The 114,209-nt window shown below is 69.5% G+C and carries 101 protein-coding genes and 3 tRNA genes (2 of these 104 only partly in view); 46 read left to right on the forward strand and 58 right to left on the reverse strand.

All coding sequences use genetic code 11. The features are described from left to right. Positions 1-890 carry the 5' portion of a protein kinase domain-containing protein gene (locus IM697_RS00780; RefSeq protein WP_194043702.1) on the reverse strand. Its footprint begins 676 nt before the window's first position, so only the first 890 of its 1,566 coding nucleotides appear in the window; the start codon lies at positions 888-890; its stop codon lies beyond the left edge, outside the window. A 351-nt stretch (positions 891-1,241) separates the two neighbouring features. On the opposite strand from IM697_RS00780, the gene IM697_RS00785 reads away from it, so the two are divergent. Continuing rightward, on the forward strand, positions 1,242-2,891 hold the full coding sequence (locus tag IM697_RS00785; RefSeq protein WP_194043704.1) for a protein kinase domain-containing protein: 1,650 nt from the start codon (positions 1,242-1,244) through the stop codon (positions 2,889-2,891). A gap of 172 nt (positions 2,892-3,063) precedes the next feature. Beyond that, on the forward strand, positions 3,064-3,483 hold the full coding sequence (locus IM697_RS00790) for a hypothetical protein (RefSeq protein WP_194043706.1): 420 nt from the start codon (positions 3,064-3,066) through the stop codon (positions 3,481-3,483). 125 nt (positions 3,484-3,608) lie between these two features. Here the strand turns inward: IM697_RS00790 and IM697_RS00795 are convergent, their stop codons facing one another. After that, positions 3,609-4,151: a bacterial proteasome activator family protein gene (locus tag IM697_RS00795; protein ID WP_194043708.1), complete on the reverse strand. Its 543-nt coding sequence runs from the start codon at positions 4,149-4,151 to the stop codon at positions 3,609-3,611. 164 nt (positions 4,152-4,315) lie between these two features. On the opposite strand from IM697_RS00795, the gene IM697_RS00800 reads away from it, so the two are divergent. Then, positions 4,316-5,164 (forward strand): hypothetical protein, encoded by an 849-nt coding sequence (locus IM697_RS00800; RefSeq protein WP_194043710.1) that lies wholly within the window; start codon positions 4,316-4,318, stop codon positions 5,162-5,164. A 44-nt stretch (positions 5,165-5,208) separates the two neighbouring features. On the opposite strand, the gene IM697_RS00805 is transcribed toward IM697_RS00800, so the two are convergent. Beyond that, on the reverse strand, positions 5,209-6,189 hold the full coding sequence (locus IM697_RS00805; RefSeq protein WP_194043712.1) for an NAD(P)H-quinone oxidoreductase: 981 nt from the start codon (positions 6,187-6,189) through the stop codon (positions 5,209-5,211). Between the two features lie 190 nt (positions 6,190-6,379). Here IM697_RS00805 and IM697_RS00810 point away from each other — a divergent pair, with 190 nt between their 5' ends. Continuing rightward, on the forward strand, positions 6,380-7,402 hold the full coding sequence (locus IM697_RS00810; protein ID WP_194043722.1) for an ATP-binding cassette domain-containing protein: 1,023 nt from the start codon (positions 6,380-6,382) through the stop codon (positions 7,400-7,402). Then, positions 7,399-8,247 (forward strand): ABC transporter permease, encoded by an 849-nt coding sequence (locus IM697_RS00815; RefSeq protein ID WP_194043724.1) that lies wholly within the window; start codon positions 7,399-7,401, stop codon positions 8,245-8,247. Before IM697_RS00810 ends, IM697_RS00815 begins: the two co-directional genes overlap by 4 nt. Positions 8,248-8,285: 38 nt before the next feature. Here the strand turns inward: IM697_RS00815 and IM697_RS00820 are convergent, their stop codons facing one another. The 6 genes from IM697_RS00820 to pdhA all read right to left on the reverse strand — a co-directional run bounded on the left by IM697_RS00820 (position 8,286) and on the right by pdhA (position 15,313). Next, positions 8,286-9,395, reverse strand: a complete 1,110-nt coding sequence (locus IM697_RS00820) for a potassium channel family protein (RefSeq protein ID WP_194043725.1) — start codon at positions 9,393-9,395, stop codon at positions 8,286-8,288. Then, entirely contained in the window at positions 9,392-10,792 is a 1,401-nt protein-coding gene (locus tag IM697_RS00825) for a molybdopterin molybdotransferase MoeA (protein WP_194043727.1), read from the reverse strand. Before IM697_RS00825 ends, IM697_RS00820 begins: the two co-directional genes overlap by 4 nt. Continuing rightward, positions 10,789-11,748 (reverse strand): NTP transferase domain-containing protein, encoded by a 960-nt coding sequence (locus IM697_RS00830; RefSeq protein ID WP_194043729.1) that lies wholly within the window; start codon positions 11,746-11,748, stop codon positions 10,789-10,791. Before IM697_RS00830 ends, IM697_RS00825 begins: the two co-directional genes overlap by 4 nt. Positions 11,749-11,814: 66 nt before the next feature. Beyond that, positions 11,815-13,167 (reverse strand): dihydrolipoamide acetyltransferase family protein, encoded by a 1,353-nt coding sequence (locus IM697_RS00835; protein ID WP_194043730.1) that lies wholly within the window; start codon positions 13,165-13,167, stop codon positions 11,815-11,817. After that, the gene (locus IM697_RS00840; protein WP_194043731.1) at positions 13,167-14,171 is read right to left on the reverse strand and encodes an alpha-ketoacid dehydrogenase subunit beta; all 1,005 of its coding nucleotides are present in this window, start codon (positions 14,169-14,171) and stop codon (positions 13,167-13,169) included. Before IM697_RS00840 ends, IM697_RS00835 begins: the two co-directional genes overlap by 1 nt. Beyond that, a complete protein-coding gene (pdhA, locus tag IM697_RS00845; RefSeq protein WP_194043732.1) occupies positions 14,168-15,313 on the reverse strand; it encodes a pyruvate dehydrogenase (acetyl-transferring) E1 component subunit alpha in 1,146 nt (381 codons plus the stop codon). The genes IM697_RS00840 and pdhA overlap by 4 nt, the downstream gene beginning before the upstream one ends. Before the next feature lie 186 nt (positions 15,314-15,499). Between pdhA and IM697_RS00850 the strand changes: the two genes are divergently transcribed. Then, the gene (locus IM697_RS00850; RefSeq protein WP_194049530.1) at positions 15,500-15,985 is read left to right on the forward strand and encodes an Lrp/AsnC family transcriptional regulator; all 486 of its coding nucleotides are present in this window, start codon (positions 15,500-15,502) and stop codon (positions 15,983-15,985) included. A 16-nt stretch (positions 15,986-16,001) separates the two neighbouring features. Here IM697_RS00850 and IM697_RS00855 read toward each other — a convergent pair whose 3' ends face one another. Then, the gene (locus IM697_RS00855; RefSeq protein ID WP_194043733.1) at positions 16,002-16,592 is read right to left on the reverse strand and encodes a TetR/AcrR family transcriptional regulator; all 591 of its coding nucleotides are present in this window, start codon (positions 16,590-16,592) and stop codon (positions 16,002-16,004) included. Then, positions 16,589-18,106: a 3-hydroxyacyl-CoA dehydrogenase gene (locus tag IM697_RS00860; protein ID WP_194043734.1), complete on the reverse strand. Its 1,518-nt coding sequence runs from the start codon at positions 18,104-18,106 to the stop codon at positions 16,589-16,591. Before IM697_RS00860 ends, IM697_RS00855 begins: the two co-directional genes overlap by 4 nt. A gap of 159 nt (positions 18,107-18,265) precedes the next feature. Between IM697_RS00860 and paaN the strand changes: the two genes are divergently transcribed. After that, positions 18,266-19,960, forward strand: coding sequence for a phenylacetic acid degradation protein PaaN (gene paaN / locus IM697_RS00865; protein WP_194043735.1), 1,695 nt, complete (start codon positions 18,266-18,268; stop codon positions 19,958-19,960). Here paaN and IM697_RS00870 read toward each other — a convergent pair. From IM697_RS00870 to IM697_RS00880, 3 genes are read right to left on the reverse strand one after another with little or no spacing between them, the layout of a single operon-like run. After that, the gene (locus IM697_RS00870) at positions 19,957-20,700 is read right to left on the reverse strand and encodes a TrmH family RNA methyltransferase (RefSeq protein WP_194043737.1); all 744 of its coding nucleotides are present in this window, start codon (positions 20,698-20,700) and stop codon (positions 19,957-19,959) included. The two genes, paaN and IM697_RS00870, sit on opposite strands and share 4 nt — an antisense overlap. After that, the gene (locus IM697_RS00875; protein ID WP_194043739.1) at positions 20,697-21,923 is read right to left on the reverse strand and encodes an HTTM domain-containing protein; all 1,227 of its coding nucleotides are present in this window, start codon (positions 21,921-21,923) and stop codon (positions 20,697-20,699) included. Before IM697_RS00875 ends, IM697_RS00870 begins: the two co-directional genes overlap by 4 nt. Next, entirely contained in the window at positions 21,920-22,699 is a 780-nt protein-coding gene (locus IM697_RS00880; protein WP_194043741.1) for a DUF5819 family protein, read from the reverse strand. The genes IM697_RS00875 and IM697_RS00880 overlap by 4 nt, the downstream gene beginning before the upstream one ends. Positions 22,700-22,944: 245 nt before the next feature. Here IM697_RS00880 and IM697_RS00885 point away from each other — a divergent pair, with 245 nt between their 5' ends. Then, positions 22,945-24,078, forward strand: coding sequence for an acyl-CoA dehydrogenase family protein (locus IM697_RS00885; protein ID WP_194043743.1), 1,134 nt, complete (start codon positions 22,945-22,947; stop codon positions 24,076-24,078). An 18-nt stretch (positions 24,079-24,096) separates the two neighbouring features. Here IM697_RS00885 and IM697_RS00890 read toward each other — a convergent pair whose 3' ends face one another. The 4 genes from IM697_RS00890 to IM697_RS00905 form a co-directional block, all read right to left on the reverse strand. Beyond that, positions 24,097-24,444 carry a rhodanese-like domain-containing protein gene (locus IM697_RS00890; RefSeq protein ID WP_194043745.1) on the reverse strand — a complete coding sequence of 116 codons (348 nt, stop codon included), beginning with the start codon at positions 24,442-24,444 and terminating at the stop codon, positions 24,097-24,099. Positions 24,445-24,572: 128 nt separating this feature from the next. After that, positions 24,573-25,478: a J domain-containing protein gene (locus tag IM697_RS00895; RefSeq protein ID WP_407699595.1), complete on the reverse strand. Its 906-nt coding sequence runs from the start codon at positions 25,476-25,478 to the stop codon at positions 24,573-24,575. A 299-nt stretch (positions 25,479-25,777) separates the two neighbouring features. Continuing rightward, a complete protein-coding gene (locus tag IM697_RS00900; RefSeq protein WP_194043747.1) occupies positions 25,778-27,229 on the reverse strand; it encodes a DUF2252 domain-containing protein in 1,452 nt (483 codons plus the stop codon). A gap of 129 nt (positions 27,230-27,358) precedes the next feature. After that, positions 27,359-27,721 (reverse strand): winged helix-turn-helix transcriptional regulator, encoded by a 363-nt coding sequence (locus IM697_RS00905; protein WP_194043749.1) that lies wholly within the window; start codon positions 27,719-27,721, stop codon positions 27,359-27,361. A gap of 105 nt (positions 27,722-27,826) precedes the next feature. On the opposite strand from IM697_RS00905, the gene IM697_RS00910 reads away from it, so the two are divergent. Continuing rightward, positions 27,827-28,477, forward strand: a complete 651-nt coding sequence (locus IM697_RS00910) for an FMN-dependent NADH-azoreductase (protein WP_194043751.1) — start codon at positions 27,827-27,829, stop codon at positions 28,475-28,477. A 175-nt stretch (positions 28,478-28,652) separates the two neighbouring features. Here the strand turns inward: IM697_RS00910 and IM697_RS00915 are convergent, their stop codons facing one another. Next, entirely contained in the window at positions 28,653-30,206 is a 1,554-nt protein-coding gene (locus tag IM697_RS00915) for a glycosyltransferase 87 family protein (protein WP_322734545.1), read from the reverse strand. 192 nt (positions 30,207-30,398) lie between these two features. On the opposite strand from IM697_RS00915, the gene IM697_RS00920 reads away from it, so the two are divergent. The 6 genes from IM697_RS00920 to IM697_RS00945 all read left to right on the forward strand — a co-directional run bounded on the left by IM697_RS00920 (position 30,399) and on the right by IM697_RS00945 (position 38,692). Then, positions 30,399-30,761 (forward strand): DUF1304 domain-containing protein, encoded by a 363-nt coding sequence (locus tag IM697_RS00920; RefSeq protein WP_194043753.1) that lies wholly within the window; start codon positions 30,399-30,401, stop codon positions 30,759-30,761. Positions 30,762-30,946: 185 nt separating this feature from the next. After that, positions 30,947-34,672, forward strand: a complete 3,726-nt coding sequence (locus IM697_RS00925; protein WP_194043755.1) for an nSTAND1 domain-containing NTPase — start codon at positions 30,947-30,949, stop codon at positions 34,670-34,672. 205 nt (positions 34,673-34,877) lie between these two features. Continuing rightward, complete coding sequence (locus tag IM697_RS00930) at positions 34,878-35,045, forward strand: hypothetical protein (RefSeq protein WP_194043757.1); 168 nt, start codon at positions 34,878-34,880, stop codon at positions 35,043-35,045. A 98-nt stretch (positions 35,046-35,143) separates the two neighbouring features. Next, a complete protein-coding gene (locus tag IM697_RS00935; RefSeq protein ID WP_194049532.1) occupies positions 35,144-36,424 on the forward strand; it encodes a glycosyltransferase in 1,281 nt (426 codons plus the stop codon). Then, entirely contained in the window at positions 36,421-37,818 is a 1,398-nt protein-coding gene (locus tag IM697_RS00940; RefSeq protein WP_228044453.1) for a hypothetical protein, read from the forward strand. Before IM697_RS00935 ends, IM697_RS00940 begins: the two co-directional genes overlap by 4 nt. Before the next feature lie 148 nt (positions 37,819-37,966). Beyond that, the gene (locus IM697_RS00945) at positions 37,967-38,692 is read left to right on the forward strand and encodes a ribosome-inactivating family protein (protein WP_194043759.1); all 726 of its coding nucleotides are present in this window, start codon (positions 37,967-37,969) and stop codon (positions 38,690-38,692) included. A gap of 200 nt (positions 38,693-38,892) precedes the next feature. On the opposite strand, the gene IM697_RS00950 is transcribed toward IM697_RS00945, so the two are convergent. After that, positions 38,893-38,979 (reverse strand) — tRNA-Leu (locus tag IM697_RS00950). A 482-nt stretch (positions 38,980-39,461) separates the two neighbouring features. Between IM697_RS00950 and IM697_RS00955 the strand changes: the two genes are divergently transcribed. The 8 genes from IM697_RS00955 to IM697_RS00990 all read left to right on the forward strand — a co-directional run bounded on the left by IM697_RS00955 (position 39,462) and on the right by IM697_RS00990 (position 49,248). Beyond that, on the forward strand, positions 39,462-40,331 hold the full coding sequence (locus tag IM697_RS00955) for an FhaA domain-containing protein (RefSeq protein WP_194043761.1): 870 nt from the start codon (positions 39,462-39,464) through the stop codon (positions 40,329-40,331). A 10-nt stretch (positions 40,332-40,341) separates the two neighbouring features. Then, positions 40,342-40,851 (forward strand): FHA domain-containing protein FhaB/FipA, encoded by a 510-nt coding sequence (locus IM697_RS00960; protein ID WP_194043763.1) that lies wholly within the window; start codon positions 40,342-40,344, stop codon positions 40,849-40,851. Between the two features lie 120 nt (positions 40,852-40,971). Next, complete coding sequence (locus tag IM697_RS00965; protein ID WP_228044454.1) at positions 40,972-42,528, forward strand: Stp1/IreP family PP2C-type Ser/Thr phosphatase; 1,557 nt, start codon at positions 40,972-40,974, stop codon at positions 42,526-42,528. A 27-nt stretch (positions 42,529-42,555) separates the two neighbouring features. Continuing rightward, positions 42,556-44,004, forward strand: a complete 1,449-nt coding sequence (locus tag IM697_RS00970) for an FtsW/RodA/SpoVE family cell cycle protein (RefSeq protein ID WP_194043765.1) — start codon at positions 42,556-42,558, stop codon at positions 44,002-44,004. Continuing rightward, entirely contained in the window at positions 44,001-45,479 is a 1,479-nt protein-coding gene (locus tag IM697_RS00975) for a peptidoglycan D,D-transpeptidase FtsI family protein (RefSeq protein WP_194043767.1), read from the forward strand. Before IM697_RS00970 ends, IM697_RS00975 begins: the two co-directional genes overlap by 4 nt. Before the next feature lie 170 nt (positions 45,480-45,649). Continuing rightward, entirely contained in the window at positions 45,650-47,638 is a 1,989-nt protein-coding gene (gene pknB, locus IM697_RS00980) for a Stk1 family PASTA domain-containing Ser/Thr kinase (protein ID WP_194043769.1), read from the forward strand. A gap of 176 nt (positions 47,639-47,814) precedes the next feature. Further along, positions 47,815-48,297 carry a hypothetical protein gene (locus IM697_RS00985; protein ID WP_228044455.1) on the forward strand — a complete coding sequence of 161 codons (483 nt, stop codon included), beginning with the start codon at positions 47,815-47,817 and terminating at the stop codon, positions 48,295-48,297. 81 nt (positions 48,298-48,378) lie between these two features. Further along, the gene (locus tag IM697_RS00990; RefSeq protein WP_194043773.1) at positions 48,379-49,248 is read left to right on the forward strand and encodes a hypothetical protein; all 870 of its coding nucleotides are present in this window, start codon (positions 48,379-48,381) and stop codon (positions 49,246-49,248) included. A 24-nt stretch (positions 49,249-49,272) separates the two neighbouring features. Here IM697_RS00990 and IM697_RS00995 read toward each other — a convergent pair whose 3' ends face one another. The 6 genes from IM697_RS00995 to IM697_RS01020 are packed head-to-tail and all read right to left on the reverse strand — an operon-like array spanning position 49,273 to position 53,563. After that, on the reverse strand, positions 49,273-50,040 hold the full coding sequence (locus IM697_RS00995) for a class E sortase (RefSeq protein ID WP_194043774.1): 768 nt from the start codon (positions 50,038-50,040) through the stop codon (positions 49,273-49,275). A gap of 13 nt (positions 50,041-50,053) precedes the next feature. Next, positions 50,054-51,214, reverse strand: coding sequence for a class E sortase (locus tag IM697_RS01000; protein ID WP_194043775.1), 1,161 nt, complete (start codon positions 51,212-51,214; stop codon positions 50,054-50,056). Further along, the gene (locus tag IM697_RS01005) at positions 51,211-51,849 is read right to left on the reverse strand and encodes an aminodeoxychorismate/anthranilate synthase component II (protein WP_194043776.1); all 639 of its coding nucleotides are present in this window, start codon (positions 51,847-51,849) and stop codon (positions 51,211-51,213) included. The genes IM697_RS01000 and IM697_RS01005 overlap by 4 nt, the downstream gene beginning before the upstream one ends. Further along, a complete protein-coding gene (locus tag IM697_RS01010) occupies positions 51,846-52,043 on the reverse strand; it encodes a hypothetical protein (protein ID WP_194050161.1) in 198 nt (65 codons plus the stop codon). The genes IM697_RS01005 and IM697_RS01010 overlap by 4 nt, the downstream gene beginning before the upstream one ends. A 17-nt stretch (positions 52,044-52,060) precedes the next feature. After that, positions 52,061-52,768, reverse strand: coding sequence for a class E sortase (locus IM697_RS01015; RefSeq protein WP_194043777.1), 708 nt, complete (start codon positions 52,766-52,768; stop codon positions 52,061-52,063). A gap of 18 nt (positions 52,769-52,786) precedes the next feature. Continuing rightward, on the reverse strand, positions 52,787-53,563 hold the full coding sequence (locus IM697_RS01020) for a DUF881 domain-containing protein (protein WP_194043778.1): 777 nt from the start codon (positions 53,561-53,563) through the stop codon (positions 52,787-52,789). A 142-nt stretch (positions 53,564-53,705) separates the two neighbouring features. Here IM697_RS01020 and crgA point away from each other — a divergent pair, with 142 nt between their 5' ends. Next, positions 53,706-53,960 (forward strand): cell division protein CrgA, encoded by a 255-nt coding sequence (crgA, locus tag IM697_RS01025; RefSeq protein WP_194043779.1) that lies wholly within the window; start codon positions 53,706-53,708, stop codon positions 53,958-53,960. A 314-nt stretch (positions 53,961-54,274) separates the two neighbouring features. Here crgA and IM697_RS01030 read toward each other — a convergent pair whose 3' ends face one another. Both IM697_RS01030 and IM697_RS01035 read right to left on the reverse strand, forming a co-directional pair. Continuing rightward, a complete protein-coding gene (locus IM697_RS01030; RefSeq protein WP_194043780.1) occupies positions 54,275-55,159 on the reverse strand; it encodes a rhomboid family intramembrane serine protease in 885 nt (294 codons plus the stop codon). A gap of 102 nt (positions 55,160-55,261) precedes the next feature. Then, positions 55,262-55,795, reverse strand: coding sequence for a peptidylprolyl isomerase (locus IM697_RS01035; RefSeq protein WP_194043782.1), 534 nt, complete (start codon positions 55,793-55,795; stop codon positions 55,262-55,264). 325 nt (positions 55,796-56,120) lie between these two features. On the opposite strand from IM697_RS01035, the gene IM697_RS01040 reads away from it, so the two are divergent. Next, complete coding sequence (locus IM697_RS01040) at positions 56,121-56,834, forward strand: DUF5324 family protein (RefSeq protein WP_194043784.1); 714 nt, start codon at positions 56,121-56,123, stop codon at positions 56,832-56,834. Between the two features lie 183 nt (positions 56,835-57,017). Here IM697_RS01040 and IM697_RS01045 read toward each other — a convergent pair. Next, positions 57,018-57,090: transfer RNA gene (locus IM697_RS01045), tRNA-Ala, on the reverse strand. 180 nt (positions 57,091-57,270) lie between these two features. On the opposite strand from IM697_RS01045, the gene IM697_RS01050 reads away from it, so the two are divergent. Continuing rightward, the gene (locus tag IM697_RS01050) at positions 57,271-57,819 is read left to right on the forward strand and encodes a helix-turn-helix domain-containing protein (protein WP_194043786.1); all 549 of its coding nucleotides are present in this window, start codon (positions 57,271-57,273) and stop codon (positions 57,817-57,819) included. A 176-nt stretch (positions 57,820-57,995) separates the two neighbouring features. Continuing rightward, the gene (locus tag IM697_RS01055; protein WP_194043788.1) at positions 57,996-59,627 is read left to right on the forward strand and encodes a serine/threonine-protein kinase; all 1,632 of its coding nucleotides are present in this window, start codon (positions 57,996-57,998) and stop codon (positions 59,625-59,627) included. 62 nt (positions 59,628-59,689) lie between these two features. On the opposite strand, the gene IM697_RS01060 is transcribed toward IM697_RS01055, so the two are convergent. Together IM697_RS01060 and IM697_RS44430 are read right to left on the reverse strand one after the other, a co-directional pair. After that, positions 59,690-61,027, reverse strand: a complete 1,338-nt coding sequence (locus IM697_RS01060; RefSeq protein ID WP_194049535.1) for a hypothetical protein — start codon at positions 61,025-61,027, stop codon at positions 59,690-59,692. Between the two features lie 235 nt (positions 61,028-61,262). Then, positions 61,263-61,391 (reverse strand): DLW-39 family protein, encoded by a 129-nt coding sequence (locus IM697_RS44430; protein WP_003999697.1) that lies wholly within the window; start codon positions 61,389-61,391, stop codon positions 61,263-61,265. A gap of 338 nt (positions 61,392-61,729) precedes the next feature. Here IM697_RS44430 and IM697_RS01070 point away from each other — a divergent pair, with 338 nt between their 5' ends. Beyond that, positions 61,730-62,107 carry a DUF6344 domain-containing protein gene (locus IM697_RS01070; protein WP_194043792.1) on the forward strand — a complete coding sequence of 126 codons (378 nt, stop codon included), beginning with the start codon at positions 61,730-61,732 and terminating at the stop codon, positions 62,105-62,107. A 110-nt stretch (positions 62,108-62,217) separates the two neighbouring features. Here the strand turns inward: IM697_RS01070 and IM697_RS01075 are convergent, their stop codons facing one another. The 10 genes from IM697_RS01075 to dnaA form a co-directional block, all read right to left on the reverse strand. Then, positions 62,218-62,961, reverse strand: coding sequence for an AAA family ATPase (locus IM697_RS01075; RefSeq protein ID WP_194043794.1), 744 nt, complete (start codon positions 62,959-62,961; stop codon positions 62,218-62,220). A gap of 77 nt (positions 62,962-63,038) precedes the next feature. Then, positions 63,039-63,115: transfer RNA gene (locus tag IM697_RS01080), tRNA-Ile, on the reverse strand. A gap of 109 nt (positions 63,116-63,224) precedes the next feature. Beyond that, positions 63,225-64,028: a DUF3566 domain-containing protein gene (locus IM697_RS01085; RefSeq protein ID WP_194043796.1), complete on the reverse strand. Its 804-nt coding sequence runs from the start codon at positions 64,026-64,028 to the stop codon at positions 63,225-63,227. A gap of 18 nt (positions 64,029-64,046) precedes the next feature. After that, positions 64,047-66,638, reverse strand: coding sequence for a DNA gyrase subunit A (gene gyrA / locus IM697_RS01090; RefSeq protein ID WP_194043798.1), 2,592 nt, complete (start codon positions 66,636-66,638; stop codon positions 64,047-64,049). Between the two features lie 42 nt (positions 66,639-66,680). Further along, the gene (gyrB, locus tag IM697_RS01095) at positions 66,681-68,741 is read right to left on the reverse strand and encodes a DNA topoisomerase (ATP-hydrolyzing) subunit B (RefSeq protein ID WP_194043800.1); all 2,061 of its coding nucleotides are present in this window, start codon (positions 68,739-68,741) and stop codon (positions 66,681-66,683) included. A gap of 492 nt (positions 68,742-69,233) precedes the next feature. After that, on the reverse strand, positions 69,234-69,791 hold the full coding sequence (locus IM697_RS01100) for a DciA family protein (RefSeq protein ID WP_194043802.1): 558 nt from the start codon (positions 69,789-69,791) through the stop codon (positions 69,234-69,236). After that, the gene (gene recF / locus IM697_RS01105; RefSeq protein WP_194043804.1) at positions 69,788-70,909 is read right to left on the reverse strand and encodes a DNA replication/repair protein RecF; all 1,122 of its coding nucleotides are present in this window, start codon (positions 70,907-70,909) and stop codon (positions 69,788-69,790) included. Before recF ends, IM697_RS01100 begins: the two co-directional genes overlap by 4 nt. Positions 70,910-71,034: 125 nt before the next feature. After that, complete coding sequence (gnd, locus tag IM697_RS01110; protein ID WP_194043806.1) at positions 71,035-71,910, reverse strand: phosphogluconate dehydrogenase (NAD(+)-dependent, decarboxylating); 876 nt, start codon at positions 71,908-71,910, stop codon at positions 71,035-71,037. A gap of 218 nt (positions 71,911-72,128) precedes the next feature. Continuing rightward, on the reverse strand, positions 72,129-73,259 hold the full coding sequence (gene dnaN / locus IM697_RS01115; RefSeq protein ID WP_194049536.1) for a DNA polymerase III subunit beta: 1,131 nt from the start codon (positions 73,257-73,259) through the stop codon (positions 72,129-72,131). Between the two features lie 870 nt (positions 73,260-74,129). Continuing rightward, positions 74,130-76,067 carry a chromosomal replication initiator protein DnaA gene (dnaA, locus tag IM697_RS01120; protein WP_194043808.1) on the reverse strand — a complete coding sequence of 646 codons (1,938 nt, stop codon included), beginning with the start codon at positions 76,065-76,067 and terminating at the stop codon, positions 74,130-74,132. A gap of 384 nt (positions 76,068-76,451) precedes the next feature. On the opposite strand from dnaA, the gene rpmH reads away from it, so the two are divergent. From rpmH to IM697_RS01165, 9 genes are all read left to right on the forward strand, one after another. After that, entirely contained in the window at positions 76,452-76,589 is a 138-nt protein-coding gene (gene rpmH / locus IM697_RS01125) for a 50S ribosomal protein L34 (RefSeq protein ID WP_003956500.1), read from the forward strand. A gap of 21 nt (positions 76,590-76,610) precedes the next feature. Then, the gene (rnpA, locus tag IM697_RS01130) at positions 76,611-76,982 is read left to right on the forward strand and encodes a ribonuclease P protein component (protein ID WP_194043810.1); all 372 of its coding nucleotides are present in this window, start codon (positions 76,611-76,613) and stop codon (positions 76,980-76,982) included. After that, complete coding sequence (gene yidD / locus IM697_RS01135; protein ID WP_194043812.1) at positions 76,979-77,332, forward strand: membrane protein insertion efficiency factor YidD; 354 nt, start codon at positions 76,979-76,981, stop codon at positions 77,330-77,332. Before rnpA ends, yidD begins: the two co-directional genes overlap by 4 nt. Before the next feature lie 3 nt (positions 77,333-77,335). Continuing rightward, positions 77,336-78,604, forward strand: a complete 1,269-nt coding sequence (gene yidC, locus IM697_RS01140) for a membrane protein insertase YidC (protein ID WP_194043814.1) — start codon at positions 77,336-77,338, stop codon at positions 78,602-78,604. A 15-nt stretch (positions 78,605-78,619) separates the two neighbouring features. Then, positions 78,620-79,132, forward strand: coding sequence for a Jag family protein (locus IM697_RS01145; RefSeq protein WP_194043816.1), 513 nt, complete (start codon positions 78,620-78,622; stop codon positions 79,130-79,132). A 125-nt stretch (positions 79,133-79,257) separates the two neighbouring features. Beyond that, positions 79,258-79,974 carry a 16S rRNA (guanine(527)-N(7))-methyltransferase RsmG gene (rsmG, locus tag IM697_RS01150; RefSeq protein ID WP_194043818.1) on the forward strand — a complete coding sequence of 239 codons (717 nt, stop codon included), beginning with the start codon at positions 79,258-79,260 and terminating at the stop codon, positions 79,972-79,974. A gap of 329 nt (positions 79,975-80,303) precedes the next feature. Beyond that, a complete protein-coding gene (locus tag IM697_RS01155; protein ID WP_194049537.1) occupies positions 80,304-81,374 on the forward strand; it encodes a ParA family protein in 1,071 nt (356 codons plus the stop codon). Continuing rightward, positions 81,371-82,465 carry a ParB/RepB/Spo0J family partition protein gene (locus IM697_RS01160; protein WP_194043820.1) on the forward strand — a complete coding sequence of 365 codons (1,095 nt, stop codon included), beginning with the start codon at positions 81,371-81,373 and terminating at the stop codon, positions 82,463-82,465. The genes IM697_RS01155 and IM697_RS01160 overlap by 4 nt, the downstream gene beginning before the upstream one ends. 318 nt (positions 82,466-82,783) lie before the next feature. After that, a complete protein-coding gene (locus tag IM697_RS01165) occupies positions 82,784-83,401 on the forward strand; it encodes a GNAT family N-acetyltransferase (RefSeq protein ID WP_194043822.1) in 618 nt (205 codons plus the stop codon). 70 nt (positions 83,402-83,471) lie between these two features. On the opposite strand, the gene trxA is transcribed toward IM697_RS01165, so the two are convergent. The 7 genes from trxA to IM697_RS01200 form a co-directional block, all read right to left on the reverse strand. Next, a complete protein-coding gene (gene trxA / locus IM697_RS01170) occupies positions 83,472-83,804 on the reverse strand; it encodes a thioredoxin (RefSeq protein ID WP_031484651.1) in 333 nt (110 codons plus the stop codon). Between the two features lie 41 nt (positions 83,805-83,845). Beyond that, complete coding sequence (gene trxB, locus IM697_RS01175; protein WP_194043824.1) at positions 83,846-84,814, reverse strand: thioredoxin-disulfide reductase; 969 nt, start codon at positions 84,812-84,814, stop codon at positions 83,846-83,848. 170 nt (positions 84,815-84,984) lie between these two features. After that, complete coding sequence (locus IM697_RS01180) at positions 84,985-85,911, reverse strand: anti-sigma factor (protein WP_194043826.1); 927 nt, start codon at positions 85,909-85,911, stop codon at positions 84,985-84,987. Then, on the reverse strand, positions 85,908-86,648 hold the full coding sequence (sigM, locus tag IM697_RS01185; protein ID WP_194043828.1) for an RNA polymerase sigma factor SigM: 741 nt from the start codon (positions 86,646-86,648) through the stop codon (positions 85,908-85,910). The genes IM697_RS01180 and sigM overlap by 4 nt, the downstream gene beginning before the upstream one ends. Before the next feature lie 31 nt (positions 86,649-86,679). After that, positions 86,680-88,398, reverse strand: coding sequence for a protein kinase family protein (locus IM697_RS01190; RefSeq protein WP_194043830.1), 1,719 nt, complete (start codon positions 88,396-88,398; stop codon positions 86,680-86,682). A gap of 136 nt (positions 88,399-88,534) precedes the next feature. Beyond that, on the reverse strand, positions 88,535-90,766 hold the full coding sequence (gene murJ, locus IM697_RS01195) for a murein biosynthesis integral membrane protein MurJ (RefSeq protein ID WP_194043832.1): 2,232 nt from the start codon (positions 90,764-90,766) through the stop codon (positions 88,535-88,537). A 49-nt stretch (positions 90,767-90,815) separates the two neighbouring features. Then, positions 90,816-93,233, reverse strand: coding sequence for a DUF6049 family protein (locus IM697_RS01200; RefSeq protein WP_194043834.1), 2,418 nt, complete (start codon positions 93,231-93,233; stop codon positions 90,816-90,818). Positions 93,234-93,502: 269 nt separating this feature from the next. Here IM697_RS01200 and IM697_RS01205 point away from each other — a divergent pair, with 269 nt between their 5' ends. Further along, positions 93,503-94,969 (forward strand): CCA tRNA nucleotidyltransferase, encoded by a 1,467-nt coding sequence (locus tag IM697_RS01205; protein ID WP_194043836.1) that lies wholly within the window; start codon positions 93,503-93,505, stop codon positions 94,967-94,969. Between the two features lie 100 nt (positions 94,970-95,069). Here the strand turns inward: IM697_RS01205 and IM697_RS01210 are convergent, their stop codons facing one another. The 4 genes from IM697_RS01210 to IM697_RS01225 all read right to left on the reverse strand — a co-directional run bounded on the left by IM697_RS01210 (position 95,070) and on the right by IM697_RS01225 (position 98,909). Next, a complete protein-coding gene (locus IM697_RS01210) occupies positions 95,070-95,588 on the reverse strand; it encodes an LppU/SCO3897 family protein (protein ID WP_194043838.1) in 519 nt (172 codons plus the stop codon). Positions 95,589-95,699: 111 nt separating this feature from the next. Then, positions 95,700-96,977: an MFS transporter gene (locus IM697_RS01215; protein WP_194043840.1), complete on the reverse strand. Its 1,278-nt coding sequence runs from the start codon at positions 96,975-96,977 to the stop codon at positions 95,700-95,702. Between the two features lie 121 nt (positions 96,978-97,098). Then, positions 97,099-98,181 carry an inositol-3-phosphate synthase gene (locus IM697_RS01220; RefSeq protein WP_194043841.1) on the reverse strand — a complete coding sequence of 361 codons (1,083 nt, stop codon included), beginning with the start codon at positions 98,179-98,181 and terminating at the stop codon, positions 97,099-97,101. A gap of 44 nt (positions 98,182-98,225) precedes the next feature. Beyond that, positions 98,226-98,909: a PadR family transcriptional regulator gene (locus IM697_RS01225; RefSeq protein ID WP_194043843.1), complete on the reverse strand. Its 684-nt coding sequence runs from the start codon at positions 98,907-98,909 to the stop codon at positions 98,226-98,228. Positions 98,910-99,261: 352 nt separating this feature from the next. Between IM697_RS01225 and IM697_RS01230 the strand changes: the two genes are divergently transcribed. Both IM697_RS01230 and IM697_RS01235 read left to right on the forward strand, forming a co-directional pair. Next, a complete protein-coding gene (locus IM697_RS01230; RefSeq protein WP_194043845.1) occupies positions 99,262-101,886 on the forward strand; it encodes a transglycosylase domain-containing protein in 2,625 nt (874 codons plus the stop codon). Between the two features lie 196 nt (positions 101,887-102,082). Next, positions 102,083-103,582: a glycosyltransferase family 87 protein gene (locus tag IM697_RS01235; RefSeq protein ID WP_194043847.1), complete on the forward strand. Its 1,500-nt coding sequence runs from the start codon at positions 102,083-102,085 to the stop codon at positions 103,580-103,582. A gap of 108 nt (positions 103,583-103,690) precedes the next feature. Here IM697_RS01235 and IM697_RS01240 read toward each other — a convergent pair whose 3' ends face one another. The 3 genes from IM697_RS01240 to IM697_RS01250 all read right to left on the reverse strand — a co-directional run bounded on the left by IM697_RS01240 (position 103,691) and on the right by IM697_RS01250 (position 106,463). Further along, on the reverse strand, positions 103,691-104,722 hold the full coding sequence (locus tag IM697_RS01240) for an alanine racemase (RefSeq protein ID WP_194043849.1): 1,032 nt from the start codon (positions 104,720-104,722) through the stop codon (positions 103,691-103,693). Between the two features lie 98 nt (positions 104,723-104,820). Beyond that, entirely contained in the window at positions 104,821-105,939 is a 1,119-nt protein-coding gene (gene femX, locus IM697_RS01245; RefSeq protein WP_194043851.1) for a peptidoglycan bridge formation glycyltransferase FemX, read from the reverse strand. A gap of 218 nt (positions 105,940-106,157) precedes the next feature. Then, positions 106,158-106,463 carry a hypothetical protein gene (locus IM697_RS01250; RefSeq protein WP_194043860.1) on the reverse strand — a complete coding sequence of 102 codons (306 nt, stop codon included), beginning with the start codon at positions 106,461-106,463 and terminating at the stop codon, positions 106,158-106,160. A 264-nt stretch (positions 106,464-106,727) separates the two neighbouring features. On the opposite strand from IM697_RS01250, the gene rpsF reads away from it, so the two are divergent. The 4 genes from rpsF to rplI all read left to right on the forward strand — a co-directional run bounded on the left by rpsF (position 106,728) and on the right by rplI (position 108,455). Continuing rightward, positions 106,728-107,018, forward strand: a complete 291-nt coding sequence (rpsF, locus tag IM697_RS01255) for a 30S ribosomal protein S6 (RefSeq protein ID WP_005482942.1) — start codon at positions 106,728-106,730, stop codon at positions 107,016-107,018. A gap of 81 nt (positions 107,019-107,099) precedes the next feature. Then, entirely contained in the window at positions 107,100-107,696 is a 597-nt protein-coding gene (locus tag IM697_RS01260) for a single-stranded DNA-binding protein (RefSeq protein ID WP_194043862.1), read from the forward strand. 57 nt (positions 107,697-107,753) lie between these two features. Continuing rightward, positions 107,754-107,990 (forward strand): 30S ribosomal protein S18, encoded by a 237-nt coding sequence (gene rpsR, locus IM697_RS01265; RefSeq protein ID WP_003949403.1) that lies wholly within the window; start codon positions 107,754-107,756, stop codon positions 107,988-107,990. An 18-nt stretch (positions 107,991-108,008) separates the two neighbouring features. Then, a complete protein-coding gene (gene rplI, locus IM697_RS01270; protein WP_194043864.1) occupies positions 108,009-108,455 on the forward strand; it encodes a 50S ribosomal protein L9 in 447 nt (148 codons plus the stop codon). Between the two features lie 159 nt (positions 108,456-108,614). Here rplI and IM697_RS01275 read toward each other — a convergent pair whose 3' ends face one another. Continuing rightward, positions 108,615-109,952: an MATE family efflux transporter gene (locus IM697_RS01275; protein ID WP_194043866.1), complete on the reverse strand. Its 1,338-nt coding sequence runs from the start codon at positions 109,950-109,952 to the stop codon at positions 108,615-108,617. A 459-nt stretch (positions 109,953-110,411) separates the two neighbouring features. Between IM697_RS01275 and dnaB the strand changes: the two genes are divergently transcribed. Beyond that, a complete protein-coding gene (dnaB, locus tag IM697_RS01280; protein WP_194043868.1) occupies positions 110,412-111,890 on the forward strand; it encodes a replicative DNA helicase in 1,479 nt (492 codons plus the stop codon). A 129-nt stretch (positions 111,891-112,019) separates the two neighbouring features. Here dnaB and IM697_RS01285 read toward each other — a convergent pair whose 3' ends face one another. Further along, positions 112,020-112,580, reverse strand: coding sequence for a dihydrofolate reductase family protein (locus IM697_RS01285; RefSeq protein ID WP_194043870.1), 561 nt, complete (start codon positions 112,578-112,580; stop codon positions 112,020-112,022). Between the two features lie 185 nt (positions 112,581-112,765). On the opposite strand from IM697_RS01285, the gene IM697_RS01290 reads away from it, so the two are divergent. Next, positions 112,766-114,157 (forward strand): serine hydrolase domain-containing protein, encoded by a 1,392-nt coding sequence (locus tag IM697_RS01290; RefSeq protein ID WP_194043872.1) that lies wholly within the window; start codon positions 112,766-112,768, stop codon positions 114,155-114,157. Between the two features lie 48 nt (positions 114,158-114,205). Here IM697_RS01290 and IM697_RS01295 read toward each other — a convergent pair whose 3' ends face one another. Continuing rightward, on the reverse strand, positions 114,206-114,209 hold the 3' end of the coding sequence (locus tag IM697_RS01295) for a GNAT family N-acetyltransferase (RefSeq protein WP_194043873.1). Its footprint extends 449 nt past the window's final position; the window shows 4 of its 453 coding nt (coding positions 450-453); its start codon lies beyond the right edge, outside the window; it ends in the stop codon at positions 114,206-114,208.

Consider the following 114,209-nt stretch of genomic DNA (forward strand, 5'->3'; position numbering starts at 1 on the left):
CGCATCTCCTCGGCCGTCTGGAAGCGGTCGTCGGGCTCCTTGGCGAGCGAGCGCATGACCAGGCCGTCGAGCTCGGGCGGCGTGGCGTCGGAGACCTCGGAGGGCGGGGTCGGGATGTCCTGGACGTGCTGGTAGACCACCGACAGCGGGGTCTCGCCGGTGAACGGCGGCCGCAGCGCCAGAAGTTCGTAGAGCAGACAGCCGGTCGCGTACAGGTCGGAGCGGTGGTCGACCGCCTTGCCGAGCGCCTGCTCGGGCGACAGGTACTGCGGCGTGCCCATGACCATGCCGGTCTGCGTCATCGTCGACTGCGCACCGTGCAGGGCGCGCGCGATGCCGAAGTCCATCACCTTCACGGCGCCGTTGTTGGTGATGATGACGTTGGCGGGCTTGATGTCGCGGTGCACGATGCCGTGCTGGTGGGAATAGGCGAGCGCCTCCAGGACGCCGGAGACGATGATCAGCGCCTGCTCCGGGCCGGGGGCCTCGGCGTTGATCAGGAGGTCGCGGATGGTCCGCCCCTCGACGATCTCCATGACGATGTACGGCACGCTCTGGCCGCCCACGACGTCCTCGCCGGAGTCGTACACGGCGACGATCGCGTGATGGTTGAGGCCGGCCACCGACTGCGCCTCGCGCGTGAAGCGGGCCTTGGACACCGGGTCCTCGGCGAGGTCCGAGCGCAGCAGCTTGACCGCCACGGTACGGCCGAGACGCACGTCCTCGGCCGCGAACACCTCGGCCATGCCGCCCCGGCCGAGTCTGCGGGTCAGCCGGTAACGGCCGTCCCCGACAAGTCCGCCATTACCCCACATTTCCGGCGCGTCTGACATACCGCCGCCAGCCGCCTCGGGGTCGGACGGGCCCTGAGCGCGCTGCTGCTGTGCCATCAGTCCTCGCCGTCGTTTCTGCCCGCGGTGCGCGCGGTGTTGTTACGGTCTCCGTCGGCCACGCTACAGCCTCCGCGCAAGCCGTCGGTCCGAGACGGTCGCCCCAACCGGACGGAGACGGACCGGCCATGAAACCGGTACCCCGTCCACTCGTGCAAATTCTGTGCACCGACGGTACGGCCGCTGTAACGCTTCCGCGACGCTCCCTTCGCGTACGGTCACGGAACGGGCACCGCGCTTGACCTGTCAGTGCCGTGGGGCAGACTTGGCCGGGAATAGCACATTGGATCACTCGGGATCACTCGATCCACGGCGATCGCAGGCGCCCGAGAGGCACGGGGGACGCAGAACATGAGCCAGGACGGCGCACAGGGCGGTACCGGGGGGCGGGCGCTGGCCGGCGGCCGCTATCAGCTGCGCGACTTGCTCGGCCAGGGCGGCATGGCCTCCGTGCACCTCGCGTACGACTCCGTGCTCGACCGGCAGGTCGCGGTCAAGACGCTGCACACCGAGCTCGGCCGCGAGCAGGCCTTCCGCGAGCGCTTCCGCCGCGAGGCCCAGGCCGTGGCCAAACTCACGCACACCAATATCGTCTCGGTCTTCGACACCGGCGAGGACACCGTCGACGACATGACGACGCCGTACATCGTCATGGAGTACATCGAGGGCCGCCCGCTCAGCTCGGTCTTCGACGAGGACGTACGGCAGTTGGGCGCGATGCCCGCCGACAAGGCGCTGAAGATCACCGCGGATGTGCTGGCCGCGCTGGAGATCAGCCATGAGATGGGGCTGGTCCACCGGGACATCAAGCCGGGCAACGTGATGCTGAACAAGCGTGGCGTGGTCAAGGTGATGGACTTCGGCATCGCGCGCGCCATGCAGTCCGGTGTGACGTCGATGACACAGACCGGCATGGTGGTCGGCACCCCGCAGTACCTCTCGCCCGAGCAGGCGCTCGGCCGGTCCGTGGACGCCCGCTCCGACCTCTACTCGGTCGGCATCATGCTGTTCCAGCTCGTCACCGGGCGGCTGCCGTTCGACGCCGACTCGCCGCTGGCGATCGCGTACGCGCATGTGCAGGAGGAGCCGGTCGCCCCGTCCTCGATCAACCGGGCGCTGCCGCCGGCCGTGGACGCGCTGGTGTCCCGCGCCCTGAAGAAGAACCCGAACGAACGCTTCCCGAGCGCCGAGTCCATGCGCGACGAGTGCCTGCGCGTGGCCGCCTCCCTCCAGGCGACCCCGCCGAGCATCGTGCCGGGCGCGCAGACGCAGAGCGGCCAGGGCGTCGGCGCCTCGGTGTTCCCGCCGGTCGGCCAGACGCCGCCGCCCGGGGGCCCCGTCCAGACGCCGTACCAGCAGACCCCGGCGCCGAACCCGTACGGCACCCCGCCGCCGTCCGCGCCCACTCCGCCGTCCGCGCCCTCTCCGTCGTACGGCTATCCGCAGCAGCCCGGCTACCAGACGCCCCAGCCGGCGGCGTACTCCCCGCAGCCGGGCCACCCGACGCCGCCGTACACCATCTCGCCCCAGCCGCAGCCCGCTTCGGGCGGCGGCAGGAACAACCGGCCCGTCGTCATCGGCTCGATCGTCGTGTCCATCGTCGCGGTCGTCGGCCTGATCGTGGCACTGTCGCTGAACGGCAACGGCAACGAGGGTGACGCGGGCGGGGGCGGTAACCCCAGCACGTCGGAGACGACACATGCGGCGGGCTACCGCGGGCCGGACGAATCCAAGACGATCGAGACGACGGAGTGCACCGAGCCACTGGAGTCGAACCGCGACCCCGACAAGGTGCAGATGCCGAACTTCACGTACAAGAACTGGGATTCGGTGCTCGCCTGCCTCAAGGCCGCCGGCTGGACCTACGAGACGACCCGGGTGGACGAGAACACCTTCGGCGACGGCAGCGTGTTGGGGCAGTCCCCGAAGGCGGACACGGACTTCGACCCGGACAACCCGCCGAAGATCGAATTCCAGGTCTCCACCGGTAACCCGGCCTGACAAGCTCCGCGCCATAGCGGCGGAGTGAGCCCCAGCGGCCTTCCGCGTCCTGCATGGCCGCCTTCGACAGGGCGTTACGCCCCTCACAGCATTGTTGATCATGTTGTGGCATGGGCATGCCCTCCATATCATTGCGACTCAAGGAAAATGATCTTGCATACAGGGGGAACCCTTGAAGACGAAGTTCAGACGTGCCCTCGCCGTGGGTGCCGCCGCGCTCGGCGTCCTCGCCTTCTCCGCGAGCCCCGCGTCCGCCGGCGATGTGTCCAGGACCTACGGCGGGGTCTACGGCGCGGCGTCCTTCCACTACGCGAGTAAGACCTACGCCGACCACATCTACCTCGAGCTGCTCGACCGTGAGCCCGACGGGCATCACGTCCGCCTCCGGGTGCAGTCCCTCACGCCGAACCGCGTGCTGACCAGCTACGCCTGGCGCAAGGTGACCACCGGCGCCGGCACCACCGGCCAGTGGGTGACCGAACTGACGGACAGCCGCGGCATCTGGGCGCTGCGCATCCAGGTCTGCGTCTTCGAGGGGGAGAGGGCACTGGGCTGCGACGAGTCCGCCTGGGACGGCAACATCTACTACTGATCCCGATCAGCCCGGCAGGGCGGCCTCCGCGTTGCCGTCGCGAGCAGCGGAGGCACGCGGGGCCCACGACAGCGGGAGCCCGGCACTCGGAGTGCCGGGCTCCCGCTGTCGTGGGCCCCGTCGTCCTACAGGTACGGCCCGCCCGAGCGGCCGCCCGGCTGCTGCTCGCCGTCCTCGTGGCCGCCGACGCCCGGCGGGAGGGCGCGGCGCATCTGCTCGAGCTGGGCGCGTGCGGCCATCTGCTGGGCGAAGAGCGTGGTCTGGATGCCGTGGAAGAGGCCCTCCAGCCAGCCGACCAACTGGGCCTGCGCGATACGCAGTTCCGCGTCGGACGGAGTCCCGTCGTCCGTGAAGGGCAGGGAGAGCCGCTCCAGTTCCTCGACTAGCTCCGGGGCCAGTCCGTCCTCCAGCTCCTTCACCGAGCTGGCGTGGATCTCCTTCAGCCGGACCCGGCTCGCCTCGTCCAGAGGAGCGGCGCGCACTTCTTCGAGCAGCTGCTTGATCATGCTGCCGATCCGCATGACCTTCGCCGGCTGCTCGACCATCTCCGTCACCGGGACCTCGCGGGAGTCCTCGTCTCCGTTGCCGCCGGTGAGCGCCATCCCGTCCTGGCCCACGACCAGGATCTGGGGGTTCTCGGACGGCCTTTCGTTCCTCGGCATCTCCATGCCGCCATTCTCTCGCACCCGTACAGCTCATCATCGTGGTGCCCCCCGTGTGGGGTGATCCACCGTTTACGCACGGCCGGTTTCCGCCACTACCGGGGCGCCGGATTGGATCGGGTGGCGGAGTCCGAAATGCCGGGTGTGCTGGGCGCTGTGATGGTTGTTCCATGACTTCATGGCTGGGGGCGGTGCGGGAGCGTACGCGAGCTGCTCCGAGTCGGTCGCACGGTGTGCCGTGGCCGGCGGGGACGCTGGTCGTGGTGGTGACGGGGTTGACCGTCGGGCTGTGGGGGGCCGGGGTGTCGTACGGCGTCGATGATCCGCGGGGGGCGGGGCCGTCCGGTTCCACGGGTGCGTCGCACTCGCCCCTGGTGCCCTCCGCGCCCGTGGTTTCGCCCACGGCGCCCTCCGGGACGTCGTCCGGCTCCGCGGCCGAGGGCGACGCCCGTCCTTCCCCCGGTCCTCCGGGTGCGTCCGAGGGGCCGTCCGCCTCCGCCGAGAGGACCGAGGAGAGCGCCGAGGAGGGGTCGGAGGCCACGGCGAAACCGACGGCCTCGGCCAAGCCCACCGCGCACGGACCCACCGCCTCCTCCCCCACGCCCTCCGCCAAGCCGTCCCGGGCCGGGAGCCGGGCGGGTGAGGGACGGGACCGGCCGGGGCGGCCCGGGCGGGTGAAGGGGCCGCTGGAGGACGAGGAGGCGGGGCGGGAGAAGGGGAAGGGGAGGGACAGGCCTGGCCGTGAGGAGGATGTCGGCGAAGGGCGCGACCCGGGAGCGCCGGAGGAGGAAGGGGAGGAGGACGGCTGGGGCATGCCCGAGAGCTCGGACGCCGCCGAGGCCCCCGCCCGGGATTCGACGCCCTCCACCCCGCCGACCCGCCCCGCACGGCATCCCGCCCCGCACGCCGACGGCCCCACCGAGCCCGTGCTCGAAGTGCTGCCCCTGGGCACCGGCCTGGTACTGATCGGGCTCGGACTGGGCCTCGCCTTCGTGGGGCTTCGGCTGCGGCGGGGCTAGCGGGCGCTGTCCGGGGAGGGAGGTGGCCGCGCGGGCCCGGCGTCCTACGGCGCGACGAGCAGCACCTTCCCCACGTGTCCGCTCTCCTCGAGCACCCGGTGCGCCTCGGACGCCTCGCTCATCGGCAGTTCGCGGTCGACGACCGGACGTACGTGACCGGCCTCCACCAGGGGCCAGACGTGTTCGCGTACGGCCGCCACGATCGCCGCCTTCTCGGCGAGCGGACGGGCCCGCAGCGAGGTCGCGCTGATGGCGCCGCGCTTGGCCAGCAGCGCGCCGATGTTGAGCTCGCCCTTGACGCCGCCCTGCATGCCGATGATGGCGAGGCGCCCGTTGACGGCGAGGGCCTGGACGTTGCGGTCGAGGTACTTGGCGCCCATGTTGTCGAGGATGACGTCGGCTCCGGCCCCGTCGGTGGCCTCCTTGACCTCGGCGACGAAGTCCTGTTCCCGGTAGTTGATCAGGATGTCGGCGCCCAGCTCGGCGCACCGGTCCAGCTTCTCCTTGCTGCCCGCGGTGACGGCGACCCTGGCGCCGACGGCCTTGGCGAGCTGGATGGCCATGGTGCCGATGCCGCTGGAGCCGCCGTGCACCAGCAGCGTCTCGCCGGGGCGGAGGTGGGCGACCATGAACACGTTGGACCAGACCGTGCAGACCACCTCGGGCAGTGCGGCGGCCTGCGTCAGGCTCAGGCCCTTGGGCACGGGCAGCAGCTGGCCGGCCGGGACGGCGACCTTCTCGGCGTAGCCGCCGCCCGCCAGCAGCGCGCACACCTCGTCGCCGACGGCCCAGCCGGAGACACCCGGGCCGACCTCGGCGATCCGGCCGGAGCACTCCAGGCCGGGGTAGGGGGAGGTGCCGGGCGGCGGGTTGTAGAAGCCCTGGCGCTGCAGGATGTCGGCGCGGTTGACGGCCCCGGCCGTCACTTCGACCAGCACCTCGCCCTCACCGGCCACGGCGTCGGGGACCTCGTCCCACACCAGTGCCTCGGGCCCACCAGGTTCGGGAATCGTGATCGCATGCATGGCACGGACGCTACTCCTCGGCCCTCGTCCTCCAGCCGCAGGTCCCTGGGACCTTCTTCCCCCTGTCCTCGGACCTTGGACGGGTCTGCGGGAAATCCCTGTGCGGAACCGATGAGTTTGCGCGACCGTAAAAGTCTCCCCATGCGTAGCCCAGAACCGCGGAAGGACCACTCGGAAGGATCCCGACAGCATGAGCACGCAGACGACGTCCGGTCTCGCGATCGAGACCGCCGGCCTGGTGAAGACATTCGGCGAGACGCGGGCTGTCGACGGCGTGGACCTCGCGGTTCCGGCCGGCACGGTCTACGGCGTCCTCGGCCCGAACGGCGCCGGCAAGACCACCACCGTGAAGATGCTCGCCACCCTGCTACGACCCGACGGCGGCGAGGCCCACGTCTTCGGGCACGACGTCGTCCGCGAGGCGGACGCGGTGCGCAGCAGGGTCAGCCTGACCGGCCAGTACGCGTCCGTGGACGAGGACCTCACCGGTACCGAGAACCTGGTCCTGCTGGGCCGGCTCCTCGGACACGGCAAGCAGGCCGCGCGGGAGCGCGCCGCACAGCTGCTGGAGGCCTTCGGGCTGACGGACGCGGCCGGGAAGCAGGTCAAGAACTACTCCGGCGGCATGCGCCGCCGTATCGACATCGCCGCGTCCATCCTCAACACCCCCGACCTGCTCTTCCTCGACGAGCCCACGACCGGCCTCGACCCGCGCAGCCGCAACCAGGTGTGGGACATCGTGCGCGCGGTCGTCGCCCAGGGCACGACCGTGCTGCTGACCACGCAGTACCTGGACGAGGCCGACCAGTTGGCGTCCCGGATCGCCGTCATCGACCGCGGCAAGGTGATCGCCGAGGGGACCAAGGGCGAGCTGAAGGCGTCCGTCGGCGCCGGGTCCGTCCATCTGCGGCTGCGCGATGCGGAGCAGCGGCCGGAGGCCGAGCGGGTGCTGCGACTGGCCCTGGCCGCGGACGTGCAGTTGGAGCCGGACCCCGTGGCGCTCACCGCGCGCGTCGGCTCCGGGGCCGCCAATGGACAGGGCGCGGCCGAGCAGGCGGGCCGGGCGCTCGCCGAGCTGGCCCGCACCGGAATCATCGTCGACAACTTCTCGCTTGGTCAGCCCAGCCTGGACGAGGTGTTCCTCGCCCTCACCGGACACGACACGCACGACGCCCGCGACCACGACGCAGACAAGGACGAGGTGACGGCATGAGCACCGCGACGCAGACCGAGAGCAGGGAACTCGCCCCCGTCAGCGCCGAGTCGCTCGCCGCGCTGCTCGTCAGCAAGGAGCGCCCGCCGCGGCCCAGTGCCTGGTCGGCGTGCATGACCTTCGGCTGGCGGGCGATCCTGAAGATCAAGCACGTACCGGAGCAGCTCTTCGACGTCACCGCGTTCCCGATCATGATGGTGCTGATGTACACGTACCTGTTCGGGGGCGCCCTGGCCGGCTCCCCGAAGGAGTACATCCAGTTCCTGCTGCCGGGCATCCTGGTGATGTCGGTCGTGATGATCACCATGTACACGGGCGTCTCGGTGAACACCGACATCGAGAAGGGTGTCTTCGACCGCTTCCGCTCGCTGCCGATCTGGCGGCCGTCGACGATGGTCGGCTATCTGCTGGGTGACGCCCTGCGCTACACCATCGCGTCCGTCGTGATGCTGACCGTCGGCATCATCCTGGGCTACCGCCCCGACGGCGGCGTCGGCGGAGTGCTCGCCGGGATCGCGCTGCTGGTCGCCTTCTCGTTCGCGTTCTCGTGGATCTGGACGATGTTCGGACTGATGCTGCGCTCCGAGAAGTCGGTGATGGGCGTCAGCATGATGGTGATCTTCCCGCTCACCTTCCTGTCCAACGTCTTCGTCGACCCCAAGACCATGCCGGGCTGGCTCCAGGCGTTCGTGAACAACAGCCCGATCACCCATCTGTCCTCGGCGGTACGCGGGTTGATGGCGGGCGACTGGCCGGCGGCCGAGATCGCCTGGTCGCTGGGGTGGGCCGGTCTGTTCGTGCTGGTCTTCGGGCCGATCACCATGCGGCTGTACAACCGCAAGTAGCCGGGCCCGGCGTCAGGAGTTCCTCCACCCCGGGGGTGTCAGATCGGTTTCATCCCCGGGGGCAGACGCCGCTCATCGGGTGCGACCCGAGTGCTCGGCGTCGCTCGCACGATGGTGATGAGCCGGTCCGTCAACTCCAGGGTCCCGACGGCCGGATCGTCGTATCCGAGCACCCGGTGCCCGCGTACGACACTCACCACCAGGTCGTCCATCTGCCGCGGGTTCTTGCCCACCTCGGCCTTTATGACCGGCCGCTCGACGATGTCCAGCCCGCTGCCCTGCTGGATCAGGTCCTCCAGGACCATGCCGGCGGCGGGGCTGAGCACGGACAGGCCGAGCAGCCGCCCGGCCGCGCTGGCGCTGGTGATGACCGCGTCGGCGCCGGACTGCTTCAGCAGCGGGGCGTTCTCCTCCTCGCGGACCGCGGCCACGATCTTCGCGCCCGGGTTGAGCTGCCGGGCCGTCAGCGTCACCAGCACGGCCGTGTCGTCCCGCTGGGTCGCGATGATGATCTTCCGCGCCTTGTGCACCTCGGCCCGCCTCAGGACCTCACTGCGCGTGGCGTCCCCCGCGACCCCGGCGAATCCATCCGCGACGGCCGCGTCGATCACCGAGGAACTCGGGTCGACCACGACGACCTGCTCTTTCCTCAACCCGGTCGCACAGACGGTCTGGATCGCCGAACGCCCCTTGGTTCCGAAGCCGACGACGACGGTGTGGTCGCGCAAGGTGGACCTCCAGCGGGTCAGTCGCCACTCCTCCCGAGTGCGCTCGGCGAGGACCTCGAGCGTGGTGCCGACCAAGATGATCAGGAACAGCACACGCATCGGCGTGATGACGAAGATATTGGTGAGTCGGGCGGTGTCAGTGACCGGGGTGATGTCGCCGTATCCCGTGGTGGAGAGACTGACGGTCGCGTAGTAGAACGCGTCGAGGAGATCGACGGAACCGTCGGAGCTGTCGGTGTAGCCGCCGCGGTCGGCATAGGCGATCAGGGCGGTGGCGACGAGCAGCGACAGGGCCAGCACGACCCGCTTGGCGACCTGGCGGAACGGATGCTGCACGATCTTCTTCGGGAGCTTCACCCGATGGGTCTCGACCCGCTCGTCCGCCCGGCGTGCTATGGCGTCCTGGCCCGGAAGTTTCACGTGAAACACACCTCGATGCCGGCACTCGCCCAGGGCAGATCGAGCAGCTCGGTCTCCTGACCGGCACCCGCTCCGCCGGGCGGTACGACGGCGACGGCGTCGGCCGCCGCCATGCCCCGCAACATGGCCGGCCCCTGGTAGTGCAACGGCACGGCGTGATCGCCGCGCAGCACGACGGGGATGAGCCGGGTGTCGTGCGGATGCCCGTGCGCCGCCTCCTTCAGGGGCAGCGCATACGCCTCCGGAGCGGGGCGTGCCGCGAGGGTGCGCAGCATGGGTTCGGCCAGTGTGAGCAGGCCGGAGACGGCGGCCAGGGGGTTGCCGGGCAGCCCGACGAGGTGCTGGTCCTCCTTGATGCGGGCCAGCAGCATGGGGTGGCCGGGGCGCACCTTGACGCCGTCCACGAGGAGTTCGGCGCCGATGCGCTGAAGGATGGGGTGCACGTGGTCGACGGGACCGGCCGCGGTGCCGCCGGTGGTCACGACGAGGTCGGCATCGGACTTGGTGAGGGCCTTGTGCAGGGCCTTGGCATCGTCGCCGAGCCGGCGCACGGCGGTGACGTCGGCGCCGAGTGCGCGCAGCCAGGGCGGGAGCATCGGGCCGAGGGCGTCCCGGATGAGCCCGTCGTGCGGGCGCCCCTCGGTGAGCAACTCGTCGCCGAGGACGAGGACTTCGACTCGGGGTCGGGGTACGGCGGTGACGGTGTCGTATCCGGCCGCGGCCGCGAGGCCCAGCACCGCCGGGGTCACCAGGGTGCCGACGGCCAGCAGTTGATCGCCGTTGCGGCACTCCTGGCCGCGCGGGCGGATGTCCTGGCCGGGCTGGATCTCCCGGGTGGCGTGCAGATGGCCCTTGGCGTCCGTGCGGCCGTGCTCGCTGCGCAGGACCGCGGTGGTGTCCGGGGGGATGCGGGCGCCGGTCGCGATACGGACGGCCTCGCCGTCGGTGAGCGGCTCGGGCTCGGCGTGCCCGGCCAGTACGCCCTCCTCCCTCACGTCCCAGGGGCCGGGGCCGGCGACCGCCCAGCCGTCCATGGCGGAGGTGTCGAAGGAGGGCAGGTCGGTGAGGGCGGTGAGGGGCGCGGCCAGGGTGAGGCCGAGGGCGGCGTCGAGGGGGACGGAGACGGGGGCGCGGCGGGTGGCCCGGGTGGTGCCCCGGGCGGCGCGGGCGGCGATGTCGCGGGCCTCGGGCCAGGGGGTGGCCCCGTGGTGGCGGTCGGGGTTGTCGCGGCCCGGCTGGTGGTGCTCGGACCGGGGGGAGCCCTGCGGGTGCGGGGTGGGGGCGGGCATGTGATCGCCTGGGGTGCGGTGGCCGTTGGTTTCGTTCACGAGGGCGAGCACCTCCTCGACGTCGAGGTCCTCGGCGTCCTCGTCCGTGCGCGCGCCGCGGGCGGTCATCCGGCGTCCGGGCGGGTGTCGGTCGTGGCGTCGGGGGCCTGGTCGGACTTGGCCGCCGCGGCCTCCTCCGCCCAGCGCAGGGCGAGCGCGGCGGCCTTGCGGGATGCCTCCGCGACGGCTTCCGGGCCTGACTGGCCCCCCTTGGCCTGCGCGGCCGCGTATCCGACGAGGAAGGTGGTCAGCGGGGCCGCGGGCCGTGCCACGCCGTGGGCGGCGTCGCGGGCGAGGTCCAGCAGCAGTTTGGTGTCGACGTCGAGGTCGATGCCCAGTTCGTCCTTGACTGCGGAAATCCATTCATCCAACACGTGCCCATGCTCCCTGATGCGTGCCCTGGCGGTGGCGATGTCGTCCCAGGTGTCGCAGTCGAAGGACGCGACGGGGTCGGGGACTCGGGTGAGGTCGAGAGCGCCGGTCAGCCGGCGCAGGGGGAGGCCGGTGAGGCCGTCGTGCCCACGGGCGAGCGCGGCCAGTTCGCGACGCAGCGCGGGCGCCCGGTACGCGGCGACGAGGGGCTGGTCGCGCCCGTCGGCGTCGGTGAGCAGCGCACCGTCGGCAGCGCCGGCGCGCAGGGCGGCCAGCAGCCGCCGTACCGTGCCCTCGTCGAGGAAGGGCAGATCGGCCGAGAGGACGACGACCGACTGAGCCGTGGTGTGCCGCAGCCCGGCGCCGAGGGCGGCCAGCGGGCCACCGCCGGGCGGATCCTCGCGTGCCCAGGTCACCGGTCGTGCGGTGGGCCGGGGGTCGGCGACGACAACGGTGGTGCGCGCGTCGGCGCAGGCGGCGAGTACCCGGTCGAGCAGCGGGCGCCCGCCGACGCGCACTCCGGGCTTGTCCACACCACCGAGCCGCCGCGCGGCGCCGCCGGCGAGGACCACGGCGTCGTACGCGCCGTCCTGTCCGGCGTCGTGCCGTGCGTCGCCGGGGTCTTGCGCGCCCGTCGGTTCGTACGCGGTCATCCCCCGAGTATGCGTGCCTCGGCGATCACAGGGAACGCGGGGGAGGCGGCGGACCCGGCCGGGGTGTCACAGCGTGCGCAGCAGCACCGCCGGCTGTTCCACACAGTCCGCCACATGGCGCAGGAAGCCGCCCGCGGTGCCGCCGTCGCAGACCCGGTGGTCGAAGGTGAGCGAGAGCTCGACGACCTGGCGCACGGCCAGCTCGCCCTCGTGCACCCACGGCTTGGGGATGATGCGGCCGACGCCCAGCATCGCGGCCTCGGGGTGGTTGATGATCGGCGTGGAGCCGTCGACGCCGAACACTCCGTAGTTGTTCAACGTGAAGGTGCCGCCGGTGAGTTCCGCCGGTGTGAGGGTGCCCGCGCGGGCCGCTTCGGTCAGCCGGGCGAACTCCGCGGTCAGCGACTCCGCGTCGCGCGCGTGGGCGTCCCGTACGACCGGGACGACGAGTCCCCGCTCGGTCTGCGCGGCGAATCCGAGGTGCACGTGGTCGAGCTGGACGACCTCCCGGGCCTCCATGTCCACCGTGGAGTTCAGCTCGGGGTACCGGGCCAGGGCTGCGGTGCAGATCCGCGCCAGCAGGGCGAGCAGGGAGATCTTCGGTCCCCCGGCGCCGTTCATCGCGGTCCGCGCCCGCATCAGCTCCGTCGCGTCCGCGTCCACCCAGCAGGTCGCGTCCGGGATCTCCCGCCGGCTGCGGGACAGCTTGTCGGCCACGGCGCCGCGGACGCCCTTGAGGGGGACGCGGATGCCGGAGGGGGGCGCGGAGGAGCGGACGGGGGCAGGCGCGGGCGGGACGGGGGCGGAGGGGGCCGGCGCCGGGTGGGTGTGCGGCTCGGCCGACGGCACGGCCGTGCGTCCCCGCGCGGCGGCCGCACGCAGGGCGTACTCGACGTCGGCCCGCAGGATCAGCCCGTCGGGTCCGGAGCCGTGCAGCTCCCGCAGGTCGAGACCGTTCTCCCGGGCGAGCCGGCGGACGAGGGGCGAGATGACCGGCACGGGTCCCTCGGGCACCTCCTGGACGGTCGCCCTGCCGTTGGCGGACACGGGTTCCACGGGCACCGCGGGCACCGACTCCCCCGGCCGCACCCTGCGCCGCCGCGCCGGTGCCTGCGAGGTGCCGTATCCCACCAGCACGTTCCCGGAGCCCTCGGTCTCGTCGGTGGGGGCCGGCGCGCCCACCGCCACCGTCAGCAGCGGCGCCCCGACGGGCAGCTCGGTGCCCTCCTCGCCGAAGCGGGCCGTGACCACGCCGGCGTAGGGGCAGGGGACGTCGACCATCGCCTTGGCCGTCTCGACCTCGACGACCGGTTGGTCGACCGCGACGACATCGCCGACCTGGACCAGCCAGCGCACGATCTCCGCCCCGGTGAGCCCCTCCCCGAGGTCGGGGAGCTTGAATTCAAGCACCTGTGCCATCAGCTCTCGGCCTCCCACTGCAGACGCCCCACGGCGTCCAGGATCCGGTCCACGCCGGGCAGGTGGTGACGCTCCAGCATCGGCGGCGGGTAGGGGAGGTCGAACCCGGCCACGCGCAGCACCGGCGCCTCCAGGTGGTGGAAGCAGCGCTCCGTGACCCGGGCCGCGATCTCCCCTCCCGGTCCGCCGAACCCGCCCGACTCGTGTACGACGACCGCCCGTCCGGTCCGCCGTACCGAGGCGGCGACCGTCTCGTCGTCGAACGGCACCAGCGAGCGCAGGTCGACGACCTCCAGGTCCCAGCCCTCGTCCCGGGCCGCCTCGGCGGCTTCGAGGCAGACCGGCACGGACGGTCCGTACGTGATGAGCGTGGCGCTCCGCCCCGAGCGCCGCACCACCGCGCGGCCAATCGGTTCAACGCTCTGCGGGTCGTCCGGGTTCCAGGAGTCCTTCGACCAGTACAGCCGCTTGGGCTCCAGGAAGACGACCGGGTCGTCGGAGGCGATGGCGGCGCGCAGCAGGCCGTAGGCGTCGGCGACGGTCGCGGGCGTGACGACATGGAGCCCCGGAGTCGCCATGTAGTACGCCTCGGAGGAGTCGCTGTGGTGCTCGACGCCGCCGATGCCGCCACCGTAGGGGACCCGGACGGTGATCGGGAGCGGCATCTTGCCGCGGGTGCGGTTGCGCATGCGCGAGACGTGCGAGATGAGCTGCTCGAACGCCGGGTAGGCGAAGGCGTCGAACTGCATCTCCACGACCGGGCGCATGCCGTACATGGCCATGCCGACCGCAGTGCCGAGGATGCCGGCCTCGGCCAGCGGGGTGTCCGTGCACCGGTCCTCGCCGAACTCCTTGGCGAGCCCGTCGGTGACGCGGAAGACGCCGCCGAGGGTGCCGACGTCCTCGCCCATGACGTGGACGGACGGGTCGGCGGCCATGGCGTCGCGCAACGCGCGCGTGAGGGCCTGCGCCATGGTGGCCGGCTTGACGGCGACGGTGGTCATCGGTGCGCACCTTCCTGATGGCCGTGCTCGGCGTCGAGCTCGGCGCGCAACTGGGCCTGCTGCTCGCGCAGTTGCGGGGTGGGCTCGGCGTACACGTGCGTGAACAGGTCCATGGGGTCGAGCGCCGGGTCCTGGTTCATCCGCTCGCGCAGATCGGCGGCCATCGCCTCGGCGGCGTCCCGCGCGGTCCGCTTGGTGTCCTCGTCGAGCAGGCCGCGTTCGGTCAGCTCGTGCTCCAGGAGGGCGATCGGGTCGTGTCCGCGCCAGGTCTCGACCTCGGAGTCGCCGCGGTAGCGGGTGGCGTCGTCGGCGTTGGTGTGGGCGTCGATGCGATAGGTGATCGCCTCGATCAGCGTCGGTCCGCCGCCCGCGCGGGCGTGCCGTACGGCGTCGGCGACGACCTCGTGCACGGCGGCCGCGTCGTTGCCGTCGACCAGGCGGCCGGGCATGCCGTAGCCGACGGCCTTGTGGGCCAGCGACGGGGCCGCGGTCTGCTTGGCGAGCGGCACGGAGATCGCGAAGCCGTTGTTCTGGACGAGGAAGACGACCGGCGCCTGCCATACGGCGGCGAAGTTCAGCGCCTCGTGGAAGTCGCCCTCGCTGGTGCCGCCGTCGCCGACCATGGCGAGCGCGACCACGTCGTCGCCCTTGAGACGGGCGGCGTGCGCGAGGCCGACGGCGTGCGGGAGCTGGGTGGCGAGCGGCGTGCACAGGGGGGCGACGCGGTGCTCGTAGGGGTCGTAGCCGGTGTGCCAGTCGCCGCGCAGCAGGGTCAGGGCCTCGACGGGGTCCACGCCGCGGGCGACGGCCGCGAGGGTGTCGCGGTAACTCGGGAAGAGCCAGTCGCGCTCCTGAAGGGCCAGCGCGGCGGCGACCTCGCAGGCCTCCTGGCCGGTGCTGGACGGGTAGACGGCGAGGCGGCCCTGCTTGGTGAGCGCGGTCGCCTGCGCGTTGTACCGGCGGCCCCGCACCAGCTCGGCGTACAGCCGGCGCAGCAGGCCCGGATCGGCCTTCACGGCGGCCTCGGTGCCGAGGACGCGGTAGGGCTCGGCGTCGGGCAGCAGCGGCGCGGGGGCCATACGGGGCTGCCAGGCGGGCGGCGGCGATGGCCGGTACGCGCCTCGCTGCTCCATGACCGTCATGACGGCACCTCCTGGGAGTGGCTACGGAGGCGCAGCTCCTGTGACGCGCCTCACCTACCGATTGTTCGGTCGCCGGCACATTTTGGCTACAGGCCCCCTCAGGCTGTGGACAAACGGTTCTCCACAGCCTGCAATGAACGCAGTACGTCCACGGAGGGAAGGCAGGGGGACATGACGCCTGAACAAATGGCCGAGAGCCCGGAGGACGGCGTCCCCCTGTCACCGCCTCGTCCGCTCGACGCCATCGATCAGGACATCCTGCAGATGCTCCAGGCGGACGGCCGCGCGTCGATACGGTCGGTCGCCGAACGGGTCCATGTCTCGCGTGCCAACGCCTACGCCCGTATCAACCGCCTCATCGAGGACGGCGTCATCCGCGGTTTCGGCGCCCGCGTCAACCACGAACGCGCCGGTCACGGCACCTCGGCGTACATCACCCTGAAGATCGTCCAGAACACCTGGCGCACGGTCCGCGAACAGCTCCGCCAGCTCCCCGGCGCCTCCCACATCGCCCTGGTCGGCGGCGACTTCGACGTCCTGCTCCTGGTGCACACCCCCGACAACCGCTCCCTGCGCGAACTGGTCCTCACCCGCCTCCAGGCGATCCCGGAGGTGCTCAGCACCCGCACGCTGCTGGTGTTCGAGGAGGAGGACCTGGAGCCACAGGGCTGAGCACCGGCCCCGGCCGTCAGCCCGCCTGTCGCAGCCCGCCGAACACCAGCCGCACCACCGTGTCCGCGACCTCGCGTTCGTTCATGCCGCGGCCATCCGGGCGGTACCACTCCACGATCGAGTTGATCATCCCGAAGACGAGCCGGGTCGCGAGCCGTACCTCCACGTCGGCGCGCACCTCCCCGTCCGCGGCGGCCGCCTTGAGCAGTGCGGCGACCTGGTGGTCGAAGTCGCGGCGGCGTTCCAGGGCCCAGCGCTCGGTGTCGGTGTTGCCGCGCACACGCAGCAGCAGCGTGACGTACGGCAGCTCGGTTATGAGCACCTCGACCATGCGCCGGACCACGTACTCCAGGCGGTCGGCGGCGTGCCCCACGCGCGCGTGCTCCTCGTCGAGGATCCCGAAGAGCCCGTCGAGGGCACGGCTGACGGCGCGGCGCAGCAGCTCCTCCTTGCCCGTGACATGGTGGTAGATCGACGACTTGGAGATGCCGGCCGCCCTGGAGAGGTGCTCCATGGAGGTGCCGTCGTAGCCGCGCTCGTTGAAGACCCGCACGGCGACGGAGAGCAGGGTCTCCGGGGTGTACGTGTCGCGCTTGGCGGTGGTCATGAGGTGCTGCCCTCCCGCTTGTCGGAGGCGTACGCGTGGCGGTACAGCGCGAGGGACGGCGCGTAGCGGCCGGACGGCTCGCGTACGTGCAGCTCGTCCAGCACGTCGTAGGCCCAGCCGCGGCCGAGCCTGCGGCTCCATTCGAAGGGCCCCATGGGGTAGTTGACCCCGAGCCGCATCGCGGTGTCGATGTCCTCCTCGGTGGCCACGCCCTTGGCGACGGCGTCGTGCGCCAGGTCGACGATCCTCGCGACCGTGCGGGCGACGATCATGCCGGGGACGTCCCCGATGACGCTGACCCGCTTGCCGAGCGCCTGGAAGAGCCCGGTGGCCTCGGCGAGGGTCTGCGGCGAGGTGTCCTGGGAGGCGGACAGGGCGATGCGGGTGGCCCGGCGGTAGTCGAGGGCGAGGTCGAAGTAGACGACGTCCCGGAACTCCACCGACGTCTGGCCGTCGGCGAGCGCGAGCTGGCCGCCGCTGGGCAGCACCAGGCGGGTGCCGTGGTCCTCGGCCTCCTCGCGCACCGGGACGCCCGCCTCGCGGATCAGCGCGAGCAGCTCGGAGGCGGGGCCCAGGTCGCCCTCTACGACGACGTGGGCGGGCGGCTGCTGCTTCTCGGCGGTGTGCGGCTCGTCGCGTTCGGCGTCCTCCGCGTAGTCGTACCAGCCGTGCCCGCTCTTGCGCCCGAGCCGCCCGGACTCGACCAGGCGCCGCTGGGCGAGCGACGGCGTGAAGCGCACGTCCTGGAAGAAGGACTCCCACACCGAGCGCGTCACGGACTCGTTGACGTCCTGCCCGATGAGGTCGGTGAGCTCGAAGGCGCCCATCCGGAAGCCGCCGCACTCGCGCAGGACGGCATCGATGGTGGCCGGGTCGGCTCCCTGCGCCTCGTAGACCGCGAAGGCCTCCGCGTAGAAGGGCCGGGCGATGCGGTTGACGATGAAGCCGGGGGTGTCGGCGCAGGCGACCGGCGTCTTGCCCCAGGCGCGTGCGGTCTCGTACGCGCGCGTGGCGTACGTGACGTCGGTGGCGAACCCGGAGACGACCTCGACGAGGGGGAGCAGCGGGGCCGGATTGAAGAAGTGCAGGCCCACGAAGCGGCCGGGAAGGCGCAGGGCGCCACCGATCGCCGTGACCGACAGGGACGAGGTGTTGGTGGCGAGCAGGCAGTCCTCGCCGACGACGCCCTCCAGCTCGCGCAGCAGCTCCTGCTTGACGTCGAGGCGCTCCAGGACCGCCTCGACGACGAGGGCGCAGTCCGCGAGGTCGGCGAGGGACTCGGCGGGCAGCAGCCGCGCGCGGGCCGCGTCGCGGTCGGCGCCGGTGAGCCGGTCCTTCTCGACGAGCCGGTCCAGGCGGGCGCCGATCGCGTCGGCCGCGTCCCGGGCCCGCCCGGCGACGGCGTCGTACAGCCGTACGGGATGGCCCGCGACCAGCGCGACCTGGGCGATGCCCTGGCCCATGGTGCCGGCGCCGACGACGGCCACGGGGCTGCTGAGGTCGAGTGCTGTCATGTGCGCGATCCTCCCGCACGGGGTTTTCCACAGATGCGGCGGACCCCCTTGAACCGACCGATCGTTCGGTTACTCTAACTCTGACTGCCTGTTTCTGCCCATGTTCTGCCCAGGTCATGAGCTCGACGGAGAGCTCAGGAAACGAGGAGTTGGTCCCGCATGGCCACCGCCCAACTGACCGCCCACGAGCTGATCGCCAAGCACCGGCCCACCCTCGACCAGGCGCTGGAAGCGATCCGCACACGCGCGTACTGGTCGCCGCACCCCGAGCACCCCAAGGCCTACGGCGAGAACGGCAGCCTGGACGCGGCGGCGGGCAAGGCCGCCTTCGACGCCCTCCTGGGCAACCGCCTCGACCTCGGCCAGGCCGGCACGGACGACTGGGTGGGCGGCGAGGTCTCCCCGTACGGCATCGAGCTGGGCGTCGAGTATCCGCACGCGGACATCGACCAGCTCCTGCCGGCCATGAAGGCCGGTCAGCGGGAGTGGCGGGACGCGGGCGCGGAGATGCGCGCGGTGGTGTGCCTGGAGATCCTCAAGCGGATCAGCGACCGGACCCACGAGTTCGCGCACGCGGTCATGCACACCTCCGGCCAGGCGTTCATGATGGCGTTCCAGGCGGGCGGCCCGCATGCGCAGGACCGCGGTCTGGAGGCGGTGGCGTACGCCTACGTCGAGCAGGTCCGCACCCCCGACACCGCGGAGTGGACCAAGCCGCAGGGCAAGCGCGACCCGCTGGCGCTGAACAAGCAGTTCACGCCGGTCCCGCGCGGCATCGCCCTGCTCATCGGCTGCAACACCTTCCCGACCTGGAACGGCTACCCGGGCCTGTTCGCCTCCCTCGCCACCGGCAACGCGGTCCTGGTCAAGCCCCACCCGCGCGCGGTGCTGCCGCTCGCGCTCACCGTGCAGGCCGCCCGGCAGGTGCTCGCCGAGGCGGGCTTCGACCCGAACCTGGTGGCGCTGGCCGCCGAGCGCCCCGACGAGGGCATCGCGAAGACCCTGGCCCTCCGCCCGGAGATCCGGATCATCGACTACACGGGCTCGACCGTGTTCGGCGACTGGCTGGAGGCCAACGCCCGCCAGGCGCAGGTCCACACGGAGAAGGCCGGCGTCAACACGGTGATCGTCGACTCGACGGACAACTACAAGGGGATGCTGTCCAACCTGGCCTTCTCCCTCTCCCTGTACAGCGGCCAGATGTGCACCACCCCGCAGAACCTGCTCGTCCCCCGCGACGGCATCCGCACCGACGAGGGCCCCAAGACCTACGACGAGGTCGTCGCCGACCTCTCGCGCGCGGTCGACGGCCTCCTCGGCGACGACGCCCGCGCGAACGCGCTGCTCGGCGCGATCGTCAACCCGGACGTGAAGGCGCGCCTGGAGGCCGCGGCCGGGCTGGGCGAAGTCGCCCTCGCCTCGCGGGAGGTCGCGAATCCGGAGTTCCCGGACGCGGTGGTCCGCACACCGGTGATCGTGAAGCTGGACGGGGCCAAGCCGGACGACGAGGCCGCCTACATGAGCGAGTGCTTCGGGCCGGTGTCGTTCGCCGTGGCGGTCGACTCGGCGGCGCACGCGGTGGAGCTGCTGCGGCGGACCGTGCGGGAGAAGGGCGCGATGACCGTCGGGGCGTACACCACCGACGACGAGGTCGAGCAGGCCGTCCAGGAGGCGTGCCTGGAGGAGGCGGCCCAGCTGTCGCTGAACCTCACGGGCGGGGTGTACGTCAACCAGACGGCCGCCTTCTCCGACTTCCACGGATCGGGTGGCAACCCGGCGGCCAACTCGGCGCTCACCGACGGGGCGTTCGTCGCCAACCGGTTCCGGGTCGTCGAGGTGCGTCGGGAGGCCTAGACGCCCTGACCGCTGCCGAGGCTCCAGTGGTACAGCGTCATCGCCACGCTCGTCGCCAGGTTGTAGCTGGAGACCTGGGGGCGCATCGGCAGGGCCAGCAAATGGTCGGCACGCGCGCGTAGTTCGGCCGACAGGCCGCTGCGCTCCGATCCGAAGGCGAGGACGGCGTCGTCCGGGAGCTTGCTGCCCCGGATGTCGTCGCCCTCCGGGTCGAGCGCGAAGAGCGGGCCGGGCGGCAGCTCGGCCACCGCCAGCCGCTCCACCGCCGTCGCGAAGTGCAGTCCCGCCCCGCCGCGCACGACCGTCGGATGCCAGGGGTCCAGCGTGCCGGTGGTGACCACGCCGGTCGCGCCGAAACCGGCGGCCAGGCGGATCACCGCGCCCGCGTTGCCGAGGTTGCGGGGGTTGTCGAGGACCACGACCGGGGCGGTGCGCGGGGTGTGCGCCAGCCTGTCGAGGTTGGCCGCGCGGGACGGACGTACCGCCAACGCGGCCACCGCGGTGGGGTGCGGGCGGGGGACGAGGGAGGTGTACGTCGGCTCCGGGACCTCGGTCAGCAGCGCGTCCAGGGCGTCCCGTACGTCCGGCGCCAGTTCGTCGGCGAGAGCCAGCGTGGCCTCGCGGTCGACGGTGACCGCGACCGGGACCTCGGCTCCGAAGCGCACGGCGTGCTTGAGGGCGTGGAAGCCGTCGAGCAGTACGGCGGCCTGGGCGAGCCGGTTCCAGGTGGTCACGGTCATGCCGTGAAGCCTACGTGCGCGTGCTCGGGGTTCTCCGGGGTGCGCGGTCCGGGCAGCCCCGTACGGTCCTCACCGCGCCGCACCAGACGCCAGAGCCGTCCACGCGCGCGTGCCGCCCAGCCGCCCATGCGGCGCAGGAACGTCGTCGGCAGGAAGACCGCGTCCGCGGCGATCATCGCCAGGGAGAAGAACGGCAGGCCGAGGACGATCGCGATCACCGCGTGCTCGGTGATCATCGCGCCGAGGAGGGCGTTCTTGACCCGCCGGTTGAACAGCGTGAACGGGAAGGCGACCTGCACGATGACCGTGCCGTAGGTGATGAGCATCACCATGGTGCCGCTGGAGGACAGCAGGTCGGCGAGGGCGGGCCAGGGCGAGAAGTAGTCGAGGTGCAGGGGGTAGTAGACGGCGGTGCCGTCCTGCCAGCGCGTGCCCTGGATCTTGTACCAGCCGGCGGTGGCGTAGATCAGGCACGCCTCCGCCATGATCACCAGCAGGGCGCCGTTGTGCGCGATGTTGCCGATGACGTCGAGCAGGATGCGCGGCTGGGCGGTGCGCGCGCGGCGGCCGACGATCCACCACACGCCCAGTGCCGTCCAGACCAGCCACAGGATCACCGGCACGGTCAGATCGCCGCCGAGGCGGCCCGCCGCGGTCACCGCGACCAGCGCGAACCCGGACACGCTCCACAGGGCCGGGCCCACCCGGTCCGGCGCGATCCGCTCGCCACGCGCGCGTGCCTCGCGCTCGCGCCGCGCCCGGCGCTCGTCCAGCGACCAGACCTGGCCACAGCGTGTGAAGACGAGGTAGACGCACATCAGGTGCAGCACGTTGTCGCCGCCGTCGCCCATGAAGACGGAGCGGTTCTGCAGCGAGAGCACCCCGACCATGAACAGCACGGACATGGTGCGGGTACGCCAGCCGAGCAGCAGCAGGACGCTGGTCAGGACGGCGAAGACGTAGACGCTCTCGAACCACAACCCGTCCCTCGACCAGATCAGGGCGGTGAAGGAGCCGTTCGTCCCGATGAGCTGCTGGGCGAGGTCGAAGTCCCAGGGGCCGTCGGGTCCGTACAGCTCATGGCGGTGGGGAAGCTCACGCAGCAGGAACAGCAGCCAGGTCGCGGTGAAGCCGATGCGGATCACGGCCGTCTGGTACGGGCCGAGCGCGGACTCGGTGACACGGGCGATGGCGGAGGAGACCGCGAGGGCGAAGTGGCTCACCGGGCGGCTCCCGCTGTCTCGCCGTCCGGGATCGACCACCAGGGCAGCACGCGATAGGTCGCCTTGCCGGAGATCTGCTCCTCGCTCCACTTCGGCGGGGGCACATTGGTGGTGCGGGAACGGACCTGGACGCGTTCGACGACGCCACCGGCCCCGGCCGCGTTCGCGCGGTCGAGGCGCAGCTGCACTATGTGCCGCAGATAGGTCTCGGACAGGGCGCCGCGCAGACCCATGGGCTGGTTCTCGGCGTCATGCGTGGCGACGAAGAAGTCCCAGGCCCGGCGCAGCTCGTTCTGCTGGGTGTGGCTGGGCAGCAGATTGCCGTCGATGGCCCGGCCGTCCTGGGCGGACAGGTCGTACCAGCCGGTGGTGCGGGTGCCGCCGCCGGCCGTGTCGACCTGGGCGCGGACCTGCACCGCGATGTTCTGCTGGAGCGGGTTGGGGGCGAACAGCTTCCAGTTCTGCTCGAACTCCGGGTATATCCAGTCGTCGATCGCCTTCCCGTGCTTCTTGGTGACCGTGTTCGGCGGGGCGACATGCAGAAAGACCATGCCGACGTGGACACAGACGGTGATGGCCACGACCGCGAGGGCGAGCGCGGCGCCGATCTGGTAGCGCAGGGAGAGGGCGGCGACGCCGGTGCGGGGTTCCGGTTCGGGCGGCGGCGGGGCGGCGGGGGACACGTCGGAGGGCAGGGGCGCGTCGGCGGGCGGCACGGGCTGCGGCTCCTCGCGCGGCCCACGCCGGGCCGCCGAGCCTGCGTCGTACGCGTCCATCCTGTCCCGTTCCCCGATTCCGGTCCGTCCTGCCTCGGCGCTCGCACGGGAACGGTACTCAGGCCCACCCGCCGGGCACAGCCCCTGTCGGGCCGCCGTTGCCGACACCCTACGGGGGTCCCACCACGCCTCGCTGGCTCGCGGCGGGCCCTCACGGGACCCGCACACGCGCCATTCCCTTCTTCTAGAACCTGTTCTATCTTGACGCACCGTCAGATCGGCGTGCGTGTGGAAGGGCAGGGACCGTGGACTTCACCTTCACCGAGGAGCAGCAGGCGGCGGCCGAGGCGGCGCGCGGGGTGTTCGCCGGGGTCGCGCCGGACGCCGTGCCCTCTCCCGCGCTCACCCCGGGCGCCGTGGCCGACACCTTCGACCGCCCGCTGTGGCACCGGCTCGCGGACGCGGACCTGCTGAGCCTGCTGCTCACGCAGGAGTACGGCGGCGCGGGCCTCGACGCCGTCGCGCTGTGCCTGGTGCTGCGCGAGTCGGCGAAGGTGCTGGCCCGGGTGCCGCTGCTGGAGAGCTGCGCCGCGACGGCGGCCGTCCAGGCGTACGGCGGCCCCGAGCTGAAGGCCGGGCTGCTGGCGCGGGCGGGGCGCGGGGAGGTCGTGCTGACGGTCGCCGCGCACGGGCGCACCGGCCACGACGGCGCCGAGCTCGCGGTGGCGGCACGGCAGGAGGGCTCCGGATGGGTGCTGGACGGGGTGCAGACCGCGGTTCCCTGGGCCTACGACGCCGATCTCGTCCTCGTGCCGGCCCGGACCGCCGCCGACCGCACCGTCCTCGCGCCGGTGCCGCGCGACGCGGAGGGCGTCTCACTCGCCGAGCAGTTCTCGACCAGCGGGGAACGGCTGGGGGAGCTGCGGCTGGAGTCGGTGCGGCTCGCGGCGCGGGACGTCATCGACGCCGAGGGGGCGTGGGAGTGGCTGCGGGAGCTGCTGGCCACGGGGACGTGCGCGCTGGCGCTCGGGCTGGGGGAGCGGGTGCTGGGAATGACGTCCGAGTACGCGAGCAAACGGGAGCAGTTCGGGCATCCGATCGCCACGTTCCAGGCGGTCGCCGTGCAGTCCGCCGACCGGTACATCGACCTGCGCGCGATGGAGGCCACGCTGTGGCAGGCCGCGTGGCGGATCGCCTCGGGGGCGCCGGGGGCACTGCCCGCCTCCGGGGACGTCGCCGTGGCCAAGATCTGGGCCTCGGAGGGCGTACGGCGGATCGTGCAGACCGCCCAGCATCTGCACGGCGGCTTCGGCGCCGACGTCGACTATCCGCTGCACCGGTACCACGCCTGGGCCAAGCACCTGGAACTGGCGCTCGGCCCGGCGGCGGCGCACGAGGAGGCGCTGGGGGATCTGCTGGCGGCGCACCCACTGGCATGACCGGCGCGCCCGGTGCCGCTACAGCACGTACCCGGGCCCGCCCTCGTCGTCCACCACGGGGCGTCCGGCCGCCGCCCACACCTGCATGCCGCCGTCGACGTTCACGGCGTCGACGCCCTGCTGGACGAGGTACATCGCGACCTGCGCCGAGCGGCCGCCGGAGCGGCAGATCACATGGACGCGGCCGTCCTGCGGGGCGGCCTCGGTCAGCTCGCCGTAGCGGGCCACGAACTCGCTGATGGGGATGTGCAGTGCGCCCGCGGCGTGGCCCGCCTGCCATTCGTCGTCCTCGCGGACGTCCAGGAGGAAGTCGTCGTCCTTGAGGTCGGTGACCTCGACGGTGGGTACACCTGATCCGAAATGCATGACTCCGACGCTACCTGACGGGTGGGGGTGGGGCGGGGCCACTTGGGGTGGCAGCACCTTGGTGACGGCTCCTTGGCGGCGGCGCCTTGGTGCTGTCGCGCCCGTCGACCCGTCGACCCGTCGTCCCGCTATCCCAGCAGTGCGGCCAGTTCCGCTTCCTTCTCCGTCACCTGGGCCAGGAGCTGGTCCGCGATCTCGTCGAGGAGGCGGTCCGGGTCGTCCGGGGCGAGCCGCAGCATCGCGCCGATCGCGCTCTCCTCCAGGTCCTTCGCGACCAGGGTGAGCAGTTCCTTGCGCTGGGCCAGCCATTCGAGGCGGGCGTACAGCTCCTCGCTGGGGGTCGGGCCCTGCTCCTTGGGCGCGGGCCCCGCGGCCCACTCCTCGGCCAGCTCCCGCAGCAGCGCCTCGTCGCCGCGGGCGTAGGCCGCGTTGACGCGGGTGATGAACTCCTCACGCCGGGCACGCTCGGCGTCCTCCTGGGCGAGGTCCGGGTGGGCCTTGCGGGCCAGCTCGCGGTAGAGCTTGCGGGCCTCGTCGCTGGGGCGCACCCGCTGCGGAGGCTGTACCGGCTGGTCGGTGAGCATCGCCGCGGCCTCCGGGAACAGCCCCTCGCCGTCCATCCAGCCGTGGAACAGCTCCTCGACGCCGGGCATCGGCAGCACCCGGGCACGCGCCTCGTCGGCCTTGCGGATGTCCTCGGGGTCGCCGGTGCGGGCGGCGACCGCCTCGGCGATACGGGCGTCCAGCTCGTCGAGGCGGGCGTACATCGGGCCGAGCTTCTGGTGGTGCAGCCGGGAGAAGTTCTCCACCTCGACGCGGAAGGTCTCCACCGCGATCTCGTACTCGATCAACGCCTGCTCGGCGGCCCGCACGGCCCGCTCCAGCCGCTCCTCGGGTCGCTCCGCCGCCGCGTCCTCGGCCGTCACCTTCGCCTCACCACCCTGCTCAGCTCCGCCGACGGGCACCTCGGCACCGCCCGGCGCCCCCGCACCAGCGGGCCCGGCCTGGGACTGCTCAGCTTCCGGCGTCATCACCCGCCCAGCGTAGGCCACGCTGTGGCTGCGCCGGCCGGGCCGAGCCCCGGGCACCGCCGCCCGAACAGCACCGGCGTCGCCGCGGGCCTGCTGGGGCTGCCGCCCCAGACCCCGCTTCGGCCCTGAACGGGCCTCGTCCTCAAACGCCGGGCAGGCTGAGTTGTGCCGACCGGCGTCGAGGGGCGCAGCTCTCTCCGGCTGACGGTCCGGGGAACCACCCGCGCCCACCCGTAAGCGCTCCGCGTACCCCACCGCACCCGCACAGGCCGCCCCAGGCATCCCGACCGCGCAGGACTACGTCACACCCCCAGCTCCGCCGCGATCCGCCCCGACCGCACCGCCGACAGCAATGCGGCGTGGTCCGCCTCGGTGCGGTCGGCGTAGGTGACGGCGAACGCGGCGATCGCCTCGTCCAGTTCCTCGTTCTTGCCGCAGTACCCGGCGACCAGGCGAGGGTCGGCGCTGTGGGAGTGAGCGCGGGCCAGGAGGGCGCCGGTCATGCGGGCGTAGTCGTCTATCTGGTCGGCGGCCAGCGCGGCCGGGTCGACGCTGCCCTTGCGGTTGCGGAACTGGCGCACCTGGAACGGCAGCCCGTCGACCGTCGTCCAGCCCAGCAGGATGTCGCTGACGACCTGCATGCGCTTCTGGCCGAGGACCACGCGCCGCCCTTCGTGGTCCGCCTCCGGCGCCTCGAAGCCGGCCGTCACCAGGTGCGGGACCAGGGCCGAGGGACGGGCCTCCTTCACCTGTAGGACCAGCGGCTCGCCACGGTGGTCCAGGAGCAGGACCACGTAGGAGCGGGTGCCCACACTGCCCGTGCCGACCACGCGGAACGCCACGTCGTGCACCGCGTGGCGGGCGAGGAGGGGAAGGCGGTCCTCGGAGAGCGTGGTGAGGTAGCTCTCCAGCGACGCCGCCACCGCCGCGGCCTCCTCGTCCGGCACCCGACGCAGCACCGGCGGCGCGTCGACGAACGTACGCCCGCCGTCCTCCGTCAGCGTCGTCGACTTCGCCGCGAAGCGCCCGCTGGTGTTGGCCCGCGCCTTCTCCGCGACCCGCTCCAGCGTGCCGAGCAGGTCATGGGCGTCGGTGTGGGAGACCAGTTCCTCGTCCGCGATCGCGTTCCACGCGTCCAGCACCGGAAGCTTGGCCAGCAGCCGCATCGTGCGCCGGTAGGCACCGACGGTGTCGTACGCCGCCTTGCGGCACTTGTCCTCGTCCGCGCCCGCTTCCCGGCCCGCGAGCACCATCGAGGTGGCGAGCCGCTTGAGGTCCCACTCCCAGGGGCCGGACAGTGTCTCGTCGAAGTCGTTCAGATCGATGACCAGGCCACCACGCGCGTCCCCGTACAGGCCGAAGTTCGCCGCGTGCGCGTCGCCGCAGATCTGGGCGCGGATCCGGGTCATGGGGGTGCGGGCGAGGTCGTACGCCATCAGCCCCGCCGAGCCGCGCAGGAACGCGAAGGGCGTCGCCGCCATCCGGCCGACCCTGATCGGGGTGAGCTCGGGAAGCCGGCCGCGGTTGGACTCCTCGACGGCGGCCACCGCGTCGGGACGGCCGGCGTCGAGATCGAGCACCGAGTGCTGGGTGCGCGGCACCCGCTTGCGCAGTGCCTTGCCCTCCTCCTTGGGCGCCCCACCGCCGGGCCACTCGGCGAAGCCGCGCACACGGGGCAGCCGGCGCCGCACGGACCCCGAAGACTCCGACTCCGCGGCCGCCTCCGCCGTGGCCTCCGCACCGACCTCGGTCATACCGACCGCCTCCCCCGCACACGCACGAACATCAACTCGTGCCGACGTTACAGCCGGTGGCCGGAACGCGTCAGACCCTGTGGACAACTCCCCGGCTGTGGAAAACCCGCGGCCACTGGCCGAACCGCCTCAGCAGCCCTCGGGCCGCTCCCCGTCCGGCAGATACTTCCTCGCCCATCCGCCGAGCTCGCTGAGCGCGGGCTCGAGCGCCGCGCCCGCCTCCGTCAGCCGGTACACGACCCGCAGCGGCGGCCCCTCGTACACCTCGCGTACGACGAGTCCCGCGGTCGCCAGTTCGGTGAGCCGGTCGGAGAGCATGCGCTCGCTGATGCCTGGGATCGCCCGGCGCAGGGCGACGAAGTGGGCGGGCCCCGCGGTCAGGACGGACACGATCGGGCCGGTCCAGCGCTTGCCGAGCAGCAGGAAGACACGGCTGATGCCCTCGTCGACCCGCTTGCACGCCGCTACGTCGTGACTCTGCTCACCCGCCATGCCTCTCAGGGTACTGCTTCACCGTATGGGGATGAAAAAAAGTAAGTGACTGTGTTATTCATAGTCGAGTACGAGTTTTCAGTTACTGCACTTCTGGAGATCCCCATGGCAACGCTGCTGCACATCGACTCCTCGGTCTTCCCGGCCGACGCGTCCTCCTCCCGTGCCGTCACCGACGCCTTCCGCCGCACCTGGCAGGAACAGCACCCGGAGGGCACGGTGATCCACCGCGACCTCGCCACGAACCCCGTGCCGCACATCACCGCCCACGCCCACACCGCCGGCTTCTCCGATCCGGCCACGCACTCCCCCGAGCAGGCCGCCGCCTTCGCCGAGCGGGTGCGGCTGATCGAGGAGTTGGAGAGCGCGGACGCGGTGCTGATCGGCGCCCCGATGTACAACCTGACGATCCCGTCGACGCTGAAGGCCTGGCTGGACAACGTGGTCCTGTTCGGCCGCACCGCGGGCAACGCCCAGTCGGTCAAGGGCACCCCGGTCACCGTCGTCGCCAGCCGCGGCGGCGCGTACGGCCCGGGCACACCGCGCGAGGGCTACGAGTACGTGCAGAACTACCTGTCGGCGATCCTGGCCGACTTCCTCGGCGCCGACCTCGACTTCATCGTCCCGGAGCTCACCATGGCCCCGTCCAACCCGGAGATGACCGAACTGGTCCCCCTCTTCGAGGCCTCCCGCGAGCGCGCCCTCGACGAGGCCGCCGCGAAGGCGAAGCAGTTGGCCACGCGGCTCGCGGCGTAGCGGGGACCGGGGCGGCAAGCGGGCGCGGGGCGGCCTCGCCGAGCCGGCCGGGGCGGGCTGGGGCGACCCTGGCCGGAGGGCCAACCCGCGACGGGGCGACCCTGGCCGCAGGGCCAACCCACACCGGGGCGACCCTGGCCGTACGCGCGCGTGCCGCCCCGTCGCCCACGACGCCTCACCCCGAGACGCCGACTCCCCGCACCGACACGCCCGTTGCCTCGCCACCCGACACCGCCCCACCGGCCGCCGCCCCACCGAAGGCAGACACCGCCCCACCGGCCGCCGCCCCACCGAAGGCAGACACCGCCCCACCGGCCGCCGCCCCACCGAAGGCAGACACCGCGCCACGACCAGCCCGGCCACCGCGGGCACGGTGACCCCCACGAGACGCGCGTTCAGCCGCGCGTTCTGGCGCTGAGCCACGGTCCGCCGTCCCCCACGCCGCCCAAGGACCACCCGCCACCGACCGCCCCACCCGACGAGCGGCCGTCACCAGCCCCTCACGCCGGAACCAGGCGGCCAGGACCAGCGGATAGACCAGGTACCCGAACCGCGTCGCCGGGATCAGGCACATCGCGAGCCCCAGCCCCAGCGCCAGCCGGTCCGCCGCCGCGACGAGGGTCCGGGGCGGCCGTATCGCCAACGACACCGCCACACCGCCCGCGGCGGCCACCAGGGCGCCCATGGCGAGGACGGAGCCGCCGGGGACGTACGTGGCCAGCAGATACCCGGGCAGCGGGCTGTCCGCCGGCGAATGCACCCCGCCCTGCCCCAGCGGGAAGAGGACCACGTGCTCCACGAAGGCGTGCGGATCGGCGAGGGCCACCGGCACCACCGCCACCGCGGCCACCAGCACCGCGACGACCCCGGCCCGTACGGCCGCCCGCCGCCCCGCCGTCACCGCCAGCAGCACCAGCCCCACCGGCAACAGCGGCCAGGCCGTCCACTTCAGCGCGGCCGCGGCCCCCATCGCCAGCCCCGCCGCCGTACCGGACCCACCCCGGCCGGCCAGTGCCAGCCCCAGGCACATCAGCCCGATCACCGGCAGATCCACCCCACCGACCGCCAGCGGCAACGCCACCGCGGGGAACGCCGCGAGCAGCAAGGCAGCGCCCGCGCCCGACTTCGCCCTCGGCGCAAGGGAGTCGCGCCCGGATTCCCGCGCGGCGACCAGCATGCTCACCAGAAACGCGGCACAGAACCACACCCGCGCATCCGCGAGCGGCGTCCCCCCGAAGAGCGCGTGCGGTATCCCGAACAGCGCCATGCCGGGCAGATAGGGGTTGTAGTCCTCGACGTCGACCGGGTGGGGCAGGTACGGGCTGCCGGAGTTCAGCAGCAGGCCGCCCGAGCGCTCGACGACGTGCACCTCCGACTGCGCGGTCCCCGCCAGGACCATCAGCGTCAGCGGGACCACGACGGCTCCGAGCAGGGCGGCGAGCGCGCTGGGCCGGCTCCAGGGGCGCGGCGCCCGGCGGGCGAGCTCCGCCGCGGCGGCGTACCCGACGGCGGCGCAGGCGCCCCAGACCCGGTGCGGGGTGAGGGTCGTGACCAGGGCCAGCGACAGCGCGAAGCCCGCGCAGGCGATCCAGAACAGCACGTCCCGGCGCACCCGCGGTGCCCGGCGGGACGCTTCACGGACCCTTCGGCGGGGTTCCGGCCGCGCGGGGGCGAGGACAGGTCCGCCGGGCCGTTCTCCGGCGACGAAGGAGAGGGAGTCGGGTGGCATCGGCGGGCTCCTGGGGAAGGGGAGCTCCAATCTCGCGCCGAGCCCCCTGCGCCCACCTCGGCCGAACGGCCACGCTTCCCGCGCCCCGAAACCACCGGCTCAGCCAAAAGTCCGACCACCCCCGACGCACACGTCAGCCCCACGGGCAGCCCGACCGAAGCCCCGCTCACCCCCTACCGGCACAATCACCGCATGCATACGCTCTCCGTCGTTCTCGTCGCCCTCATGGCGCTACTGCACGCCTACATCCTGGTTCTGGAGATGTTCCTGTGGCAGCGCGGTCCGGGCCGCCGCTTCTCCGGGTTCGACGCGGAGCTCGCCCGCACCACCGCGCCGCTGGCCGCCAACCAGGGTCTCTACAACGGCTTCCTGGCCGCGGGCCTGGTCTGGGGCCTGATCGCCGACGACCCGACCGGCTACCGGGTGCAGATCTTCTTCCTGTCCTGCATCGTCGTCGCCGGCGTCTACGGCGCGGCCACCGCCAACCGCCGCATCCTCTTCGCCCAGGCCCTGCCCGCCGCCGTGACCCTCGCCGCGGTCGTCGCGGCGGGCTGACGGCACCACGGCGCCGCAACAGATCACGCCCGCGGGCACCACGGGGAAAACAAACTCGGCACCGCTGGTACGAACAGCTTCTCCGGCCAACATCACAGTCGGAAAGGGTTCTCGCCCGAGGAGGGCGAAAAGTACCTTGTGCTGCTGATCAGCATGTTCTTCTCGTATGCGAAAGAGGCTTCGCCATGGGGCGCCCCGAACTACCGGTCGACCCGGCGGCCGGTCCCGTGCAGCGACTCGCCCACGATCTTCGGGAGCTGCGCCGCTCGGCGGGTGGCGTGTCGTACCGGGCCATGGCGAAGAAGGCCGGCTTCTCGGTGACGACCCTGGCGAAGGCGGCGAGCGGCGAGCGGCTGCCGTCGTTGGCCGTGCTCCAGGCGTACGTCCAGGCATGCGGCGCCGACCCCGGTCCGTGGGAGGCACGGTGGGCGGAGGCCGAGGCGCTGGCCGGGGAGAAGAGGGAGGAGGACGCCGACGCCGCACCGCCCTACCGTGGCCTCGCGCGCTTCGAGCCGGATGACCGTGAGCTGTTCTTCGGCCGGGACCGGCTGATCGACGAGCTGAGCGAGCTGGGGCGCGGGTCCGCGTTCGCCGTGGTGTTCGGGGCGTCCGGCAGCGGCAAGTCCTCCCTGCTGCGGGCCGGTCTGATACCCCTGCTGCGGGAGAAGATCGCCCAGCAGGGGCGTACGGCGGTCCTTCGGGTACTGACTCCGGGAGACCGGCCCGCCAGCACCTACGGACATCTGCTGACGCCTGCGGCCGACGATCCGGAGAGCTGGGTGGTGGTGGATCAGTTCGAGGAGGTCTTCACCCTCTGCCGCGAGCGCGCCGAGCGGGACCGCTTCCTCGACCTTCTGCTCGCCGCGCGCGACCCGGGAAGCCGACTGCGCGTGCTCATAGCCGTACGGTCCGACTTCTACGCACGGTGCGCCGAGCACCCGCGACTGGCTGAGGCGCTGCACGGGAGCGGGTTCCTGGTCAGGCCCATGACCGCCGACGAGCTGCGCGAGGCGGTGATCGGTCCCGCGCAGGCGGCCGGGCTCATCGTGGAGCGGACACTGACCGCACGGATCGTCGAGGACGTGCTCGACGAGCCCGGCGGGCTGCCGATGCTGTCCCACGCCCTGCTGGAGACCTGGCGGCGGCGCAAGGGACGGATGCTGACCCTGGCCGCGTACGAAGCGGCCGGCGGAGTGCGCGGCGCGATCGCGGCCAGCGCCGAGGAGGCGTACGGAGAACTCTCACCGGCGCAGGCGCACGCCGCCCGGCACCTGCTCCTGCGGATGGTCGAGCCCGGCCAGGGCAACGCCGACACGCGCCGCCCGCTCAGCTGGGAGGAAATGGCCGGGTGGGAGGACCCGGAAGTGCGAGCCGTCGCCCGGCGGCTGACCCGGGCCCGGCTGCTGACCACCGACGACGACGGAGTGCAGCTCGCCCACGAGGCGCTCATCACCTGCTGGCCGCGGCTGCGCGAGTGGATCGACGCGGACCGGGAGCGGCTGCGCCACCACCGGCAGCTGACCGACGCCGCCCGCACCTGGCTGGAGCACGACCGCGACCCGGGCACGCTCTACCGGGGCACCCGCCTCGCGCGGGCCGAGGAACTGTTCGCGGGCGACGACCGCGGCTACGACGGTCTGACGTCCGAGGAGACGGCCTTCCTGGTCACCGCGGCGGAGCAGCGTGCGACGGAGGAGCGTGCCGCCACCCGGGCCCGGCGCCGCAACCGCACGCTCACGGCCTCGCTCTGCGCCGTGCTGGCGGTGGCCCTGGTCGTCGGCCTGGCCGCCGTGCGACTGCGCCAGGACAGCGAGAAGCAGACCACCGACACGGCGGCCCGCCGGGTGGCCGCGGTCGCCGACGCGCTGCGCACCACCGACCCGCGCACCGCGATGCTGCTCGGCGTCGCCGCATGGCGCACCTCTGAGCTGCCGGAGTCCCGCCGAGCCCTGCTGGGCGCGCTGGCCCAGCGCGAACTGGACAACTTCACCGACCCGGCGCCCGGTGACGAACCGAACCGGTACCTCGACACCTCCGGGCGCACTCTGCTCAGCATCGGCGGCAACACCTGGCGAACGTGGGATGTGAGCACCCACCGCCGTATCGCCTCGGGGCCGCTGCCTCACGGGACGGTGCTCGCCGCGGGTCCGGGCGGCCGGGTGCTCGTCATCCAGACCACCCGGGACACCCAGCGGCTGTGGGACACCCGAACGAGGCGCTGGATCGGGGACCCCTTGCCGTTCACGGACACCGTGAGCTTCGGGGCAAGTGGCCACAACTACCTGGTGAGGAGCCCGGACGACGACCGGGCTCGGCTCTACTCCGTCACCGACGGCCATCTGGTCTTCCGGACCCCGGCGGCCGGCAGCGGGGAGCTCGTCCACGTGGCGGCCGACGACGACCGGCTGCTGGCCGTCTGCCCACGCGGCCGGGCCCCGCAGGTCTGGGACACGTCCGCGCGCAGGGTCCGGTCCGGTGCCTGGACGAGCGCTCGCGGCGTCTGCGCTGGTGACCGCACCTTCCTCGGCCTCACCGGCGGCCGGCTTCTCACTCTCACCGGGGACCGGGTGCGTGTATGGGACACCACGTCGGGACGAGAGCTCGCCGACATCGCCCACCCGGGTGCCGATGGCGTCGTCGTGAGCGCGGACGGCTCGTTCCTGGCGACCGGCGGCGGCCAGGAGATCAGAGTGTGGCGGCTCCCCAACCGCGGCGCCCCCGTTTTCCGCCACTCCCTGGACAACGTGTCGCTCTCCGGTCTCGCCTGGGACTCCTCGCGGCCCCTGCTGCGGTACCTCGAAGGGGGCACGGTCCACACCCTCGACCTCACCAGGACGCTCACCCGGGCCTGGCGCAAGAGTCCGCTCGCCGGCGTCCGGCTCAGCCCCGACGGCAGGACGCTCGCCACCGCCGAACGCACCGGTGACCGCTACGTCTTCCAGCTGCGGAACACGCGCGACGGCCGTCTGCTGCGCACCCTGCCGACCCCGTCACGGCCCGTCTTCCGCACCGGCAACCCGACGGTCCCCGGGGAAGTCACCGAGCCTTTGCTGTCCTTCAGCCCCGACGGAGGCACGTTCGCGTACGGAGTCTCGGCCCCCTGGGACACGGCGCCTCAGCGTCTGACGGTGTGGGACGTGGCCGCCGGACACGCGAGGACCACTGTGGACCTGGCGACGGCGTCCACGACGTCTACGGACGCGATCGCCCTGGGACCGGGCGGTCGTACGCTCCTCACCGCACGTTTGACCGAAGACGGCTACTTCAACGAGACATGGGACACCACGCGGCAGCGGAGGACGGCGCTCCTCCGCGGCCCGGGCGGCGGTCAGCTGGCCGTCAGCCCGGACGGCGGGCTCTTGGTGACCGACAACCGCGTCGTCCGAGCGGGCCGGTCCCACGCCCATGACCTCGTCCAGCACGACGGCATCGGAGCCATCGCCTTCGCTCCCGACGGCTCCGGCCTGGCGGCGGGCGACTGGACAGGGCGGGTGGCCCTGTGGGACGGCGACCTCCGACACCGGGCGGGCATCCTGAGGAACGTCTTTCTGGCGCCCGTCGATCCGTCCTCCGACTCAGCCGAGGCGATCACGGCGCTCGCGTTCAGTCCGGACGGCAGCACGCTCGCCGTCGGCGGCGACGCGGGGACCATCCAACTCTGGGACATCGCAACCCAGCAACCTCTCGGTCCTTCTCTGCCCACCTCCGGTGAGAGCGTCGACACGCTCGCCTTCAGCCCGGACAGCACCCTGCTGTACGCGGGCGGCAAGCACGTCCCGCTCCAGCGGTACGTCGTGGATCCTGACCGAGCGGTGTCCCTCGTCTGCTCCCGCGCCGGGAACGCGGAGCTGACCCGGGAGCAGTGGCGCACCTATGTTCCGGACCGGCCGTACCGGCGGGTCTGCCCCTGACCGTCGCGGTGGATCATGAAAGTGGCCGGGTCAGGTGGCGGGCTGCTGCCCCGGCAGAGGCAGAAGCCTCTGCCGCCGGCCGGTCCGCAACCGTCCACCGAATTGTCTGACCTGGCAAAAGGGACGTGCCAAACAACGTTCCGGTTGCGAGCGTCGGTGCGGCAAGGCCGGATCCCGGCACCCTGAGTCACCCGGAGAAGAGCACATGTCTTCCACCGGCGCGATGACGCTCCCCGAATCGGAAGCGCCTCGACAACAGCCGCCGCCGCGACGCCGCACCCGCGAGATCACCGTCGGCTCGGTCGTCACCACCCTGGCGCTGTCGGTCCTCGCGGGGCCTTCGCAGAACGCGGGCGGCAGGGCCCGCCCATAGCTCCGCCGGCTCCGGCCGGCACGGGTGCGGTCGCCTCGCCGAAGGCGAACACCGTGACACTGACCAGCCACATCACAGGAAACCGGGGGACGCCGCACGTGCGCATCGCCTTCCTGCTGCACAACGCCTACGCGATGGGCGGCACCGTACGGACCACGATGACACTCGCCGACACGCTCGCCGGGCGACACCAGGTGGAACTCGTGTCGGTCTTCCGGCACCGCGAGAAACCACACCTGGGGCGGTCGCCCAAGGTGCCGCTGCGGGCCCTGGTGGACCGGCGCGAGGGATCCGCGGACGCGGCGGACCCTCTCGCCCGGCAGGCCGGAGAGGTCTTCCCGAAGGGGGACAGCCGCTCGCACCAGTACCACCGGCTCGCCGAGCAGCGGGTCATCGACTGGCTGCGGGAGACGGACGCCGACGTCGTCGTGGGCACCAGGGCCGGACTCAACGCGCTGCTGGCCCGGTTCGGGCCACGACATGCCGTGCGCGTCGGCCAGGAGCACCTCACCCACGACAACCACCCGCACCGACTGCGGACGGAACTCCAGCGCTGGTACGGCGGTCTCGACGCGCTGGTCACCATGACCGGGGCGGACGCGCGCGACCACCGGCACGGCATGCGGCTGCCGCGCACCATGGTGCTGGCCCTCCCCAACAGCGTTCCCGAACCCTCGGTGCCGCCGGCCGACGCGGCTGCCAAGGTGGTCGTCGCGGCGGGACGGCTGGCCCGCGTCAAGCGGTACGAGATGCTGGTCGACGCGTTCGCCCTGGCCGGTGCGGCCTGCCCCGACTGGTCCCTGCGCATCTACGGGGACGGCCCGGAGCGCGCCCGGATAACCGACCGGATAGCCCACCACGGGCTGGGAGACCGGGTCTTCCTGATGGGTTCGGTCACGCCCATCGAGGCCGAGTGGGCCAAGGGCTCCATCGCCGCGGTGACCTCCGCGCACGAGTCGTTCGGCATGACGATCGTGGAGGCCATGCGCTGCGGCCTGCCCGTGGTGAGCACCGACTGCCCCCACGGGCCCGGCGAGATCATCCGCCACGGTGTGGACGGCTTTCTCGTCCCGCGCGACAGCACCCGGGCCGTGGCCGACGCGCTGCTGGCACTGATGCGGGACGACGGACGGCGTGCGGAGATGGGCAGGGCCGCCCGGGCCGGCGCGGCGAGACGATTCGCCCCGGATGGCATCGCCGACCGCTACGAGCGCCTGTTCAGCACACTGGTGCGGGAGCGCGCCCGGCGGTCCGCTCCTCCTCCACCGCCCGGCCCGGCCGACTGGCGCGACCGTGCCACCGTGCTCGCCGCCACGGCAGGCATCCTCGCCCGCGGAGCGGTGCGCCGCGGACGGCGCGAGCTGGGGTGGGTCGGATGAACGCGGATCGCACAGCGGCCTCGGCACAGCGGATGCTGTGGATCGTGGCCGCCGGGTTCTGTCTGCTGTCGGCCGTCCTCGTACCGCTCACGCTGCCGCTCGGCTGGGACGAGATCGTGTACGCCAGCCGCTTCGGATCGTACGGTCCCGCGACCCCGTTCAGCGCCCCGCGTACCCGCGGGGTCCCCCTGCTGCTTGCTCCGATCGCCTCCTGGAGCGACTCGACGGTGCTGCTCAGGGTGTGGCTGCTCCTGCTGGCCGGCGGTGCGCTCTGGCTGGGATTCCGGCCCTGGCTGCGGATCCTGCACCGCCCGGCGGCGGTGTGGGTGGCGGCCGGGCTGTACGGCAGCCTGTGGATCACTCTGTTCTACGCCAATTCCGCGATGCCGAACCACTACACCGCGATGGGTGCCACCGCCGCGGTGGGCTGTTTCCTCGCGCCGCGTCCCCGGTACGCGGGTGTCGCGGCAGGCCTGGCGGTGGTGACCCTGATGCGGCCCAACGACGGTGTGGCCGTCGCCGTGCCGCTGCTCCTGGCCGCCGTACTGATGCCCACGCTGCGCGGCCACGGTCACCTGAGGGGGCGTCTGTCAGCCGTGGCGGCCGGACTCGCGGCGGGTGCGCTGCCCTGGGTCGTCGAGGCCGAGGTGCGCTTCGGCGGGGTGCGGAACCGGCTCGCGGAGGCCGACGAGGTCCAGGGCGGCCTGCGGGCCGTCTTCTCCCTGCGCCACCATCTCACCGCGCTGGACGGCCCGCTGCTGTGCCGTCCCTGTACGGGCGACAGCGTACGGCTGCCCATGACGGAGTGGTGGGTGCTGCTGCCGCTGCTGGTCGGCCTGGGACTGTGGGCGGAGCGCCGGGCGCGCCGGTCCGCCGCACCGCTGTGGCTGTCGGTGGCGGTGGCGGTGGCCACGGCGGCACCGTATCTCTTCCTCGTCCCCTACGCCGCGCCGCGGTTCCTGCTGCCGGCCTACGCCCTGCTGGCGCTCCCTGCCGCCGTCGGGCTCCTCGCCGTCGTCCACCGGGCCCGCACCCGCCGTTCGCTGCCGACAGCCGCGGTGCTCGCCCTGGCACTCCTCGGGCACTGGTCCATCCAGGCCGGTCTCGCCCACACTTTTGCGGGCAACCACCAGCAGGCCCGTGGAGACTGGGTCCGGATCGCCTCCGTGCTGCGCGAGCACGGGGTGCACCCGCCGTGTGTCCTCGCGGGGAACACTTCGACGATTCCCATCGCCCACACCGCGGGCTGCACCGTCTCCGAGACGGATCCCCCGGCGCGCCCCAGTGCGCTGGTCCTTCGCGGGCGGAAGCCACCGCACTGGGCGCGTGACTGGCAACGATTCCCGGTGCCGGACACCTACCACCCCGGATGGACCGTCGTCGTGCGTCCATGACGGCCGGCTGCGGGGCTGACGGTGGACAAGTAATGTGGAACTCGATCTTCCGGAATTGTATGCGGCGGCAAAAGGGGCCTGCCAAACAACCTCCCGGCTGTGAGCGTCGGTCGTGACATCGCTGCACGTCGAACAACCGGAGCACCCCATGCCCACCAGCGTCCTGATCGCGGTCGCCTTGTCCGTCCTTCTCGGGATCCTGGTGTTGTTCACGGTGCCCAGGGACATGCCCAGGGACACCGAGACATCCGGCAAGAAGCGCGTCGCCTTCCCGCAGGTCCCCTGGAACATCAACCGCGGCTCGGGCGCCTATCTGACCATGCTCGACCAGCTGCGCAACCTCGCCGAGACCTCGGCCAGCGGCCGCGTCATGCCCAACGTCGACACCGAGGAGAACGTCGCCATCACCGGCGACACGGAGAGCCGGAGTTTCGCCGACATCGTGATCAGCGGCGGCAACCACACCCCCTCGGTGCATGCGATCGTACGGCTCAGCGACTTCCGCGTCGTGCGGTTCTTCTCCAGCGACACCCCGCACAGCTTCGTCCTGAACCTCGCCTCCGACGTCCCCGACCATGAGGACGCCGACGACAACTGGTTCCTCGGCAAGGAGGGCTGCGACGCCCTCGCCCGCGTCGCGAACCAGTCGCTGACCGCCGTCAACCTGAGCGAGTTCAGCCTTGAGAACAGCCTCAGGGACCTCGGCATCCGCGGCACCGACCGCACCGCCCAGGCGCGCGGAATGCTGCGCTACATCATCGCCATCACCGAGGCCTCCCGGTTCCGCCCCATCGCCGACCGCATCGCGAACGGCATGGACAACGGGTCCGACGTCTTCGTCACCGCACAGCAGGCCGGCCTGATGCGCAACTAGGCCGGCATCAGCGATGTCTTCATCGGCCACACCAACCGCACCGACCTCTGCGCCCGTCTACGACTACCACCCGTGAGATAGCTCACGCGTCGGGGCCTGTGATGTGACCTGACCAGGCTGTGTGATGCCTCACAGCGATCATGGAAACGAGAAACGGGCCCCTGCGGTGACTTCTGTCACCTGCAGAGACCCGTGTCTCATGGTGCGCGAGGGGGGAGTTGAACCCCCACGCCCTTGCGGGCACTGGAACCTGAATCCAGCGCGTCTGCCTATTCCGCCACCCGCGCATTGGGTGTGTCTTCGGGGCCTTCCCTTGCGGTGCGGCGCCGTCCGACACCAGAACATTAGCACGCCGGCCAGGGTGGGTTCACATCCCTTATCCCCAGGCAGCCGCCCACCAGCGCGGTCGATGCGCGCCGCCCCGCGGTGACCGATCCGCGGCCCCGGCCGCTCCGTATCAACGACGACCTGTTCACGTATCAACCTCGTACCGGTACCCGGCATCTCCCCAGGAGCCGGTCGGGGTCCACAGTCAGGTGCGGGACACTGGTTTGCGGCCGCCTCTACGATCCATGGCAAGACTGTGTCCCCGAGGAGTTCGAAGCAGACCTCCGGAGGGAACTTCGAGGGCGTCGACACCCGTCGACCGGGCCGACAGGGGGAACCAGCCGATTTACCGGCGCGTGGATACGATCAGTAAGCAGTACCAGGTAAGGCAGTACCCGCCCGGCGGGATGCAGGACGAAGGCAAGGACGGAGGAGGTGCCCCATGGGAGTCCTGAAGAAGTTCGAGCAGCGTCTCGAAGGTCTGGTCAACGGCACCTTCGCCAAGGTGTTCAAGTCCGAGGTCCAGCCGGTCGAGATCGCGGGAGCGCTCCAGCGCGAGTGCGACAACAACGCCACCATCTGGAACCGCGACCGCACGGTCGTCCCCAACGACTTCATCGTGGAGCTCAGCACACCGGACTACGAGCGGCTGAGCCCCTACTCCGGTCAGCTCGGCGACGAGCTCGCGGGCATGGTCCGCGACTACGCCAAGCAGCAGCGCTACACCTTCATGGGCCCGATCAAGGTCAACCTGGAGAAGGCCGACGACCTCGACACCGGCCTGTACCGGGTGCGCAGCCGCACGCTGGCCGGCTCCACCAACCAGCAGGGCCCGCAGGCCCCCTCACCCGCCGCCCCGGCCGGGCGGCCCGGCGGCGCCCAGGGCGGCTACGGCTACCCGCAGCCCGCCGCGCCCGCCGGCGCCCCGCCCATGCCGGCCGCGCCGCCGCCCGGCGGACGCCCCGGCGGTTACGGCTACCCGCAGCCCGCGGGCGGCCAGCGTCCCCCCGCCGCACCCGCGGCGGGCGGCCGCACCCGCTACTGGATCGAGATCAACGGCACCCGCCATCAGATCTCCCGCGCCACGCTCGTGCTGGGCCGCAGCACCGACGCCGACGTGCGGATCGACGACCCCGGCGTCTCCCGCCGGCACTGCGAGATCCGGACCGGAACGCCCTCGACGATCCAGGATCTCGGGTCCACCAACGGCATCGTGGTGGACGGGCAGCACACCACCCGCGCTACGCTCCGCGACGGCTCGCGGATCGTCGTGGGCAGCACCACCATCATTTACCGGCAAGCCGAAGGGTGAAGCGGGGGCAATGTCAGAGCTGACCCTCACGGTCATGCGGCTGGGTTTCCTGGCCGTCCTGTGGCTGTTCGTGATCGTGGCCGTGCAGGTCATCCGCAGCGACCTGTTCGGTACGCGCGTCACCCAGCGCGGATCAAGGCGGGAGGCGGGCCGCCAGCAGCAGGCCGCACGGCAGGCGCCTCCGCCGCAGCGCCAGCAGTCCGGCGGCGGCCGCCAGCGCCGTAACGCCCCCTCCAAGCTGGTCGTGTCCGAGGGCACCCTGACCGGTACGACCGTCGCGCTCCAGGGCCAGACCATCACCCTGGGCCGGGCGCACGACAGCACGATCGTGCTGGACGACGACTACGCCTCCAGCCGGCATGCCAGGATCTACCCGGACCGCGACGGCCAGTGGATCGTCGAGGACCTGGGCTCCACCAACGGCACGTACCTCGACCGAACGCGGCTGACGACCCCGACGCCGATTCCGCTGGGCGCGCCGATCCGCATCGGCAAGACCGTCATCGAGCTGCGGAAGTAGTACGACAATGAGCGAGCGGAGCGAGCACGCAACGGCGGCCCACACGACGGGCCCCGGCGCGCTCCCGACCGGAGGGTGGGCACCGTGCGGATGTACCCGGAGCCGACGGGCGAGGTGCGCATGAGTCTGTCACTGCGCTTCGCCGCCGGATCGCACAAAGGCATGATCCGGGAGGGCAACGAGGACTCCGGATACGCCGGACCCCGCCTGCTCGCCATCGCCGACGGCATGGGCGGCGCGGCCGCGGGCGAGGTCGCCTCCTCCGAGGCCATCTCCACGATCGTCGCCCTCGACGACGACATCCCCGGCTCCGACATCCTCACCTCCCTCGGCACCGCGGTACAGCGCGCCAACGACCAGCTGCGCTCGATGGTCGAGGAGGACCCGCAGCTGGAGGGCATGGGCACCACGCTCACCGCCCTGCTGTGGACCGGTCAGCGCCTCGGCCTCGTCCACGTCGGCGACTCGCGCGCGTACCTGCTGCGCGACGGCGTCCTCACACAGATCACGCAGGACCACACCTGGGTGCAGCGCCTGGTCGACGAGGGCCGCATCACCGAGGAGGAGGCGACCACGCATCCGCAGCGGTCGCTGCTGATGCGCGCGCTGGGCAGCGGCGACCATGTCGAGCCCGACCTGTCGATCCGCGAAGTCCGCGCCGGCGACCGGTACTTGATCTGCTCCGACGGCCTCTCCGGCGTCGTGTCCCACCAGACCCTGGAGGACACCCTCGCCAGCTACCAGGGCCCGCAGGAGACCGTCCAGGAGCTCATCCAGCTGGCGCTGCGCGGCGGCGGCCCCGACAACATCACCGTGATCGTCGCGGACGTCCTCGACCTGGACACCGGCGACACCCTCGCCGGGCAGCTCTCCGACACCCCGGTCGTGGTCGGCGCGGTCGCCGAGAACCAGCAGCACCACCTGCACGACAACGGCATCATGCAGACCCCCGCCGGACGCGCCTCCGGGCTCGGCCGCCAGGTGCCCGGACAGGGCGGCGGGGGCGGCGAGTTCGGCCCGCCCGGCTCCGGCGACACCACCGGCTACGTCCCCGCGGGCAGCTTCGGCGACTACACCGACGACGACTTCGTCAAGCCCCGCAAGGGCCGCAAGTGGCTGAAGAGATCCTTCTACTCGGCCCTCGCGCTCGCCGTCATCGGCGGCGGCCTGTACGGCGGCTGGCGCTGGACGCAGACCCAGTACTACGTCGGCGCCAACGAGGAACACGTCGCCCTGTACCGCGGGATCAGCCAGGACCTGGCCTGGGTCTCGCTGTCGAAGGTCGAGAAGGACCACCCCGAGATCGAACTCAAGTACCTGCCGCCGTACCAGAAGAAGCTCGTCGAGAACACGATCACCGAGGGCGGTCTGAAGGACGCCCAGGCGAAGATCGACGAGCTCTCGCTTCAGGCCTCCGCGTGCAAGAAGCGGGCCGAGCAGCGAGCGGCGCAGAGCGAGCAGAACTCCAAGACCGGCGAGGGCGAGGCCGGAGGCACCACGGGAACCACCCGCACCTCCCTTACGTCCAAGGCGACACCGACGCCGAATCCATCGACGTCCAAGTCCCCTGCCCCGCCGTCCACCTCCACCTCCCCGACACCGACTGCGACGCCAAGCCCCGGCCCCACTCTCTCGGAGGAAGAGCAGAAGGTCGTCTCGAACTGCGGTACGCAGTAGGCAAGCCGTGAGAGGCCCCGTCACACCATGAGCAGTACTACCAACTCGCCGACGCACCACACATCCACGATCGGCGCGATCGGTGCGCCGAGCAGGCGCAACACCGAGCTCGCGCTGCTGGTGTTCGCGGTCGTCATCCCGGTCTTCGCCTACGCCAACGTGGGGTTGGCGATCAACGACCAGGTGCCGCCCGGACTGCTGAGCTACGGTGTCGGGCTCGGCCTGCTCGCAGGCATCGGCCACCTGGCCGTCCGGAAGTTCGCGCCGTACGCCGATCCCCTGATGCTGCCGCTGGCCACCCTGCTCAACGGCATCGGCCTGGTGGTGATCTGGCGCCTGGACCAGTCGAAGCGGCTGCAGCAGAGCAGCGCTTACGTCGAGGCGGCGCCGCGCCAGTTGCTGTACTCCGCGATGGGCGTCGCCCTGCTGGTGGCCGTACTGATCTTCCTCAAGGACCACCGCGTCCTACAGCGCTACACCTACATCTCCATGGCCGCCGCGCTGTTCCTGCTGGTCCTGCCGCTCGTACCGGGACTCGGCGCGAACATCTACGGCGCCAAGATCTGGATCAAGATCCCCGGCCTCGGCACGCTCCAGCCCGGTGAGTTCGCCAAGATCGTCCTCGCGGTCTTCTTCGCCGGCTACCTCATGGTCAAGAGAGACGCCCTGGCCCTGGCCAGCCGCCGCTTCATGGGCCTGTACCTGCCGCGCGGCCGCGACCTCGGTCCGATCCTCGTCGTCTGGGCGCTCTCGATCCTCATCCTGGTCTTCGAGACCGACCTCGGTACGTCCCTGCTGTTCTTCGGGATGTTCGTCATCATGCTGTACGTCGCCACCGAGCGGACCAGCTGGATCGTCTTCGGTCTGCTGATGTCCGCGGTCGGCGCCGTCGGTGTGGCGAGCTTCGAGCCGCACATCCAGACGCGTGTGCAGGCCTGGCTCGACCCGGCGCGCGAGTTCGCGCTCTCCCGCGCCGGTGTGCAGGACGGCGTCATCCACTCCGAGCAGGCCATGCAGGCCCTGTGGGCCTTCGGCTCCGGCGGCACCCTCGGCACCGGCCTCGGCCAGGGCAACTCCGACCTCATCGGCTTCGCCGCCAACTCCGACTTCATCCTCGCCACCTTCGGCGAGGAGCTGGGCCTGGCCGGCGTCATGGCGATCCTGCTGCTCTACGGCCTGATCGTGGAACGCGGTGTGCGCACGGCGCTCGCGGCCCGCGACCCGTTCGGCAAGCTGCTCGCCGTCGGCCTGTCCGGCGCCTTCGCCCTCCAGGTCTTCGTCGTGGCCGGCGGTGTCATGGGCCTCATCCCGCTGACCGGTATGACGCTGCCGTTCGTGGCGTACGGCGGTTCCTCCGTCATCGCCAACTGGGCCCTGATCGGCATCCTGCTGCGCATCAGCGACACCGCACGCCGCCCGGCCCCCGCCCCCGCTCCCAACCCTGACGCCGAGATGACCCAGGTGGTCCGTCCATGAACAAGCCCCTACGCAGGATCGCGATCTTCTGCGGACTGCTCGTCATGGCACTGCTCGTCCGCGACAACTGGATCCAGTACGTCCAGGCCGACGAGCTAAGGACCGACAAGAACAACCGCCGCGTCGTCATCGAGCGCTACGGCACCCCCCGCGGCAACATCATCGTCGACGGCAAGGCGATCACCGGCTCGCAGGAGACCTCCGGCAGCGACTTCAAGTTCAAGCGCACCTACACCAACGGCCCCATGTGGGCGCCCGTCACGGGATACGCCTCGCAGGCCTTCGGCGCCAACCAGCTCGAGTCCATCGAGGACGGCATCCTCACCGGCAACGACGACCGGCTGTTCTTCCGCAACACCCTCGACATGCTCACCGGCAAGGAGAAGGAGGGTGGGAACGTGGTCACCACCCTCAACGCCGCCGCGCAGAAGGCCGCGTACAACGGTCTGAAGAAGCAGGGCGGCAAGGGTGCCGTCGCGGCCATCGAGCCGTCCACCGGCAAGATCCTGGCGCTGGCGTCCTACCCGTCGTACGACCCCTCGTCCTTCGCCGGCAACTCCACCACGACCGACACCGAGGCGTGGACGAAGCTCCAGAAGAAGAACAACCCCGACGACCCGATGCTCAACCGGGCGCTGCGCGAGGTCTACCCGCCGGGCTCCACCTTCAAGGTGGTCACCGCGGCCGCCGCGCTGGAGCACGGCCTGTACACGGAAGCGAACCAGAAGACCAAGACGCCGCTGCCGTGGACCATGCCGGGCACCACGACCGAGCTGAAGAACGAGGGGAACATCCCCTGCGAGAACGCGACGCTGCGGGTCGCCCTGCAGTACTCGTGCAACACCGTCTTCGGCAAGATCGGCTCCGACCTCGGCAACGAGAAGATGCTGGAGACGGCCAAGGAGTTCGGCTTCACCGAGGAGCAGTTCACGCCGATCCGCACCAGCGCGTCGGTCTTCTCCGACGACATGAACCCCTCGCAGACCGCGCTGTCCTCCATCGGCCAGTTCAACACCGCCGCCACCCCGCTGCAGATGGCCATGGTCGCCTCCGCCGTCGCCAACAACGGCACCCTGATGAAGCCGTACATGGTCGACGAGCTACAGACCAACAACCTGGACGCCCTGGAGAAGACCACTCCCGAGGAGATGAGCAAGCCGCTGTCGGCGGAGAACGCGCAGATCCTGCAGTCGATGATGGAGACGGTCGTCGAGGACGGCACCGGCAAGAACGCGCAGATCAACGACGTGAAGGTGGGCGGCAAGACCGGTACCGCCCAGCACGGTGTGGAGAACAGCGAGAACCCCTACGCCTGGTTCATCTCCTACGCCAAGGCCGACGACGGTAGCGCGCCGGTCGCCGTGGCCGTGGTGATCGAGGACGACAACGCGGTCCGCGACGACATCTCCGGTGGCGGCCTCGCGGCCCCCATCGCCAAGAGCGTCATGGAGGCGGTCATCAGCAGCAAGAAGTGAACCTGCTCACGTCCCCTTCACATCGGTGCACGTTGCGATACCGGTCCTGTATCGGGTTACGGGCTTGGCCAGGTCACACAAGATGAGCCGGGTACGGTATGCCCGGACGGCACACCGTCCCACCCACAAGGGTGAGGTCGGGACCGACGGAGAGGGCTGGTAGGTAGCTTATGGAAGAGCCGCGTCGCCTCGGCGGCCGGTACGAGCTGGGCCAGGTGCTCGGTCGTGGTGGCATGGCGGAGGTCTACCTCGCGCATGACACCCGGCTCGGCCGCACCGTGGCGGTGAAGACGCTGCGCGCGGACCTCGCGCGCGACCCGTCCTTCCAGGCCCGGTTCCGCCGGGAGGCCCAGTCGGCCGCCTCGCTCAACCATCCCGCGATCGTGGCGGTCTACGACACGGGCGAGGACTACATCGACAACGTGTCGATCCCGTACATCGTCATGGAGTACGTGGACGGTTCCACCCTGCGTGAGCTGCTTCACTCCGGCCGCAAGCTGCTGCCGGAGCGCGCCATGGAGATGACCATCGGCATCCTCCAGGGTCTGGAATACGCCCACCGCAACGGCATCGTCCACCGCGACATCAAGCCCGCGAACGTCATGCTGACGCGCAACGGCCAGGTCAAGGTGATGGACTTCGGCATCGCCCGCGCCATGGGCGACTCCGGCATGACGATGACCCAGACCGCGGCCGTCATCGGCACCGCCCAGTACCTCTCGCCGGAGCAGGCGAAGGGCGAGCAGGTCGACGCTCGCTCGGACCTCTACTCCACGGGCTGCCTGCTCTACGAGCTCCTGACGGTGCGGCCCCCCTTCGTGGGCGACTCCCCGGTGGCCGTCGCGTACCAGCACGTCCGCGAGGAGGCCCAGGCCCCGTCGGTCTTCGACCCCGAGATCACGCCCGAGATGGACGCGATCGTGTTGAAGGCCCTGGTCAAGGACCCCAACTACCGCTACCAGTCGGCCGACGAGATGCGCGCCGACATCGAGGCCTGCCTCGACGGCCAGCCCGTCGCCGCGACGGCCGCGATGGGTTCGGTGGGCTACGGCGGCTACCCCGACGACCAGCCGACCACGGCCCTGCGCGCCCAGGACGCCGGCGCCACGTCGATGCTGCCGCCCATGAACCCGGACGACGGCGGCTACGGCTACGACGACCGCGTGGACCGGCGCCGCCAGAAGAAGTCCAACACCTCGACGGTCCTGCTGGCCGTCGCGGCGATCCTGGTCCTCGTCGGCGCGGTCCTCATCGGCAAGTGGGTGTTCGACGGGGAGAACGCGAGCAACAGCCAGGTACCCGTGCCGAGCCTGGTCGGCGAGACCGAGAACAGCGCGAAGGACCTGCTCAACAACGTCGATCTCGAACTCGGGCAGGTCAAGAAGCAGGCCTGCGAGGACCAGCCGGCGGGCAACATCTGCGAGCAGGACCCCGCGGCCAAGACCAAGGTCGACAAGAACACCGTGGTCAACGTCGTGGTGTCGACGGGGGCGCCGAAGGTGTCGGTGCCGGACGTGGAGGGCCTGCAGTACGAGCAGGCCAAGGCCCAGCTCGAGGACAAGGGCTTCAAGGTCGAGCAGGAGACCGAGGAGTCCGACCGCAATCCGGGCGTCGTCATCAGCCAGGACCCCAACGGCGGCACGGACCAGGAGAAGGGCTCGACGATCACCCTCACCGTCGCCAAGGAGAAGGAGAAGGCCACCGTGCCGGACGTCACCGGCGCGTCCTGTGACGAGGCCAAGGCGCGGATGACGCAGAACGACCTCACCGGCAACTGCGTCGAGGTGGAGACCCAGGACCCGAACCAGGTCGGCAGGGTCATCGCGACCTCACCGGAGGCGGGCAGCCAGGTCGACAAGAACTCCACCGTGACCATCCAGATCGGCAAGCAGTCCCAGCAGAAGACCCCGGTGCCGAGCGTCGTGGGTCAGACGGTGGGCCAGGCCAAGCAGACTCTGGCGGCGGCCGGCTTCACCAACATCCAGTTCGCGGGCGGCAGTGACCAGAGCGACACGGCCCTCGTCGCGGCCCAGGACCCCAAGGGGAACCAGCAGGTCGACGACCCGGCGAACACCCAGATCACGCTGACCACCGTCAGCTTCGGCAACAACGGTGGGAACAACAACGGCGGAAACGGCGACGGGGGCATCTTCGGCTGACGGAAGTGTCTCCGAGACCTCGGCAAAGGCCCCGGCACCCTTGAAAGGTGCCGGGGCCTTTGACATTCCTGAGACCGTGAGCCACATCACCTTCCACTTTGACATCAATGATCAAAGTGACCTATTTATTCTGATTGATCTCAAGTGATCATGAAGGTAACGTGCGACATGACTTCATGACCACTGAAGGGGGAAATATGCGAATCTTCACAAAGGCAGCCGCCGTAGGTGCCACGGCTGCCTTGATATCGCTCGCCGCCACTTCTCAGGCCGGCGCGACCACTTACTCGGGGGCCAGCTGCGAGAACGTCGTTCCCTGCCTCTCCCTGTACTACAACTCCAACCAGCAGGGTTCGCACAGCGACTTCCGCGGTTACGGCGAGATCGACAATCTGGCGGGATACACCTTTGCCTCGCGTTCCGCCGGACAGGGTCAGCCCGTCAAGAACAACGCGGCCTCCGCCTATTTCAGGTCAAAGACCACGGATGAGTCCGCGATCATCTACTTCAACAGCAATCAGGGCGGAGCGTGTGACGAGCTCTGGGCGCAGGGAGGAAGGTACTCGATTGCGAACCGCCTCCACCACACGTACAACAACAACGCCTCCATCAGAATCATCGATGGCAGTCTGGCCGCAGGTGTCTGCTATCAGTTCTGAGCAGAAGATCTGAAAGAACCACTGGATGCCGGACGCGAGCATGATGCGTCCGGCACCTTCTTTTCAGGCTTGAGGAGATCGATGTCCGTTCGTGTCGGGAAGCCCAGGCGCATTGCCGTCATGGCTTCCGTCTTGTTGGTCGCCGTTTCGGGCTGCACGGAGGAGGGCGGAAGCCGGGGCGAGCCTTCGGCCCCGCCACTGGAACGCTATTTGGACCTTCCCATTGCCAAGTATTCGTTCACCCCTCAAGAAATCCATTTGATCTCTCTGGCAGAGCGAAGGATTGCGACAGCCTGCATGCGGAAGTACGGCTTCGAATATCATGCAGAGATTTCTGACTCGCCCGCGTCGTATCAGCCTGGCACCAATCGCCGGTACGGGGTGCTGAACCCAGCGGTTGCTTCACGCTACGGCTATCACTTCCCCGATGTGGCGTCTTCCCCGGACACCCAGAAGTTGTCCGAAAGGGAAAATCTGGCTCTCAACGGCCGCCCCGGAGAAACGACCGAACTGAATGGTCAGCAGGTCCCGGAGGGCGGCTGCCTGGGACAGGCCAAGTCGGAACTCCGAGGAAAGTACACATATACAAAAGGCGCTGAGGTGGCCCGCACCATCGCCACCAACAGCTTTACCGAGTCCATGAACTCACCCACCGTGCTGAAAGCAACACACGCGTGGGCGCAGTGCATGAAAGAAAAGGGATTCCCCTACGGAACTCCACTGGAAGCACTTGGTGCGACCGAGAACTCTGGACAGGAGGTCACCAAGCGGGAGATCTCTGTCGCACTGGCGGACATCGACTGCAAGGGGCGCACCGACCTCGTAAAGATCTGGAGCACCGAGGAGGCCAAGATACAGAATTCCCAGATCGCAGAGAACGAATATGATCTCGGACTTCTGTCTGAATCCCATCGAAAGATCCTCAGCGAGGCACGTTCGACAGCCGGATGAGCGGCGGCTCGTCGCGAGTCTCGGTCAGCCGCGCAGTTCCTCCGGCGGCGTCCGCTCCTCGTCCACCTTGTCCACCCGCTCCAGCTCGCCCCACACGATGTACCGATACCGGCTCGTATACACCGGCGTGCACGTCGTCAGCGTGATGTAGTGCCCCGCCTTCGTCTTCCCCGACTCCTTCGGGATGGCGGAGAGGACCTTGACGTTGTACTTCGAGGTCTCGGGAAGGACGGCGTAGACCTTGTAGACGTACCACTTGTCCTTCGTCTCGAAGACGATCGGGTCGCCCTTCTTGATCTTGTGGATGTTGTGGAACTCGGCGCCGTGCCCGTCGCGGTGGGCGGCGAGGGAGAAGTTGCCCTTCTTGCCCGAGGTCGGCAGGGTCGCCTTGACCGGGTCGGTGTAGTAGCCGGCGACGCCGTCGTTGAGGACCTTCGACGACGTGCCCTTCTCGATCAGGATGTCGTCCTCGCTCATCGCGGGCACGTGCAGGAAGCCGATGCCGCTCTTGGAGTCGAACTCGGCGGGACGGCCGGAGTCCCCGTCGTCCTGGTGGGCCCAGATGTCACGGACCTTGTCGGCCTGCTTGTTCGCCTCACGGTCGGCGAGGACGTTCGTCCACCAGAGCGAGTAGACGACGAACAGGCCCAGCACCAGGCCCGCCGTGATGAGGAGTTCGCCGAAGACGCTGACCGCCGCCGCGATCCGGCCCATGCCCCGGCGGCGAGCCGGCGGACGCCGTGACGCGGGGGCGGCCGTGTGATCTTCCGTGCCCTCGGTGGTCGCTGCCACTGTTCATCTGCCCTTAACTGACGAGCGCATCCGGCTTGCCCTTGCTGCGCGGCCGTTCCTCGACCATCTTGCCCCAGACGATCAACCGGTACTTACTGGTGAACTCCGGCGTGCACGTGGTGAGTGTGATGTAGCGGCCCGGCTCGGTGAAACCCGACCCCGGTGGAACCGGATCCAGCACGCTCACATTGCTCGGTGACGTCACCGGAAGAATCGACGCCATCTTGTACACGTAGAACTTGTCCTGCGTCTCCACGACGATCGCGTCGCCCTGAGCCAGCCGGTTGATGTAACGGAACGGTTCGCCGTGCGTGTTGCGGTGGCCGGCCAGGCCGAAGTTGCCGGTCTTGGCCTCGGGCATCGCCGTCTTCAGCTTGCCCTCGCCGTAGTGGCCGACCATGCCCCGGTCGAGCACCTTCTTGTTGCTGATGCCCTCCGCGATCGGGACGACGACGTCCAGCTTCGGGATGTGCAGGATGGCGAAGCCCTGCCCCGGCTCGAAGGTCCCCGGGTTGCGTTTGCCGCTCGCCCAGTCGTCCTGGAGGCTGCTTGCCGCCTTGTCCGCCTGCGCATGCGCCCGGATGTTCGTCCACCACAGCTGGTAGCTCACGAACAGCAGCATCAGCACGCCAGTGGTGATGAACACCTCACCGATCGCCCGGCTGGCGACGGTGGCCGCACTGGGCTTGCGCGCCCGGGCCTGTCTGCGGGCCTCCACACGGGAGAGCGGGGCTCCGGAACTCTCCGAGCCCGCCTCGGCGGCCTCCGGCGCCTGGCGGGCGCCCCCATGACGCCCGTGACGGCGCTTGGCGGCCTTTCTGCGGGCCGCGCGTCCGCCCGTCGGGGTGGAAGAGGCAGATGTGGCGGAGGAGGCGGCAGAAGGCGATATGGACTCGCCGGAGGGAGGCGGGTCGGGGATCCGCAGGGCTACGGTCTCGTCGTCCGCGGGAGGTATGTACGGCTCCGCATACGGCTCCTGAGTGGCGGGAGACGCCTCCTCGCCATAGCCCTGAGTGACGTAACTCTCCCCGCCGTACCACTCCCCGAGCGCACCGGGCTCCTCGTACGGCTGCTGCCCGTACGAGGTCGTCCGGTCGCCGGCGTCGCCGTAGGAGTCGGTGAACGACTCCCCGTACGCGGCGCCGGACTCGCGCTCAGGGCGCAGGGCGGTCACGCCGTGGCCCTGCCCACCACCGGGGCGAGCCCCACCGACCTCGCCACCGCGCCCTGGTCGCCGCACTCCACCAGCCAGTTGGCCAGCATCCGGTGCCCGTGCTCGGTCAGCACCGACTCGGGGTGGAACTGCACCCCCTCGACCAGGAGTTCACGGTGGCGCAGGCCCATGATGATGCCGTCGTGCGTGCGCGCGGTGACCTCCAGATCGGCCGGCACCGTCTGCGGTTCGGCGGCGAGGGAGTGGTAGCGGGTCGCCGTGAAGGGCGAGGGCAGGCCCGCGAAGACGCCCTTGCCCTCGTGCTCGACCAGCGAGGTCTTGCCGTGCAGCAGCTCCGGCGCCCGGTCCACGACACCGCCGTACGCCACCTGCATCGACTGCATGCCCAGGCAGACACCGAAGACCGGCACCCCGGTCGAGGCGCAGTGCCGGACCATGTCCACGCACACGCCCGCCTCCTCCGGCGTCCCCGGGCCCGGCGACAGCAGCACGCCGTCGAAGCCGTCCTGGGCGTGCGCCGTCGACACCTCGTCGTTGCGCAGCACCTCGCACTCGGCGCCCAGCTGGTAGAGGTACTGGACCAGGTTGAAGACGAAGCTGTCGTAGTTGTCCACGACCAGAATGCGCGCGCTCACTGGTTGTCCACCGTCACATCGTTGAAGGGCAGCAGCGGTTCGGCCCACGGAAAGACGTAGTTGAACAGGACGTAGACGGCGGCCATGACCAGCATGAGTGAGAGCAGCGCCTTCACCCACGCGTTCCCCGGCAGATGCCGCCAGATCCAGCCGTACATGCCGTCCCTTCCGTCGCACCACGGCACCAGACTCACGCCGTACAGCCAACAGACTAACGGCGCAATGCCTCCGGTTTCCCGGCCTCCACAGGCTGGGTGGAGTCCAGATGGGCCCACACGATCAGCCGATGACTGTGCCCCCACTCCGGATCGCACGTGGTCAGCGTCAGATAGCGGCCTTCACGCTTGTACCCCGACTTACGAGGCACAGGGTCAATCACCTCAATGTCCGTGGGCAGTGTTTTGTAGGGCCCTTTGTCGATCCGATACGTGAACCAGGTCGTCCCATCGGTCAGCACCACCGCGTCACCGGGGCGCAGCCTGGGGAAATCCTTGAAGGGATCACCGTACGTACGCCGATGGCCGGCGACCGAGAAGTTGCCCTTCTGACCGAGCTGGGCGGTGTCCGCGTAGTGGCCGAGGCCCTTCTTCAGGGTCTTGGTGGCGGTGCCTTCGAGCACCGGCTTGTTCCACGTGAAACCAAGACGCGGGATGTACATGATCGCGAAGGGCTTGTCGGTCTCGTACGGCCCCGGCTTCGGCGGACTCGCGACCGCACCCGCGCTCGCCTCCCCGCCGGACGCCCCGTCCGTCGGACGCATCGCCCCGTGCGCCCACTGCTCCTGTAACTGATCGATCTGGTCGTCCATGACGCTGTCGGCCTTCACACCGGTCCAGAACAGCACATAGACGACGAAAAGGACGATCACGGTGCCAACGGTGATGCACAGCTCGCTGACGGACCTGACGACGACACGCACCGGCCGCTCCAGAGAGGGCTACTCCACGGGCTTGGCGTACTGCAGATCCACTGTGCCCGAGTAACCCGGCAGAGTCACCGTCCCGTCCTCGGTGACTTTCCAGCCGAGGCCGTAGACATTGACGTAGACCATGTAGTTCTGGATCGCCTGCGAGGCCGCGAGCGCCTGCTGCATCTTCTCCGGATCACCGATCGCAGTGATCTTGTACGGCGGTGAGTAGACCCGGCCCTGGAGGATCAGGGTGTTGCCCACACAGCGCACGGCGCTGGTGGAGATCAGCCGCTGGTCCATGACCTTGATGCCCTTGGCGCCGCTCTGCCACAGCGCGTTCACCACGGCCTGGAGGTCCTGCTGGTGGATGACCAGGTAGTCCGGCTGCGGCTCGGGATAGCCGGGGAGCTTGGCGGTGGCGTCCGGCGGGGCGTCGTTGAGCGTGACCGTGATCGCCTCACCGGTCAGCTTCTGGGTCCCCGCCCGCTGCTCCAGCGCCGCCAGCTTGTCGTCCTCCGCCTTGGTGCTGCCGTCGTCCCGCTCCGCGAGCGCCTCCATGTCGTCGCGCAGGGCCGCATTGGAATCATTGAGCTCACCGTTCTCACGGCTGCGCTCATGGATCAGGTCCGAGAGCTTCAGCAGCGAGGTGTCCGAGCGGATATTGGTGCCCTTGGCCGTGTTGAAGCTGGTGAAGAAAATGAGGCCCGCGAGAGCGAAGACGGCCGCGGTCAGCACCCGCACCGGACGGAAACGCCTGCGGACAGGACTGGATCCCGTCCCGGGAGAGTCGGCAGAATTGCTCAACGTACCCTTATCTCCTTCGGCGCCGCGGAAGCACTACGCTAACGGACGCCCGGGGGAGCCATCAGAGTCCCCTTGTACGCTGCCCCGGAGCCAGCCACAGTTCCCTGCGCGGCCACGCAGCGCATCGACAGGAGAGACCCTCGTGCCGAAGTCACGTATCCGCAAGAAGGCCGACTACACGCCGCCGCCGTCGAAGCAGGCGGCCACCATCAAGCTGACCAGCCGCGCCTGGGTCGCGCCCGTGATGCTGGCCATGTTCATCCTCGGCCTGGCCTGGATCGTCGTCTTCTATGTGACCGACGGTTCGCTGCCCATCGACGCGCTGGGCAACTGGAACATCGTGGTGGGCTTCGGCTTCATCGCGGCCGGATTCGGCGTCTCCACCCAGTGGAAGTAGCGGTCGAAGCGCCGGCCACTCCACGGTGAACACAGCTCTGCCCAGGGCTATCCGCTGAGTTATCCACAGCCTTGCAGCAATTTCCACAAGCTGACTGGGGAAAAGACGACGATCTGTGGATAACCCATCGAGCGTTGACGCCGGTATGACTGCCACACCGGCGATCGGACGCCCACTCGAATGCCTGTACGCCCCCTGCCTGACCTGCGGAAACACCGGTCAGTCACAGGGGGCGCACCCCTTCCCGCACAGTGCGCACAAGATCCGCCACACGCTGTGGACAACAGCGTCGCTCACGTGGATAACCGCTCGGCTCAGGTGAGCTGGAGCGTCCTCAGCACGGTCGTCAGGACGACCACGGCCAGGACCAGCGCACATGTGCCGTACTGGACCAGCGCTCGGCGCTCGCGCGGGGCGTGGACCATGGCGTAGCCGATGACGACGCCGGCGACCAGGCCGCCGATATGGGCCTGCCAGGCGATGTTGCTCCAGCCGAAGGTGAGGATGAGGTTGATCACCAGCAGGGCGATGATCGGCCGCATGTCGTACTGGAGCCGGCGCATCAGGACGGCGGTGGCCCCGAACAGGCCGAAGATGGCACCGGAGGCGCCGAGGGAGGCCGTGGTGGGGGCGGCCACCAGATAGGTGAGGGCGCTGCCCGCGAGGCCCGAGCAGAAGTAGAGCGCGAGGTAGCGGGCCCGGCCGAGGGCGGCTTCCAGGGGGCCGCCGAGCCACCAGAGGCTGAGCATGTTGAAGGCGATGTGCCAGATGGCCTCGTGCGTGAACATCGAGGTCACCATCCGCCACCATTCGCCGTCGGCGACGCCCTGGGTGGGCTGGAAGGGGGCGGGCGGCCAGGCGCCGATGAGGACGAGGTCGTTCACCAGCGAGGTGCTGGTCTGGACGGCGATGAAGACCGCGACATTGATCCCGATGAGGATCTTGGTGAGCAGGCGCGGGTCGGCGGTGATGGTGCCCCCGGCGATGGTGCGGGGCTGCGCGGCGCTGGGGGCGTGTCCGGTGCCGGAGCCGCCGCGGACGCAGTCGGGGCACTGGAAGCCGACGGAGGCGCTGACCATGCATTCGGGGCAGATGGGCCGCTCGCAGCGGGTGCAGCGGATGCCGGTCTCGCGGTCCGGGTGGCGGTAGCAGACGGGCAGGCTCTGCGCGTCCTGCTGGCTGCCTGCCGGCTGGTCCATGAGGTCCCCTAGGTCGTCGTACGCGACGCACGTCCGCATGCATCGCCCCGCTCATCCTTACGGACGAGCGGGGCGATTGGTTCCCTGTGGGAGGTGTCGGACTCAGCCTTCGCGAGTCTCGACGACGACCGACTCGATGACGACGTCCTTGACCGGACGGTCGGTGCGTGGGTTGGTCTGGGTGGTCGCGATGCCGTCGATGACCTTCTGGCTGGCGGCGTCGGTGACCTCACCGAAGATGGTGTGCTTGCGGTTCAGCCAGGTCGTCGGGGCGACCGTGATGAAGAACTGCGAGCCGTTGGTGCCGGGGCCGGCGTTGGCCATGGCCAGCAGGTACGGCTTGTCGAAGGACAGGTCCGGGTGGAACTCGTCCTGGAACTGGTATCCGGGACCGCCGGTGCCGTTGCCCAGCGGGTCACCGCCCTGGATCATGAAGCCGCTGATGACCCGGTGGAAGACCGTGCCGTCGTAGAGCTTGGCCGTGGACTTCTCTCCGGTGGCGGGGTTCGTCCACTCACGCTCGCCCTGGGCGAGCTCGACGAAGTTCTTGACCGTGATCGGCGCGTGGTTCGGGAGGAGCCGGACCTCGATGTCGCCGTGGTTGGTCTTCAGGGTGGCGTAAAGCTGCTCAGCCACGATCTGCCTTCCGTTGTCTTCCTGTGACCCCCCGATCCTCGCATGGACTAGGGGATCCGTCGCCCGGCACTCGTTCACAGGTACACAACCGGGCGCTTCGCTCGCATAAAAGTGGTCGAGTGGGTACGTGGCGGGAGCGCGGGGCGGCGAACCGTGGCATTGTCGACGACAAGCCCCGTTGCACCTCATTGGTCCGTTATTGGGTTTGATCAAGTTCATCGGCACCCATATGCCCGCCCTCACATGCCGCGGAGTGTTCCGGCAGGCATGATCCGTAAAAGGGTGGAAAGTCGAATTACCGTACGCCACCGAGGAGGAGGATCCCGTGACCCGCATTGACAGCGTGCGCGCCGCGACCGGCTCGGCGAAGGACAGCGTGCTGCACGCCGCGGAAGTGGTGGCGCCCTACGCCGACACCGCCAAGGACAGGGCCGCGCAGTATGCGCACGAGGCACGCGTACGGCTCGCGCCGAAGGTGTCGCACGCCACCGAGCAGGCCCGCGCCCAGGCACGTCTTCAGTACGGCGTACATGTGGCGCCGCGACTGGAACAGGCCCGTTCACATGTACCGCCGAAGGTCGATCTGGCCGCCCAGGAGGCCGCGGACCGTACACGCAAAGCGGCCCGGCAGGCCGCCGACTACTCCCGGCCGAGGATCGAGCATGCAGTGGCCGCGGCCGGGCCCATGAAGGATGAGGCCACCGCACGTGGTGTCGCGGCGCTGGCGGCGCTGCGTGGACACGTCTCGCCGAAGGAGATCGAGAAGCTGGTCCGCAAGCATGAGCGGCGCGCCAGGGCCGGTCGCGCCGTGAAGGTGCTGGCGGTGCTCGGCGCGCTGGCGGGCGGTGCTTTCGCCGCGTGGAAGTGGTGGGACAAGCAGGCCAACCCGGACTGGCTGGTCGAGCCGCCGGCCGCGACAGAAGTACCCGAGTCGGGCCGTCTGACTTCGGTGGACGGCAGCGGCCGGTCGGACCTGGATCCGGAGGTCCAGGCGAAGGAGGCCGAGGAGGAGGCCGCGCGGCGCGACGAGGGTCAGTGATGTGAGACCTGCGCCGACCGGAGCATCGAACTACGCCGTGGGGCGGGAGACTTGAGGGTCCCCCGACCCACGGCGATGTTTCACGTGGAACATCCCCGCGGGCGAGTGCGCGACCGCAGGAAAGCACCCCTGCCGACCAGAAAGCCCTCTGACCTGTTTCCGTAGGTCAGAGGGCTTGGTGAGTGGAGCCTAGGGGAGTCGAACCCCTGACATCTGCCATGCAAAGACAGCGCTCTACCAACTGAGCTAAGGCCCCTCAAAAGGAACGGCCGACCGGAAGAAACCCCACACCGGCGGCGCCCAGACCAGAGTACCCGGTCGCCCCCCGGATCCCGCAAAAGGATTGGGGGTCCCGGTAAACGACCACTCTCCGTAAGATGCTCGGCGTGGTTCGCTACAGCGAACCACGGTTCTGGGGAAGCGATGGGGAGACGCAATGGACGCCGCACAGCAGGAAGCCACCGCAAGAGCGCGGGATCTGCAGCGGAACTGGTACGGGGAGCCGCTGGGGACGCTCTTCCGTAAGCTCATCGACGATCTTGGTCTCAACCAGGCTCGTCTCGCGGGGGTTCTGGGACTGTCCGCACCGATGCTGTCGCAGCTGATGAGCGGACAGCGGGCGAAGATCGGCAATCCCGCCGTGGTCCAGCGGGTGCAGCTGCTGCAGGACTTGGCGGGGCAGGTCGCGGACGGCAGCGTGAGCGCGGCCGAGGCCACCGAGCGCATGGAGGAGATCAAGAAGTCGCAGGGGGGCTCGGTGCTCAGCAACACCACACAGACGACGAACAGTTCGGGTGCGCCCACGGTCAAGCGGGTGGTCCGCGAGATCCAGTCGCTGCTGCGCTCGGTGGCGGCCGCGGGCGACATCATCGAGGCCGCGGACACCCTCGCCCCCACCCACCCGGAACTGGCAGAGTTCCTCCGGGTGTACGGCGCCGGCCGCACCTCCGACGCGGTCGCGCACTACCAGTCCCACCAGAACTGACCCCGAGGCCCGGTGCCGCGGGGGTTCGGCAGCCGGGTCGACGGTCCACGTCCTGGGCGGGCACGAGGGGGTCGTGCCGGGGGAGTCCGCGAAGGACGGTCAGCGAGGGGGAGTCGTATCGCTCGTCGTGGGGGAAGCAAGGGGGGTAGCCGAAGGGGGAGGAGCGACGCACAACCATGGGTGAGGTCTTCGCCGGGCGGTACGAACTGGTCGACCCGATCGGGCGCGGCGGCGTCGGTGCCGTCTGGCGTGCCTGGGACCATCGCCGCCGTCGGTACGTGGCCGCCAAGGTGCTGCAGCAGAGCGACGCGCACTCGCTGCTGCGGTTCGTCCGCGAGCAGGCCCTGCGGATCGATCACCCGCATGTGCTCGCACCCGCCAGCTGGGCCGCCGACGACGACAAGGTCCTGTTCACCATGGATCTCGTCGCCGGCGGTTCGCTGGTCCACCTCGTCGGGGATTACGGCCCCTTGCCGCCCACGTTCGTCTGCACCCTCCTCGACCAGCTTCTCGCGGGGTTGGCCGCGGTACACGCGGAGGGCGTCGTCCACCGCGACATCAAGCCCGCCAACCTGCTCCTCGAGGCCACCGGAACGGGCCGCCCGCGGCTGCGGCTGTCCGACTTCGGCATCGCCATGCGACTCGGTGAGCCCCGGCTGACCGAGACCAACCTGGTGGTGGGAACGCCCGGCTATCTCGCCCCCGAGCAACTCATGGGCTCGGAACCGGACTTCCCCGCCGACCTGTTCGCCGTGGGGCTGGTCGCGCTGTATCTGCTGGAGGGCGCCAAGCCTGACGCCAAGGCGCTCGTCCAGTACTTCACCGCGCATGGAACACCCGGTGCGCCCAAGGGCGTTCCCGAACCGCTGTGGCAGGTCGTGGCCTCGCTGCTGCAGCCGGATCCGCATGCGCGGTTCCGCACGGCGACGGGGGCGCGCAAGGCTCTCGCCTCGGCCGCCGAGCTCCTGCCGGAGCCCGGGCCCGACGACGAGCTCATCGAGATCTTCGACCAACTCGGGCCACTGCCACCGGGCTTCGCGGCGAGCGGGCCGCTCAAGCGGGCGCCGGGGGTCGAAGGGGGGACGGGTGGCTCCCCTGCGCAGGCCGGTGAGGGGTCGGCGGGATCGTCGGGGCTGACAGGCTCTACGGGGGTGACGGGCTCGGCCGAGAAGTCCGGCACCGGGCAAGGGACAGCCGACACCGGCTCGGACGGCGTAACGAACGATCCGCGCCGGCGCATGGCGGAGCGGACTCCGGCCTCGGACTTCCCCATGTCGGACACCGGCAGCTTCCACCTGCCGCTGCCCCAGCCCACAGGGTCCTCCCCGCAGGCTCACACGCCGCCTCCACAGCCCCCGCAGGCACCGCCACCACTCCAGGCCCAGGCACCGCTCCAAGCACCGGCGCCGTTTCACGCACCACCACAAGGCCAGGCCCAGGCAGGCGGCCAGGCGCACGAGAACGTCCAGCACCACACCCCGGCTCACAGCTCCCCCTACGACACCACTCACGTCCTGTCCTCCCCCCGGTCACGCGCCCCGCAGTACCCGACGCAGCCTCCGACGACGCCGGCACAGCACCAGCACGTCGACACCTCTACTGCTTCGTACACCGCTCAGAGCCCGCAGGTTCCACCTTCGGCGCCCCCGATTCCGCAGCCGCGCCGCCGCGGCGGCCACCGAGCCACCCGCCGCGCGGCCCGCGGTGTCGCCCACCGCCCCGGCCCGCCCGCCAAGGTGGCGGTGCCGCTCCTGCTGTTCGCGCTGGTCTGCTACGCCGTGGGTTTCTGGGCACTGACCCGGATCTGAGGCCGCTGAGCCCGCTGAGCCACCGAAGGCGGCCCTGCGCCCACCCGCGTCCGCGCCCCGCCCTACCCGGTCCCGACCCTCCGCCGAGCCACGACCATCCACACCCCCAGGACCACCAGCACCAGGGTCCCCGCCCCGATCCCACTCACCGCGAGCACGGTCATCGCGGCGTCCCCACCGTCCCCGCCGCCGATTGCGCCCCCCGCGGTCGCCTCCCGATCCCCCGCCGTGGTGTCAAAGACGCCCGCAGGCTCGGACTCCCCCGCATACCCGGGCCCGGCCTGCGCGGAGCCCGCCACCCGCACGCGCAGCGTCAGCGTGAACGGCCCGTCCCCGTACTTCTCGGCCACCTCTGGCGACAGGTGCACCACGAGGTAGTAGGAACCGGCGAACCGCATGGCGCTGAGCCGGTCGAGCGCGGCGTAGCGGTTCTCGTAGGCGACCGGTGGCAGGGGGGCGAGCTCGGTGGCCTTCAGGCTGCCGTTGTAGGTGGTGCTCGCGTCGTCGACGAAGCCCCGTACGGGGTTGTAGAGGGCGAGGTTCAGGGCGGGGACCGCGTAGCCGTTGCCGGCGTTCGAGTCGCCGAGTTCGGCGGTGGCGGACAACTGGCGGCCCCAGTCGAGCGGCACCTCGTAGAAGAGCGTCCGCCCGGGCTCGAGGTCGGTGCTCCACACGCCCTCGCCGAGGGGTGCCGCCGAGGTGAAGCCGGAGCCGCCTCGGCGGGGCTCGGCCTCGCCGGTGACGGGCGCGGGTGAGGCGGAGTCCCAGGCCTCGGGGGCGCTGGTCGCGCCGGTCTGCTTCCGGGGCGGCTCGGAGGCGGCGAAGAGCTCCAGTCCCCAGGAGTCCAGCGATGAGCCCGTCGTGGCGAGGCGCTCGACGATCACGTCGTAGGCACCCGCGCTGTCACAGCCGGTCCGGTTGGCCGAGATCTCGCGCGCGCCCCATGCCCCGAGCGGGCGCGGGCTGTGGACGCCGCGAAAGGTCGAGGTGTCCTGGGAACAGGTGCGCTCGTCCGCGTCGCGCACGGACACCCGGATGCCGTCGCCCGCCTTGATGGTGCTGCCGGGTGGGGGGACGGCGATCACGGAGACGTATGCGTCCGAGGTGTCGTCGAGGTCGAGGCGGTAGTGGATCTCTCCCTCGCCGGGCAGGGAGCTCTTGTATGTCGTGCCGGGTGCGAGGGGTGCGGCGTCCGCGGTGCTCGTAGCGCCCGTGACGGGCTCGGCGTCCGGTGCGAAGGCGTAGGGCTCGGGGGTGCCGGCGGCGAGCGCGGGCCCGTCCGCCAGGAAGGCCGTCGTACACAGCAGCAGCACCGCTACGACGGCCGCACGCGCGCGTGCGGGGGATTGGCCGCGCCACCTCGTCGCGGAGCGCCACCGCGCCGTACGCCGCCGCCTCATCACGCGCCACTCCTCCGCCGTCGGACCATGGGCCGTCGCCCATCCTGCCCAGCCCGGCCGCGCGTCACCCCCGCAATCCGTACGGCCGTCCGAAACGCCCGGCTCCGAGGACTGTGGTTCTAAGACCTGCGGTCCGCTTCCGCAACTCGAAGCTGCGGCGCTCCTCCGTCGGAGAGGTACACAAAACCCCGGCCGCTCGGGCGACCGGGGTCCGTGTGCAATCCGATGTCGTGGCTCACGAACCCGTGGGCACGGAGTCAGTCGCCTCCGTCCACAGATCCTGCTCGGCGCGATCCGCCTGGATCTGGCGGTACACGAGGAGCCCGCCGATGGCGGCCAGTGCGACCAGGAGAAGCTTCTTCACCGCGCGACCTCGTCTTTCCTTGACGTAGGGGACCTCTGGCGCCCGACTATACACACCGGCCGATACCAATCGGTGACCTACGTCGGCGCTCAACTGCCGTCCGGCACACCCCAGTAGAAGCGGACGCCACCGCTCCCGTCGGAGGGTGATCACACCCCGACGGACGGTGACCTTTCACCCCCTTTCTCCGGCTTTCCTCACTCGTCGAGCCTCCTGCACCCATTCGAGTGGTGTTCATCTGAAGATCGACGCGCCACGGGCGTCGGTCCATGACTTCTCGGCCCCCATACACATCATGAGGAAAGTACGCAAATCGCCCAACCTGAAAGTGAGGGGCCATGACCCGGAACAAGGTCATGAACCTGTGGACCGCCATCGTCACCGCCTTCCTCGCGCTGTGCACGGCGCTCGGATTCGTCAGCAACACCGCCGCCGCGGCCGTACCGCACACCGAGACGAGCCGCAGGAGCAATGGCGACGACAACAACCGCAGCGCCGAGCTGACGGTGCCGGCGATGCCCCACTGGGCCTGGTCCTACGCCAGAGCCCTGCCCCCCACGATGAAGCAGCGCATCCGCGCCGAGGCGCACGGCAAGACCCCCGGCTGCCGCCACCGACCGCTCACCGAGACGGAAGCGGCCACCTCCGCCTCGACCACCCGCGAATGCGCCGACGCCGACGCCCCGGACCGGCCGCTCGTCCCGCACCAACGCTGAACCCGGGCTCGCCCCAGTCGTAATCCTCTGCTTCACCCCGCCGTCACAGCGAGCTTGCGTACACGGCACCGCTCATGACGACAGTCCCTCCAGCAGTACCGCGGCGCGCCTCATCCCGGCTCGACGATGTGCCGGAGATAGGCCCAAGGGTCGTTGAGGTACCGCCGCCAATGGTCGACGAGTTCCAGATCCCGCCAGTCGGCGGGACGCATTCCGTGGTCACCCACCTCGATGATCTCGGCGCCCGGCAGCGCCGTCAGCACGGGTGAGTGCGTCGCGCAGACGATCTGTGCGCCACAGCGCCCCAGTTCGTGCAGCAGACCCACGAGTTGAAGACAAGAAGCGAAGGACAGCGCGGCCTCGGGCTCGTCCAGGACGTACAGCCCAGGCTCCTGAAACCGCTCGCGGAAGGCCATCAGAAAGCCCTCGCCGTGGCTCATCTCCTCCGCGGCCCCGGACAGCCTTCCCGTCTTCTGCTCCCGGCCCAGCGCGTCCAGCGCCGTCTCCGCCCGCAGGAAGAAGCCCCTGCGGCGCGTCCGAGGCCCGCGCAGCATGCGGCTGCCGGCCGCGGTCGTCTCGAACCGTATGCGACCGCCCAGGGCCGACGGCTCACGCCAACTGGCGTACTTGTAGCCCGCGGATCCGCCCCAGGAGTCCAGGCCGAAGCCCTCCGCCAGCGCCTCGACGAGGGTCGACTTGCCCGAGCCGTTCTCCCCCACCAGGAACGTGACGGGCGCGGTGAATCTCAGGCCGTCGTCCACCAGCTGCCGCACGCACGGCACCGACCAGGGCCACTGGCCGCCCTCCGCCTGCTCGCCCTCGGCGACATGCGCGTATGCCCGTTCGACGATCATGCCGCCAGGCTCTCACCCGGCACTGACAATCGGGCATGCAAAAACCCCCGGCCCGTATGGACTGGGGGTCTTTTGACTGGTGGGGCTAACAGGATTTGAACCTGTGGCCTCATCCTTATCAGGGATGCGCTCTAACCAACTGAGCTATAGCCCCGCCGCGCTTTGCGGTGTGTCCCGCGCGCTGACTCCTGAAGATTAGCGCACGACGTGGGCAGTCCCAAAATCGGTTGTCGGAGGACCGTCAGCGGCGGTTCAGCCGCAGGTCACTCGTCCTCGGCGAGCGTCAGCTCGACGCCGCCCACGAAGCCGGCGGAGAGGTTGTAGATGAACGCGCCGAGCGTGGCCAGCGCCGTCGCGAGGACGACGTCGATGACCGCGATGATCGACGTGAACATCAGGACGTTCGGCAGCGACAGGAAGGACTGCAGGTCGAAGCCGTTCGACTCGTTCGAGCCGGTCGCCTCGGAGATCGTGCCGCCGACGGACGAGAAGACGCCCATCGCGTCCATGACCATCCACAGCACCGCGGACGCGACGATCGTGCAGACGCCCAGCGCGATGGAGAGCAGGAAGCTGACCTTCATCACCGACCACGGGTCGGCCTTGGCCACCCGCAGACGCGCCTTGCGGGTGCGCGGCGTCGTGCGCGCCCCGGTGCGGGGCCGGCGCACCGCGCTCCCGGGAGCGGGCGTCTGGTAGGCCTGCGGCGGGTGATAGGGCCCGGCGGCCTGCTGCTGCCGTTCCCCGGGCAGCGGTGACGCAGACGCCGCGGAGGCCGGCTGCGCCCCCGCGGGCTGAGGCTGCGGCTGGGCGCCCGCAGCGGCCGGGCCCGCACCGGCCGCGTACTGCTGGGGCTGCGAGCCTCGGGTGTCCGTCACGGTTCCCCCCTGGGATCCGGGTGTGTCGGGCGAGGAAGAGCCTTTCGCCGGCGACTTGATCGCTTTCAGCTGCGTGGTGTGCGTGTCCTTCGCAGACGCGGCGGAGCCACGGCCGCCGCCGTCCGTCTCCGTACCGGCCGTAGAACCGGTCGAGGTACCGGACGATCCGGCGCCCGTGGCTCCGCTCACGATGACTCACTCCTCGTGCTACTCGGCCGAGGGCGACTCACCCTCGTCCGTGCCGATGGTCGCGGCGGCCCCCTCGGCGGTGTCCTCGACGACCACGTCGCCGTCGACTTCCTCCGCCTCGCGTCCCGCCTCGGCGTTACGTGCGATACCGACGACGGCATCGCGCTTGCCCAGGTTGATCAGTTGGACGCCCATGGTGTCACGGCCCGTCTCCCTGATCTCGTTGACTCGCGTACGAATCACACCGCCGCCCAGCGTGATGGCGAGGATCTCGTCGGTCTCCTCGACCACCAGCGCGCCGACGAGCGAACCGCGGTCCTCGACGATCTTGGCGGCCTTGATACCGAGGCCGCCGCGACCCTGGACGCGGTAGTCGTCGACGGCGGTCCGCTTCGCGTACCCACCGTCGGTGGCAGTGAACACGAACGTACCGGGTCGAACAACATTCATCGAGAGCAGCTCGTCGCCCTCGCGGAAGCTCATGCCCTTGACACCCGAGGTGGCACGGCCCATCGGGCGCAGCGACTCGTCCGTGGCGGTGAACCTGATCGACTGCGCCTTCCTGCTGATCAGAAGCAGATCGTCGTCGGGCGAAACGAGTTCGGCACCGATCAGTTCGTCATCGGAACCGTCCTCCATTTCACGGAGGTTGATCGCGATGACACCGCCGGCGCGGGGCGAATCGTAATCCTTCAGAGGCGTCTTCTTCACCAGACCCGCCTTCGTGGCGAGCACCAGGTACGGCGCCGCCTCGTAGTCGCGGATCGCGAGGATCTCGGCGATCGCCTCGTCCGGCTGGAAGGCCAGCAGGTTCGCGACGTGCTGCCCGCGCGCCTCCCGCCCGGCATCCGGGAGCTCATAGGCCTTGGCCCGGTACACACGGCCCTTGTTGGTGAAGAACAGCAGCCAGTGGTGGGTCGTGGAGACGAAGAAGTGGTCGACGATGTCGTCTTCCTTCAGCTTCGTGCCCCGCACGCCCTTGCCGCCGCGCTTCTGCGCCCGGTAGTCGACCGTCTTGGTGCGCTTGACATAGCCGCCGCGCGTGACGGTGACCACGATGTCCTCTTCGGCGATGAGGTCCTCGATGGACATGTCGCCGTCGTAGGGCACCAGCATGGTCTTGCGGTCGTCGCCGTACTTCTCGACGATCGCCGCCAGCTCCTCGCTGACGATGCCGCGCTGGCGGACCGGGGAGGCGAGGATCTGGTTGTACTCGTTGATCTTCGCCTGGAGTTCGTCGTGCTCCTGGACGATCTTCTGGCGCTCCAGGGCGGCCAGTCGGCGCAGCTGCATCTCGAGGATGGCGTTGGCCTGGATCTCGTCGATCTCCAGGAGGTCCATCAGGCCCCCGCGCGCGATCTCGACGGTGTCGCTGCGCCGGATCAGCGCGATGACCTCGTCGATGGCGTCCAGGGCCTTCAGCAGGCCGCGCAGGATGTGCGCCCGCTCCTCGGCCTTGCGCAGCCTGAAGCGCGTACGGCGGACGATGACCTCGATCTGGTGCGTCACCCAGTGGCGGATGAACGCGTCGAGCGAGAGGGTGCGCGGGACGCCGTCGACGAGCGCCAGCATGTTGGCGCCGAAGTTCGTCTGCAGGTCGGTGTGCTTGTAGAGGTTGTTGAGCACGACCTTGGCGACCGCGTCCCTCTTGAGCACGATGACCAGGCGCTGGCCGGTGCGGGACGACGTCTCGTCGCGGACGTCCGCGATGCCGCCGATCTTGCCGTCCTTCACCAGGTCGGCGATCTTCTGCGCGAGGTTGTCGGGGTTGACCTGGTAGGGCAGCTCCGTGACCACCAGGCACTGGCGGTTCTGGATCTCTTCGACCTCGACGACCGCGCGCATGGTGATGGAGCCGCGGCCGGTGCGGTAGGCCTCCTCGATGCCCTTGCGGCCGACCACGAGGGCGCCGGTCGGGAAGTCGGGGCCCTTGATGCGCTCGATGAGGGCGTCCAGCAGCTCCTCGTGGGAGGCCTCGGGGTTCTCCAGGTACCACTGGGCGCCGGCCGCGACCTCGCGCAGGTTGTGCGGCGGGATGTTGGTCGCCATGCCGACCGCGATGCCGGCCGAACCGTTGATCAGCAGGTTCGGGAAGCGGGACGGCAGGACGGTCGGCTCCTGGGAGCGGCCGTCGTAGTTGTCCGTGAAGTCGACGGTCTCCTCGTCGATGTCACGGACCATCTCCATCGACAGCGGCGCCATCTTGCACTCGGTGTAGCGCATGGCCGCCGCCGGGTCGTTGCCCGGAGAGCCGAAGTTGCCGTTGGAGTCCACCAGCGGCATCCGCATCGACCAGGGCTGCGCGAGGCGCACCAGGGCGTCGTAGATCGAACTGTCGCCGTGGGGGTGGTAGTTGCCCATGACGTCGCCGACCACGCGCGCGCACTTGTAGAAGCCGCGCTCGGGGCGGTAGCCGCCGTCGTACATGGCGTACAGGACGCGGCGGTGGACGGGCTTGAGGCCGTCGCGGACGTCCGGCAGCGCACGCGAGACGATGACGGACATCGCGTAGTCGAGGTAGGAGCGCTGCATCTCCGTCTCGAGCCCGACGGGCTCGACGCGCAGGGTCTGTCCCTCGTCAGGAGTGACGGGAGTGTTCTCGTCGGTCATTGCTGGTGAAGGTCCTTCCTGGTGCGGTCAGCTGAGACCGACTCAGATGTCGAGGAAGCGGACGTCCTTGGCGTTGCGCTGGATGAACTGGCGGCGGGCCTCGACGTCCTCGCCCATGAGGACCGAGAACAGGTCGTCGGCCTGGGCGGCGTCGTCGAGGGTGACCTGGCCGAGGACGCGGTGCTCCTGGTCCATCGTCGTCACGCGCAGTTCCTCGGCGTTCATCTCGCCGAGACCCTTGAAGCGCTGGATCGAGTCCTCCTTGACGCGCTTTCCGCGCTGGCGGCCCATCTCGATCAGCGCGTCGCGCTCGCGGTCGGAGTACGCGTAGTCGACCTCGTCCCGACCCCACTTGATCTTGTACAGCGGAGGACGCGACAGGAACACGTGACCGGCCTCGACCAGCGGCCGCATGAAGCGGAACAGGAAGGTCAGCAGCAGGGTGTTGATGTGCTGGCCGTCGACGTCGGCGTCCGCCATCAGGATGATCTTGTGGTAGCGGAGCTTCTCGATGTCGAAGTCCTCGTGCACACCGGTGCCGAAGGCCGAGATCAGCGCCTGGATCTCCTGGTTCTGCAGGATCTTGTCGATCCGCGCCTTCTCGACGTTGAGGATCTTGCCCCGGATCGGGAGGATCGCCTGGTACTGCGGGTTGCGGCCGGACTTGGCCGAGCCGCCGGCGGAGTCACCCTCGACGATGAAGATCTCGCACTTGGTGGGGTCGTTCGACTGGCAGTCGGAGAGCTTGCCCGGGAGCGAGGCGCTCTCCAGCAGGCCCTTGCGACGGGTCAGGTCGCGGGCCTTGCGGGCCGCCACGCGCGCGGTGGCCGCCTGGATGCCCTTGCGGATGATGTCCGCCGCCTCGTTGGGGTTGCGGTCCAGCCAGTCGTTGAGGTGCTCGTAGACGGCCCGCTGCACGAAGGTCTTGGCCTCCGTGTTGCCCAGCTTGGTCTTCGTCTGGCCCTCGAACTGCGGCTCGCTGAGCTTCACCGAGATGATCGCGGTCAGACCCTCGCGGATGTCGTCACCCGTGAGGTTGTCGTCCTTCTCGCGCAGCAGCTTCTTGTCGCGCGCGTACTTGTTGATCAGGCTCGTGAGGGCCGCGCGGAAGCCCTCCTCGTGGGTGCCGCCCTCGTGCGTGTGGATGATGTTGGCGAAGGAGTACACGCCCTCGCTGTAACCGCTGTTCCACTGCATGGCGACCTCGAGGGACAGGCTCTTGTCCTTGTCCTCCGCCTCCAGGTCGATGACGGTGGGGTGCACCACGTCTCCCTTGCGGGAGTTGAGGTACTTCACGAAGTCGACGATGCCGCCCTCGTAGTGGTACGTGACGGTCTTGACCTCGTCCTTCTCGTCCGCACCCGCCTCGTCCGCACCGGCGGTCGCCTTCGCCGACTCGCGCTCGTCGGTGAGTTTGATCGTCAAACCCTTGTTGAGGAACGCCATCTCCTGGAAGCGCCGCGAGAGCGTCTCGAAGGAGTAGTCCGTAGTCTCGAAGATGTCGCCGTCGGCCCAGAAGGTGACCGACGTACCCGTCTCCTCCGTGGCCTCGTTCTTGGCCAGCGCAGCCGTGGGGACGCCCATCTTGTAGTCCTGCGTCCAGCGGTGACCGTCGGTCTTGACCTCGACGGCGACCTTGGACGACAGCGCGTTCACGACGGACACACCCACGCCGTGCAGACCACCGGAGACCGCGTAGCCGCCGCCGCCGAACTTGCCGCCCGCGTGCAGCACGGTCAGCACGACCTCGACGGCCGGCTTGCCTTCGGACGGAACGATGCCGACCGGGATGCCACGGCCGTTGTCGATGACGCGCACGCCGCCGTCGGCCAGGATCGTCACGTCGATGGTGTCCGCGTGGCCGGCCAGCGCCTCGTCGACGGCGTTGTCGACCACCTCGTACACGAGGTGGTGCAGGCCGCGCTCGCCGGTCGAACCGATGTACATACCGGGTCGCTTGCGAACCGCGTCCAGACCCTCGAGGACGGTGATGGCGCTGGCGTCGTACGAGGCGGTGACCTCGCCGTTCGACGAGGTCACCGCGCCGTTGGCGCCGGCGTCGGTGGACGGGATGTTCTCGTTGGGGTTGCCGGAATCGGCCACGAAGCGCCCTTTCTGGCACAGCACGAGCCAGGCTCGTCGGCGGGTTGCCGGAGCGGCTGCGGCATGTTGCGTTGGTAAGCCTTGATCAGCGTTGCTCAGCTTTTCCCGGACGGTCCCCACGATTGGGGCGGGATTGGGCTCCAGTCTACCGGTAGCGCCGACAGTGATGGGGGTTTGCCGGTACCTGAGTCCGCATGTGCCGCCCTGAACCCGGCTCGCGCGACTCCCGATATACGGATGGGGGCTCCAAGAGGCTCACAGAGCCACTCAGCGCTTCCGGCCGTCAACCCTTGGCTACTTAGGAGTCAGGTCATGATTCACAACCGCACGCAGGGGTACGCCGAGGCGGCCGCCGGCCGCGCTCCGTGACCGCCGACGACTGCTGATGTGATGTCGGTCACCTGGGTCTGGCGGGGCGGTGGGGACTGCTGTGACGGCGGCTCGACCTGCCTTTGTCGCGCCCTTTGTCGCCGCGCGGCCCGGCCGGTCCGCTCACCCGTAGGTGTCGCCGGGCCCCGTGCTGCCGGGAGCGCGCAGCGGGCCGTAGCGGCGGACGGGGCCCCCGGGACCGTGCACCTTGATCTGCTTCACCGCGCCATGGCCGAGGTCCTCGTTGAGCCGGGCGACCAGCGTCGGGGCGAGCAGCCGCAGGTTCGTCGCCCAGGCCGTCGAGTCGCAGCGCACCACCAGGACGCGCTCGTCCTCGTCGTACTTCTCCGGCACACAGTGCTTGGCGACGTCCTCGCCGACGATCTGGGGCCAGCGGCCCATCACACCGCCCACCGCGGCCGGGGTCTCCCAGCCCCGCTCGGTGATCAAGCGGTTAATGGCGGAGCCGAGCGCCATGGGGTCGCGTCCATCGGCCCGCGCGCCGGAGCGAAGGCCACCGCGCCGCGCCTGCTTCTTCTGCCGCGCCGCGTCCCCACGCGCGCGTGCCTGCTCCTTGGCCGCCCTGAGCGCCACGCGCGCGAGGTCGACGCCGGACGGCTCAGGGGTCTTCTTGGCCGCGTCGGGTGCGTCGGGGGCGTTCTCGGAAGGTTTCTCGCTCATACGCGCTCCACCGCCCCCTCCGACACCGAGTACCGCGCCCCGGTCAGTACGTGCGGTACGTCGTCGTCGACCGCGGCCGTCACCAGGACCTGCTCGCCGGGCGCGACCAGTTCCGCCAGGCGCTCGCGGCGCCGGCTGTCCAGCTCGGCGAAGACGTCGTCGAGGACCAGCACCGGCTCGTTGCCCTCGGCCCGCAGCAGGTCGTACGACGCCAGGCGCAGCGCCAGCGCAAAGGACCAGGACTCGCCGTGGGAGGCGTATCCCTTGGCGGGCAACTGACCGAGTTTGAGCAGCAGATCGTCCCGATGCGGGCCCACGAGGGTGACGCCCCGCTCGATCTCCTGCTTACGGGCCTCGGCGAGCGCGGCCATCAGCTGCTCGAAGAGATCCTCGCGCGTGTGCGCCTCGCCGGGCGCCGACGGCTTGTAGTCCAGGGCGACGGGGCCGCCGCCGGGGGCGAGCTGTTCGTACGCCTTGTCGGCCAGTGGCTGGATCGCCGCGATCAGGTCCAGGCGCTGGGCGAGCAACTCGGCGCCCGCGCGCGCGAGATGCTGGTCCCAGACGTCGAGTGTGGACAGGTCCATCGTGCGGCCGCCGTGCCGGCGGGCCAGCGCGGCGGACTTCAGGAGGGTGTTGCGCTGCTTGAGGACGCGCTCGTAGTCGGAGCGCACTCCCGCCATGCGCGGGGAGCGGGCGGTGATCAGCTCGTCGAGGAAGCGGCGCCGCTCGCCGGGGTCGCCCTTGACCAGGGCGAGGTCCTCCGGCGCGAACAGGACGGTCCGCACGATGCCGAGCACGTCACGGGGTCTGACCTGCGAGGACCTGTTGATACGGGCCCGGTTGGCCTTGCCCGGGTTCAGCTCCAGCTCGACCAGCTGCTGCCGGTCGCCCTGCCGTACCTGCGCCCGGATGACCGCCCGGTCGGCGCCCATGCGGACCAGGGGGGCGTCGGAGGCGACGCGATGGCTGCCGAGGGTGGCGAGATAGCCGACGGCCTCGACGAGGTTGGTCTTGCCCTGGCCGTTGGGGCCGACGAAGGCGGTCACGCCCGGATCGAGCGGGACTTCGACCCGGGCGTACGAGCGGAAGTCGGCCAGCGACAGATGCGTGACGTGCATGGTCGTTCGCCGACCTCCCCCAACGTGTGGTTCCGCTTTTCCCCAGCTGTGGACAACCGGGCCACTCCCGAGGGTGCCAGGTCGGCATCCCCAGGGTGTGGATTACTTCTTCTCGTTTCCGACGGTCACTTCTTCTCGACCGCGTGGCCGCCGAACTGGTTCCGCAGCGCCGCGATCATCTTCATCTGCGGAGAGTCGTCCTGGCGGGACGCGAACCGCGCGAACAGCGACGCGGTGATCGCCGGCAGCGGCACCGCGTGGTCGATGGCGGCCTCCACAGTCCAGCGTCCCTCACCGGAGTCCTGTGCAAAACCCTTGAGCTTGTCCAGGTGCTCGTCCTCGTCGAGGGCGTTCACCGCGAGGTCCAGCAGCCAGGAACGTATGACCGTGCCCTCCTGCCAGGAGCGGAAGACCTCCCGGACGTCCGTGACGGAGTCGACCTTCTCCAGCAGCTCCCAGCCCTCGGCGTAGGCCTGCATCATGGCGTACTCGATGCCGTTGTGGACCATCTTCGCGAAGTGCCCCGCGCCGACCTTGCCGGCGTGCACGGCGCCGAAGTCGCCCTTCGGCTTGAGCGCGTCGAAGACCGGCTGCACCTTGGCGACGTTCTCCGCGTCGCCGCCGTACATCAGCGCATAGCCGTTCTCCAGGCCCCAGACGCCGCCGGAGACGCCGCAGTCGACGAAGCCGATGCCCTTGGCCGCCAGCTCCTTAGCGTGCTTCTCGTCGTCCGTCCAGCGGGAGTTGCCGCCGTCCACGACGACGTCACCGGGGTCCAGCAGCTCCGCGAGCTCGTCGATGGTCGACTGGGTCGCGGCACCGGCCGGGACCATCACCCAGACCACGCGCGGGCCCGAGAGCTTGCCCACAAGCTCTTCCAGGCTGTGGACATCCGCGAGGTCCGCGTTGCGGTCGTATCCGACGACGGTGTGGCCCGCGCGACGGATCCGCTCGCGCATGTTGCCGCCCATCTTGCCGAGGCCGACGAGACCGAGCTCCATCAGTTGTGTTCCTTAGGTCGCTGTGTGGCGTGCGGGGCGCCCTCGCACCCCTGGGGCACCTTCGTACCCATGTCCGAGCCTAAACCCGGACGCACGTGCACATCCGTGGGCATACGCGCTCAGACGTACGCCCTCACCTGCGGCTTCACCGACAGTTCGTCCCCGGCAACGGTGATCCACCGGTACCGGGGACGCTGTGGACGAACAACGGGGGCGGCTCAGCCGCTCAGGCGCACCGGCATGATCAGGTACTTGTAGGCCTCGTCCGCCTCGGCGTCCAGCGCAGGCTTGCCGCTCAGCAGCGCGGGCTTGGTGGACGTGGTGAACGACAGCTGGGCCACCGGGGAGTCGATGGCGCTCAGGCCGTCCAGCAGGAACGTGGGGTTGAAGGCGATCGAGATGTCGTCGCCCTCCAGCTGGGCGTCGACCCTTTCCACAGCCTGTGCGTCGTCGCTGGAACCGGCCTCCAGGATGAGCACGCCCTGCTCGAAGCTGAGGCGCACCGGCGTGTTCCGCTCGGCGACCAGGGCCACACGCTTGACGGCCTCCACGAAGGGGGCGGTCTCGATCACGGCGACGGAGTTGAACTCCGTCGGGAACAGCGTGCGGTACTTCGGGAGGTCGCCCTCCAGCAGACGGGTCGTCGTACGGCGGCCCGCGCCCTCGAAGCCGATCAGGCCCTCGCCCGCACCGGAGCCCGAGAGCGCCAGGGTCACGCTGTCGCCGCTGGTGAGCGCCTTGGCGGTGTCCAGGAGCGTCTTGGCGGGGACCAGGGCGACCGCGGAGGCCTCCGGGTTCTCCGGCTTCCACAGGAACTCGCGGACGGCGAAGCGGTAGCGGTCGGTGGACGCCAGGGTCACCGTGTCGCCCTCGATCTCGATGCGCACACCGGTCAGGACGGGCAGGGTGTCGTCACGGCCGGCGGCGATGGCGACCTGGGCGGCCGCGGAGGCGAAGACCTCACCGGGGACGGTGCCCGTGGCGTTCGGCATCTGCGGCAGTGCCGGGTACTCCTCCACAGGCAGGGTGTGGAGTGTGAAGCGCGAGGAGCCGCAGACCACGGTCGCCCGTACACCGTCTGTGGAAATCTCCACCGGTCGGTTGGGCAGAGCGCGGCAGATGTCGGCGAGCAGCCGGCCGGAGACGAGGACGGTGCCCTCCTCGTCGACCTCCGCCTCCACCGACACGCGCGCGGAGACCTCGTAGTCGAAGCTGGACAGGCTCAGAGCCCCGTCCTCGGCCTTCAGCAGCAGGCCGGCGAGGACAGGCGCCGGCGGACGGGCCGGGAGGCTGCGCGCCGCCCAGGCCACTGCCTCCGCGAGTACGTCGCGTTCCACCCGGATCTTCACTGTTGCCGCCTCCTGCTGTTGCCGGCGCTTCTCGGCCTGCCTGGCTTCGTCGTCTGTCTCGGTGTCGTCGGCCCCGGTGAGGGGAAGGACACCGGGAACAGTCTGACGCACCCCACTGACAGTAGGTGCCTCTCGGGGTCAAGTCGTGACGAGGGGCAGCCGGGAGCCGGACAGCGAGTTGTGCACAGGACCCCCTTCGAAACGAATTCCCCGCTCTCTCTAGTCGGGAGTAGTAGTAGGGCCTGTGGATACCGTGGATAACCACGTTTGCCCAGCTCAGAGCGGAGATTTTGTCCACGGGCCCTGTGGGTGGCGGCGGTGGACAACTGGGTGCGGCTGTGGAGAACGGAAAGTTCTGCACACCCCATGCACAGGCTGAGGCGACTTCTCCCCAACGCCGTCCCCAGCTTTACCCACCTTTCCCACAGCCCAACCCGGCAGCTTTGTGTGACGCCTTTCACTCGACCCGGTGAGGAGGCGCGTCGCGTTGCCGAACAGTGGACAGCGATGTGGAGAAGCTGGGGATCACTGGGGACAACTGGCCCCAGCCTGTGGGTTGTCGGTGGACAACTCCGTGCACAGCCTGTGGATCTCCGCTCTGTCCACAGTCTGTGGAGATCGTTCGTCCACGAATCCACATGCCGATGACCTGGTCTGATCGTCTTTCAACAGGGACCGCTGTGGACACAGTCTGGACAACTTCCCAGTCCCCAGGGTGTGGACGGGAAAAACTCGCCGAATCTGTGGAGAGTGGCCGTAACGCGGCAGGTATTCGAACAGCCGCCGACCGCGGCATGACGAAGGGCGCCCCGGGATCTCGTCCCGGAGCGCCCTCGGCGACGTACGACCGGCTCCGCCGGTGGCTGTGTCTCAGCCGTTCTTGATGCGGTTCGTGAGCTCGGTGACCTGGTTGTAGATGGAGCGTCGCTCGGCCATCAGATTGCGGATCTTGCGGTCGGCGTGCATCACCGTGGTGTGGTCGCGGCCGCCGAACAGCGCGCCGATCTTCGGCAGGGACAGGTCCGTCAGCTCACGGCACAGGTACATGGCGATCTGCCGGGCCGTGACGAGCTGGCGGCCGCGCGAGCTGCCGCACAGGTCCTCGACCGTGAGGCCGAAGTAGTCGGCGGTCGCGCTCATGATGGCGGTCGAGGTGATCTCCGGCGTCGCGTCGTCGCCACCGGGGATCAGGTCCTTCAGGACGATCTCCGTCAGGCCCAGGTCCACCGGCTGCCGGTTGAGCGAGGCGAACGCCGTCACCCGGATCAGCGCGCCCTCCAGCTCGCGGATGTTGCGTGAGATACGGGAGGCGATGAACTCCAGCACCTCCGGCGGGGCGTTGAGCTGCTCCTGGACCGCCTTCTTGCGCAGGATCGCGATACGCGTCTCCAGCTCGGGCGGCTGGACGTCGGTGATCAGACCCCACTCGAAACGGTTCCGCAGCCGGTCCTCCAGGGTCACCAGCTGCTTGGGCGGCCGGTCGCTGGAGAGCACGATCTGCTTGTTGGCGTTGTGGAGCGTGTTGAAGGTGTGGAAGAACTCCTCCTGCGTCGACTCCTTGTCCGCCAGGAACTGGATGTCGTCGACGAGCAGGATGTCCATCTCGCGGTAGCGCTTGCGGAAGCTGTCGCCCTTGCCGTCGCGGATGGAGTTGATGAACTCGTTGGTGAACTCCTCGGAGCTCACGTACCGCACACGGGTGCCGGGATACAGGCTGCGCGCGTAGTGCCCGATCGCGTGCAGCAGGTGCGTCTTGCCGAGTCCCGACTCCCCATAGATGAAGAGGGGGTTGTAGGCCTTCGCGGGCGCTTCGGCGACGGCGACCGCGGCCGCGTGCGCGAAGCGGTTGGAGGCGCCGATGACGAACGTGTCGAAGAGGTACTTCGGGTTCAGGCGCGCGGTCGGCTCGCCGGGGCCGGGCGCCGGCGCGGGCTGCGCGGCCAGCGGGCCGGGGGCGCCGGTGGCCGGCAGGTTCGCGCCGACGGGGCCGCCGCGGTGCACATGGCCGGAGCCGACGGGCGGCTCGGGCAGCTCGCGCCGCACGCCCTGGTCGTAGTCGGCGCGCTGCTGGTCGTACTCCGGCCGCTGCTGCTCGTAGTCGGGGCGGTGTCCGTCGTAGTCGGGGCGGTGCCCGTCGTAGGACGGCCGCTCCATCGGCTGCGGGCGGTAGTCCTGAGAAGGGGAGCCGTAGGAGTCCTGTGCGTAGGAGTCCTGGGACGGCGATGCGTACGGGTCCCGCTCGGGGAAGCCGAGCCGCTGCTGCTGCCAGCCGTACTCGTCCTGTGTCGGGCGCGGCCAGCTGCCGGGGGCGGGCTCGGAGCGCTGGTACTCGCTTGGGTAGGCCGGACGCGCGGTGGGCAGCGGGTCCGCGGAGGAGCCGGACATCTGGTCGTCGGCGCGGTGGCGGCCGTAGCCCTCGTACGAGGGGAGCTCGGGCTCCTCGTAACGGGGCTGGGGCGATGGGGGGCCTCCCTGCTCGAACGACGTCGAGCGCTTGGGGGCGGAAGGCATCGGCGGGGCCGGGGGGTCGCCGGCGGAGTCGTCGACGGTGATCGCGATACGGATCGGGCGGCCGCACTCGCGGCTCAGGGTGTCGCTGACGATCGGGGCCAGACGGCCCTCCAGTACGCCCTTCGCAAATTCGTTCGGTACGGCGAGCAGGGCGGTGTCCGCGACCAGCGCGAGCGGCTGGCAACGCCGGATCCAGTGCTCGTCCTTCGCCTCGACACCCTGCCCGCGGCCCTCACCGAGAAGCTGCTCCAGTACTCGTGGCCACACTGCGGCAAGATCGGCAGGTACGTCAGCCACAGGGCACGCTCTCTCACAGGTCCCACGAACGTGTGATGGTGGGACGGGTCGGGATTCAAAGGGGGTGGAGCCGGATTCAGGGGGACAAGGGAACGAATCGGAGTTCAGTCACGGTAGTCAGGGCGGCGGGTGCGGTTCAAGTTGTTGTCCCCAGCCTGTGGATAGTGTCTCCCCGTGACCTCCGGTTTGACCGGATGGCGTAGCCGCGCGTACCGTAACCAGGTCGAGTTGTCGATGGCTGCTGCCGCCTGCCTCCGATGGGCACAGATCGCGTCAAGGTGATCGGTAAGCGGTGCACTCGGGCGTAACTGCGAGCTACTCGTGGGCGCACGGTGACAGCCAGGACGGCACCCGCAAACACCGATTTCTTTCTGGAGCCCCCGAGTGAGCAAGCGCACCTTCCAGCCGAACAACCGTCGTCGCGCGAAGACCCACGGCTTCCGGCTGCGTATGCGCACCCGTGCCGGCCGCGCGATTCTCGCGTCCCGCCGTAGCAAGGGTCGCGCCCGTCTGTCCGCCTGATCCCGATCAGGTCATGACGTCGTGCTGCCCACCGAGAACCGGCTGAGGCGGCGCGAGGACTTCGCGACCGCGGTACGACGAGGACGCCGGGCAGGACGTCAGCACCTCGTCGTCCACTTTCGTAGCGGTGCCACGGACCCGCACGCGCCTGGGGAGAGCGCTCCCCCGACGCGTGCGGGTTTCGTCGTGAGCAAGGCGGTCGGTGGCGCGGTCGTACGGAACAAGGTGAAGCGCAGGCTTCGCCATCTGATGCGCGACCGAGTCGACCGGCTGCCCCCCGGTAGCCTGGTAGTCGTACGAGCGTTGCCCGGTGCGGGTGACGCCGACCATGCACAGCTGGCCCAAGACCTGGATGCCGCTCTGCAGCGGCTGCTGGGAGGGGGCGCGCGATGAAGTACCCACTGCTGGCTCTGATCAAGCTGTACCAGTGGACGATCAGTCCGCTGCTCGGGCCGGTGTGCAAGTACTACCCGTCGTGCTCCCACTACGGGTACACGGCCATCGACCGGCACGGTGCGATCAAGGGCACGGCGCTCACCGCCTGGCGCATCCTGCGGTGCAACCCGTGGTCGCTCGGCGGTGTGGACCATGTCCCGCCACGCAAGCGGCCGCGGTGGCACGAGATGCTGCGCAACGCGTGGCGCGCACGGAAGGGCGGGCCCTCCGCCGCCGAAACGGCCACCGAGGACAATGTTCCTTCGAGCCCGGCCGCAGAGACCTCGCCCCATGCCCAAGGAGCATGATTAGTGGACACGATTGCCAGCCTCTTCAGCTTCATCACGACACCCGTCTCCTGGGTCATTGTCCAGTTCCACACGGTGTACGGCGCTCTGTTCGGCGATGACACCGGGTGGGCCTGGGGCCTGTCCATCGTGTCCCTGGTGATTCTGATCCGTATCTGCCTGATCCCGCTCTTCGTGAAGCAGATCAAGGCGACCCGGGCCATGCAGACGCTCCAGCCCGAGATGAAGAAGATCCAGGAGCGCTACAAGAACGACAAGCAGCGTCAGTCCGAAGAGATGATGAAGCTGTACAAGGAGACGGGCACCAACCCGCTCTCCTCGTGCCTTCCCATCCTGGCGCAGTCGCCGTTCTTCTTCGCCCTGTACCACGTGCTCAACAGCATCGCGAACAACGACACCGTCGGTGTGATCAACGATCGCCTGCTGGAGAGCGCGCAGCAGGCGCACATCTTCGGGGCCCCGCTGGCCGCGAAGTTCACCGACAGCTCCGCTGACGTCGCCGCACTCGATGCCTCGCTGACCACCGTCCGCATCGTCACCGCCGTCATGATCGTCCTGATGTCGGCGTCGCAGTTCTACACGCAGCGCCAGCTGATGACGAAGAACGTCGACACCACGGTGAAGACGCCGTTCATGCAGCAGCAGAAGATGCTGATGTACATCTTCCCGGTCATGTTCGCCGTCTTCGGCATCAACTTCCCGGTCGGTGTCCTCGTCTACTGGCTGACCACCAACGTGTGGACCATGGGCCAGCAGATGTACGTCATCCACAACAACCCGACCCCGGGTTCCAAGGCCCAGGCCGCGTACCTGGAGCGCCTGACCAAGCACGTCACGCACCACGGCAAGACCCGCCGCCGTGGTGAGCGCGCCATCGTCAAGGCCATCGTCGCCAAGGGCCGCGACCGCAACGAGTACGAGCGCAAGTTCATCAACGGCCTGAGCAAGGCCGGTCTCGCGGCGCAGGCCGACGGCACCGTGGTGAAGAGCGAGGGCGCCGTCGCCACCGTGGCCGAGGACGGTACGCCGACCACCGCCGCGGCCCCCAAGCGCCAGCAGCCGAAGCGGCAGTCCAAGGCCCAGCGTCAGTCCGGCGGCCCGAAGGCGGCCGGCGAGCCGACGTCGCTGCAGAAGTCCGACGAGCCCGAGGACGCCAAGCCGGGCGGTGCCAAGAAGTCCGCGCAGAAGCCCGGCAGTGGCGGCCGCAGCAAGGCCCAGTCCGGGCAGCGCAAGGGCGGTCCGCAGCGCCCCAAGTCCCCGTCCAAGAAGTAAGAAGGAGCCCATCCCGTGACGGAAGGCACCACCTCCGCCGCTGCCGAGGGTGCAGACACCCTGTCCCGCCTGGAGCAGGAGGGCGAGATCGCGGCGGACTACCTCGAGGGTCTGCTCGACATCGCCGATCTCGACGGCGACATCGATATGGACGTCGAGGCCGACCGCGCCGCTGTCTCGATCATCAGCGACGCGGGCAGCCGAGACCTGCAGAAGCTGGTCGGGCGCGACGGCGAGGTGCTGGAAGCGCTCCAGGAGCTCACGCGCCTGGCCGTGCACCGGGAGACCGGGGACCGCAGCCGGCTGATGCTGGACATCGCGGGCTACCGCGCCAAGAAGCGTGCCGAGCTGTCCGAGCTGGGCGCCAAGGCCGCCGCCGAGGTCAAGAACACCGGCGAGCCCGTGAAGCTCAAGCCGATGACGCCGTTCGAGCGCAAGGTCGTGCACGACGCGGTGAAGTCGGCGGGCCTGCGCAGCGAGTCCGAGGGCGAGGAGCCGCAGCGGTTCGTCGTCGTGCTTCCCGCCTGATCGGCCCGTACGTTCCCACCGGCCCCGTCTGTCCGCAGGCGGGGCCGAACTTTGTCAGCCTGTTAGTTCTGGTGGTTCTGGTGTCGGCGCTCCCGGCGTCGGCGAGGTACGGAAGGACGGTCCCCGTGACGGAGGCAGCGGAGCTTCCCCCTGCGCCTGAGCAGGCACGTGAGGTGTTCGGTCATCGCTACGCCGATGCGGTCCGCTACGCCGAACTGCTCGCCGAGGCGGGTGTGCAGCGCGGCCTGATCGGGCCGAGAGAGGTACCCCGTCTGTGGGAGCGACATCTGCTGAACTGCGCTGTGCTCTCAGAGGTCGTCCCCGAGGGCGTGACGGTGTGCGATGTGGGCTCGGGTGCCGGTCTGCCCGGTATCCCGCTGGCGCTGGTCCGGGAGGACCTGAAGATCACTCTGTTGGAGCCCCTGCTGCGGCGTACGAACTTCCTGACCGAGGTCGTGGAGCTGCTGGGGCTGGACCATGTGACGGTCGTCCGTGGTCGGGCCGAAGAGGTCATGGGAAAGCTGCCACCCGTGCATGTCGTGACCGCCCGTGCCGTGGCTCCGCTGGACCGGCTGGCCACCTGGGGTATCCCGCTGCTGCGCCCTTACGGAGAGATGCTGGCGCTCAAGGGGGACACCGCGGAGGAGGAGCTGAAGAGCGCGACGACGGCTCTGAGCAAGCTGGGTGCGGTGCAGACGTCGATCCTCCATGTCGGGGAGGGCGTGGTCGATCCGATGTCCACGGTCGTGCGCGTCGAGGTCGGGGAGAGCCCGGGCGGTGTGCGTTTCGCTGCGAAGCGGGCGAAGGCGGCCAGGACCGGTCGGGCACGTCGGCGACGCTGACCCACCGGGACGGGGCCGGCGTCGACGCTGATCCGTCCTGACGACGAGACGTACTCCACACAAGCTGGCAAACCTACCCATGCCGGAGTGTCGCGACAGTTCGGCCACGGCTGCTGTGCATCGTGTTTCACGTGAAACGTCGCTCACTGTTGCACGGCATCATCAGTCGTGGCCGCGCTGCGGCCGAACCGCGCGACCGCAAGCCCCTTGGATCCCTCGGAGAGGGTGCCTCTGATGACTCTCCGTCCTCCTGGAGGGGCACGGAGTTTTCCACAGAGGTGGATTTCTCCACAGAACAACAGGCCTCACTGGTTCACGACCCCGAAGGCATGGGAGGCTCTGTTCATTGCGAGCCTGAAGTCGAGGAGAGTGAATCCTTGCGGTCCGACGCCAACATCGCGGGACCGATGACCGATCCGGTCCCCGGTCCCCGTACCGAGTCGATGGGGGAGGATGTTTCACGTGAAACACCGCCCCCGATGGACGACACTCCCATCGGTCGTGCTGCCCAACTGGCGGTGGAGGCTCTAGGCCGCGCCGGCGAGGGCCTGCCACGGCCCGAGCAGACCCGTGTCATGGTGGTCGCCAACCAGAAGGGGGGCGTGGGCAAGACGACAACGACGGTCAACCTTGCCGCGTCGCTTGCCCTGCATGGCGGCCGCGTGCTGGTCGTCGACCTTGACCCGCAGGGCAACGCGTCCACTGCCCTGGGGATCGACCACCACGCCGAAGTCCCTTCCATCTATGACGTGTTGGTCGAGAGCAAGCCGCTCGCCGAAGTCGTCCAGCCGGTGCCCGATGTCGAAGGCCTTTTCTGTGCCCCCGCCACGATCGATCTCGCCGGTGCGGAGATCGAGCTTGTGTCGCTGGTCGCACGCGAAAGCCGGCTGCAGCGGGCGATCCAGGCCTACGAGCAGCCGCTGGACTACGTGCTCATCGACTGCCCTCCCTCGCTCGGCCTACTGACGGTCAACGCTCTCGTGGCCGGGCAGGAGGTCCTGATCCCGATCCAGTGCGAGTACTACGCGCTGGAGGGCCTGGGGCAGCTGCTCCGCAACGTCGACCTGGTGCGGGGGCACCTCAACCCCGCCCTGCATGTCTCGACGATCCTGCTCACCATGTACGACGGCCGGACACGGCTCGCGTCTCAGGTCGCGGACGAGGTGCGCAACCACTTCGGTGACGAGGTGCTGCGGACGAGCATTCCCCGCTCGGTCCGTATCTCCGAGGCGCCGAGCTATGGGCAGACGGTGCTGACATACGATCCCGGATCGAGCGGTGCCCTCTCCTACCTTGAGGCGGCACGAGAAATCGCGCTGAAGGGCGTCGGTGTCAGTTACGACCCGACCAATGCCCACTTCGGCGCACAGAACCCGAGCATGGTGGAGGGGATGCAGTGAGCGAGCGACGGAGGGGTTTGGGCCGTGGTCTCGGCGCACTGATCCCCGCTGCACCGACGGAGAAGACGGTGCCTCCGGCTGGACTGGGAGGTGCTGCCGCATCCCCGGCGGCCGTCCCGGTGCTGAACGATCGCGGGGTGGCCGCGGCCAAGGTGGCCACGCTGCCGCCTGTTTCACATGAAACCGAGGAGCCGTCGCCGAGCGGTGCCGCGGAGACGGCCGCAGCTCCCATGGGCGCTCACTTCGCGGAGATCCCCCTCGACGCGATCACGCCGAACCCGCGGCAGCCGCGTGAGAACTTCGACGAGGATGCCCTTCAGGAACTCGTCACCTCCATCCAGGAGGTCGGTCTCCTCCAGCCGATCGTCGTACGGCAGCTCGGCCCCGCCCGATACGAGCTCATCATGGGTGAGCGTCGTTGGCGGGCCTGCCGTGAGGCCGGTCTCGAGGCGATCCCGGCGATCGTGCGGGCCACGGACGACGAGAAGCTTCTCCTGGACGCGCTGCTGGAGAACCTGCACCGCGCTCAGCTGAACCCGATCGAAGAGGCGGCCGCCTACGATCAGCTGCTGAAGGACTTCAACTGCACGCATGATCAGCTGGCGGACCGTATTGGCCGTTCTCGGCCTCAGGTCTCCAATACCCTGCGTCTGCTGAAGCTCTCGCCGAAGGTCCAGAACCGGGTAGCCGCCGGCGTGCTCTCCGCCGGGCATGCGCGGGCCCTTCTCTCCGTCGAGGACCCGGAAGAGCAGGAGCGGCTGGCCTACCGTGTGGTGGCCGAAGGACTGTCCGTCCGGTCCGTCGAAGAGATCGTGACCCTGATGGGCTCCCGGCCGCAGAAGACCTCGCGCTCCAGGGGACCCCGGGCCGGGTCCGTGCCCTCCCCGGCTCTGTCCGACCTCGCGACCCGGCTCTCGGATCGTTTCGAGACGCGGGTGAAGGTCGAGCTCGGTCAGAAGAAGGGCAAGATCACCGTCGAGTTCGCTTCCCCGGAGGATCTTGAGCGGATCCTCAGCACGCTCGCTCCGGGCGAGAAGCTCGCTCTTCAGCAGAGCCTCCTGGGCGATGACTCGGAGGAATCCGAGGACTGAGGCCTCGCCCGTCGGGGCCGCTCTCCGACCCTGTACGCGGGCCGTGTCCGGTGTGTACCGGAACACGGCCCGCACTTTGCTTTCTGGCGGTATCGATGGAATCGCATCATGGATACGATGCGATCGGGTATGGCGCATCCACCTGGCAGACCTCTTAGGGGAGGCGGGGTCCATGCGAACGGTGAGCCGCACCGGACTGGTGAGCGCGGGTCTTGGGCTGGGCGCGGTCGGCGGATTCGTCGGCAGCCTGCTCAGGGAACGAAGCGCCCTGACAGCCGCTCGTGATGCCGCGGGCGAAGGAAGCGAGGAACAGCCTTCATGGGCCGTCGGCTCGTACCGCTCACGCTGGACAACCTTCCGGACCTTCCCAAGCGCTGCCGCTCGTGTGTCTTCTGGGAGTTGGACCCGGTCAGTGGTGAGGCCGCGGTAAAGGCCGGTACCGCCGCCCTGGAGAAGGAGGCTTGGATCTCCGCCGTGCTGCTGGACTGGGGATCCTGCGGTCGAGTCGTCTACGTCGACGAGGTGCCGGTCGGCTTTGTGCTCTACGCGCCCCCGGCTTATGTCCCTCGCTCGACGGCGTTTCCCACGAGCCCTGTCTCACCGGACGCGGTGCAGTTGATGACGGCGTTCATCATGCCGGGCTATCAGGGGCAGGGGCTGGGCCGGGTGATGGTCCAGACGGTTGCCAAGGATCTGCTGCGGCGGGGCTTCAAAGCGATCGAGGCCTTCGGGGACGCGCGCTGGAACGAGCCTGCGTGTGTTCTGCCCGCAGACCATCTCCTGGCCGTGGGCTTCAAGACTGTTCGCCCCCACCCCACCTTTCCGCGACTGCGGCTGGAACTGCGGACGACGCTGTCCTGGAAGGAAGACGTGGAGATGGCGATCGACCGGCTGCTGGGGGCCGTGCAGAAGGAGCCGGTGCTGCGTCCGCTCTAGAGGGAGTTGTGACTCCCAAGCGAATGGGCCAACCCGAGGGGGTTGGCCCATTCGTGTTTCACGTGAAACGTCACTCGGCGATGAAGTCCTCGAGGTCGCGGAGAATCGCGGCCTTCGGCTTCGCACCGACGATGGTCTTGGCGACCTCACCGTTGTGGTAGACGTTCAGCGTCGGAATGGACATCACGCCGTACTTCGCGGCCGTTCCCGGGTTCTCGTCGATGTTGAGCTTGACGATCTCGATCTTGTCGCCGTGCTCGGCGGCGATCGCCTCAAGGGACGGCGCGATCTGGCGGCACGGTCCGCACCAGGCGGCCCAGAAGTCCACCAGGACAGGCTTGTCGCTCTTGAGGACGTCCTGCTCGAAGGAGTCGTCGGTCACATTCTTCAGGGTGCCGGCCACGGCGGGCTCCTTAACTGTTCGGTGCGTGGGGTGGGTGAGGGTCAGACAGAGGTCTTCTCGGGTTCGGCCTTCTCCTCGTCGCTGAGGGCGGCGAGGTGGCGTTCGGCGTCGAGGGCGGCGGAGCAGCCGGTGCCGGCGGCGGTGATGGCCTGGCGGTAGGTGTGGTCGACGACGTCGCCGGCGGCGAAGACGCCGGTGAGGTTGGTGCGGGTGGTGGGGGCGTCGACCTTGAGGTAGCCCTCTTCGTCGAGGTCGAGCTGGCCCTTGAACAGTTCGGTGCGCGGGTCGTGGCCGATGGCGATGAACAGGCCGGTGACCGCCAGGTCGGAGAGTTCGCCGGTTTTGACGTTGCGCAGCTTCAGGCCGGAGAGCTTCTGGTCGCCCTGGATCTCGGCGACTTCGCTGTCCCACACGAAGCTGATCTTGGGGTCGGTGAAGGCGCGGTCCTGCATGGCCTTGGAGGCGCGCAGGGTGTCGCGGCGGTGGACGACGGTGACGGAGTTGGCGAAGCGCGAGAGGAAGGTGGCTTCTTCCATGGCGGTGTCGCCGCCGCCGATGACGGCGATGTCCTGGTCCTTGAAGAAGAAGCCGTCGCAGGTGGCGCACCAGGAGACGCCACGGCCGGAGAGGGCGTCCTCGTTGGGCAGGCCGAGCTTGCGGTGCTGGGAGCCGGTGGCGACGATGACGGCCCTGGCGCGGTGGACGGTGCCGGCGGTGTCGGTGACGGTTTTGATCTCGCCGGTGAGGTCGGCGTTGACGATGTCGTCGGGGACGAGTTCGGCGCCGAAGCGTTCGGCCTGGGCGCGCATGTTGTCCATGAGCTCGGGGCCCATGATGCCGTCCTGGAAGCCGGGGAAGTTCTCCACCTCGGTGGTGTTCATCAGGGCGCCGCCGGCGGTGACGGCGCCCTCGAAGACCAGTGGCTTCAGCGACGCGCGCGCGGTGTAGAGCGCCGCCGTGTAGCCGGCGGGCCCGGAGCCGATGATGATCACGTTACGGACGTCGCTCACGGCTTGATTCCTCGTCTCTGGAATACGTCGTCGGACCGGTGGGAGCCCCTTTCAGAACTCTCACCCCACCCAACGGATCCTATGGGGCGTGCATTCCCGCTGTGTCCGGGCACACGGTATCGCCACACCGTAGGCGTTGCCGCGCCGGATGGAGACGAGCCGCCGGGGCCTCAGGAACGCGCGTAGGACTTCGTCAGAAGGACCTTCGCCGTGGCGGTCGACGGCTGTTTCACACAGGTCGCGTCCATGAGGTAGGCGGTGACCCTGCTGTCATCAGAGGCATCGGGCAGTACGACGAGCAGCGCGTCCTTGCCCTTGTAGATGCCCTCCTCGGTGGCGAGCGCCGCGTCGTTGCGGCCGATGCCCTTCTGAATGCATTCGGGCACCGTGATCTCGCGGAGGATCTGAGGACTCTTGGTGTCGGGTCCGCCTTCCACACCCATGCTCTGATCCGGACCGAGGGACTTGCCTCCCTTGGTCTCACTCTTGGCGAGGAGATCGTCGACCCGTGTCTCCAGCTTCGCTGCGGAGAAGGTGTCGGAGGCGGTCTGCCCGCCACCGGCCGAGGGACCGGATCCTCCACCGCCCATGAGTGAGGTCAGCAGCACGGAGCCAAGCCCGACGGCGGCGGCCGTGAATGCGGCGCTCAGGACGGCGACCTTGCGTCGCCCCACCTTCGTGCGGCCCTTACGGCCGGGGCCGGTGGTGGAAGAACGGGCGTGGCCTGCCGGACGGTCTCCGGCTGCCGATGTTTCACGTGAAACATGGGTGCCACTGGCCGTGGCGGCGACCGTGCGGGCGTCTCCGACCTGTGCCGGCACGTCGGCATCGTCGGGCGCCGTCGCATTCAGCAGAGCTTCTGCGGCCAGGGCAGCGTCGATGCGTCCCGCGACATCGTCGGGCATCCGCGGCGGGCCGGGCAGGGTCCCTAGCAGCCCCCGGATCTCCTCCAGCGAGCTGTGGACATCCGCGCACAGTTCGCACTCCTCCAGATGCCGACGCAGATCGGCGGTCCTGGACGCGGAGAGAAGGCCCTCGGTGAGGTCGGAGAGCTCGGCGACGTCCGGGTGCCCGGACGTGTCCGTCGTGGATGTCACGCTCGCCCACCTCCGCCCTTCACAGCAGCTGAATCACTCGGCCCGTTATCGCGCGGATCCGGGGCTTGTGGCCCCTTGGCAGGTGGACCCGCTGCCGGTGGGACGGATGTCCCCTGCGTCCGGTTCCGCCTCTCGCCGGGATCCTTGCCGCCGTCGGCGCTTTCCGGCCGTAGATGGGTGAGGAGCGGCAGGAGTCTGGCTCTGCCACGTGCGCATCGGCTCTTGACCGTGCCGGTCGGCACATCGAGGACCCGGGCGGCCTCCGCGACCGGGTAGCCCTGCATATCCACCAGGACGAGGGCGGCCCGCTGGTCGGGAGGCAGCGTGCCGAGGGCCTCCAGCAGCTGGCGGTGCAGATCGTTGCGCTCCGCGGGCGCCGAGGCCGACTCATGCGGCTCCAACAGCTGCTCCAGGCGCTCGGTGTCGTCCACCGGCGAGGTCTTCCGGGACGCCGCCTTGCGGGCGCGGTCCAGGCAGGCGTTCACCGTGATGCGATGAAGCCACGTCGTGACGGCCGACTGGCCCCTGAACGTGTGCGCGGCCCGGTAGGCGGACACCAGGGCGTCCTGAACGGCATCAGCGGCCTCCTCGCGGTCGCCGAGCGTCCGCAGCGCCACGGCCCACAGCCGGTCACGGTGCCGGCGTACCAGCTCACCGAAGGCGTCGGGGTCGCCCTTCACATGGAGAGCCAGGAGATCCTGGTCGCTCGCGTCGCGGTGTGCGGTGCCATCTGCCATCGGACCCCCTCCCCTTTGGATCTGGTGAGTTCTACTCCGTGAACTTCAGGTCGGTGATGGCCTGCTTGTATCCGGAGCCGCTGTACTGGTCACGGTCCGCATGGGGCATGGCGGTGAACCAGACGAGGACGTACTGGGTCTTCACCGACTTGGTGACCTTCACCGTCGCGCTGTTACCGCTCGTCGTGACGGTGCCGATCTTCTCCATCGAGTCCAGCGACGTGGGCGTCAGTGAGTCCGAGGCGTAGAGCGAGACGGTCGTGTGGTTGCCGGAGTACAGCAGCCCTATCGAAGCGGCCGACACCTTCTTGGCCGATCCGAGGTCGTAGACGATGCCGACACCCGGCTTGTAGGCGGGGTTCATGTCCGGACCCTCGACGAAGCTGTTGCTGCGCCAGTAGGTCGAGCTGTCACCGTCGTAGGTCTTGCCCACGTCCTCCGGTGCCTGGGCGTCGCCCTTGGCGACGAACTCCTGGGCGTTCTGGATCTTGATCGGCTGGGTCGGCTTGGGCTTGTCGCCGTTCTTGTCGTTGTCGTCCGTCGTCTGCGTCTGGTTGGTGTCGTCGGACTGGCCGCCCTGGTCCATGAGCGCGTCCGCGAGCTGCCAGCTGCCGAGTCCCAGGGCGGCGATCAAGAGGGCCGAGACGGCCCACTTCAGGGCCTTCCCGGTGCGGCTCTGCAGCGGGGGCGGTGGGGTCGGCACCGGCTGGGTGGCACCAGGATGAGCGGACTGGCGGCCGTACGTGCCCTGCTGGTACGTCGTGCGCTGATAGTCCGGCGGGGCCGCGAACGAGGGCTCCGGCGGGCGGATGCGGGGCATCTCGCCGATCGCCTTCACCAGCTCCTCCGGCGTGGTGCACGCGGACTCGTGGCGGGAAGCGGTCGCGCCGTCGTTGGCCAGCGCGCGCATGGCGAGCTCGGACAGCCCACGGTGGACACCGGCACGCACCTGGTCCGGGGCGATCAGACCGACGTCCTTGGGCAGCCCGGACAGGCCGTAGGCGTCGCTCTCGTACGGCCAGCGCTGGGTGAGCGCCGCGTACAGCAGGGCGCCGATGGCCTCCGTGTCGGTGCGCTGTGGGGTCTCGGAGCTGATGCCCCGCAGCGCGGCGTTCACCGCGAGGCCGCGGATGCGCCACTGGCCGGACGACGTACGCAGCACGGCGTTCGGGTTGAGCCGCAGATGGGCCAGGCCCTCGCGATGGGCCGCGGCCATGGCGGCGGACACCTGGGTGACCATCTGGTAGGTGTCGTACACCTCCAGCGGCCCCGAGGCGAGGAGCGTGGTCATCTCGGTGGCGTCGGGGAGCCACTCGTGGACGACGTAGACGAGGTCGTTCTCCTCCACGGCGTCCAGTACCTGGACGAAGCGAGGGTCACCGAGCAGGGCGGAGGACCGGGCCGCGGCCAGAACGGAACGGGCCCGGGCATGATCCGCGGGCAGGATGTGCACGCCGACGGCACGACGGAGTTTCTCGTCGACCGCACGCCAGCTGCTGAAACCGTCCAGACGGGTGACGCACTCCTCGAGGCGGTAGCGTCTGGCGAGCTTGTGGCCGCTGTGCAGTTCGGGCGGTGAGGCTTTCCCGGGACCCTCGGTCCCGCCACTCCCCTGTGCCTCGTCGATGTCCGTGTCCCGCTCCCGATTCTTGGCCACCCCGTCGGCCGTGGACTGGTCCGCCTGTGCGGTCAGCGGCTCGTCGCCGCTGTTGTCTGCCACGTCGACGGCAGCCGTGCTCCGTTCCGCCACCGTCGTTCCTGCCTCCCCATCCTTTGCGCGCCGTACGACCCGTGCGCGCCGTCCGACGCCGAAACCAATTGTGCCCACAGTCCGACGCTATGCACGACACACAGTGGCGGACGATGGTTGTGCGCTTACCCCCGCCTCAGCGACCCAGACGTCCGCGAACCATGCCGACCAGTGAGTTCAGCTCCTCGATACGCATCCGGCGCGCGGCGACGAAGAAGACCCCGAGCAGCACGGCTCCACCGGCCAGCAAGGCGGCGAGGGAACCCGGAACACCCTGGCCGAGCGTCCGGCTGATCCCGTAGCAGGCCGCCCCGCTGAGCAGTGCCGCGGGCACCGAGGCGATGCAGAGCCTGGCGTACGTCCGCATCACCCGGGCCCCGTCGAGGTCCCCGCCCAGCTTCTTGCGCAGCCGTCGCCAGGCGACATTGACGCCGATCGTGTAGGCCAGTCCGTACGACGCGGCCATGCCGACCACGGCCCAGCGGGCCGGAAGAACGAGGTAGCAGATGGCCGAGGCGAGAGCGTTGCCGGCCGCGACGATGACGGTGTTGTAGAAGGGGGTGCGGGTGTCCTCGTAGGCGTAGAAGGCGCGCAGGACGACGTACTGCACGGAGTACGGGATCAGCCCGAGGCCGAAGGCCATCAGCATGAAGCCCATGTTCGTGGCCTCGCTGGTGCCCGAGGATCCGAACATCAACGTGCACATCGGGATGCCGAGCGCGACGAAGCCGAAGGCGAGCGGCACGATCGCCACGGCTGTGGTGCGCAGTCCCTGGGAGATGTCGTCGCGCACCGCGCCGGCGTCGTCCTCGGCCGCGGAGCGGGAGATACGGGGCAGCAGGGCGGCCATCAGAGAGACGGTGATGATGGCCTGCGGGAGGCCCCAGATGAGCTGGGCGTTGGCGTAGGCGCTGAAGCCGGTGCCGGCGACGCCGGAGTCGGTGATCGCCGCTGTGGCGAGCTGGGTCACGACGAGGGCGCCCGCCTGGTTGGCGAGGACGAACAGGATCGTCCACTTGGCCAGCATCGCGGCCTTACCGAGGCCGTGGCCCTTCCAGTCGAAGCGGAGCCGCGGCTTGAACCCGGTCTCGCGCAGGTACGGGATCATCGCGAGTGCCTGGACGACGAGGCCGAGCAGAACGCCGACGCCGAGCAGCCGGACGCCCTCCGCCGGAATGCTGGTGACCTCCATGCCGGAGTGTTCGGCGGTGCCGTAGACCCACAGGAACGCGCCCAGCGTCACGATGATGACGATGTTGTTCAGGACCGGTGTCCACATCATCGCGCCGAACCGGCCGCGGGCGTTGAGGATCTGTCCCATCACCACGTGGATGCCCATGAAGAAGATCGAGGGCAGGAAGTAACGGGTGAAGGTGACAGCGGTCTCGTTGGCCGCGGGGTTGTTGGCCAGGGGGGTCGACAGGGCCCGGACCAGGAGTGGGGCGGCGAGCATGGCGAGCGCGGTGAGGGTACCGAGGATCACCATGACGAGGGTCAGCAGCCGGTTGGCGTAGGCCTCACCGCCGTCCTCGTCCTCCTTCATGGAGCGGACGAGCTGGGGCACGAAGACGGAGTTGAGCCCGCCGCCGACGGTCAGGATGTAGATCATCGTCGGCAGCTGATAGGCCACCTGGAACGATTCGCCGAGCAGGCCGAGACCCAGCGCCGAGACGATCATGGCGGAGCGGACGAACCCGGTGAGCCGGGACACCATCGTGCCCGCCGCCATCACGGCGCTCGACTTCAGCAGACCGCCGGCCCGCCCGCCCTTCTTCGCGGCAGGCGCCGGGGCCGGAGCGGGTGCCGGCGTGGTCGCCTCGGGTCCCGCGGGTGGCGTAGGGCCTGCGGCAGGCGCCGGGGAGGGCCCGGGGACCATGGGCGGCGGCTGGTACTGCGGATGGCCGCCCTGCTGCTGGTCCCGGAAGAGATGAGCGAAGGCGTCGTGCTCCGGACGCTCCTCGGTGGAGTGCGAGACAAGGTCGTCGACGCCCACGTACTGGGTCGTACGGGGGTCGTCACCGTACGGCAGGTACTGGGTCGGCCCCTCCGGCTCGGGCGCCGGGGTCTGGGCCCACACGTGCGGGTCGGGGGCGTACGGGGACTGGGGCGGCTGGGAGTAGAGCGGCTGCTGGGGCTGGTAGGTGCCCGGCGGGGGCGGAGGGTGCGCGGCACGGTCGTAGAGCGCCTCGGCGACCGGGTCCTGGGCGGAGAGCTCCTGGCCCCGGTAGGGGTCCTGGTCGTAGGCGTCCTGGAGGTACATGTCCGCGGGGTGCTGCGGCGGCACCTGGCCGGGCTCGGACGGCGGGCCCTCGGGGTGCCCCGAGCTGCCCGCGGCCTGGCCGCGGTCACCGTCGTACGGCGCGTTCATGGTTACCCCACCTCATCGTCCCGGGCCCACCGGCCACGACATCGCTCGCTCAACGGTCCACTCTCTCACCCGTGCCGGACGGGTCGGCGCTTTCCGCTGCGGTGTCCGGTGTAGGGTCACTCGGCTGCTCCGAGGCGCCTGCCCGGGTACCGGCTGGGGACTCCTCCTTGAGTACGTCCTCCGGAGTGAGACGTTCCTCGGGGTCCTCCGGGTTCTCCGGGTTCTCCGGAAGACCGTCGGTCCCGCCCGTCTCCGGGGTGCCGTCCTCCTCGCCGTCATGTGCCGCCGCGCGCTTGCGCTGCGTGTACATCCGGAACCCGGCGAGGACCAGCAGCAGGAAGCCGCCGCCGATGACCAGCATCACCGTGGCCGTGAACTCGGTGACCTTCACGTCGAACGTGACGGGTGCGCCGTACGGCTGGCCGTCCTCGGTGTACAGCTGCGCCCTGACCGTGGCCCGGCCGTTGGCCTGAGCCGACGTGGGGAACTTCACCGTCTGGCTGTGTCCGCCGGAGACCGTGACGCTCTGTTCGTCGTAGGCATCGCCGCCGATCTCCAGGCGCCTCGGGCTCGATGAGGTGAGCCGCAGCACCAGGTGCTCCACGCCCTGCACCAGGTTGTTCTGCACGGTGACGGGGATTGTGGCGCTGCGTCCGGAGAGCTTGGTCTCGGACTTGTCGATCAGCGTGACCTGGCCGGCCAGGGAGTCGATGTACGCCTCGACTCCGTTGCGGTAGTCGGCCCCCTCCCCTGAGCGGCTTCTCCACGACGTGGACATCTCGCGGTTGATGGCCCGCCCGAAGGGGGTCACCACGCGGTCCTCGTTGCTGAGGATCACCTTGAAGTTGTCGAGCTTGTCCTGCGTGGTCGCGATCTGCTCGAAGGCCGATCGCGGCAGCTCCTGCTTGCGCAGCGAGGACGGGTACTTGGAGGCCGCCGGCACCTTCGTGGTGGCGCCTGAGTCGGGCTTGGCCGTGGCGGCGGCCGTGAGTTCCTGGGACTCGGACCAGGCGCTGCCCTGGAGCGCCGTCACCGCCTCGGCCAGCGCCTGGGCCTGGCTCGGCGTCGGCATCCGCTGCGGGGCGACGACGATGCTGCGCTCCTTGTCCGACTGGAGGTTCAGGGCCAGGCTCAGAGCGAGGAACCTCTGCACGGCCAGCGTCGAGGTCGAAGCCCGGGTCAGGTTGCCCTGGAACGCCGTCGACATCCGTGCGTCCGCGACCACCGCCGTCGTGCCGCCGCCGATGGGGCGGGCGGCGGACGGTGTGTAGGGCAGGCCGCCCGTCTCCACCAGGCTGTCACTGCGGGCGATCACCTTGTCCGCGCCGGCGGAGGTGGCGACCTTGACGATGGACGGGTCGATGGCGCCGTTCATGGGCCAGGCGAAGTCGGTGGTCGGTTCCACATGGAGCACCGAGTCGACGGTGTCGGCGGCGACGTCGGCGGCCTCCTTGAGGTGGTTCAGGGAGCCGGTGACGTTCGTGCCGTTGTGCGCCAGGGAGGCCAGGTCGGGGTCGGCGAAGGGCAGGGCGACGACCTCCCCGTCCTGTACCGCCTCCTGGAGCTCGGCCAGCCACTGCTTGGCGACCGTCTGATAGGTGCCCGGGGTGGTCGTGTCGCCTTCGCCCTGGACGCGGTAGCTCTCGGTCATGGCGTCCACGGAGGCCAGCAGGTCGGGGTCGATCACCCAGGTGACGTCGAGACTCTTGCCGAGGGACACCAACTGCTGGAGTCGCCCGCCCGGCGAGATCTCCTTGGCGAGATCGTCGTCACGGAAGACCGGCGTCTGCGACTCGTCCGACCCTGTCTGCGCCGTCATGTGGGACGTGGAGATGAGCGGCCACAGAACCGTCGTCCGCGTCTTCGTGTCGGCCCCGTCCGGCTGCCACGGCAGGAACGTCCGCTGGATGCCGAGCACCTGGGTCCAGGGCTGCGCCGATGTCTCGCCGGACAGGGAGACGGCGAACTGGTAGACCCCGTCCCCGCCGAGGTCCAGCTTGTCGGTCGGCACCGAGATGCTGAAGTTCTGGGAAACGCCCGGGGTGAGCTTGGCGAACTCCTTGATGTACTTCCCGCCCACCGGGGATCCGTCGAGGCCCGGCTGGTATCCGGTGCGCCCGCCGACCGTGTCGATGTCCGAGCGCGTGTTCAGGCGCGACCCGAGGCGCAGGTCCACCTGAGCGTCGGTGACGGGCTGCTTGCCCTTGTTGGTCACCGTGCCGGACACGGTCAGCGTGTCGCCCTCACCGGGGACGGTGGGGGTGAGCGAGTCCACAGCGACGGACACGGTGCCCGAGCCGGACGCGGCCTTCAGGGAGTCCTGTCCGGCCGCCTGTGAGGGCGCCGCGGCAGGCAGCTGGAGCAGACCGGCCAGCAGAGGCGCCCCGGCGAGCAGTGCTCCGGTGCGCCGCAGCCAGCGGCGGGCAGGTGAGGGACTCATCCCCTGGAAGTCTGCCGCCTCGGCCACGCGTTCGCCCGTCCCTCGTCGTCGTCAGTGGTCGTCGGAATGTGCGTCCACGCATGGTAACGATGCGCGCTGAGGGGAAGTGCCGCGGAGTGCCCCACAAGATCGGCCCGCGTTGTCGGCCTGTCCTGTATGTGCGGGTATAAAAGGGAGCCCTTCACCAAGTTGTAAGGACGGCCCTCGGACCCGCCCCGGTGGCGGCGACTGTGCCCACGGTGTGCACGTTTAATGGAGGCGCTCGCGGCCGCCGGGGCCACGTACCCTCTTCTGTTGTGCCGAACGCCAACGAAGACAAGTCCAGTGTCCTGAGTCAGGTGCAGCACCGCGCGGTGAGCGAGCTGCTGCGGGTCGCGCCTGTCGCCGATGACCTTGCCCGCCGCTTCCGGGAAGCCGGGTTCTCACTCGCCCTGGTCGGCGGGTCGGTGCGGGACGCGCTGCTCGGTCGGCTCGGCAACGACCTGGACTTCACGACCGACGCCCGTCCCGAGGACGTGCTGAAGATCGTGCGCCCGTGGGCGGACGCGGTGTGGGACGTCGGCATCGCCTTCGGCACGGTCGGCGCCCAGAAGAACGCCCGTGTCGGAGACGCTGACCGGTGCTTTCAGATCGAGGTGACGACCTACCGCTCGGAGGCGTACGACCGGACCTCGCGCAAGCCCGAGGTGTCGTACGGCGACTCGATCGAGGAGGACCTCGTCCGGCGTGACTTCACGGTCAACGCGATGGCCGTCGCGCTGCCGGAGAAGGAGTTCGTGGACCCGCACGGCGGGCTGGAGGACCTCGCGGCGCGTGTGCTGCGGACCCCGGGTACGCCGGAGGCGTCCTTCTCGGACGACCCGCTGCGCATGATGCGGGCGGCGCGTTTCGCGGCGCAGCTCGACTTCGAGGTGGCTCCCGAGGTGGTGGCGGCCATGACGGAGATGGCCGGGCGCATCGAGATCGTCTCGGCGGAGCGGGTCCGGGACGAGCTGAACAAGCTGATCCTCTCCGCCCACCCGCGCAAGGGCCTGACCCTGCTGGTCGACACCGGGCTCGCCGGGCATGTGCTTCCCGAGCTGCCGGCTCTGCGACTGGAGAGCGACGAGCATCACCGTCACAAGGACGTCTACGAGCACACGCTGATCGTCTTGGAACAGGCGATGGAGCTGGAGGAGAACGGTCCCGACCTGACCCTCCGGCTCGCCGCGCTGCTGCACGACATCGGCAAGCCGCGCACGCGTCGCTTCGAGAAGGACGGGCGGGTCTCGTTCCACCACCACGAGGTGGTCGGCGCGAAGATGACGAAGAAGCGCATGACGGCGCTGAAGTACTCCAACGAGCTGGTGAAGGACGTCTCGCGTCTGGTCGAACTCCACCTGCGCTTCCACGGCTATGGCACCGGAGAGTGGACGGACTCCGCCGTCCGTCGCTATGTCCGTGACGCCGGCCCGCTTCTCGATCGCCTTCACCAGCTGACCCGCTCGGACTGCACGACACGGAACAAGCGCAAGGCGGCGGCGCTGTCCCGGGCCTACGACGGCCTGGAGGACCGGATCGCTCAGCTTCAGGAGCAGGAGGAGCTGGACGCCATCCGACCCGATCTCGACGGGAACCAGATCATGGAGATCCTCGGCGTCGGGCCCGGGCCGGTCATCGGCCGCGCGTACAAGCACCTGCTGGAGCTTCGGCTGGAGAACGGGCCGATGGAGCATGACGTCGCGGTGGCGGCGCTCAAGGAGTGGTGGGCCGAGCAGGGCTGAGAGTCGAGACTCGCGGGCTGTTTCACGTGAAACATGTCCACGGGATACGCCGAGGGGCGATGTTTCACGTGAAACATCGCCCCTCGGCGTAGGGAGAGACTTACTGGGACGAGTACTTCTCAAGGCACAGAGTGAAGGAGTCTCCGTCGCCGCTCTGCGTGTACTCGGCGTACTTGGTGCGGTCGCAGCTGCCGGAAGTGCCGTCCTTCTTGTCGGCGACCTTGTACGCGGCCTTGGAGTCGCCGCAGTCCACCACCTCGAGGTCCGGGTCGGTGGCACTGTTGGGGTTACCGATGCTCATGCAGTCGCCGACCTTGGCCGTGTCGGCGTCGTCCCGGCTGGCTATGTATCCGCCGATGACCATGCCGGCCACGACCACCACCATGACAATGTTCTTGACCTTCTTGAAGGTCCACTTGCGCCCAGACGGCTCCGGCGGAACCGGCGCATAAGGCGCTCCCTGCTGGGGGAACCCGGGCTGGCCCGGCTGCTGCGGGTAGCCGCCCTGAGGCGGGTACGGGGCCTGACCCTGCTGGGGCTGGCCGTAGGGCTGCTGACCCTGGGCGTACGGGTTCTGGCCCTGGGCGAATGGATTGCCCTGGGGTGGCGGCGTTGTCACTTGGGAGTCCCCCTAGAACATGGATGCGTCATCGCGAACTATGGCGCGATGTAAGACGGACGTAAGTTACCGGGCCCCACTGGCAACTCCGCAGCCGGGAGTGGCTCTGTGTCATTGATGTGACACAGACCGATACTCAAAGCGGGCCATAGCCACCGCAACTCCCGCGTAGATAACGGCGACTGTGACCACGAGGGCCGCTGAACGCCCGTCCGGCGGCAGTATCAAAGCGGCCACGCCGGCGGCCCCGACGAAGGCGACGTTGAACAGCACGTCGTAGACGGAGAAGGTCCGGCCACGGAAGCCGTCCTCGACCGAGGACTGCACGATCGTGTCCGTCGCGATCTTCGCGCCCTGCGTCGTCAGGCCCAGCACGAATGCCGCGACCAGCGTGGGAGTTGTGGCGAAGGGGAGTCCAAGGGCGGACACCAGGACGGCAGCCGCTCCCGCGCACACGACGATCCAGCCGCCGGGACCGAGTCGCGCGGCCGCCCAGGGGGTCGCCAGCGCCGCCGCGAAGAAGCCGGCGCCGGAGATGCCCAACGCCAGCCCCAGCAGGGCGAGTCCGTCATCGGCGTTGGAGGAGAAGGCGTACCGGCACAGCATCAGCAGCATGACCAGGAGGGCGCCGTAGCAGAACCGCATCAGCGTCATCGAGAACAGCGCCCAGGCCGCCTCTCGACGCGGCGGAGTCGAGAGATGGCGCACACCCGCCACCAGGTCGCGTGCGGTGCCGGAGAGGGCCGTGGTGAGCCGCGGCGTCACCAACTCACGGTCGGGTCCGAGCAGTTCCCGGGCCATGCGCAGTGATGCCAGGCCCGCGCACAGGTACAGGGCCGCTCCCAGCAGCACCACGGCGGCATCGGAGTCCCAGATCACCAGCCGTACGAGGAAGGCCAGGCCGACACCCGCGGTCGCGGCGAGCGTCCCGGCGGTCGGGGAAAGGGAGTTGGCCATCACGAGCCGCTCTTCGTCGACCACTCGGGGCAGTGCCGCGGACAGGCCGGACAGGACGAAGCGGTTGACGGCGGTGACGCACAGGGCGGAGACGTAGAAGAGCCAGTCCGGGACCTGGGTGATGATCAGGGCGGCGGTGGCCGAGGCCAGCACAGTGCGCAGCAGGCTGCCGTACAGCAGCACCTGACGGCGCCGCCAACGGTCCAGCAGGACACCGGAGAAGGGGCCCACCAGGGAGTACGGCAGGAGCAGTACCGCCATCGCGGAGGCGATCGCGGCGGCCGAGGTCTGTTTTTCCGGCGAGAAGACGACGTATGTGGCGAGCGCGGTCTGGTAGACGCCGTCGGCTCCCTGCGAGAGCAGGCGTACGACGAGCAGGCGCCGGAAGTACCGGAAGCGCAGCAGGACCCGCAGGTCGCGTACGACGGACATGGGGCACAGCCTCACATATGGGGAGGGTCCCCGGGTGGTTCAACCCGGGGACCCTCGGCAGCTCTGGCAGGAGCGTTCTAGTGCGGCGCTGCGGTGCTATGGCGCGCAGTGCTGTGTCTCGCTAGCGCTCGACCTCACCCTTGATGAACTTCTCGACGTTCTCGCGGGCCTCGTCGTCGAAGTACTGGACCGGCGGCGACTTCATGAAGTAGCTGGAGGCCGACAGGATCGGGCCGCCGATGCCGCGGTCCTTGGCGATCTTCGCGGCGCGCAGGGCGTCGATGATGACGCCGGCGGAGTTCGGGGAGTCCCAGACCTCGAGCTTGTACTCCAGGTTCAGCGGGACGTCACCGAAGGCGCGGCCCTCGAGGCGGACGTAGGCCCACTTGCGGTCGTCGAGCCAGGCGACATAGTCGGACGGGCCGATGTGGACGTTCTTCTCGCCGAGCTCCCGGTCGGGGATCTGGGAGGTGACGGCCTGCGTCTTGGAGATCTTCTTGGACTCCAGGCGCTCGCGCTCGAGCATGTTCTTGAAGTCCATGTTGCCGCCGACGTTGAGCTGCATCGTGCGGTCGAGGATGACACCGCGGTCCTCGAACAGCTTCGCCATGACGCGGTGCGTGATGGTGGCACCGACCTGGGACTTGATGTCGTCGCCGACGATCGGGACGCCCGCCTCGGTGAACTTGTCCGCCCACTCCTTCGTACCGGCGATGAAGACCGGCAGGGCGTTGACGAAGGCGACCTTGGCGTCGATGGCGCACTGGGCGTAGAACTTCGCCGCGTCCTCGGAGCCCACCGGCAGGTAGCAGACGAGGACGTCGACCTGCTTGTCCTTGAGGACCTGGACGACGTCGACCGGGGCCTCGGCGGACTCCTCGATCGTCTCGCGGTAGTACTTGCCGAGACCGTCGTGGGTGTGGCCACGCTGGACGGTCACACCGGTGCGGGGCACGTCGCAGATCTTGATGGTGTTGTTCTCGCTGGCGCCGATGGCGTCCGCGAGGTCGAGGCCGACCTTCTTCGCGTCGACATCGAAGGCGGCGACGAACTCGACGTCACGGACGTGGTAGTCGCCGAACTGCACATGCATCAGGCCGGGGACCCTGGACGCCGGGTCGGCGTCCTTGTAGTACTCGACTCCCTGAACCAGCGACGCGGCGCAGTTGCCCACGCCGACGACGGCTACGCGAACCGAACCCATTCCGGTTGCTCCCTGTGTGTACGAGTGAGGCCCTGAGTGGGCGCTCACGTGGCGGTGTCGTCGGGCGTATCCGGCCGGGGGGCGTCCCCAGGCCGGGGCAGGCCGCCCGGCGCTCCAGATGTGGTGTCCCGCGAGTCGGACCCCCCGGAGGCGGAACCCTTCAGGTCCCGCCCGGCCCGCTCGCTCTCGATCAGCTCGTTCAGCCAGCGCACTTCGCGCTCCACGGACTCCATCCCGTGGCGCTGAAGCTCGAGCGTGTAGTCGTCGAGGCGCTCCCGGGTGCGCGCCAGGGAGGCGCGCATCTTCTCCAGGCGCTCCTCCAGCCGGCTGCGGCGTCCCTCCAGCACGCGCATGCGCACGTCCTGTGGTGTGCGTCCGAAGAAGGCGAATCGGGCAGCGAAATGCTCGTCCTCGTACGCGTCGGGCCCGGTCTGGGAGAGCAGCTCCTCGAAGTGCTCCTTACCTTCTGCCGTCAACCGGTAGACGATCTTGGCGCGACGGCCCGCGAGCGGTGCGGCGAGCGCGTCCTCGGCGGTGTTCCCCGGTTCCTCGATCAACCAGCCGTTGGCGACCAGCGTCTTGAGGCAGGGATAGAGCGTGCCGTAGCTGAAGGCCCGGAACACGCCCAGTGATGTATTGAGTCGTTTGCGCAGCTCATAGCCGTGCATCGGGGACTCGCGCAGCAGTCCGAGTACGGCGAACTCGAGGATTCCGGCACGTCGGCTCATCCTCTCGCCTCCTCGTCGTATGTCGCGCTGATGTATCGACTCGATACATCACGACGATAGAACGGCCTTCCGGACGCGACAAGTGGGGGAACGGTGAACGGGGTCACATCAACGATTCATGTGGAGCGAGTTGCCTGATTTGGGGTGAAGTTCGGGGCTAGGTGGGCTTTGACGGTGCGTAGTCTGTGCGCCATGAACAGCACTGGGAACCGAGTGACGCCTGGGGGCGTCGTCATCCTTGGTGCAGTACGGGTGAATGCGGAACCGACCGCATCCGTACTCCGGGGGGACCGGAAATCAGCCGCCGTTGACAGGCGCCCAGGGGTGCGCCTGCCCGAGGAGTAGTCGTTCGATGAGCGAGCACCGTCGCAAACCGCCGCAGCCGCAGGGAGGCGGACGTGCCGCGGCCCGACGCGGTCAGGCCGGCTTGTCCTCCGGCCGCCGAGCGGCACCGCGAGGCGCCACCGGATCTCCCTCCGACTCGTACGGGTCGGGTTCCGCCGGTTCGGTGAGCGAGGAACGTCCCTACGGCGGCCGCGCCGAAGCACGACGCGCGGCCCAGAGAAGCGGCGGCAACCGCCGCAGAGCGGCCGAACCGGCCAGAGGAGGCCGTCGGGCGGCTCCCGGCGGTCCGCACGGTCCCGGGCGCGGCAGGGGGCGTGGGGCACCGCCGGACAGGAAGCGGTTCATCGACTATCCGCGCGCGGGCAAGTACGGCCTGGCGCGCTGGGTGCCGTCGTGGCGGCTCGTCACGGGTGTCTTCCTCGCCTTCATGGGCGGCCTGGTCGCCGCGGCGGGCATCGGATACGCCATGGTGGGCATCCCGAAGGCCCAGGACACGGCCAAGGCGCAGAACAACGTCTTCTACTGGTCCAACGGCAAGCAGATGGCGGCGACCGGTGGCCAGACGAACCGGCAGCTCGTGAGCGATGCGGAGATCCCGAGGGAGATAAAGAATGCGGTGGTCTCCGCCGAGAACGCCTCCTTCTATGAGGACAACGGCATCGACCCGGCGGGCATCGCGCGAGCTGTGCTCAACATGGCGAGGGGTGGCGAGACGCAGGGTGGTTCGACTATCACCCAGCAGTTCGTCAAGAACACGTACCTGAGCCAGGAACAGACGCTCTCGCGTAAGTTCAAGGAGCTGTTCATCTCCATCAAGGTCGGCCAGCAGCTGTCGAAGGACGAGATCCTGGCCGGCTACCTCAACACCGCCTACTACGGTCGAAACGCCTACGGCATCCAGGCGGCTGCCCAGGCGTACTTCGGCGTGGACGCCCAGAAGCTCACCCCCTCTCAGTGCGCCTTCCTGGCGGCGGTGCTGAAGGGCCCGAACTTCTACAACCCTGACGGCGGTGTGGGAGCGGGCGCTACGCCGGAGAGCAACACCAAGCGGGCCAAGGAACGCTGGTCGTGGATCCTGGGCCGCATGGTCGAGGTGGGGCGCATGACGCCGGAGGCCCGTGCCAAGGTCGGCGAGTTCCCCACGTTCAAGAGGCAGACCTCGAACCTGTCCGGGCAGTCCGGCTATCTGATCGACATCGCCAAGGAATACGTCGCCAAGAAGGCGGGGCTGTCCCCCGAGGATCTGGAGAAGGGCGGCTACCGGATCTACACGACCTTCGACAAGGAGAAGGTCAACCAGCTGGCTGAGGCCGTCGAGAAGACGCGGAAGAGCTTCCTCGACCCCAAGAAGCGGGAGAAGGACAAGCACGTCCAGTTCGGCGGGGCGTCGGTCGACCCCAAGACCGGAGCGATCATCGCGCTGTACGGCGGCGCGGGCTACGACAAGGGCCACTACTCCAACAACGCCAACACCCTGGGTGTGCCGGTCGGCTCGACCTGGAAGCCCATCGTGCTGGCCTCCGCGATGGAGTACGGGACCTACCAGACCGAAGGGAAACCGCTCTCGCCGTTGGCCAAGTACAACGGCAACGACCTCCTGGAGATCAAGAACCAGGACGGCGACCCGATCATGGGTAATGACGGAAAGCCGTTCCGGCAGAAGAACGAGGGCACCACGGCCTGGGGCGAGGTGACGCTCAGGAAGGCCATGGAGCAGTCGATCAACAGCCCGTTCGCTCAGCTGGGCATCGACGTCGGCCTGTCCAAGACCCAGGAGATGGCGAAGAAGATGGGCATCTCGTCCAGCTTCTTCGACAAGGCCAACATCAAGAACGTGTCCTTCTCGCTCGGTACGTCCACCCCCAGCGCCATTCGTATGGCCGACGCGTACGGCAGCTTCGCCAACTCGGGCCTCCACTACGAGCCGTACTCGGTCACCAAGGTGATCAAGGACGGTGAGCCGCTCAAGGGGTTCGAAGTTCCGGAGAAGCAGGAAGCCATGGGTGCCGACGTTGCGAACAACGTGACGGACGTCCTGGAGAACGTGGTCAAGAACGGCACCGGTAAGAAGGTCGCGGACATCGGGTTCCCGGTGGCCGGCAAGACGGGTACGACCGACGAGAACAAGTCGGCGTGGTTTGTCGGGTACACCAGGGAGCTGTCCACGGCCGTGACGCTGTTCCGGACGGACCCGGGCAAGGGCAAGCTGTTGTCCATGAACGGCACGGGTGGCGTGCCCTCCATCCACGGTGGTGACATCCCGGCACAGGTCTGGAAGGACTACATGGCCGAGGCCATGAAGAGCTATGGCACCCCCGAGCCCTTCCCGGAAGCCGAGCCCATCGGTGAGATCATCAACGACACTCCGACCCCGACGGCGGTGCCCACGCCCACCGAGACCGCCGATGAGAGTCCGACGCCGACGCCGACGCCCTCGGAGTCGCTGACGTCGCCGACGCCTACGCCGACCGAGACATGCTTCGGCTTCCAGTGCAATGACATCGGAGGCTCGGACAACGGCGGCACGGACGGGGGTGTGACCTCGTCGCCGACGCCCACGGAGACGGAGACGGACAACGGCGGAGGCAATGCCAACGGCAACGGAGGCATCTTCGGTGGACCGTCAGGCTGATCGACAGGGTCAGATGTGAGAAGGCCGGTGGTCGGCACCCAAGGGATGGGTGCTGGCCACCGGCCTTTGGTGCTTGGGCGGGGAGCTTGGGCGGCGGCCTGTTTCACGTGAAACGTCGGTTTCACGTGAAACACTCGCCCGTCACACCCCTGTCGTCCGCGCACCGTTCTCAGACAGGTACGGCAGGATGTGCCCCATGCCCAGTGCAGAGACGACGCCCACGAGCGTGCACGAGCCGGACCCGGTGCGGCCGACCAAGGAGGACGAGGTTGCCGCGAACGGGAGTGAGCTGATCGGTGGCCCCATCGGACGGCGCGCCCTGCTCGGGACGTCCTGGTGGACTCCCGTGCGGATCGTGGCGCTGGTGGCGATCGGCATGTTCGCTCTCGGGCTGGTCCAGAAGGCGCCCTGCTACGACGGCGCCTGGTTCTTCGGCGCGAGCTCGCAGTACACACATGCCTGCTACTCGGACATCCCGCACCTCTACCAGGGACGCGGCTTCGCCGACGGACTCGTGCCGTACTTCGACAAGCTCCCCGGCGACATGGAGTACCTCGAGTACCCGGTGCTGACCGGTGTGTTCATGGAGGTCGCCTCCTGGCTCACTACGGGCAGCGGCACCATCCAGCACCAGGAGCAGTGGTACTGGATGGTCAACGCCGGGATGCTGATGGTGTGCGCGGCCGTCATCGCCGTCTGTGTGACCCGCACGCATGCCCGGCGCCCCTGGGACGGCCTGCTGGTCGCCCTGGCGCCCGCCTTCGCGCTGACCGCGACCATCAACTGGGATCTGCTGGCCGTCGCCCTGACGGCCGCCGCGATGTTGATGTGGTCGCGCGGCCGCTCCGTCGCCTTCGGCGTCCTGCTGGGGCTCGCCACAGCCGCGAAGCTCTATCCCATCTTCCTGATCGGCCCGTTGTTCGTCCTGTGCTGGCGCGCGGGCAAGTGGCGCGACTTCGGCAAGGCGCTGGGCGGCACCGTCCTCGCCTGGCTGGTGGTGAACCTTCCGGTCATGGTCCTCGCCTGGGACGGGTGGTCGCAGTTCTACCGGTTCAGCCAGGAGCGGGGCGTCGACTTCGGTTCCTTCTGGCTGATCATGGCCCAGAACTCCAGCGACCCACTGAGCACCGAGACCGTCAACACGCTTGCCACGCTGCTCATGCTGCTGTGCTGCGCCGGCATCGCCGCGCTCACGCTCACCGCGCCGCGACGTCCACGCTTCGCACAGCTGGCCTTCCTGATCGTCGCGGCGTTCATCCTCACCAACAAGGTCTACTCGCCGCAGTACGTCCTGTGGCTGGTGCCCCTGGCCGTGCTGGCCCGGCCGAGGTGGCGGGACTTCCTCATCTGGCAGGCGTGCGAGGTGGCGTACTTCCTCGGGATCTGGCTGTACCTCGCGTACACGACCAGCGGGGACGCCCACAAGGGACTTCCGCCGGACGGCTACCACTGGGCCATCGGCGTCCATCTGCTGGGGACGCTGTACATGTGCGCCGTCGTCGTACGGGACATCCTCATGCCGGAGCGCGATCCGGTACGCCGGTCAGGCGAGGACGACCCCTCGGGCGGCGTTCTCGACAGGGCCGAGGACGCGTTCGTGCTCGGTCACGCGGCCCGTCCGCCGCGGCATGCGGCCCACTTCGAGGGGCCGCAGGTGGAATGGGGCGGCCAAGGGGCGGCCGGTAGTTCGCTCTGAGCGAACAGGGCGTAGGGGGCGTACGCGAAAGGCCGTACACGGAGGGGTCCGTGTACGGCCTTTCGCTGTTACGGCGTCACCCGGGCGGCAGTTGCCGAGCGGGGCGGGTCAGCGGTCGACGAGCCGGTCGAACTGCGTGGTGGTGTGCCGCAGATGGGCGACCAGTTCGTCGCCGACCTTCGGCTCGGGGGCGTCCGCGGGGACGAACAGGATCGAGACCTGCATGTGCGGCGGCTCCGCGAACCAGCGCTGCTTGCCGCCCCACACGAAGGGAGAAAGGTTCCGGTTGACCGTGGCGAGGCCGGCCCGGGCGACGCCCTTGGCGCGCGGCATGACGCCGTGGAGGGCCTTCGGGGCCTCCAGACCCACCCCGTGCGACGTTCCGCCCGCTACGACCACCAGGAAGCCGTCGGAGGCCGCCCTCTGCTGCCGGTAGCCGAAACGGTCGCCCTTGGACACGCGCGTGACGTCCAGGACCGCGCCGCGGTACTCGGTGGCCTCGTGGTCCCCCAGCCACAGCCGGGTGCCGATGCGCGCGCGGAAGCGGGTCTGCGGGAACTGCTGCTGCAGACGGGCGAGTTCCTCGGCCTTGAGGTGGCTGACGAACATCGTGTGCAGCGGCAGGCGGGCGGCACGCAGCCGGTCCATCCAGCCGATGACCTCCTCGACGGCGTCCGAGCCGTCGGTGCGGTCCAGCGGCAGATGGATGGCGAAGCCCTCGAGCCGGACGTTCTCGATGGCGGCGTGCAGCTGCGGCAGGTCCTGCTCGCTGATGCCGTGCCGCTTCATCGAGGACATCACCTCGATGACCACACGGGCGCCCACGAGGCCGTACACTCCGTCCACCGACGACACCGAGCGGATGACACGGTCGGGCAGCGGCACCGGCTCCTCGCCGCGTCGGTACGGCGTCAGCACCAGCAGGTCGCCGCCGAACCAGTCCTTGATGCGCGCGGCCTCGTACGTCGTGCCCACGGCGAGGACCTCGGAGCCCAGGCGAGTGGCCTCCTCCGCGAGGCGTTCGTGTCCGAAGCCGTAGCCGTTGCCCTTGCAGACCGGGACGAGGCCCGGGAACTGCTCCTGCACGTGCTTGTGGTGCGCCCGCCAGCGCGCGGTGTCGACGTAGAGCGTGAGCGCCATGGCCGGACCTGGAACCTTTCTCGTGGCTGCGGTGTATCAGAGGTATGGAAGCTATCGACGGTGCAGCTGTTGACGGTATCGAAGCAGAGAACGAGAGGTCAGCGACGCGACATGTAGATGTCGAGCGCCTTGTGGAGCAGCTTGTTCAGCGGGAAGTCCCACTCGCCGAGGTACTCGGCGGCCTGCCCGCCCGTGCCCACCTTGAACTGGATCAAGCCGAAGAGGTGGTCGGTCTCGTCCAGCGAGTCGGAGATGCCGCGCAGGTCGTAGACGGTCGCGCCGAGCGCGTAGGCGTCGCGCAGCATCCGCCACTGCATCGCGTTCGAGGGCCGGACCTCGCGGCCGATGTTGTCGGAGGCGCCGTAGGAGTACCAGACATGGCCGCCGACGATCAGCATGGTCGCCGCCGACAGGTTCACGCCCTCGTGGCGGGCGAAGTACAGCCGCATGCGGTTGGGGTCCTCGGTGTTGAGGGCCGTCCACATGCGCTGGAAGTACGACAGCGGGCGCGGCCGGAAGTGGTCGCGCACGGCCGTGATCTCGTACAGGCGCTGCCATTCCTCGAGGTCCTGGTAGCCGCCCTGGACGACCTCGACGCCGGCCTTCTCGGCCTTCTTGATGTTGCGGCGCCACAGCTGGTTGAAGTTCTTGTGGACCTCTTCCAGGGACCGGTTGGCCAGCGGCACCTGGAAGACATAGCGGGGCTGTACGTCGCCGAAGCCGGCCCCGCCGTCCTCGCCCTGCTGCCACCCCATACGACGCAGCTTGTCGGCGACTTCGAAGGCACGCGGCTCGATGAAGTCGGCCTCGATGTCGCGCAGTCGCTTCACGTCGGGGTTCTGGATGCCCTGCTTGATGGAGCCCGCCTCCCAGCGCCGGATGATCACCGGCGGGCCCATCTTCACGGAGAAAGCGCCCTGGTTCTTGAGATGCGCGAGCATCGGTTCCAGCCAGTCGGTCAGATTCGGCGCGAACCAGTTGATGACCGGGCCCTCGGGCAGATAGGCGAGATAGCGCTTGATCTTGGGCAGCTGGCGGTAGAGGACGAGGCCGGCGCCGACCAGTTCACCGCTCTTGTCGAACCACCCGAGGCTCTCCGAACGCCACTCGGCCTTCACATCCGCCCAGGCCGGGACCTGCATGTGGCTCGCCGACGGCAGGCTCTGGATGTACGCCAGATGCTGCTCGCGACTGATCGTCCTCAGGGTCAGGCTCATTCGGGGCGCTCCTCGGGCTGGTGTGTCCCCATGGGTACAGGGGCTCCGGCTCTCGCGGAAGCCTACTGCGCCTTGGGAGCGCCCCGACTGGGCGTACGGCAGCTTCACTCCGGTCTTGTGGGCCACCGGAGCGTTCGAGGGCGTTCTATGCGTTGTTCTACCGGTGTTCGGAGGGCGCGGTCTCCGTGGCCGGCGCGAGGAGGGAGCTGTGGCAGGCGTCAGCCGCCGAAGAGCCCGCCGTGCGCCATGCCGAGGAAGAAACCGACTCCGGAGGCACCTAGGCCCAGGATCAGACCGAACCGCTCACGGGTCGTCACCGAGATCCACTGGCCGTACGCACCGGTCATGATGCCCACCAGACCGGTCCAGGAGCTGAGTAGGTTCAGGTCGTGGAACTGGGCTGTGACGAAGGACGTGATGCCCAGCACCAGGGTCACCGCGAGCAGGGTGTCCTGGAGAGGGTGGGGCTTTCCGTCCGTGGCGAAAAGGCCTCCGACGGTGTTGGGTCGCATTGCCTGTGCCATAGGGCACCTCCTGCGGAAGGCGGCGCATCGTAGCGCCATACACACCCGATGTGTACAGATTGTGGGCGACGGCGGCCGGATTTCAACCGGACGCCGGTGTGCGGGTACTGTGTACCGTCTGCACCGGTGTCTGCCCGGGCCAGCTCGGGGGAACCGTGAGGTCACCCCCGATTGTCAGTGGCGGCCGATACCGTTGCGTACGCATCACAACCCTCCTGCCACGGAACGACCGTGGCCGCTGAGTCCAAAGGAGGTGGGTTCCACATGCGTCACTACGAGGTGATGGTCATCCTCGACCCCGATCTGGAGGAGCGCGCCGTCGCCCCTCTGATCGAGAACTTCCTCTCCGTCGTCCGTGAGGGCAACGGCAAGGTCGAGAAGGTCGACACCTGGGGCCGTCGTCGTCTCTCGTACGAGATCAAGAAGAAGCCTGAGGGCATCTACTCGGTCATCGACCTGCAGGCCGAGCCTGCGGTCGTCAAGGAGCTCGACCGCCAGATGAACCTGAACGAGTCGGTCCTCCGGACCAAGGTCCTCCGCCCCGAGACCCACTGAGCTCTCCCGTTCAGCTGATCTCGGGATTCGAGTAGCAGCAACCAAGCAGCCAGAGCAGCAAACCCGCCGAGAGGTACCCCCATGGCAGGCGAGACCGTCATCACGGTCGTCGGCAATCTTGTCGATGACCCCGAGCTGCGCTTCACCCCGTCCGGTGCGGCGGTCGCGAAGTTCCGTGTCGCGTCCACTCCCCGCACCTTCGACCGTCAGACGAACGAGTGGAAGGACGGCGAGAGCCTGTTCCTGACCTGCTCGGTCTGGCGTCAGGCGGCGGAGAACGTCGCCGAGTCGCTCCAGCGAGGCATGCGCGTCATCGTGCAGGGCCGGCTGAAGCAGCGGTCCTACGAGGACCGTGAGGGCGTCAAGCGCACGGTCTACGAGCTGGATGTCGAGGAAGTCGGCGCCAGCCTGCGGAACGCCACGGCGAAGGTCACCAAGACCTCCGGTGGCGCCCGCAGTGGTCAGGGCGGTTACGGCGGCGGTGGCGGCCAGGGTGGCGGCGGCTGGGGCGGTGGCCCCGGTGGCGGTCAGCAGGGCGGCGGTGCTCCCGCCGACGACCCGTGGGCGACCGGTGCTCCCGCCGGTGGTGGCAACCAGGGCGGCGGCGGTGGCGGCGGCTGGGGTGGAAACTCCGGCGGCGGCGGTGGCGGCGGCTACTCGGAAGAGCCCCCCTTCTAGGCCTTCGGGTCTGGGGTGGGCCGCACCCAAACTTCTTGATCACACAGGAGAAACACCATGGCGAAGCCGCCTGTGCGCAAGCCTAAGAAGAAGGTCTGCGCTTTCTGCAAGGACAAGGTCACGTACGTGGACTACAAGGACACGAACATGCTGCGGAAGTTCATTTCCGACCGCGGCAAGATCCGTGCCCGTCGCGTGACCGGCAACTGCACGCAGCACCAGCGTGACGTCGCCACGGCCGTCAAGAACAGCCGTGAGATGGCGCTGCTGCCCTACACCTCCACCGCGCGCTAAGGGAAGGGTGACCGACACATGAAGATCATCCTCACCCACGAGGTCTCCGGCCTCGGTGCCGCGGGCGACGTCGTCGACGTCAAGGACGGTTACGCTCGCAACTACCTGATCCCGCGGAAGTTCGCTATCCGCTGGACCAAGGGCGGCGAGAAGGACGTCGAGCAGATCCGTCGTGCTCGCAAGATCCACGAGATTCAGACCATCGAGCAGGCCAACGCTGTCAAGGCCCAGCTCGAGGGTGTGAAGGTCCGTCTGGCCGTCCGCTCCGGCGACGCCGGTCGTCTCTTCGGTTCCGTCACCCCGGCCGACATCGCGTCCGCGATCAAGGCTGCGGGTGGCCCCGAGGTCGACAAGCGTCGTATCGAGCTCGGCGCGCCGATCAAGACCCTGGGCGCCCACGAGACGTCCGTGCGTCTGCACCCCGAGGTTGCCGCCAAGGTCAACATCGAGGTCATCGCGGCCTGATCGCCGCGTTCGGCTGGAACAGCTGAGTGAAGGGGCCGTACCCGCTGGGGTGCGGCCCCTTCACTGTGCAGCGAACGGCTTCTTCTCAGGGAGCGGGCCGGATCCCGGCGAGCGGGGCGCGTCGGTTTCACGTGAAACAGCGTGTTTCACGTGAAACAGTCAGCGCGTGGCGCCCGTGACGATCCAGCGGCCCGAGCGGGAGCGCAGCCAGAGCGTCAGCATGCGCACCGTCATCATCAGCGTCATGGCGGCCCAGATTGCGGTGAGGCCTCCGCCGACCACGGGGACGAGCAGCGCGACTGGAGTGAAGACCGCCAGGGTGAGCACCATGGCCCAGGCGAGATAGGGGCCGTCGCCCGCTCCCATCAGGACGCCGTCCAGGACGAAGACGACGCCGCAGATCGGCTGGGAGAGCGCCACCACGAGAAGGGCGGGCAGGGCAGCGTCCTTGACGACCGAGTCGCCGGTGAACAACGGCAGGAAGAGCGGTCGGCTGATCACCACGAGCAGGCCGAGGACGACGCCGGCGGCGATGCCCCACTCCACCATGCGGCGGCAGGCGGCCCGGGCGCCCTCGGCGTCGCCGGCGCCGAGATACCTGCCGATGATGGCCTGACCGGCGATGGCGATGGCGTCCAGAGCGAAGGCGAGCAGGCTCCACAGCGACAGGATGATCTGGTGCGCGGCGATGTCGGCGTCCCCGAGGCGGGCTGCGACGGCCGTCGCGATCATCAGGATCGCCCGCAATGAGAGAGTGCGGACCAGGAGGGGCACGCCGGCCTGTGCGGAGGCCCTTATCCCAACCGCGTCGGGACGCAGGGAGGCGCCGTGCTCGCGCGCGCCGCGGACCACGACCACGAGATAGATCGCGGCCATACCGCACTGAGCGATGACGGTGCCCCAGGCGGAACCCGCGATGCCGAGGTCGGCGCCGTAGACGAGACCTGCGTTGAGGGCGGCGTTGGCGATGAAACCCGCGACGGCGACGTACAGCGGAGTCCTGGTGTCTTGTAGGCCGCGTAGGACGCCGGAGGCGGCGAGCACGACGAGCATCGCCGGGATGCCGAGTGCCGAGATCCGTAGATAGGTGGTCGCGTACGGGGCCGCTGTGTCCGAGGCGCCGAAGAGTTCCACGAGAAACGGTGCCGTGGGCAGGACGACCGCGACGACGCCGACGCCGAGGAGGATGGCCAGCCAGATACCGTCCATGCCCTGGCGGATGGCGGCCTGGAGGTCTCCGGCGCCGACGCGTCGGGCGACGGCCGCGGTGGTGGCGTAGGCAAGGAACACGAAGACGCTGACGGCTGTCATGAGGAGGGCCGAAGCGACCCCGAGCCCGGCGAGCTGTGCTGTGCCGAGATGGCCGACAATCGCGCTGTCGGCCATGACGAAGAGGGGCTCGGCGACGAGTGCGCCGAAGGCCGGAACGGCCAGAGCGACGATCTCTCGATCGTGCTGTCTCCGGACGGCCTTGGGTCTCGCGGGGGCCTGTGTCATGGCCACCAATCTAATCGTCCACAGGTAAGAGATGCAATCCAATACTGACCCTTACTCGTGGTCTCGCGTCGTGTGCTTTCGTGCGTCGTTCGAAGCGATCTTGGTCCGACTGGGGAAGTTTTTCTTCTGCACAGCCGGTGGACGGCAACGTTGCAGGTCAGAGTGGGTCCTTGGGAATCTCTCCAGGCTTGTTCACAGGGCTGTCCACCGGGTCGTGCACAGGTTTTGCGGAGTTCTCCACAGCATCCGGGCCGTCGTCCACATGGCCTGTGGATAACCAGATTGGCTGACGGTGCCCGCGGGCCTACCGTGGTCCGGCGCCCGCTCCGTTCGTCGGCCGTGAAAGCGTCACAAAACCGACGTGCCAGAACCGGAGTTGGGCCTCTTATTTGTCAGTGGCGTGCCGTAGAACAGAGGGGCACGGCGAGGTCCGCTCGGCGGACGGGAGGAGGTGGCTCGGTGAGTATTTCCGAGCCCTTGGACGACCCGTGGGCCGACAGCGGCCCCAGTGATCGTCTGCCCGCCTCCCGCCGGCGTGGGGACGGTGGCCGAGGACGCGACGAGCAGCATGACCGCGGACGGGACAGCGGAGAGTGGGACCGCGGCGGTTCGGCCTTCGAGCGGGTACCGCCGCAGGATCTCGACGCCGAACAGTCCGTCCTCGGCGGCATGCTCCTGTCCAAGGACGCCATTGCCGACGTGGTCGAGGTCATCAAGGGCCACGACTTCTACAAGCCCGCACACGAGACGATCTTCCAGGCGATCCTCGACGTCTACGCCAAGGGTGAGCCGGCCGACCCGATCACCATCGCCGCCGAACTCACCAAGCGCGGCGAGATCAACAAGGTCGGCGGCGCCTCGTATCTCCACACCCTCGTCCAGATGGTGCCGACGGCGGCGAACGCCGAGTACTACGCGGAGATCGTGCACGAGCGCGCGGTGCTGCGCCGCCTCGTCGAGGCCGGCACCCGCATCACACAGATGGGATACGCGGCCGACGACGACGTCGACGAGATCGTCAACCGCGCCCAGGCCGAGATCTACGCGGTCACCGAGCAGCGCACCAGCGAGGACTATCTGCCGCTCGGCGACATCATGGAAGGCGCGCTCGACGAGATCGAGGCGATCGGCTCGCGCACCGGCGAGATGACCGGTGTGCCCACCGGGTTCACGGACCTCGACTCGCTCACCAACGGTCTGCACCCGGGCCAGATGATCGTCATCGCGGCCCGTCCCGCGATGGGTAAGTCCACCCTCGCACTGGACTTCGCGCGGGCGGCGTCGATCAAGAACAACCTGGCGAGCGTCATCTTCTCCCTGGAGATGGGGCGCAACGAGATCGCGATGCGTCTGCTGTCGGCCGAGGCGCGTGTGGCGTTGCACCACATGCGTTCCGGAACCATGACGGACGAGGACTGGACCCGGCTGGCGCGGCGGATGCCCGAGGTTTCCGCAGCGCCGCTCTATATCGACGACTCCCCGAACCTGTCGATGATGGAGATCCGTGCGAAGTGCCGTCGACTGAAGCAGCGCAATGACATCAAGCTCGTGATCATCGACTATCTGCAGCTGATGCAGTCCGGCGGTTCGAAGCGTGCCGAGAGCCGTCAGCAGGAGGTCTCGGACATGTCCCGTAACCTCAAGCTGCTGGCGAAGGAGCTGGAGGTCCCGGTGATCGCGCTCTCGCAGCTCAACCGTGGTCCCGAGCAGCGTACGGACAAGAAGCCGATGGTGTCCGACCTGCGTGAGTCCGGCTCCATCGAGCAGGACGCCGACATGGTGATCCTGCTGCACCGTGAGGACGCCTACGAGAAGGAGTCGCCGCGCGCCGGCGAGGCGGACATCATCGTGGGCAAGCACCGTAACGGCCCGACGGCGACGATCACGGTCGCCTTCCAGGGCCACTACTCGCGGTTCGTGGACATGGCGCAGACCTGATCCGTCGCACCGCAACTATCAGCTGCGACGCCGCCCGGACCACACCCGTCTGCTTCCGCACAGCCGCTGGTCACGGATCTGCCGCCGCACCGGCACCCCGGTCGGCAGAGGACCCCGCGAGCTAACCGCCTACCTCGTCTCGTACCTGGTCAGGATCACGCCGCAGGGAAATGTCCGCGTCTCCACCAGGTTCAGGTTCACCCAGCTGTCCAGCGCGGTGAAGAACGGCGTGCCGCCGCCCACCAGGACCGGCGCAGTGGCCAGCACGTACTCGTCGATCAACCCGGCCCGCATGGCCGCCCCGGCGAGCGTCGCGCCGCCGATGTCCATCGGGCCGCCGTCCTCGGCCTTGAGCCGGGTGATCTCGGCGACCGCGTCGCCGGTGACCAGGCGGGTGTTCCAGTCGACCTTGTCGATCGTCGAGGAGAACACCACCTTCGACATGTCCCGCCAGCGGCGCGCGAACTCGATCTCCGCCGGGGTGGCGTTGGGCTGCTGGTCGCCGGTCGGCCAGTAGGAGCTCATCGTCTGCCACAGCTTGCGCCCGTACAGCGTCAGGTCGGTCGCCTGCAGCTGGTCGGACCAGAACTGGAACAGCTCGTCGCTCGGCACGCTCCAGCCGATGTCGTCGCCGGGCGCGGCGATGTAGCCGTCCAGGCTCAGGTTCATGCCGTAGATCAGTTTCCGCATGGCGCCAGCCTTCCGTGAGTCGGTCTCACGCGTACAGACCGGCGCGGCGCGGGAAACTCATCGGTGCGCGATCTGAGCTCGCATGCAGTCCCCGTGGCTGGACATGTCATCGGCGGCGAGATCCGCAGTCGCACCCGGGGGATATGGGCTTGGCTCCCGAGCGGCCACCGGGGTGGACTGGAGGGATGACGACATCTCAGGAAGAGCTGCTCCCCACCACGCGCCGGGCACTGCTGCACCGCATCGCCGTGGCCCAGGCCGAGGGACGGGCGCCCTCGCTGGTCGCCGCCGTCGTACGGGGCGGGCGGACCGTGTGGCACGGCTCGCGTACCTCGATGGACGGGCATGCGCCGGACGAGAATGTGCAGTACCGCATCGGCTCGATCACCAAGACCTTCACCGCCGTTCTCGTTCTGAGACTGCGTGACGAGGGCCTGCTCGATCTCGGCGACCCCCTGGAGAAGCATCTGCCGGAAACCGGCGTGGGGGAGGCCACCATCATTGAACTCCTCGCGCACACCAGCGGGTTGGCGGCCGAGTCCCCTGCTCCCTGGTGGGAACGGACCTCCGGATCCCTGCGGCCCGAACTGCCCGACGTCATGGGCGAGCAGCCCTTCCTGCACCCGTCCGGCCGCCGGTTCCACTACTCGAACCCTGGCTACACGCTGCTGGGGGCGCTGGTGGAGAAGCTGCGTGGCGCTCCGTGGGAGGACGTACTCCGGCGTGAAGTGCTCGAACCCCTGGGCCTGAAGCGCACGAGTACACGACCGCAGGAGCCGCACGCGGGAGGTTGGGCGGTGCATCCCTGGGCCGATGCGATGCTTCCCGAACCCGTCGAAGACCTCGGGAGGATGGCGCCGGCTGGTCAACTGTGGTCGACGACGGATGACTTGGCGCGGTTCGCCGTCTTCCTGGCCAAGGGGGACGACCGGGTGCTGAGCGCCGAGAGCGTACGAGAGATGCGGACCCCTGCGGCGCCGCCCGAGGCTGTCGATGTGCTGGATGGTGCCGCATACGGCCTGGGGATGCAGGTCCAGCGCCGAGACGGACGGCTCCTCGTGGGGCACGGCGGGTCGTTGCCGGGCTTCCTGGCGAGTCTGACCCTCAGCGTGCAGGACGACGTCGCGGCCGTCGTGCTGGCCAACTGCACCTCCGGTCCGCTGGTCGCCCTTGCCGCCGCCGACCTGGTCCGTATCGTCGCCGAGGCCGAGCCGCGGATTCCTGAGCCCTGGCGGCCCATGCCTGCGGTCGACACGGCGGTCCTGGAGTTGGCCGGCCCTTGGTACTGGGGGACGAACGCCTTCGCCCTGCGGCTGACCGCGGACGGACTCGTCTCGCTGGAGCCGCTGTCCGGTAAGGGGCGCCGCTCACGGTTCCGCGCCAACGGCGACGGCACATGGACGGGCCTGGAGGGCTACTACGCGGGCGAGATCTTGAAGGCCGTCCGACGCCCGGACGGGACCGTGGACCATCTGGACCTCGGCTCATTCGTCTTCACCCGTCAGCCGTACGACGAGGAGGCTGCCGTGCCGGGCGGGGTGGATCCCGACGGCTGGCGGGGCAGCGACTCGTTCTGACGGTTCAGCGAAAGCGCCTGTTTCACGTGAAACAGGCGCCGCACCGCCTCAC

Source organism: Streptomyces ferrugineus (assembly GCF_015160855.1).
Classification (GTDB): domain Bacteria; phylum Actinomycetota; class Actinomycetes; order Streptomycetales; family Streptomycetaceae; genus Streptomyces; species Streptomyces ferrugineus.

Excerpts from the sequence above, each read along its gene's own strand:
- IM697_RS01260 (WP_194043862.1), top strand. The coding sequence starts at position 107,100 with ATGGCAGGCGAGACCGTCATCACGGTCGTCGGCAATCTTGTCGATGAC.
- IM697_RS00970 (WP_194043765.1), top strand. The coding sequence starts at position 42,556 with ATGAGCAGTACTACCAACTCGCCGACGCACCACACATCCACGATCGGC.
- IM697_RS00915 (WP_322734545.1), bottom strand. The coding sequence starts at position 30,206 with ATGCCACCCGACTCCCTCTCCTTCGTCGCCGGAGAACGGCCCGGCGGA.
- IM697_RS01155 (WP_194049537.1), top strand. The coding sequence starts at position 80,304 with ATGGGAGGCTCTGTTCATTGCGAGCCTGAAGTCGAGGAGAGTGAATCC.
- IM697_RS00855 (WP_194043733.1), bottom strand. The coding sequence starts at position 16,592 with ATGACCACCGCCAAGCGCGACACGTACACCCCGGAGACCCTGCTCTCC.
- IM697_RS00960 (WP_194043763.1), top strand. The coding sequence starts at position 40,342 with ATGTCAGAGCTGACCCTCACGGTCATGCGGCTGGGTTTCCTGGCCGTC.
- IM697_RS00850 (WP_194049530.1), top strand. The coding sequence starts at position 15,500 with ATGGCCGAGAGCCCGGAGGACGGCGTCCCCCTGTCACCGCCTCGTCCG.
- IM697_RS00905 (WP_194043749.1), bottom strand. The coding sequence starts at position 27,721 with ATGGCGGGTGAGCAGAGTCACGACGTAGCGGCGTGCAAGCGGGTCGAC.
- IM697_RS00925 (WP_194043755.1), top strand. The coding sequence starts at position 30,947 with ATGGGGCGCCCCGAACTACCGGTCGACCCGGCGGCCGGTCCCGTGCAG.
- IM697_RS00990 (WP_194043773.1), top strand. The coding sequence starts at position 48,379 with ATGTCCGTTCGTGTCGGGAAGCCCAGGCGCATTGCCGTCATGGCTTCC.
- IM697_RS01215 (WP_194043840.1), bottom strand. The coding sequence starts at position 96,977 with ATGTCCGTCGTACGCGACCTGCGGGTCCTGCTGCGCTTCCGGTACTTC.
- IM697_RS00930 (WP_194043757.1), top strand. The coding sequence starts at position 34,878 with ATGTCTTCCACCGGCGCGATGACGCTCCCCGAATCGGAAGCGCCTCGA.
- IM697_RS01250 (WP_194043860.1), bottom strand. The coding sequence starts at position 106,463 with ATGGCACAGGCAATGCGACCCAACACCGTCGGAGGCCTTTTCGCCACG.
- rplI (WP_194043864.1), top strand. The coding sequence starts at position 108,009 with ATGAAGATCATCCTCACCCACGAGGTCTCCGGCCTCGGTGCCGCGGGC.
- IM697_RS00900 (WP_194043747.1), bottom strand. The coding sequence starts at position 27,229 with ATGACCGAGGTCGGTGCGGAGGCCACGGCGGAGGCGGCCGCGGAGTCG.
- IM697_RS00840 (WP_194043731.1), bottom strand. The coding sequence starts at position 14,171 with ATGACCACCGTCGCCGTCAAGCCGGCCACCATGGCGCAGGCCCTCACG.
- IM697_RS00940 (WP_228044453.1), top strand. The coding sequence starts at position 36,421 with ATGAACGCGGATCGCACAGCGGCCTCGGCACAGCGGATGCTGTGGATC.
- IM697_RS00880 (WP_194043741.1), bottom strand. The coding sequence starts at position 22,699 with ATGGACGCGTACGACGCAGGCTCGGCGGCCCGGCGTGGGCCGCGCGAG.
- IM697_RS00965 (WP_228044454.1), top strand. The coding sequence starts at position 40,972 with ATGAGTCTGTCACTGCGCTTCGCCGCCGGATCGCACAAAGGCATGATC.
- rpsF (WP_005482942.1), top strand. The coding sequence starts at position 106,728 with ATGCGTCACTACGAGGTGATGGTCATCCTCGACCCCGATCTGGAGGAG.
- IM697_RS01275 (WP_194043866.1), bottom strand. The coding sequence starts at position 109,952 with ATGACACAGGCCCCCGCGAGACCCAAGGCCGTCCGGAGACAGCACGAT.
- IM697_RS00795 (WP_194043708.1), bottom strand. The coding sequence starts at position 4,151 with ATGGAGATGCCGAGGAACGAAAGGCCGTCCGAGAACCCCCAGATCCTG.
- IM697_RS01290 (WP_194043872.1), top strand. The coding sequence starts at position 112,766 with ATGACGACATCTCAGGAAGAGCTGCTCCCCACCACGCGCCGGGCACTG.
- IM697_RS00975 (WP_194043767.1), top strand. The coding sequence starts at position 44,001 with ATGAACAAGCCCCTACGCAGGATCGCGATCTTCTGCGGACTGCTCGTC.
- IM697_RS00810 (WP_194043722.1), top strand. The coding sequence starts at position 6,380 with ATGAGCACGCAGACGACGTCCGGTCTCGCGATCGAGACCGCCGGCCTG.
- recF (WP_194043804.1), bottom strand. The coding sequence starts at position 70,909 with ATGCACGTCACGCATCTGTCGCTGGCCGACTTCCGCTCGTACGCCCGG.
- IM697_RS00910 (WP_194043751.1), top strand. The coding sequence starts at position 27,827 with ATGGCAACGCTGCTGCACATCGACTCCTCGGTCTTCCCGGCCGACGCG.
- pknB (WP_194043769.1), top strand. The coding sequence starts at position 45,650 with ATGGAAGAGCCGCGTCGCCTCGGCGGCCGGTACGAGCTGGGCCAGGTG.
- sigM (WP_194043828.1), bottom strand. The coding sequence starts at position 86,648 with ATGGCAGATGGCACCGCACACCGCGACGCGAGCGACCAGGATCTCCTG.
- murJ (WP_194043832.1), bottom strand. The coding sequence starts at position 90,766 with ATGAACGCGCCGTACGACGGTGACCGCGGCCAGGCCGCGGGCAGCTCG.
- gyrA (WP_194043798.1), bottom strand. The coding sequence starts at position 66,638 with ATGACCGACGAGAACACTCCCGTCACTCCTGACGAGGGACAGACCCTG.
- IM697_RS01240 (WP_194043849.1), bottom strand. The coding sequence starts at position 104,722 with ATGGCGCTCACGCTCTACGTCGACACCGCGCGCTGGCGGGCGCACCAC.
- IM697_RS01165 (WP_194043822.1), top strand. The coding sequence starts at position 82,784 with ATGGGCCGTCGGCTCGTACCGCTCACGCTGGACAACCTTCCGGACCTT.
- IM697_RS01225 (WP_194043843.1), bottom strand. The coding sequence starts at position 98,909 with ATGAGCCGACGTGCCGGAATCCTCGAGTTCGCCGTACTCGGACTGCTG.
- IM697_RS00800 (WP_194043710.1), top strand. The coding sequence starts at position 4,316 with ATGACTTCATGGCTGGGGGCGGTGCGGGAGCGTACGCGAGCTGCTCCG.
- paaN (WP_194043735.1), top strand. The coding sequence starts at position 18,266 with ATGGCCACCGCCCAACTGACCGCCCACGAGCTGATCGCCAAGCACCGG.
- IM697_RS00785 (WP_194043704.1), top strand. The coding sequence starts at position 1,242 with ATGAGCCAGGACGGCGCACAGGGCGGTACCGGGGGGCGGGCGCTGGCC.
- IM697_RS01100 (WP_194043802.1), bottom strand. The coding sequence starts at position 69,791 with ATGAGCGAGAAACCTTCCGAGAACGCCCCCGACGCACCCGACGCGGCC.
- IM697_RS01055 (WP_194043788.1), top strand. The coding sequence starts at position 57,996 with ATGGGTGAGGTCTTCGCCGGGCGGTACGAACTGGTCGACCCGATCGGG.
- IM697_RS01285 (WP_194043870.1), bottom strand. The coding sequence starts at position 112,580 with ATGCGGAAACTGATCTACGGCATGAACCTGAGCCTGGACGGCTACATC.
- femX (WP_194043851.1), bottom strand. The coding sequence starts at position 105,939 with ATGAGCCTGACCCTGAGGACGATCAGTCGCGAGCAGCATCTGGCGTAC.
- gnd (WP_194043806.1), bottom strand. The coding sequence starts at position 71,910 with ATGGAGCTCGGTCTCGTCGGCCTCGGCAAGATGGGCGGCAACATGCGC.
- IM697_RS00805 (WP_194043712.1), bottom strand. The coding sequence starts at position 6,189 with ATGCATGCGATCACGATTCCCGAACCTGGTGGGCCCGAGGCACTGGTG.
- IM697_RS01235 (WP_194043847.1), top strand. The coding sequence starts at position 102,083 with ATGCCCAGTGCAGAGACGACGCCCACGAGCGTGCACGAGCCGGACCCG.
- yidD (WP_194043812.1), top strand. The coding sequence starts at position 76,979 with ATGAAGTACCCACTGCTGGCTCTGATCAAGCTGTACCAGTGGACGATC.
- IM697_RS00860 (WP_194043734.1), bottom strand. The coding sequence starts at position 18,106 with ATGACAGCACTCGACCTCAGCAGCCCCGTGGCCGTCGTCGGCGCCGGC.
- IM697_RS00870 (WP_194043737.1), bottom strand. The coding sequence starts at position 20,700 with ATGACCGTGACCACCTGGAACCGGCTCGCCCAGGCCGCCGTACTGCTC.
- IM697_RS00955 (WP_194043761.1), top strand. The coding sequence starts at position 39,462 with ATGGGAGTCCTGAAGAAGTTCGAGCAGCGTCTCGAAGGTCTGGTCAAC.
- pdhA (WP_194043732.1), bottom strand. The coding sequence starts at position 15,313 with ATGACGGTCATGGAGCAGCGAGGCGCGTACCGGCCATCGCCGCCGCCC.
- IM697_RS01075 (WP_194043794.1), bottom strand. The coding sequence starts at position 62,961 with ATGATCGTCGAACGGGCATACGCGCATGTCGCCGAGGGCGAGCAGGCG.
- IM697_RS00985 (WP_228044455.1), top strand. The coding sequence starts at position 47,815 with ATGACCACTGAAGGGGGAAATATGCGAATCTTCACAAAGGCAGCCGCC.
- IM697_RS01050 (WP_194043786.1), top strand. The coding sequence starts at position 57,271 with ATGGACGCCGCACAGCAGGAAGCCACCGCAAGAGCGCGGGATCTGCAG.
- IM697_RS00920 (WP_194043753.1), top strand. The coding sequence starts at position 30,399 with ATGCATACGCTCTCCGTCGTTCTCGTCGCCCTCATGGCGCTACTGCAC.
- IM697_RS00825 (WP_194043727.1), bottom strand. The coding sequence starts at position 10,792 with ATGACCGCCCGCGGCGCGCGCACGGACGAGGACGCCGAGGACCTCGAC.
- IM697_RS01230 (WP_194043845.1), top strand. The coding sequence starts at position 99,262 with ATGAGCGAGCACCGTCGCAAACCGCCGCAGCCGCAGGGAGGCGGACGT.
- rpsR (WP_003949403.1), top strand. The coding sequence starts at position 107,754 with ATGGCGAAGCCGCCTGTGCGCAAGCCTAAGAAGAAGGTCTGCGCTTTC.
- IM697_RS01060 (WP_194049535.1), bottom strand. The coding sequence starts at position 61,027 with ATGAGGCGGCGGCGTACGGCGCGGTGGCGCTCCGCGACGAGGTGGCGC.
- IM697_RS00835 (WP_194043730.1), bottom strand. The coding sequence starts at position 13,167 with ATGGCACAGGTGCTTGAATTCAAGCTCCCCGACCTCGGGGAGGGGCTC.
- IM697_RS00890 (WP_194043745.1), bottom strand. The coding sequence starts at position 24,444 with ATGCATTTCGGATCAGGTGTACCCACCGTCGAGGTCACCGACCTCAAG.
- IM697_RS01030 (WP_194043780.1), bottom strand. The coding sequence starts at position 55,159 with ATGGACCAGCCGGCAGGCAGCCAGCAGGACGCGCAGAGCCTGCCCGTC.
- IM697_RS01070 (WP_194043792.1), top strand. The coding sequence starts at position 61,730 with ATGACCCGGAACAAGGTCATGAACCTGTGGACCGCCATCGTCACCGCC.
- IM697_RS00830 (WP_194043729.1), bottom strand. The coding sequence starts at position 11,748 with ATGACCGCGTACGAACCGACGGGCGCGCAAGACCCCGGCGACGCACGG.
- IM697_RS01220 (WP_194043841.1), bottom strand. The coding sequence starts at position 98,181 with ATGGGTTCGGTTCGCGTAGCCGTCGTCGGCGTGGGCAACTGCGCCGCG.
- IM697_RS00815 (WP_194043724.1), top strand. The coding sequence starts at position 7,399 with ATGAGCACCGCGACGCAGACCGAGAGCAGGGAACTCGCCCCCGTCAGC.
- IM697_RS00945 (WP_194043759.1), top strand. The coding sequence starts at position 37,967 with ATGCCCACCAGCGTCCTGATCGCGGTCGCCTTGTCCGTCCTTCTCGGG.